General features: G+C 72.0%; 105 protein-coding genes, 3 tRNA genes and 1 pseudogene (1 of these 109 cut by a window edge). 54 read left to right on the top strand and 55 right to left on the bottom strand.

What is annotated here, in order from left to right; translation table 11 throughout:
* Nucleotides 1-233: 233 nt before the first annotated feature.
* Nucleotides 234-2,153, top strand: a complete 1,920-nt coding sequence (dnaK, locus tag MFF56_RS12065; protein WP_066924278.1) for a molecular chaperone DnaK — start codon at nucleotides 234-236, stop codon at nucleotides 2,151-2,153.
* Between the two features lie 351 nt (nucleotides 2,154-2,504).
* Nucleotides 2,505-2,795: a hypothetical protein gene (locus MFF56_RS12060; protein WP_066924276.1), complete on the top strand. Its 291-nt coding sequence runs from the start codon at nucleotides 2,505-2,507 to the stop codon at nucleotides 2,793-2,795.
* Nucleotides 2,796-2,881: 86 nt separating this feature from the next.
* Here the strand turns inward: MFF56_RS12060 and MFF56_RS12055 are convergent, their stop codons facing one another.
* The 4 genes from MFF56_RS12055 to MFF56_RS12040 all read right to left on the bottom strand — a co-directional run bounded on the left by MFF56_RS12055 (nucleotide 2,882) and on the right by MFF56_RS12040 (nucleotide 6,528).
* Entirely contained in the window at nucleotides 2,882-3,319 is a 438-nt protein-coding gene (locus MFF56_RS12055) for an NfeD family protein (RefSeq protein ID WP_373324053.1), read from the bottom strand.
* 2 nt (nucleotides 3,320-3,321) lie between these two features.
* Nucleotides 3,322-4,299 (bottom strand): SPFH domain-containing protein, encoded by a 978-nt coding sequence (locus MFF56_RS12050; RefSeq protein ID WP_238230055.1) that lies wholly within the window; start codon nucleotides 4,297-4,299, stop codon nucleotides 3,322-3,324.
* A gap of 93 nt (nucleotides 4,300-4,392) precedes the next feature.
* Nucleotides 4,393-5,583, bottom strand: a complete 1,191-nt coding sequence (locus MFF56_RS12045; RefSeq protein WP_238230054.1) for a nuclease — start codon at nucleotides 5,581-5,583, stop codon at nucleotides 4,393-4,395.
* Nucleotides 5,584-5,703: 120 nt separating this feature from the next.
* On the bottom strand, nucleotides 5,704-6,528 hold the full coding sequence (locus MFF56_RS12040) for a hypothetical protein (protein WP_238230053.1): 825 nt from the start codon (nucleotides 6,526-6,528) through the stop codon (nucleotides 5,704-5,706).
* 361 nt (nucleotides 6,529-6,889) lie between these two features.
* On the opposite strand from MFF56_RS12040, the gene MFF56_RS12035 reads away from it, so the two are divergent.
* Nucleotides 6,890-7,855: a lipid kinase gene (locus MFF56_RS12035; RefSeq protein WP_082772836.1), complete on the top strand. Its 966-nt coding sequence runs from the start codon at nucleotides 6,890-6,892 to the stop codon at nucleotides 7,853-7,855.
* Nucleotides 7,856-7,922: 67 nt separating this feature from the next.
* A complete protein-coding gene (locus MFF56_RS12030; protein WP_066923495.1) occupies nucleotides 7,923-8,699 on the top strand; it encodes a TerC family protein in 777 nt (258 codons plus the stop codon).
* An 18-nt stretch (nucleotides 8,700-8,717) separates the two neighbouring features.
* Here MFF56_RS12030 and MFF56_RS12025 read toward each other — a convergent pair whose 3' ends face one another.
* On the bottom strand, nucleotides 8,718-9,110 hold the full coding sequence (locus MFF56_RS12025) for a ComEA family DNA-binding protein (protein WP_066923492.1): 393 nt from the start codon (nucleotides 9,108-9,110) through the stop codon (nucleotides 8,718-8,720).
* Nucleotides 9,111-9,384: 274 nt separating this feature from the next.
* Here MFF56_RS12025 and rpmF point away from each other — a divergent pair, with 274 nt between their 5' ends.
* Complete coding sequence (gene rpmF / locus MFF56_RS12020) at nucleotides 9,385-9,573, top strand: 50S ribosomal protein L32 (protein WP_003601373.1); 189 nt, start codon at nucleotides 9,385-9,387, stop codon at nucleotides 9,571-9,573.
* Nucleotides 9,574-9,635: 62 nt separating this feature from the next.
* Here the strand turns inward: rpmF and MFF56_RS12015 are convergent, their stop codons facing one another.
* Together MFF56_RS12015 and phaR are read right to left on the bottom strand one after the other, a co-directional pair.
* Nucleotides 9,636-9,926: a hypothetical protein gene (locus tag MFF56_RS12015; RefSeq protein WP_238230052.1), complete on the bottom strand. Its 291-nt coding sequence runs from the start codon at nucleotides 9,924-9,926 to the stop codon at nucleotides 9,636-9,638.
* A 352-nt stretch (nucleotides 9,927-10,278) separates the two neighbouring features.
* On the bottom strand, nucleotides 10,279-10,902 hold the full coding sequence (gene phaR / locus MFF56_RS12010) for a polyhydroxyalkanoate synthesis repressor PhaR (RefSeq protein WP_066922347.1): 624 nt from the start codon (nucleotides 10,900-10,902) through the stop codon (nucleotides 10,279-10,281).
* A 279-nt stretch (nucleotides 10,903-11,181) separates the two neighbouring features.
* Here phaR and MFF56_RS12005 point away from each other — a divergent pair, with 279 nt between their 5' ends.
* Nucleotides 11,182-12,366 (top strand): acetyl-CoA C-acetyltransferase, encoded by a 1,185-nt coding sequence (locus tag MFF56_RS12005; RefSeq protein WP_066922349.1) that lies wholly within the window; start codon nucleotides 11,182-11,184, stop codon nucleotides 12,364-12,366.
* Nucleotides 12,367-12,544: 178 nt separating this feature from the next.
* On the top strand, nucleotides 12,545-13,273 hold the full coding sequence (gene phbB / locus MFF56_RS12000) for an acetoacetyl-CoA reductase (protein WP_066922351.1): 729 nt from the start codon (nucleotides 12,545-12,547) through the stop codon (nucleotides 13,271-13,273).
* Between the two features lie 38 nt (nucleotides 13,274-13,311).
* Here phbB and MFF56_RS11995 read toward each other — a convergent pair whose 3' ends face one another.
* The 3 genes from MFF56_RS11995 to MFF56_RS11985 all read right to left on the bottom strand — a co-directional run bounded on the left by MFF56_RS11995 (nucleotide 13,312) and on the right by MFF56_RS11985 (nucleotide 14,879).
* Nucleotides 13,312-13,749, bottom strand: a complete 438-nt coding sequence (locus MFF56_RS11995) for a cupin domain-containing protein (protein ID WP_066922353.1) — start codon at nucleotides 13,747-13,749, stop codon at nucleotides 13,312-13,314.
* An 82-nt stretch (nucleotides 13,750-13,831) separates the two neighbouring features.
* Nucleotides 13,832-14,623: a hypothetical protein gene (locus MFF56_RS11990; protein ID WP_066922355.1), complete on the bottom strand. Its 792-nt coding sequence runs from the start codon at nucleotides 14,621-14,623 to the stop codon at nucleotides 13,832-13,834.
* Between the two features lie 16 nt (nucleotides 14,624-14,639).
* Nucleotides 14,640-14,879, bottom strand: a complete 240-nt coding sequence (locus MFF56_RS11985) for a hypothetical protein (protein WP_066922357.1) — start codon at nucleotides 14,877-14,879, stop codon at nucleotides 14,640-14,642.
* 229 nt (nucleotides 14,880-15,108) lie between these two features.
* On the opposite strand from MFF56_RS11985, the gene MFF56_RS11980 reads away from it, so the two are divergent.
* The 3 genes from MFF56_RS11980 (at nucleotide 15,109) to MFF56_RS11970 (ending at nucleotide 20,310) form a co-directional block, all read left to right on the top strand.
* The gene (locus MFF56_RS11980; RefSeq protein WP_238230051.1) at nucleotides 15,109-18,000 is read left to right on the top strand and encodes a phosphoenolpyruvate carboxylase; all 2,892 of its coding nucleotides are present in this window, start codon (nucleotides 15,109-15,111) and stop codon (nucleotides 17,998-18,000) included.
* A 371-nt stretch (nucleotides 18,001-18,371) separates the two neighbouring features.
* Nucleotides 18,372-19,517, top strand: a complete 1,146-nt coding sequence (gene dnaJ, locus MFF56_RS11975; protein WP_238230050.1) for a molecular chaperone DnaJ — start codon at nucleotides 18,372-18,374, stop codon at nucleotides 19,515-19,517.
* A 163-nt stretch (nucleotides 19,518-19,680) separates the two neighbouring features.
* Nucleotides 19,681-20,310, top strand: a complete 630-nt coding sequence (locus MFF56_RS11970) for a class I SAM-dependent methyltransferase (RefSeq protein ID WP_066923244.1) — start codon at nucleotides 19,681-19,683, stop codon at nucleotides 20,308-20,310.
* A 47-nt stretch (nucleotides 20,311-20,357) separates the two neighbouring features.
* Here the strand turns inward: MFF56_RS11970 and MFF56_RS11965 are convergent, their stop codons facing one another.
* The 3 genes from MFF56_RS11965 to MFF56_RS11955 form a co-directional block, all read right to left on the bottom strand.
* Entirely contained in the window at nucleotides 20,358-20,930 is a 573-nt protein-coding gene (locus MFF56_RS11965) for a sigma-70 family RNA polymerase sigma factor (protein WP_066923246.1), read from the bottom strand.
* Nucleotides 20,927-21,181 (bottom strand): NepR family anti-sigma factor, encoded by a 255-nt coding sequence (locus MFF56_RS11960; protein WP_197430607.1) that lies wholly within the window; start codon nucleotides 21,179-21,181, stop codon nucleotides 20,927-20,929. The genes MFF56_RS11965 and MFF56_RS11960 overlap by 4 nt, the downstream gene beginning before the upstream one ends.
* 295 nt (nucleotides 21,182-21,476) lie before the next feature.
* Nucleotides 21,477-21,551 (bottom strand) — tRNA-Thr (locus MFF56_RS11955).
* A 151-nt stretch (nucleotides 21,552-21,702) separates the two neighbouring features.
* Here MFF56_RS11955 and MFF56_RS11950 point away from each other — a divergent pair.
* The 9 genes from MFF56_RS11950 to lexA all read left to right on the top strand — a co-directional run bounded on the left by MFF56_RS11950 (nucleotide 21,703) and on the right by lexA (nucleotide 30,328).
* Nucleotides 21,703-22,281, top strand: a complete 579-nt coding sequence (locus MFF56_RS11950) for an NADPH-dependent FMN reductase (RefSeq protein WP_066923252.1) — start codon at nucleotides 21,703-21,705, stop codon at nucleotides 22,279-22,281.
* A gap of 62 nt (nucleotides 22,282-22,343) precedes the next feature.
* Nucleotides 22,344-22,682 (top strand): hypothetical protein, encoded by a 339-nt coding sequence (locus MFF56_RS11945; RefSeq protein WP_066923277.1) that lies wholly within the window; start codon nucleotides 22,344-22,346, stop codon nucleotides 22,680-22,682.
* 133 nt (nucleotides 22,683-22,815) lie between these two features.
* Nucleotides 22,816-25,134 (top strand): ribonuclease R, encoded by a 2,319-nt coding sequence (rnr, locus tag MFF56_RS11940; protein ID WP_066923256.1) that lies wholly within the window; start codon nucleotides 22,816-22,818, stop codon nucleotides 25,132-25,134.
* Nucleotides 25,135-25,213: 79 nt separating this feature from the next.
* Complete coding sequence (locus MFF56_RS11935) at nucleotides 25,214-25,852, top strand: anthranilate synthase component II (protein ID WP_066923259.1); 639 nt, start codon at nucleotides 25,214-25,216, stop codon at nucleotides 25,850-25,852.
* A 35-nt stretch (nucleotides 25,853-25,887) separates the two neighbouring features.
* Nucleotides 25,888-26,901 (top strand): anthranilate phosphoribosyltransferase, encoded by a 1,014-nt coding sequence (gene trpD, locus MFF56_RS11930; protein WP_066923262.1) that lies wholly within the window; start codon nucleotides 25,888-25,890, stop codon nucleotides 26,899-26,901.
* Nucleotides 26,902-26,910: 9 nt separating this feature from the next.
* Complete coding sequence (gene trpC, locus MFF56_RS11925; RefSeq protein ID WP_066923265.1) at nucleotides 26,911-27,771, top strand: indole-3-glycerol phosphate synthase TrpC; 861 nt, start codon at nucleotides 26,911-26,913, stop codon at nucleotides 27,769-27,771.
* Nucleotides 27,772-27,777: 6 nt separating this feature from the next.
* Nucleotides 27,778-28,257, top strand: a complete 480-nt coding sequence (gene moaC / locus MFF56_RS11920; RefSeq protein WP_066923268.1) for a cyclic pyranopterin monophosphate synthase MoaC — start codon at nucleotides 27,778-27,780, stop codon at nucleotides 28,255-28,257.
* The gene (locus MFF56_RS11915; protein ID WP_066923271.1) at nucleotides 28,254-29,483 is read left to right on the top strand and encodes a molybdopterin molybdotransferase MoeA; all 1,230 of its coding nucleotides are present in this window, start codon (nucleotides 28,254-28,256) and stop codon (nucleotides 29,481-29,483) included. The genes moaC and MFF56_RS11915 overlap by 4 nt, the downstream gene beginning before the upstream one ends.
* Before the next feature lie 119 nt (nucleotides 29,484-29,602).
* The gene (gene lexA / locus MFF56_RS11910; RefSeq protein ID WP_066923274.1) at nucleotides 29,603-30,328 is read left to right on the top strand and encodes a transcriptional repressor LexA; all 726 of its coding nucleotides are present in this window, start codon (nucleotides 29,603-29,605) and stop codon (nucleotides 30,326-30,328) included.
* 7 nt (nucleotides 30,329-30,335) lie between these two features.
* On the opposite strand, the gene MFF56_RS11905 is transcribed toward lexA, so the two are convergent.
* On the bottom strand, nucleotides 30,336-32,579 hold the full coding sequence (locus MFF56_RS11905) for a ComEC/Rec2 family competence protein (RefSeq protein ID WP_238230049.1): 2,244 nt from the start codon (nucleotides 32,577-32,579) through the stop codon (nucleotides 30,336-30,338).
* A 185-nt stretch (nucleotides 32,580-32,764) separates the two neighbouring features.
* Between MFF56_RS11905 and gltX the strand changes: the two genes are divergently transcribed.
* Nucleotides 32,765-34,186: a glutamate--tRNA ligase gene (gene gltX, locus MFF56_RS11900; RefSeq protein ID WP_066919972.1), complete on the top strand. Its 1,422-nt coding sequence runs from the start codon at nucleotides 32,765-32,767 to the stop codon at nucleotides 34,184-34,186.
* A gap of 221 nt (nucleotides 34,187-34,407) precedes the next feature.
* Nucleotides 34,408-35,697: a citrate synthase gene (gene gltA, locus MFF56_RS11895; protein ID WP_066919971.1), complete on the top strand. Its 1,290-nt coding sequence runs from the start codon at nucleotides 34,408-34,410 to the stop codon at nucleotides 35,695-35,697.
* Between the two features lie 70 nt (nucleotides 35,698-35,767).
* On the opposite strand, the gene MFF56_RS11890 is transcribed toward gltA, so the two are convergent.
* The 6 genes from MFF56_RS11890 to MFF56_RS11865 all read right to left on the bottom strand — a co-directional run bounded on the left by MFF56_RS11890 (nucleotide 35,768) and on the right by MFF56_RS11865 (nucleotide 42,252).
* Nucleotides 35,768-35,941: a hypothetical protein gene (locus MFF56_RS11890; RefSeq protein WP_156453559.1), complete on the bottom strand. Its 174-nt coding sequence runs from the start codon at nucleotides 35,939-35,941 to the stop codon at nucleotides 35,768-35,770.
* 202 nt (nucleotides 35,942-36,143) lie between these two features.
* The gene (gene dctP, locus MFF56_RS11885; RefSeq protein ID WP_066919970.1) at nucleotides 36,144-37,166 is read right to left on the bottom strand and encodes a TRAP transporter substrate-binding protein DctP; all 1,023 of its coding nucleotides are present in this window, start codon (nucleotides 37,164-37,166) and stop codon (nucleotides 36,144-36,146) included.
* Nucleotides 37,167-37,285: 119 nt separating this feature from the next.
* Entirely contained in the window at nucleotides 37,286-38,212 is a 927-nt protein-coding gene (locus MFF56_RS11880) for a hydroxymethylglutaryl-CoA lyase (protein ID WP_066919969.1), read from the bottom strand.
* Nucleotides 38,209-39,402, bottom strand: a complete 1,194-nt coding sequence (locus MFF56_RS11875; protein WP_066919967.1) for a CaiB/BaiF CoA transferase family protein — start codon at nucleotides 39,400-39,402, stop codon at nucleotides 38,209-38,211. The genes MFF56_RS11880 and MFF56_RS11875 overlap by 4 nt, the downstream gene beginning before the upstream one ends.
* A gap of 178 nt (nucleotides 39,403-39,580) precedes the next feature.
* The gene (locus MFF56_RS11870; RefSeq protein WP_066919966.1) at nucleotides 39,581-40,453 is read right to left on the bottom strand and encodes a BLUF domain-containing protein; all 873 of its coding nucleotides are present in this window, start codon (nucleotides 40,451-40,453) and stop codon (nucleotides 39,581-39,583) included.
* Nucleotides 40,454-40,494: 41 nt separating this feature from the next.
* Nucleotides 40,495-42,252, bottom strand: a complete 1,758-nt coding sequence (locus MFF56_RS11865) for a putative bifunctional diguanylate cyclase/phosphodiesterase (protein WP_238230048.1) — start codon at nucleotides 42,250-42,252, stop codon at nucleotides 40,495-40,497.
* A gap of 459 nt (nucleotides 42,253-42,711) precedes the next feature.
* Between MFF56_RS11865 and MFF56_RS11860 the strand changes: the two genes are divergently transcribed.
* Nucleotides 42,712-42,927: a hypothetical protein gene (locus tag MFF56_RS11860; protein WP_197430440.1), complete on the top strand. Its 216-nt coding sequence runs from the start codon at nucleotides 42,712-42,714 to the stop codon at nucleotides 42,925-42,927.
* Between the two features lie 51 nt (nucleotides 42,928-42,978).
* Here the strand turns inward: MFF56_RS11860 and MFF56_RS11855 are convergent, their stop codons facing one another.
* From MFF56_RS11855 to MFF56_RS11840, 4 genes are all read right to left on the bottom strand, one after another.
* Complete coding sequence (locus MFF56_RS11855; protein ID WP_156453507.1) at nucleotides 42,979-44,019, bottom strand: helix-turn-helix domain-containing protein; 1,041 nt, start codon at nucleotides 44,017-44,019, stop codon at nucleotides 42,979-42,981.
* A 248-nt stretch (nucleotides 44,020-44,267) separates the two neighbouring features.
* Nucleotides 44,268-45,335, bottom strand: a complete 1,068-nt coding sequence (gene arsB, locus MFF56_RS11850; protein ID WP_238230047.1) for an ACR3 family arsenite efflux transporter — start codon at nucleotides 45,333-45,335, stop codon at nucleotides 44,268-44,270.
* 8 nt (nucleotides 45,336-45,343) lie between these two features.
* Nucleotides 45,344-45,781 carry an arsenate reductase (glutaredoxin) gene (arsC, locus tag MFF56_RS11845; protein WP_066918111.1) on the bottom strand — a complete coding sequence of 146 codons (438 nt, stop codon included), beginning with the start codon at nucleotides 45,779-45,781 and terminating at the stop codon, nucleotides 45,344-45,346.
* Nucleotides 45,774-46,133 carry an ArsR/SmtB family transcription factor gene (locus MFF56_RS11840; protein ID WP_066918112.1) on the bottom strand — a complete coding sequence of 120 codons (360 nt, stop codon included), beginning with the start codon at nucleotides 46,131-46,133 and terminating at the stop codon, nucleotides 45,774-45,776. Before MFF56_RS11840 ends, arsC begins: the two co-directional genes overlap by 8 nt.
* A gap of 61 nt (nucleotides 46,134-46,194) precedes the next feature.
* Between MFF56_RS11840 and arsH the strand changes: the two genes are divergently transcribed.
* Entirely contained in the window at nucleotides 46,195-46,941 is a 747-nt protein-coding gene (arsH, locus tag MFF56_RS11835) for an arsenical resistance protein ArsH (protein WP_283207419.1), read from the top strand.
* A 260-nt stretch (nucleotides 46,942-47,201) separates the two neighbouring features.
* Here the strand turns inward: arsH and MFF56_RS11830 are convergent.
* The 7 genes from MFF56_RS11830 to MFF56_RS11800 form a co-directional block, all read right to left on the bottom strand.
* Nucleotides 47,202-47,277 (bottom strand) — tRNA-Val (locus MFF56_RS11830).
* 57 nt (nucleotides 47,278-47,334) lie between these two features.
* A complete protein-coding gene (locus tag MFF56_RS11825) occupies nucleotides 47,335-48,054 on the bottom strand; it encodes an aspartate/glutamate racemase family protein (protein WP_066922242.1) in 720 nt (239 codons plus the stop codon).
* A gap of 77 nt (nucleotides 48,055-48,131) precedes the next feature.
* Nucleotides 48,132-50,555 carry an endopeptidase La gene (lon, locus tag MFF56_RS11820; RefSeq protein ID WP_066922244.1) on the bottom strand — a complete coding sequence of 808 codons (2,424 nt, stop codon included), beginning with the start codon at nucleotides 50,553-50,555 and terminating at the stop codon, nucleotides 48,132-48,134.
* A gap of 314 nt (nucleotides 50,556-50,869) precedes the next feature.
* Entirely contained in the window at nucleotides 50,870-52,141 is a 1,272-nt protein-coding gene (clpX, locus tag MFF56_RS11815) for an ATP-dependent Clp protease ATP-binding subunit ClpX (RefSeq protein ID WP_066922246.1), read from the bottom strand.
* Between the two features lie 260 nt (nucleotides 52,142-52,401).
* Complete coding sequence (locus tag MFF56_RS11810; RefSeq protein ID WP_066922248.1) at nucleotides 52,402-53,028, bottom strand: ATP-dependent Clp protease proteolytic subunit; 627 nt, start codon at nucleotides 53,026-53,028, stop codon at nucleotides 52,402-52,404.
* Between the two features lie 137 nt (nucleotides 53,029-53,165).
* Nucleotides 53,166-54,560 carry a trigger factor gene (gene tig / locus MFF56_RS11805; RefSeq protein ID WP_066922250.1) on the bottom strand — a complete coding sequence of 465 codons (1,395 nt, stop codon included), beginning with the start codon at nucleotides 54,558-54,560 and terminating at the stop codon, nucleotides 53,166-53,168.
* 165 nt (nucleotides 54,561-54,725) lie between these two features.
* Nucleotides 54,726-54,810, bottom strand: a tRNA-Leu gene (locus MFF56_RS11800).
* 706 nt (nucleotides 54,811-55,516) lie between these two features.
* Between MFF56_RS11800 and MFF56_RS11795 the strand changes: the two genes are divergently transcribed.
* A complete protein-coding gene (locus MFF56_RS11795) occupies nucleotides 55,517-57,043 on the top strand; it encodes a multicopper oxidase family protein (RefSeq protein WP_066920673.1) in 1,527 nt (508 codons plus the stop codon).
* On the opposite strand, the gene MFF56_RS11790 is transcribed toward MFF56_RS11795, so the two are convergent.
* Nucleotides 57,036-58,547 carry a bifunctional ADP-dependent NAD(P)H-hydrate dehydratase/NAD(P)H-hydrate epimerase gene (locus MFF56_RS11790; RefSeq protein WP_066920671.1) on the bottom strand — a complete coding sequence of 504 codons (1,512 nt, stop codon included), beginning with the start codon at nucleotides 58,545-58,547 and terminating at the stop codon, nucleotides 57,036-57,038. The two genes, MFF56_RS11795 and MFF56_RS11790, sit on opposite strands and share 8 nt — an antisense overlap.
* A gap of 213 nt (nucleotides 58,548-58,760) precedes the next feature.
* Between MFF56_RS11790 and MFF56_RS11785 the strand changes: the two genes are divergently transcribed.
* On the top strand, nucleotides 58,761-59,099 hold the full coding sequence (locus tag MFF56_RS11785) for a P-II family nitrogen regulator (protein WP_003600526.1): 339 nt from the start codon (nucleotides 58,761-58,763) through the stop codon (nucleotides 59,097-59,099).
* 19 nt (nucleotides 59,100-59,118) lie between these two features.
* On the opposite strand, the gene ruvA is transcribed toward MFF56_RS11785, so the two are convergent.
* The gene (gene ruvA / locus MFF56_RS11780; RefSeq protein WP_066920669.1) at nucleotides 59,119-59,736 is read right to left on the bottom strand and encodes a Holliday junction branch migration protein RuvA; all 618 of its coding nucleotides are present in this window, start codon (nucleotides 59,734-59,736) and stop codon (nucleotides 59,119-59,121) included.
* 152 nt (nucleotides 59,737-59,888) lie between these two features.
* On the opposite strand from ruvA, the gene MFF56_RS11775 reads away from it, so the two are divergent.
* Nucleotides 59,889-60,512, top strand: a complete 624-nt coding sequence (locus MFF56_RS11775) for a YceI family protein (RefSeq protein ID WP_066920667.1) — start codon at nucleotides 59,889-59,891, stop codon at nucleotides 60,510-60,512.
* A 15-nt stretch (nucleotides 60,513-60,527) separates the two neighbouring features.
* Here the strand turns inward: MFF56_RS11775 and ruvC are convergent, their stop codons facing one another.
* The gene (gene ruvC, locus MFF56_RS11770) at nucleotides 60,528-61,094 is read right to left on the bottom strand and encodes a crossover junction endodeoxyribonuclease RuvC (RefSeq protein WP_066920665.1); all 567 of its coding nucleotides are present in this window, start codon (nucleotides 61,092-61,094) and stop codon (nucleotides 60,528-60,530) included.
* A gap of 195 nt (nucleotides 61,095-61,289) precedes the next feature.
* On the opposite strand from ruvC, the gene MFF56_RS11765 reads away from it, so the two are divergent.
* The 3 genes from MFF56_RS11765 (at nucleotide 61,290) to MFF56_RS11755 (ending at nucleotide 64,271) form a co-directional block, all read left to right on the top strand.
* A complete protein-coding gene (locus MFF56_RS11765; protein ID WP_238230046.1) occupies nucleotides 61,290-62,750 on the top strand; it encodes a methyl-accepting chemotaxis protein in 1,461 nt (486 codons plus the stop codon).
* Between the two features lie 190 nt (nucleotides 62,751-62,940).
* Entirely contained in the window at nucleotides 62,941-63,366 is a 426-nt protein-coding gene (locus MFF56_RS11760) for a phasin family protein (RefSeq protein ID WP_066920661.1), read from the top strand.
* A complete protein-coding gene (locus tag MFF56_RS11755; RefSeq protein WP_082772956.1) occupies nucleotides 63,366-64,271 on the top strand; it encodes an alpha/beta fold hydrolase in 906 nt (301 codons plus the stop codon). The genes MFF56_RS11760 and MFF56_RS11755 overlap by 1 nt, the downstream gene beginning before the upstream one ends.
* Here the strand turns inward: MFF56_RS11755 and MFF56_RS11750 are convergent.
* Nucleotides 64,243-64,641, bottom strand: coding sequence for a phage holin family protein (locus MFF56_RS11750; RefSeq protein ID WP_066920660.1), 399 nt, complete (start codon nucleotides 64,639-64,641; stop codon nucleotides 64,243-64,245). The two genes, MFF56_RS11755 and MFF56_RS11750, sit on opposite strands and share 29 nt — an antisense overlap.
* Before the next feature lie 78 nt (nucleotides 64,642-64,719).
* Nucleotides 64,720-65,877, bottom strand: coding sequence for a dimethylmenaquinone methyltransferase (locus MFF56_RS11745; RefSeq protein WP_066920658.1), 1,158 nt, complete (start codon nucleotides 65,875-65,877; stop codon nucleotides 64,720-64,722).
* A gap of 251 nt (nucleotides 65,878-66,128) precedes the next feature.
* Between MFF56_RS11745 and MFF56_RS11740 the strand changes: the two genes are divergently transcribed.
* Entirely contained in the window at nucleotides 66,129-67,193 is a 1,065-nt protein-coding gene (locus tag MFF56_RS11740; protein WP_066920656.1) for a nitrilase-related carbon-nitrogen hydrolase, read from the top strand.
* Nucleotides 67,194-67,246: 53 nt separating this feature from the next.
* On the opposite strand, the gene MFF56_RS32205 is transcribed toward MFF56_RS11740, so the two are convergent.
* Both MFF56_RS32205 and glnA read right to left on the bottom strand, forming a co-directional pair.
* Entirely contained in the window at nucleotides 67,247-68,263 is a 1,017-nt protein-coding gene (locus MFF56_RS32205) for a VOC family protein (protein ID WP_308445270.1), read from the bottom strand.
* Nucleotides 68,264-68,408: 145 nt separating this feature from the next.
* Complete coding sequence (glnA, locus tag MFF56_RS11730) at nucleotides 68,409-69,821, bottom strand: type I glutamate--ammonia ligase (protein WP_066920654.1); 1,413 nt, start codon at nucleotides 69,819-69,821, stop codon at nucleotides 68,409-68,411.
* Nucleotides 69,822-70,386: 565 nt separating this feature from the next.
* Between glnA and MFF56_RS11725 the strand changes: the two genes are divergently transcribed.
* Nucleotides 70,387-70,656, top strand: coding sequence for a (2Fe-2S)-binding protein (locus tag MFF56_RS11725; protein ID WP_066920652.1), 270 nt, complete (start codon nucleotides 70,387-70,389; stop codon nucleotides 70,654-70,656).
* A 68-nt stretch (nucleotides 70,657-70,724) separates the two neighbouring features.
* On the top strand, nucleotides 70,725-71,222 hold the full coding sequence (bfr, locus tag MFF56_RS11720; RefSeq protein ID WP_066920650.1) for a bacterioferritin: 498 nt from the start codon (nucleotides 70,725-70,727) through the stop codon (nucleotides 71,220-71,222).
* Nucleotides 71,223-71,525: 303 nt separating this feature from the next.
* Here the strand turns inward: bfr and ada are convergent, their stop codons facing one another.
* The 3 genes from ada to MFF56_RS11705 form a co-directional block, all read right to left on the bottom strand.
* Nucleotides 71,526-72,620: a bifunctional DNA-binding transcriptional regulator/O6-methylguanine-DNA methyltransferase Ada gene (ada, locus tag MFF56_RS11715; RefSeq protein ID WP_238230045.1), complete on the bottom strand. Its 1,095-nt coding sequence runs from the start codon at nucleotides 72,618-72,620 to the stop codon at nucleotides 71,526-71,528.
* Nucleotides 72,621-72,712: 92 nt separating this feature from the next.
* The gene (locus MFF56_RS11710; protein ID WP_066928102.1) at nucleotides 72,713-73,618 is read right to left on the bottom strand and encodes a TIGR01459 family HAD-type hydrolase; all 906 of its coding nucleotides are present in this window, start codon (nucleotides 73,616-73,618) and stop codon (nucleotides 72,713-72,715) included.
* Between the two features lie 68 nt (nucleotides 73,619-73,686).
* Nucleotides 73,687-75,072 carry an EAL domain-containing protein gene (locus MFF56_RS11705; protein ID WP_238230044.1) on the bottom strand — a complete coding sequence of 462 codons (1,386 nt, stop codon included), beginning with the start codon at nucleotides 75,070-75,072 and terminating at the stop codon, nucleotides 73,687-73,689.
* Nucleotides 75,073-75,322: 250 nt separating this feature from the next.
* On the opposite strand from MFF56_RS11705, the gene MFF56_RS11700 reads away from it, so the two are divergent.
* The 5 genes from MFF56_RS11700 to MFF56_RS11680 all read left to right on the top strand — a co-directional run bounded on the left by MFF56_RS11700 (nucleotide 75,323) and on the right by MFF56_RS11680 (nucleotide 82,432).
* Nucleotides 75,323-76,624: a Gfo/Idh/MocA family protein gene (locus MFF56_RS11700; RefSeq protein WP_066924736.1), complete on the top strand. Its 1,302-nt coding sequence runs from the start codon at nucleotides 75,323-75,325 to the stop codon at nucleotides 76,622-76,624.
* Nucleotides 76,625-76,859: 235 nt separating this feature from the next.
* A complete protein-coding gene (gene oxlT, locus MFF56_RS11695) occupies nucleotides 76,860-78,152 on the top strand; it encodes an oxalate/formate MFS antiporter (RefSeq protein ID WP_066924738.1) in 1,293 nt (430 codons plus the stop codon).
* A gap of 187 nt (nucleotides 78,153-78,339) precedes the next feature.
* Entirely contained in the window at nucleotides 78,340-79,506 is a 1,167-nt protein-coding gene (locus MFF56_RS11690; protein WP_082773206.1) for a glycosyltransferase family 2 protein, read from the top strand.
* Entirely contained in the window at nucleotides 79,488-80,222 is a 735-nt protein-coding gene (locus MFF56_RS11685; protein ID WP_066924740.1) for a methyltransferase domain-containing protein, read from the top strand. Before MFF56_RS11690 ends, MFF56_RS11685 begins: the two co-directional genes overlap by 19 nt.
* Complete coding sequence (locus MFF56_RS11680) at nucleotides 80,219-82,432, top strand: hypothetical protein (RefSeq protein ID WP_238230062.1); 2,214 nt, start codon at nucleotides 80,219-80,221, stop codon at nucleotides 82,430-82,432. Before MFF56_RS11685 ends, MFF56_RS11680 begins: the two co-directional genes overlap by 4 nt.
* 115 nt (nucleotides 82,433-82,547) lie before the next feature.
* Here the strand turns inward: MFF56_RS11680 and MFF56_RS11675 are convergent, their stop codons facing one another.
* The 4 genes from MFF56_RS11675 to dapB all read right to left on the bottom strand — a co-directional run bounded on the left by MFF56_RS11675 (nucleotide 82,548) and on the right by dapB (nucleotide 85,921).
* Nucleotides 82,548-83,522, bottom strand: coding sequence for a hypothetical protein (locus tag MFF56_RS11675; protein WP_066927490.1), 975 nt, complete (start codon nucleotides 83,520-83,522; stop codon nucleotides 82,548-82,550).
* Between the two features lie 204 nt (nucleotides 83,523-83,726).
* Complete coding sequence (locus MFF56_RS11670) at nucleotides 83,727-84,365, bottom strand: alpha-ketoglutarate-dependent dioxygenase AlkB (RefSeq protein WP_238230059.1); 639 nt, start codon at nucleotides 84,363-84,365, stop codon at nucleotides 83,727-83,729.
* Nucleotides 84,366-84,385: 20 nt separating this feature from the next.
* On the bottom strand, nucleotides 84,386-85,018 hold the full coding sequence (locus tag MFF56_RS11665) for a 2,3-bisphosphoglycerate-dependent phosphoglycerate mutase (RefSeq protein ID WP_066924721.1): 633 nt from the start codon (nucleotides 85,016-85,018) through the stop codon (nucleotides 84,386-84,388).
* A gap of 105 nt (nucleotides 85,019-85,123) precedes the next feature.
* Entirely contained in the window at nucleotides 85,124-85,921 is a 798-nt protein-coding gene (dapB, locus tag MFF56_RS11660) for a 4-hydroxy-tetrahydrodipicolinate reductase (RefSeq protein ID WP_066924719.1), read from the bottom strand.
* Between the two features lie 113 nt (nucleotides 85,922-86,034).
* Between dapB and MFF56_RS11655 the strand changes: the two genes are divergently transcribed.
* A complete protein-coding gene (locus tag MFF56_RS11655; RefSeq protein WP_066924717.1) occupies nucleotides 86,035-87,717 on the top strand; it encodes an ABC transporter permease in 1,683 nt (560 codons plus the stop codon).
* Here the strand turns inward: MFF56_RS11655 and MFF56_RS11650 are convergent.
* Nucleotides 87,714-88,421 carry a response regulator gene (locus tag MFF56_RS11650; RefSeq protein WP_082773204.1) on the bottom strand — a complete coding sequence of 236 codons (708 nt, stop codon included), beginning with the start codon at nucleotides 88,419-88,421 and terminating at the stop codon, nucleotides 87,714-87,716. The genes MFF56_RS11655 and MFF56_RS11650 overlap by 4 nt on opposite strands.
* A complete protein-coding gene (locus MFF56_RS11645; RefSeq protein WP_373324050.1) occupies nucleotides 88,421-89,029 on the bottom strand; it encodes a MarR family winged helix-turn-helix transcriptional regulator in 609 nt (202 codons plus the stop codon). The genes MFF56_RS11650 and MFF56_RS11645 overlap by 1 nt, the downstream gene beginning before the upstream one ends.
* Before the next feature lie 206 nt (nucleotides 89,030-89,235).
* Here MFF56_RS11645 and MFF56_RS11640 point away from each other — a divergent pair, with 206 nt between their 5' ends.
* The 8 genes from MFF56_RS11640 (at nucleotide 89,236) to MFF56_RS11605 (ending at nucleotide 97,270) form a co-directional block, all read left to right on the top strand.
* A complete protein-coding gene (locus tag MFF56_RS11640; protein ID WP_066924714.1) occupies nucleotides 89,236-90,123 on the top strand; it encodes a branched-chain amino acid aminotransferase in 888 nt (295 codons plus the stop codon).
* A gap of 90 nt (nucleotides 90,124-90,213) precedes the next feature.
* Nucleotides 90,214-90,474, top strand: a complete 261-nt coding sequence (locus tag MFF56_RS11635; protein ID WP_066924712.1) for a DUF3072 domain-containing protein — start codon at nucleotides 90,214-90,216, stop codon at nucleotides 90,472-90,474.
* A 223-nt stretch (nucleotides 90,475-90,697) separates the two neighbouring features.
* Nucleotides 90,698-91,321 carry a SiaB family protein kinase gene (locus tag MFF56_RS11630; RefSeq protein WP_238230042.1) on the top strand — a complete coding sequence of 208 codons (624 nt, stop codon included), beginning with the start codon at nucleotides 90,698-90,700 and terminating at the stop codon, nucleotides 91,319-91,321.
* Between the two features lie 9 nt (nucleotides 91,322-91,330).
* Nucleotides 91,331-91,720 (top strand): DUF1987 domain-containing protein, encoded by a 390-nt coding sequence (locus MFF56_RS11625; RefSeq protein ID WP_066923888.1) that lies wholly within the window; start codon nucleotides 91,331-91,333, stop codon nucleotides 91,718-91,720.
* Nucleotides 91,720-92,604, top strand: a complete 885-nt coding sequence (locus MFF56_RS11620) for a GGDEF domain-containing protein (protein WP_082773126.1) — start codon at nucleotides 91,720-91,722, stop codon at nucleotides 92,602-92,604. Before MFF56_RS11625 ends, MFF56_RS11620 begins: the two co-directional genes overlap by 1 nt.
* Nucleotides 92,605-92,642: 38 nt before the next feature.
* Nucleotides 92,643-94,310: a PP2C family protein-serine/threonine phosphatase gene (locus MFF56_RS11615; RefSeq protein WP_238230041.1), complete on the top strand. Its 1,668-nt coding sequence runs from the start codon at nucleotides 92,643-92,645 to the stop codon at nucleotides 94,308-94,310.
* A gap of 106 nt (nucleotides 94,311-94,416) precedes the next feature.
* Complete coding sequence (locus tag MFF56_RS11610; RefSeq protein ID WP_238230040.1) at nucleotides 94,417-96,390, top strand: monovalent cation:proton antiporter-2 (CPA2) family protein; 1,974 nt, start codon at nucleotides 94,417-94,419, stop codon at nucleotides 96,388-96,390.
* Nucleotides 96,391-96,550: 160 nt separating this feature from the next.
* On the top strand, nucleotides 96,551-97,270 hold the full coding sequence (locus MFF56_RS11605) for a DUF937 domain-containing protein (protein ID WP_066919187.1): 720 nt from the start codon (nucleotides 96,551-96,553) through the stop codon (nucleotides 97,268-97,270).
* 38 nt (nucleotides 97,271-97,308) lie between these two features.
* Here the strand turns inward: MFF56_RS11605 and MFF56_RS11600 are convergent, their stop codons facing one another.
* Nucleotides 97,309-97,539, bottom strand: a complete 231-nt coding sequence (locus MFF56_RS11600; protein ID WP_066919189.1) for a Flp family type IVb pilin — start codon at nucleotides 97,537-97,539, stop codon at nucleotides 97,309-97,311.
* Between the two features lie 219 nt (nucleotides 97,540-97,758).
* On the opposite strand from MFF56_RS11600, the gene ispH reads away from it, so the two are divergent.
* Together ispH and MFF56_RS11590 are read left to right on the top strand one after the other, a co-directional pair.
* Complete coding sequence (gene ispH / locus MFF56_RS11595; RefSeq protein WP_066919191.1) at nucleotides 97,759-98,766, top strand: 4-hydroxy-3-methylbut-2-enyl diphosphate reductase; 1,008 nt, start codon at nucleotides 97,759-97,761, stop codon at nucleotides 98,764-98,766.
* Between the two features lie 96 nt (nucleotides 98,767-98,862).
* Nucleotides 98,863-99,828: a homoserine kinase gene (locus MFF56_RS11590; RefSeq protein ID WP_066919193.1), complete on the top strand. Its 966-nt coding sequence runs from the start codon at nucleotides 98,863-98,865 to the stop codon at nucleotides 99,826-99,828.
* Nucleotides 99,829-99,870: 42 nt separating this feature from the next.
* On the opposite strand, the gene MFF56_RS11585 is transcribed toward MFF56_RS11590, so the two are convergent.
* Both MFF56_RS11585 and MFF56_RS11580 read right to left on the bottom strand, forming a co-directional pair.
* Nucleotides 99,871-100,512, bottom strand: a complete 642-nt coding sequence (locus MFF56_RS11585; RefSeq protein WP_066919196.1) for a DedA family protein — start codon at nucleotides 100,510-100,512, stop codon at nucleotides 99,871-99,873.
* A gap of 101 nt (nucleotides 100,513-100,613) precedes the next feature.
* A complete protein-coding gene (locus MFF56_RS11580; RefSeq protein ID WP_066919198.1) occupies nucleotides 100,614-101,093 on the bottom strand; it encodes a peroxiredoxin in 480 nt (159 codons plus the stop codon).
* A 152-nt stretch (nucleotides 101,094-101,245) separates the two neighbouring features.
* Between MFF56_RS11580 and MFF56_RS11575 the strand changes: the two genes are divergently transcribed.
* From MFF56_RS11575 to MFF56_RS11565, 3 genes and pseudogenes are all read left to right on the top strand, one after another.
* On the top strand, nucleotides 101,246-101,848 hold the full coding sequence (locus MFF56_RS11575; RefSeq protein ID WP_066919200.1) for a YqgE/AlgH family protein: 603 nt from the start codon (nucleotides 101,246-101,248) through the stop codon (nucleotides 101,846-101,848).
* Nucleotides 101,849-101,947: 99 nt separating this feature from the next.
* Nucleotides 101,948-102,171: pseudogene (locus MFF56_RS11570) on the top strand (heavy-metal-associated domain-containing protein).
* Nucleotides 102,172-102,420: 249 nt separating this feature from the next.
* Nucleotides 102,421-104,094 carry a formate--tetrahydrofolate ligase gene (locus tag MFF56_RS11565; protein WP_066919202.1) on the top strand — a complete coding sequence of 558 codons (1,674 nt, stop codon included), beginning with the start codon at nucleotides 102,421-102,423 and terminating at the stop codon, nucleotides 104,092-104,094.
* A 25-nt stretch (nucleotides 104,095-104,119) separates the two neighbouring features.
* Here the strand turns inward: MFF56_RS11565 and MFF56_RS11560 are convergent, their stop codons facing one another.
* From MFF56_RS11560 to MFF56_RS11540, 5 genes are all read right to left on the bottom strand, one after another.
* Nucleotides 104,120-104,473, bottom strand: a complete 354-nt coding sequence (locus tag MFF56_RS11560) for a hypothetical protein (RefSeq protein WP_066919204.1) — start codon at nucleotides 104,471-104,473, stop codon at nucleotides 104,120-104,122.
* Nucleotides 104,474-104,502: 29 nt separating this feature from the next.
* Entirely contained in the window at nucleotides 104,503-104,817 is a 315-nt protein-coding gene (locus MFF56_RS11555) for a hypothetical protein (RefSeq protein ID WP_066919206.1), read from the bottom strand.
* 129 nt (nucleotides 104,818-104,946) lie between these two features.
* Nucleotides 104,947-105,312, bottom strand: a complete 366-nt coding sequence (locus MFF56_RS11550) for a response regulator (protein ID WP_066919208.1) — start codon at nucleotides 105,310-105,312, stop codon at nucleotides 104,947-104,949.
* Between the two features lie 165 nt (nucleotides 105,313-105,477).
* Nucleotides 105,478-106,047 carry a hypoxanthine phosphoribosyltransferase gene (hpt, locus tag MFF56_RS11545; RefSeq protein WP_066919210.1) on the bottom strand — a complete coding sequence of 190 codons (570 nt, stop codon included), beginning with the start codon at nucleotides 106,045-106,047 and terminating at the stop codon, nucleotides 105,478-105,480.
* A gap of 66 nt (nucleotides 106,048-106,113) precedes the next feature.
* Complete coding sequence (locus MFF56_RS11540; RefSeq protein WP_238230039.1) at nucleotides 106,114-106,905, bottom strand: MJ0042-type zinc finger domain-containing protein; 792 nt, start codon at nucleotides 106,903-106,905, stop codon at nucleotides 106,114-106,116.
* Nucleotides 106,906-107,098: 193 nt separating this feature from the next.
* Between MFF56_RS11540 and ftsE the strand changes: the two genes are divergently transcribed.
* The 3 genes from ftsE to MFF56_RS11525 all read left to right on the top strand — a co-directional run.
* Nucleotides 107,099-107,797, top strand: coding sequence for a cell division ATP-binding protein FtsE (gene ftsE / locus MFF56_RS11535; RefSeq protein ID WP_066918310.1), 699 nt, complete (start codon nucleotides 107,099-107,101; stop codon nucleotides 107,795-107,797).
* Entirely contained in the window at nucleotides 107,794-108,834 is a 1,041-nt protein-coding gene (locus MFF56_RS11530) for a cell division protein FtsX (RefSeq protein ID WP_238230038.1), read from the top strand. Before ftsE ends, MFF56_RS11530 begins: the two co-directional genes overlap by 4 nt.
* A gap of 172 nt (nucleotides 108,835-109,006) precedes the next feature.
* Nucleotides 109,007-109,291: the 5' portion of a YdcF family protein gene (locus tag MFF56_RS11525; RefSeq protein ID WP_238230037.1), read on the top strand. The gene runs 516 nt beyond the window's last position; the window shows 285 of its 801 coding nt (coding positions 1-285); its start codon is at nucleotides 109,007-109,009; its stop codon lies off the right edge, out of view.

Raw genomic sequence — 109,291 nt, 5'->3', positions numbered from 1 at the left:
CCTGGCGCGGGCGTTGCCCGAATCGCACGCCGGGTGCGGCTTTGCCTTGCGGCCCCCGGGAGCCCTTCTTATATCCGCTGCGACACGGGATTAGGCGCGGGTTTTTCGCCGGCTCCGGCCCTTGATCCGCCCCCCCTCCCGTACGCACATCACTTTACGTCGCACCGCCATGGGCCGAGCTGCTTCGGGGCTCGGCGGTCTGCTTGAATTCGAACCAACAGAGGGATCCCACCATGGGTAAAGTCATCGGCATCGACTTGGGCACCACCAATTCCTGTGTGGCCGTCATGGAAGGCACGCAGCCCAAGGTCATCGAGAACGCGGAAGGCGCCCGCACCACCCCGTCCATCGTCGCCTTCACGGACGACGGGGAGCGCCTCGTCGGCCAGCCCGCCAAGCGGCAGGCCGTCACCAACCCGGAACGCACCTTCTTCGCCATCAAGCGTCTGATCGGCCGTACCTACGACGATCCGATGACGCAGAAGGACAAGGGCCTCGTGCCCTACAAGATCGTCAAGGGCGACAACGGCGACGCCTGGGTCGAGGCCGACGGCAAGAAGTACTCGCCCTCCCAGATCTCGGCCTTCACCCTTCAGAAGATGAAGGAGACCGCCGAGTCGCATCTCGGCCAGCCGGTCACCCAGGCCGTCATCACGGTCCCGGCCTACTTCAACGACGCCCAGCGCCAGGCCACCAAGGATGCCGGCAAGATCGCGGGCCTCGAGGTGCTGCGCATCATCAACGAGCCGACGGCCGCCGCGCTCGCCTACGGCCTCGACAAGAAGAAGTCCGGCACGATCGCGGTCTACGACCTCGGCGGCGGCACCTTCGACGTCTCGATCCTTGAGATCGGCGACGGCGTGTTCGAGGTGAAGTCCACCAACGGCGACACGTTCCTGGGCGGCGAGGATTTCGACAACCGCGTGGTCGAGTACCTGACCGCCGAGTTCAAGCGCGAGCAGGGCATCGACCTGACGAAGGACAAGCTCGCGCTCCAGCGCCTCAAGGAGGCCGCCGAGAAGGCGAAGATCGAGCTGTCCTCGGCGACGCAGACCGAGATCAACCTGCCCTACATCACGGCGGACGCGACCGGCCCGAAGCATCTCGCGCTGAAGCTCAGCCGCGCCAAGTTCGAGTCGCTCGTCGACGACCTCGTGCAGCGCACGATCGAGCCCTGCCGCAAGGCGCTGAAGGACGCGGGCGTCTCGGCCTCCGAGATCGACGAGGTCGTGCTCGTCGGCGGTATGATCCGCATGCCGAAGATCCAGGAGGTGGTGAAGTCCTTCTTCGGCAAGGAGCCCCACAAGGGCGTCAACCCGGACGAGGTCGTGGCCATCGGCGCGGCGGTCCAGGCCGGCGTGCTCCAGGGCGACGTGAAGGACGTGCTGCTCCTCGACGTGACCCCGCTCTCGCTCGGCATCGAGACGCTGGGCGGCGTGTTCACCCGGCTCATCGACCGCAACACCACGATTCCGACCAAGAAGTCCCAGGTCTTCTCGACGGCCGAGGACAACCAGAACGCGGTCACCATCCGGGTCTTCCAGGGTGAGCGCGAGATGGCGGCCGACAACAAGCTGCTCGGCCAGTTCGACCTCGTCGGCATCCCGCCGGCGCCCCGCGGCATGCCGCAGATCGAGGTGACCTTCGACATCGACGCCAACGGCATCGTGAACGTCACGGCCAAGGACAAGGCGACGAACAAGGAGCACCAGATCCGCATCCAGGCATCCGGCGGTCTCTCCGACGCCGACATCGACCGGATGGTGAAGGACGCCGAGGCCAACGCCGAGGCCGACAAGCGCCGCCGCGAGCTGGTCGAGGTGAAGAACCAGGGCGAGAGCCTGATCCATGCCACCGAGAAGTCGGTGAAGGAGTACGGCGACAAGGTCCCGCAATCCGACCGCGACGGCATCGAGACCGCCAGCACGGCGCTCAAGACCGCGCTGGAGGGCGACGACGTCGAGACCATCAAGGCCCGCACCACGGACCTGATGCAGGCCTCGATGAAGCTCGGCGAGGCGATGTACGCGGCGAGCCAGGCGGCCGGCCCGGACGCCGCCGCGGCGGGTGCCGAGGGCGAGGCCAAGAAGGACGACGTCATCGACGCCGACTTCCAGGAGGTCGACGAGAAGGACCAGAAGAAGCGGGCCTGATCGGCTTCCTTCGAAGTCCAAGAGAGGGGGCCGGAGTGATCCGGCCCCTTTTTTCATGTCCGATCGGATGATCGCTCCTGTGTCGGCGCGTTCTCCCGCCCATGTCATCTCACACATCCGGCGGCTCACGCGCTCTCCCTCCCCCCTTTGCGGGGGAGGGGAAGACGCGGAAGCGGCTGCCCGAGATGTGCGAACATCGTAAAGCGCGCTGAGACAGCGGGGAGCTGCGATACCCGAGCCGACCCATCCGGAAGTCGTGCGAGCCCTGCGCCAGCGGACGGATTTTCTCTGAACGGCCGTGGAGCTGAGGCGTTGACGCCCCACACGATACCGAACGGAGGAAGACACGCCATGCAGATCAAGACGATCGCCGCCGCCGCCTCGCTGGTCATCGGGCTCTCGGGCGCCGCATTCGCGCAGGGCACGCAGCCGGGCGCGGCCGGCGCGAGCGACCCGGCCATGCGCGGCGGCCAGGGCATGGACCGCTCGATGACCCGGATGGACCCGAACACGATGCCGAGCTCGACCGGCACGACTGGCCGCGAGGGCGGCATGGGCAACATGGGCGGCGGAACGGGCAAGAGCAGCAACACCGGCGTCGGCATGGGCAACCAGGGCGCCAACCAGGGCGCGCGCCAGTAAGGTCTGCCGAGCGCGGACTTCAGGAGGGCCGGGGTCCCGATCCCGGCCCTTCTGGCTGCCCGGCCGCCGCTTCCGGCGACCGGCGTTCAGGCCGCGATCACCGTCAGCACCGTGCCGGCCATCCCCGTCACCCGGATGCGGGCCCCGGCCGGGAGGTCCGGCCCGGTGACGCGCCAGTAGGTGTCGTCGAAGCGCGCGGCGCCCGCGCCGCCGACGATCGCCTCCGCCAGCACGCCCTCGCGGCCGACGAGCCCGCGATCCGCCCGGTTGAGCACGCTCGCCGGACGGCGGCGATCGAGCCGCGTCGCGAGGCCGGCACAGAGGATCGAGAGCAGGGCCCAGACGAGGACCTGCACCTGCCAGGGCAGCGGGACCGCGGCCTCGGCGAGCCCGGTCAGCACGGCGGCGAGGCCGAGCCAGATCAGGAACATGCCGGGCAGCACCAGCTCGGCCGCCGCCAGCACGAGGCCGGCGACGATCCAGAGCCAGACGGGCCCGAGCGCTGCGGCGAGGTCGGCCGGCACGCTCAGCGCCTCGGCGTCCCGGCATCCGGCGGCGCGCCCGCGCGCCGGGCGGCCCCCGCCTCGCCGAACACGCTGCGGCTGATCTCGGCGATGCCCCCGAGCGTGCCGGCGAGCGCGGCGGCCTCGATCGGCACCACCACGACACGCTGGTTCGGCGCCGTGGCGAGCGCGCGCACCGCGTCCACGTACTTCTCGGCCACCAGGAAGTTCGCCGCCGCGAGGTCGCCCTTCGCGATCGCCTCGCTGACCATGGCGGTCGCCCGCGCCTCGGCCTCCGCCGAGCGCTCGCGCGCCTCCGCGTCGCGGAAGGCGGCCTCGCGCCGGCCTTCGGCCTCGAGGATCGCCGACTGCTTGCGCCCCTCCGCCCGCAGGATCTCGGCCTGCCGCTGCCCCTCCGCCTCCAGCACGGAGGCGCGCTTCTCGCGCTCGGCCTTCATCTGGCGGGCCATGGCGCCCGCGAGATCGGCGGGCGGCACGATGTCCTTGATCTCGATGCGGGTCATCTTCACGCCCCAGGGCGCGGCGGCGGCGTCCATCACCCGCAACAGGCGCTCGTTGATCTCGTCGCGGTGGGAGAGCAGCTGGTCGAGGTCCATCGAGCCGACGACGGTGCGGATGTTCGTCATCGTCAGCGTCAGCATGGCGGTGTCGAGGCTGGCGACCTCGTAGGAGGCGCGCGCAGCGTCGAGCACTTGGTAGAACACCACCGCGTCGATGGTGACGCCGGCATTGTCGCGGGTGAAGGCCTCCTGGCTCGGAACCTCGATCACCTGCTCCATGATGTTCACCCGCCGGCCGATCCGCTCGACGAAGGGGGTGATCAGCCCCAGGCCGGCCTCGAGGTTGCGCGCGTAGCGGCCGAACCGCTCGACCGTGTAGACGTGGCCCTGTGGCACGATGTTGATCCCGGCCGCCAGCGTCATCACGACGAGCACCGCCACGACGACGGCGAACACGCTCAAGCCCACCGAGAGATCCATGCCCGCCCCCTGCCCGTCCGGCCCGCATTGAGGCGGAGCGGCGCGGCCGGCGCAAGGTGTCCGGACCGGGCCCGCGCGGGAACCGCCGGCCCGTCAGCGCTTCCAGACGCCGAGCCGCTCGCTGCGGGCGTGGTCCTCGGCGGCGACGAGTTCGGGCGTGGCCTCCGGCGAGGCGCGGCCGCCGCCGTTGAACAGCACCACCTCCGAGAGGTCGCGGCCCTCGATCTGGCAGAGCTGGTTCTCGCTGCCCGGCACCGGCTGGCAGGTCACCGGGCGGTTGTTGATGTAGCGGGTGAGTTCGTCGGCCTGCCCGCCGCGCACCCACTCCACGCCGAACAGCCGCACGAGCTTGCCGTTGAGGCGCAAGGTCGCGGTGTCGATGACCTGGGCCTGGCCGGTCACCGCGTTGGGGGCCGGGCGCGGCGCCTCCTCGGGCGCGGATTCCGTCTCGGCGGGCGGCGCCTCGGCGGGCGCGGCGGCCTGCGTCTGCGGTTGGGCTGGCGAGGCGGCCTGCGGGGCGGGCGCGGACGTGTCCTCGCCCGCCCCGCGATAGGAGAGGACGAGCCCCGCCCCGACGACCAGCGCGAGGGTCGCGGCGGCGGCGCCCGCGAGCCGTCCGCGGGACCCGGACCCGCCGAGGCCCCCGTCGCGCCAGTCCTGCAGGCCGGCGCGGAACCGCCGGAGGCGATCCTGCGCCCCTTCGTGCCGTGCGGGCGCCTCCGCGACGGCGCCCGCGGCCCCGGGATCGGCAGGCTCCGCGCCGCGGCTCCTGTCGAGGCGCGCCCGCAGGTCGGCGAAGGCCGCGGCCGCGGACTGGGCGAGCGCGCGGCCCTGCTCCGAGGAGCGCTCGGCGAGCGCGCGGGCCCGCTCGGACTGGGTCTCGACGAAGCGCGCGGTCGCGGCCCGCATCTCGGCGGCGTTGGCCCCGAGGCCGGATTCGGGCGCGGGCTCCGCCGGGGCGGGGGCGGCCTCCGGCGGCAGGAACAGGGCCGGATGACGCTCGGCGATCTCGTCGATGAGGTCGGCGAGCGTCATCGGCGGCGCGGTTGCGCCCTCGGCGCCCTCGGCGGTCGCCGCGCGCGTGCGCGGCAGGCCGTGCCGGTCGATCACCCGGTAGCCGGGCTGTCCCTCCGCCGGCTCGACCGCGGCGGCGGCCAGGAGTTCGAGCGTGCGCAGCGCCACGGGGCGGGGGCGGCGGCGCTCGATCTCCGCACGGATCTGCGTCTGCAGCCCGGCCCGCTCCGCGCCGTCGAGCACGGGACGCTGCGCCTCCGTGCCCTCCACTTTCTCCGCCGCTGTCGCGCCTGAAACCGCCATGGGGTCCGATCTAAGCATCCTTGAGCGGAGTGTCCCGCGGGTCCGGCGAAAAAATGATGCGGACGTCCGATCCGGGACCGGCGCGCGTCAGGCGCTCCGGCCGGCGCCGGCCGTCCCGGCGCTCGCCGAGCCGCGGTGCAGGACCCGGCTCGTCTCGGAGACGATCACCGGACGCGGCCCCGCGAGGCTCACCTCCAGCACCACCTCGGCGATTCCCTCCGAGACGGCGCCGCGGCTCGGGCTCGCCGCCCGGAAGGCGACCTCGGCCCGCACCACGCAGGTCGCCAGCGCCCCGTTGCAGAAGGTGCGCATGCCGCGCGGCTCGTAGCGCCGCTCCGGCCAGCGCCGGGCGAAGTCCCGCTTCTCCGCCATCACGGCACGCAGGCTCACGGTGCGGCCGTGGAAGCGCACCTGATCCCCGTAGAAGCGCGGGGCGCTCGCCACGATCGCCGGGCCGGGCGCCGAGACCGCGTCGAAATAATCCGCCGCGAGGCCCTGCGCGGCGCCCGCCCAATCGCCGAGGCGCGGCTCGACCCGCGCGGCGGCGGGCGGGACGGGCGCGGCCTGGACGGGCGGCGTGTCGGCGAGCCGGCGCTGGCGGCGGTGGCGCTCCAGACGGCGCTCGGGCCGCTCCGGACGCTCGGCGTGCCGCCCGCCCCGTGTGGTCCGCGCGGCGCTCCGTTCCCGCGCCGGCCCGGTCTCCGTCTCCGCCGGAACGGCCCGCGCCTGCGGCACGGCGGAGGGGGCGGCCGCGGGCGCGGCCGGCTCCGGCCGACTCTCGGCGGGCCTAGACGGCGCGGCCGGGCGGGCTGGCGGATCGACCCAGCCGGACTGCGCACGCGCGCCGCCGACGACGAGCACCCCGGCCGCGAGGGCGAGGCTCAGGGTGGCGAGGGAAGAGGCAGGACGCATGATCTCACCAGGGCGCGGCCGAGCGGGGACGTGCCGGGGCGGCACAGCGTGAAACGCGACGGGGTGGGCGGGTAGTTCCGCCCCGTCGTCCGCGACGGCCCCGGCGACATCTCACGCCGAGCCTCTTACCAGTCCCCTCCGGGCCGCGCGGACACACCGGCCGAAAGACCGGCCCGTCATCCCCGCACCCACGGAAATCCACAGTCCGGCCCCGGACCGGGGTTGAGATCGGGCGCCGCACACCCAAGTCTCCGCTCAACCCGGGTCCGGGCTCCTCTGGCGGCCGAGGCGTCGGCCGTGATGTCGGACCGCTTCCTGCCTTTGCGCTGACGCGGCGCGAACGCACCGGAGTGCCCGCCCCTTGACCCTTACGCAGACCCAAGCTCCGCAGGCCGGCGCCACGCAGGGCCGAGCCCCCGGGCAGCCCCGCCGCGCCCTCCTGATCTGCAACGCGAAGGCCCGCAACGGCGGCGTCGATCTGGACGAGATCCGCGCCGTCCTGCGTGCGGGCGGGATCGAGCCGGTCGAGCCGCCGCCCGGCGACTGCAAGGCGCTGATCACCGCCCATGCCGGCTCGGTCGATCGCGTCATCCTGGGCGGCGGCGACGGCACCATGAACGCGGCGGCCGAGGCGCTGGTCGAGACCGGGCTGCCGCTCGGCATCCTGCCGCTCGGCACCGCCAACGATCTCGCCCGCTCGCTGGGGATCCCCCTCGACCCGGTGGCCGCCGCCCGCCTCATCACGACGGCCGAGGCACGGCCGGCCGACCTCGGCTGGGTCAACGGGCACTACTACTTCAACGTCGCGAGCATCGGATTCTCGGCGGAGCTCGCGGGCGAGCTGACCGCGGAATCGAAGAAGACCTGGGGCGTGCTCGGCTACGCGGTCGCGGCCGTGCGGGTGCTGCGTCGGGTGCGGCCCTTCACGGTGACGATCGAGCATGACGGGCAGACCGAGCGCGTCACCACCATCCAGGCCTCGGTCGGCAACGGGCGCCACTACGGCGGCGGCATGACCGTGGAGGAGGGCGCGGCGGTCGACGACGGCAAGCTCGACTTCTACAGCCTGGAGGTCGCCCACTGGTGGCGCCTCCTCGCGCTGCTGCCGGCCTTGCGCCGCGGCACGCAGGGGCGGGCGCGGGACGTGCGCGCCTTCAAGACCACGGAGATCCGCATCACCACCCGCAAGCGGCGGCCGGTGAACACCGACGGCGAGCTGACGACCTACACGCCGGCCCATTTCAAGGTGGTGCCGAAGGTCATCCGCATCTTCGCGCCCGGCCCGGACGCGCGCCCCGGCCCCCGCGACGGCCTTCTCCCCCTCTGACGCTCGCGCCCTGATCCCCGCCCTCTGACCGGACGCCGCGGAGACGCCACCCGTGCTCGACAACCTGATGCAGCTCGCCGCCGACCCGGCCGTCTGGGCCGCGCTCGCCACCCTCGTCGTGATGGAGGTGGTGCTCGGCATCGACAACCTGATCTTCATCTCGATCATCACCAACAAGCTGCCGCCCGAGCATCAGCAGCGGGCGCGGCGCATCGGCATCGGCCTCGCCCTCGTGCTGCGGCTGGGGCTGCTCGGCACCGTCGCCTTCATCGTGCAGCTGACCGAGCCGATCTTCGAGATCTTCGGCAAGGCCTTCTCCTGGCGCGACCTGATCCTGATCGCGGGCGGCCTGTTCCTGCTCTGGAAGGCCACGAAGGAGATTCACGAGAGCGTGGATCCGCACGCCGACGAGAAGGGCCCGGGCGCGGCCCTCGGCTTCTCGGCGGCGATCGGCCAGATCCTCCTGCTCGACCTCGTCTTCTCGATCGATTCGATCATCACGGCGGTCGGCATGACCGAGCACGTGCCCGTGATGATGATCGCGGTGATCGTCGCCGTGACGGTGATGCTGCTCGCCGCCGACCCGCTCTCGCGCTTCATCGCCGCCAACCCGACGGTGGTGATGCTGGCGCTGGGCTTCCTCATCATGATCGGCATGGTGCTGATCGCGGAGGGCTTCGGGGCGCACGTGCAGAAGGGCTACATCTACACCGCGATGGCCTTCTCGGCGGGTGTGGAGGGCCTGAACATGCTGGCCCGGCGGCGCAAGCGGGCCAAAGCGGGCCGGGGCGAGGCCCCGTCCCCCCGGATCGACACGGTCCAGAGGAAGGCGGGCCGCGCCTGAGGCGCGGCCGTCTCCGGCCTATTTCTGCTTGGCGATGACCTTGTCCTTGATCCCCTCGTAGACGCTCTCGGACAGGATCTTCTTCGAGACGAGCTCGTCCTTGCCGCGGTAGGGGCGGCCCTTGATGATCGCGGCCGAGCGCGCGCTGCCGATGCCGGGCAGGGCGTCGAGTTCGGCGGCGCTGGCGCTGTTGAGGTCGATCAGCGCCGTCTTGGCGGCGTTGGGCGACCCGGCGACGGGCGCGCTCGGGGCCTTCGGCGCGGCCGGCGTGGCGGGCGCCGCGGGCGCGGGCTTCGTCGGCGCGGCGGGGCTCGGCGCGGAGGGGGCCGGCGCCTGCGCGAGGGCCGGCGCGGCGGCCAGCGCGGTCAGCAGGGCGAGGGTGCGCAGGATGGGGCGGGTGGACGAGACCATGGCGGTTCTCCGGATCAGTCCCGGCCCCTTGGACGAGGCCGGCCCCACGAACGTGGGGTCTGCCGCTTGAACTGCCGCTTAACGCCGGGCGCGTTCTGCGTTAAGTGCGGGCCGCAAGGCAGGGCAGGCGGGCGGCCTCTAGTCAGGGACGTCGGCCGACGCTATAAGCGCGCCCTCGAATCTCCGTGTCCGGCGGTGCACGAGGCGCTCCTCGCTCCGAGGAGCCGCCCGCGCGCCGCTTTGCCGTCATCCGCCAGATCGAAGGATTGATCCCATGGCCGTTCCGAAGCGAAAGACCTCCCCCTCCCGCCGCGGCATGCGCCGCTCGGCGGACGCCCTCAAGGCGCCGACCTACGTCGAGGACAAGGATTCGGGCGAGCTGCGCCGTCCGCACCACATCGACCTGAAGACCGGCATGTACCGCGGCCGTCAGGTCCTGAAGGTCAAGTCGGCCGAGGCCTGAGCCCGGAAGACGTCCGGCGCGGCCGGGATCGCGGCCCCCGCGGGGGGCATCCCCGACGGGGATCAGGCGACCCGCCGCGCCGCCTCCGCGTAGAGCGAGGCGGCCCGCCGGGCCCGCTCCATCCGCGACGGCAGCAAGGTCGGGTCCGCGCCCGCCAGGAGCTGCGCCACGAAGCCGACCTGCGGCCGCGCGCTGCCCGGGCTTCTCGGATCCCAAGAGCCTGAACCGTTCTGTCCCGCGGACGAGCCGTCCGGCACGGGAACGACCGCGCGCGCCGTCTCGACCGGGGCACGCCGCTCCGCGCCGGTGGGTCGTACCGTTCCGGGACGCCGGCTTGGTTCGATCCGGGACATCGCCTCGCAACCCTCCGCGACCATGCCACGACAGGTGCAAGCGTTGAGCCAGCGTTAAGGTTTCGTCAACCTTTGCGTGGGCCGCGCCCAGGCAGGATGCAGGCGGATCCGGCGGATCCCCTTTCCCCGCCGTGCGGGAGAGGGCTTCGGCGACCTTGTCGTCGCCGGAGCGAGGCGGCAGCCGGACAAGGGGGCCTTGACGGAAGAGGCTCGTCCGGAGTCGCCCCCCTCACCGCCGCTGCGGCTTCGCCCGCACCACCCACAGACACGACAGAGTGGCCGCGGGCCCCTCCCCGTACGCGTGGAGAGGGAGGAGCCTCATCCAGCGGGCGCTGGCCTGCCACCCGCCTCCCTACTTCTTCGCGAGCGCCTCGAGCCGCTCCTGCATCGCGAGCATCTGGCGCTTCAGCTCGTCCAGCTCGCCGCTGCTCGTCGCCGCCGCGGGAGGGTTGGCGGGCTTCGGCGGGGCCGGCGGCGCAGCCCCCGGCGTCGCGCCCGCGCTGAGGCCCGTGAACATCTTCATGGCGTCCCCGAAGAACGACATGTTGGTGCGCACCTGCTGCTCCAGCGCGTTCTGGAAGGCGGCCGGGCCGAAGCCGGTCCCGAAGCCGCCCGTGCCGAACTTCTCGCGCAGGCCTTCCTGGTCGCGGGCGAAATTCGCCATCGAGAACTCGAGGAAGCTCGGTACCATCGTGCGCATGCTGTCGCCGTAGAAGCGGATCAGCTGTCGCAGGAAGGCCACCGGCAGCAGGTTGTCGGCCCCGGCCTTATTCTCCTGCTCGAAGATGATCTGCGTCAGAACCGAGCGCGTGATGTCCTCGCTGGTGCGCGCGTCGTAGACGACGAAGTCCTCGCCGTTCTGCACCATGGTCGCGAGATCTTCGAGCGTGACGTAGGTCGAGGTGCCGGTGTGATAAAGGCGCCTGTTCGCGTACTTCTTGATGACGGTCTGATGGACCTTGACGCTGTCCGCCATCTCTGCGGCCTCTCCCGAACATGACGGTGCGGCCGGCTTCACGATGCGACCGCTTGCAGAACGTAAGGCTTTCATGCGGCGTCGAAAACCGCAATTCGGCACCTTTCCCGGCACAATCATGCATAACGCGCCGGCAAAGCCAACTTTCCGGCCCGCGCCGGTCGTCAGCGATGGCCCTTTGGGCGGCTTGACTTCGCCGTGCCCAGGCCCTTCATCCCATCAACGGACCCGAGTGCGGACACGTCTGAAGCCGCGCCGGCCGCCAGAGGAGAACGCAAGATGGCAGGCAGCGAGGAGATCGTCATCGTCGGCGCGGCGCGCACCCCGGTGGGCTCGTTCGGCGGCGCGTTCGGCAGCGTGCCCGCGCACGAACTCGGCAAGGTGGCGATCCAGGCCGCGCTGGAGCGGGCCAAGGTCTCGCCCGACGACGTGGACGAGGTGATCTTCGGCCAGGTGCTCACCGCGGGCGCCGGCCAGAACCCGGCCCGTCAGGCCGCCATCGCGGCCGGCATCCCCGAGAAGGCCACCGCCTGGGGGCTCAACCAGGTCTGCGGCTCCGGCCTGCGCACCGTCGCGATCGGCATGCAGCAGATCGCCAACGGCGACGCCACGGTGATCGTGGCCGGCGGCCAGGAATCGATGTCGCTCTCGCCCCACGCGCAGTACCTCCGCGGCGGCCAGAAGATGGGCGACGTCAAGCTCGTCGACACCATGATCAAGGACGGGCTCTGGGACGCCTTCAACGGCTACCACATGGGCACGACCGCCGAGAACGTGGCCCAGGCCTTCCAGCTCACCCGCGAGCAGCAGGACCAGTTCGCGACCCGCTCGCAGAACAAGGCCGAGGCCGCCCGCAAGGAGGGCCGCTTCAAGGAGGAGATCGCCCCCGTCACGGTGCCGGGCCGGAAGGGCGACACGGTCGTGGACACCGACGAGTACATCCGCGACGGCGCGACCGTCGAGGCGATGGCCAAGCTCAAGCCCGCCTTCTCGAAGGACGGCACGGTCACGGCCGCCAACGCCTCGGGCCTCAACGACGGCGCGGCGGCGATCGTGCTGATGTCGGCCTCCGAGGCCGAGCGGCGCGGCCTCACACCGCTCGCCAAGATCAAGTCGTGGGCGACCGCGGGCGTGGATCCGAAGGTGATGGGCACCGGCCCGATCCCGGCCTCGCGCAAGGCCCTCGACAAGGCCGGCTGGAAGCCCTCCGACCTCGACCTGATCGAGGCCAACGAGGCCTTCGCCGCCCAGGCGCTCGCGGTGAACAAGGACATGGGCTGGGACGACGCCAAGGTGAACGTCAACGGCGGCGCCATCGCCATCGGCCACCCGATCGGCGCCTCGGGCGCGCGCGTCCTCGTGACCCTGCTGCACGAGATGAAGCGGCGCGACGCCAAGAAGGGGCTGGCCACCCTCTGCATCGGCGGCGGCATGGGCGTCGCCATGTGCCTCGAGCGGCCCTGATCGCCCACGGTTCCCGGCGGGGGCGGGACAAGCCGCCCCGCGCTGAAACGCTTTCAACCGGTTCTCAAGAATAAATTCGGTGCGCGGTCCGCGCGCGATGGGCAAGATGCGCCCATCGCGCGGGGGCACGCCGCCCCCGGTTGAGCGGCAATCCCAACAAGAACATCCGGAGGAAACCATGGCTCAAGGACGCGTCGCCCTCGTCACCGGCGGCACCCGCGGCATCGGCGCGGCGATCTCGAAGCGGCTGAAGGACAAGGGCTACCGGGTCGCCGCCAATTACGGCGGCAACGACGAGGCCGCCAACGCCTTCAAGGCCGAAACCGGCATCCCGGTCTTCAAGTTCGACGTGGGCGACCTCGCCAGCTGCGAGGCCGGCATCAAGGCGATCGAAGCCGAACTCGGACCCGTCGAGGTCCTGGTCAACAACGCCGGCATCACCCGCGACGGTGCCTTCCACAAGATGACCTTCGAGAAGTGGCAGGCGGTGATCCGCACCAACCTCGACTCGATGTTCACCTGCACCCGCCCGCTGATCGACGGCATGCGCTCGCGCAACTTCGGCCGCATCATCATCATCTCGTCGATCAACGGCCAGAAGGGCCAGGCCGGCCAGACCAACTACTCGGCCGCCAAGGCCGGCGTGATCGGCTTCGCCAAGGCGCTGGCACAGGAGAGCGCCTCGAAGGGCATCACCGTGAACGTGATTGCCCCGGGCTACATCGCCACCGAGATGGTGATGGCGGTGCCGGAAGATATCCGCAACAAGATCATCTCCACGATCCCAACCGGCCGCCTCGGCGAGGCCGACGAGATCGCCCACGCGGTCGAGTACCTCGCCAGCGACGAGGCCGGCTTCGTCAACGGCTCGACGCTGACCATCAACGGCGGCCAGCACTTCGTCTGATCCGGTAGATGCGGGTCCGGCGCCCCGGCGCCGGGCCGTCAGCGCGGCGTCGGCCGCCAGTCCGGCGGCGCCATCTCGAAGCCCGCGAAGTCGAAGCCCGGCGCGACGGTGCAGCCGACGAGCGTCCAGGCTCCGAGACTCGTCGCGGTCTGCCAGTGGCCGGCCGGGACCACGTGCTGCGGGCGCTGGTTGCGGGTGAGGTCGGGCCCGAGATGGTGGGCCGCCGCGTCGTGCCCGTTCGGGCTGACCGTGAGCACCAGCGGCGCGCCCGCGTACCAGTGCCAGATCTCGGCGGCATCGACCCGGTGCCAGGCCGAGACCTCACCCACGTCGAGCAGGTAGTAGATCGCCGTGCCGACCGAGCGGCCCGCGACCGCGCTGGGGTCGCGGAAGGTCTCGCGGTAATGGCCGCCCTCGGGATGGGGCGCGAGCCCCAGGGCAGCGATCACCTGCGCGGCCGTCATCGCCGGGTTCATGCGTTGCGATTTCCTTGCATCTCGCGGGGCGACCGCGCGCCGCCCGGGGGTTTTCCCGTGAAATCTCGGTGCGTCGCCGCACTCACTCGCCGATCGCGCCCTGCGGCAGGCTGAAACCGGGCGGCACCCTGGGCGCGGCCTTCGCCTGGCCTCGGGCGGGCACCGCTTCGCCCTCGAGCTTCGGAGCGGCCTCCCGGGTCTTGGCCGCGCGCGCCGGCTTCGCCTCCTTGCGGGCCGCGACCGGCGGAGGCGCCTTCACGGCGGGCGCCGCGGTGCATTCCCGGAAGCCGAGGCGCGCGAGGGGGCGGCCGTCCTCGGAGACGATGCTCAGCGGGTCGGGCAGCGGCGGCAGCGTCTCCCGCCAGCGGATGGCGGTCCCGAGCTGCGCCTCGATCGCGCCCGGTGGACCGCCGCGCCGGAGGGCGGAGAGGTCGGGCCCGTAGGCGGTCGCCAGCTTGCCGCCGATCGCCACCTGCAGCACCTCGGTCGTCTCCGGCGTGAGGGGGCGCAGCGGGTTCTCGACCTGCGCCCGCCCGACCCGGGTCACGAACACCTCGAAGCCCTTCTCGCCCTCGAAGCGCGCCGCCTGCGAGCCGCAGGCGATGGTCGGCGGCGCCGCGAAGGTCGCGTCGAGGGGCGCGCGGTCGATGGCCGGAGCCGGAGCGCGCAGGGGCTCGGCGGGCCGCGCCTCGGGCGCCGGTGCGGCGGGCGCCGTCTCGGCCTTGGCCTTTGGCTTCGGTGCCGGCTTCGGAGGCTTCGGACGGGCCGGCTTCGGGGCGGCCGCCGCGTCGGCGGCCGGCGCCTCCTGCGCGCGGGTTCCGGCCGGCAGACCGAGCACCAGCGCGGCGGCGAGAAGGAGGGGGAGCGTGCGCATCGGGCTCACCACGGGCTCAAGCCTTCTCGCCGGAGCGGCCGGAGGCGGGCGGGATCGGCTCGACGTCGAGCACCTCCGCGGAGCGGTCAATGGGACTGCGCGACGGCCCGACCCGCGTGACCAGATCCTCGTCGCGCTCGTCGAGTTCGTTGTCGAGCCGCAGGGGCGGGCGCCGGCTCTGGGCCGCCATGCGCACCGCGATCACGCCCACCACCGTGCAGGCGAGCACGGCGCCCAGGATCAGGAGGAGTTCCATGCGGACGAACCGTTACCCGAACCGCACGCCTCTTGCACCTGTCTCACCGCGCACTCTCTCGCCGCGCCCCTGTCCCGCCTCCTGCTGTCGCCTCTTGCGCATGCCTCCGCGCCGCGCGATCAGGCGGGACCGCCGACGAAGCGGAACGGAGCTTGCACCGGGGAGCCGAACGGGGTCCCGCGGATGCCGCGCCGGATAGAACCGAACGACAGGGAGCCAGGACCGATCGATGCGCGAGACCGAGCGGAGCCGAAGCCCCGAGGAGCTTGAGACCCATCTGCGCGGCCTGATCGAGGCCTCCCGCGAGCAGGCCGCGGAGGACCCGTTCCGCAATCCCGTGCTCGCCGTGACGCTGGCGATCACCCGCCGCTTCGACCGGGGCGAGATCGACGGCGACGACCTCGACGCCCTGTTCGTGCGCCTGCGCGCCCAGGCGCTGGCCGACCGGGCCGGACGCCTGCGGGCCTATGTCGGACTCAACGGGCCACAGGACGCGAGGGCGGACGCGGACGCCGCCGTGCCGAACCGTCTCGTCGCCGCCGTGCCGCAGCGCGCGGGCGATTTCGAGACGTTCCGCGAGCGTGTCGGCCGCACCGCCTTCGCGATCGTGTTCACCGCACACCCCACCTTCGGCATGCCCCGCGCGGTGGCGGCCCTCCTCGCCCGGAGCGCCAGCCTCGCCGACCCGGCCGCGCGCGAGCCGCTGATCGCGGAGGCCGCCGCGCTCTCGACCCGGCCCGACCCGAAGATCAGCCTCGACGACGAGTTCGATCAGGCCTGCGTGGCCGCCAACCACGCCCGCGCCGCGCTCGACGGCTTCAACGGCGCGCTCATCGACGCCGCCCGTCGCCGCTGGCCCGACCGCTGGACCGAGCTGGTGCCACGCCCGCTCGCGGTGGCGAGCTGGGTCGGCTGCGACACCGACGGGCGCACCGATATCGGCTGGTGGGACACGCTGCGCTACCGCCTCGAATCGAAGCGGATGCAGTTCGACCGCGTGCTGCGCCAGCTGCCGCGGATCCCCGCCACGCAGGTGGTGCGGAGCCTCGCCGAGAGCGCGCTCAGCGCCGTCAACCGTCAGCTCACGGTGGCACCCCGGCTCGGCGAGAAGCCCTCCCTCGAGGCGGTACACCGCTTCGCCCTCGCGGTGATCATCGAGCGCGACCGCGCCCAGACCGATGCGGGGGCGCTCCTCGCCGGCCTCGCGGCCGCGATGTCCGCCGCCGAGGACGAGGCGGACCGGCGGGCGATCGCGGTGCTGCGCGCGGGCGTGGCGACCCACGGCCTCTCGAACGCGCTGCCGCATTTCCGGCTCAACGCCAGCCAGATCCACAACGCGGTGCGCCGCGTCACCGACGTCGAGGGCGAGCCGGCAGACCCCGCCCAGCGCCGCTCGCACCTCGCCACGATCCACGCGCTCCTGAACGACGTGGCGCCGGTCGCGGTGGATTTCGGGGCGCTCGCGGCCGAGCGCGCTTCGGCGGCGCGGCTGATGATGACGATCGCCCAGATCCTCAAGCACGTGGACGGCACCCATCCGGTGCGCTTCCTCATCGCCGAGACCGAGACCGGCTACACCCTGCTCGCCGCCCTCTGGCTCGCCCGGCACTACGGCATCGCGGACAGGCTGGAGATCACGCCCCTCTTCGAGACCGCCGAGGCGCTGGAGCAGGGGATCCGCGTGCTCGACGACGCGCTGCGCAACCCGCACTGGCGCCAGTATCTCAAGCGCATCGGCCGCCTCACCGTGCAGTTCGGCTACTCGGATTCCGGCCGCTACGTCGGGCAACTCGCCGCCACCTTCTGGATCGAGCGCCTGCGCCTGCGCATCACCGAGCTGATGGTGCAGAACGGGCTCGCCGACATCGAGCTCGCGATCTTCGACACGCACGGCGAATCGATCGGGCGCGGCGCCCACCCGACCTCGCTGCGCGACCGCCTTGCCTACCTCGCCCCGGAGGACGCGCGGGCCAAGAACCGGGCCGCGGGCATCCGGGTGCGCCTCGAATCGAGCTTCCAGGGCACGGACGGCTACCTGCTGTTCGGTTCCCCCGCGCTCGCCGAGGCCAGCGTCGCGCGGGTCGCCGAGCACGTCTACGCCCTCGACCTCGCCGAGGACGACGCCTTCGCGGACTACGCGCTCGCCGAGCCCAAGGCCGGGCCGGACGCCGCCCGCGACCCCGTCTACGCCGAGACCGACTTCGCGCTCGAATTCTTCACGGCGGTGCGCCAGGAGATGGAAACGCTGGTCGAGGATCCGGGCTACGCCGCGCTGCTCGGCACCTTCGGCCCGAGCCTGATCGACCGCACCGGCTCCCGGCCCGTGGCGCGCCAGAGCGACGGCGGCGGCCCGGCGCTGATCACCCACCCGCGCCAGATGCGGGCGATCCCCAACAACGCGATCCTGCAGCAGCTGGGCTACCTTGCCAACGCGCTCCACGGCCTCGGCCGGGCGGCCGAGCGGGCGCCGGACATCTTCAGCGAGATGCGGCGCGACTCGGTGCGCTTCTCGCGCGCCTTCCGGCTGGCCCAGCACGCCGCGAGCGTCGGCGACCTCGACGTGCTGCGCGCCTACATCGACACGCTCGACCCGGCCGTCTGGCTGGAGCGGGCGCGCCGCACGCAGAAGGACGGGCGCCGCGAGGAATTGATCACGGTCGCGCGCAGCCTGGAGCGGCTCGACCTCGCGCCGTCGTTACGCCGTCTGTTCGGGCGGCTCACCTGCGACTGGCTCGGGTTGCAGGCGGCCGCACCCGACCTCAGGAAGATGTCGGTGCGCCTCACCCTGCTGCACGCCCTGCGCCTCGCGCTGATCCACCGGATCTGGTTCACGGCCGTGCACATCCCGAGCTTCCGCCCGCAGGCGGGGGTGAGCCGCGAGCAGTTGCTGGAGCGCTTCCTGCGCCTCGACATCGACGCCTGCATCGCGCTCCTCGACGAGATCTTCCCCGTCACGCCAGACCCGACGCTGGGGCTGAATTTCGGCGAGCCGGCCGGCCCGCGCGATGTCGGCACCTACGAGGCCGAGCATACCGGCCTGTTCGACCCGATCCGACGCATGTTCGCGCAGGTGCGCGAGATCTCCGGCATGATCCAGCACGAGGTCGGCGCCTTCGGGTAGGGGGATCCCCGAGGGACGAGTCCCTTGGGCGGGGTCCCGGGGCAGTGCCCCGGGCTTGGCTTCTCCGCCCCGGCTCTGCCGGGACGGGGAAGCCAAATGCAGGGCCAAGATCCAGAACCTTGCCTGCACCCGCCAAAGGTCTCGACCTTTGGAATCCAGTACCGATGCGGGCGCATCTGCCTTCTGGCCGGGAACCGGTCCGGCGTGATAACGCGGCCGCAAGGATGCGGCCGGGAACCGGCATCCCCATATGCCGCTCGGCCCGCGCGGCGTCGCGGAAGCGCGGGCAGAGTCGATCCGGCCTGATCGACCATGAACCGGCTGGCCGCCCGTCCCCGTGGCGTGGGGCGCGAGGGACCTTGAGGACAGGGATGTCGAAGCGGGACTATTACGAGATCTTGGGCGTCGAGCGGACGGCCACGGACGGCCAGATGAAGACGGCCTTCCGCAAGCTCGCGATGACCTACCACCCGGACCGCAACCCGGGGGACAAGGAAGCCGAGATCAAGTTCAAGGAGCTGAACGAGGCCTACCAGTGCCTCTCCGATGGCCAGAAGCGCGCGGCCTACGACCGCTTCGGCCACGCCGCGTTCAGTCAGGGCGGCGCGGGCGGCCCCGGATTCGGCAACGAGTTCGGCGACTTCATGTCGGACATCTTCGACAACTTCTTCGGCGACGGAAGGGGCGGCGGGCAGGCCCGCGGGCGCGGCGGCGCGCCGGGCCGCGAGCGCGGGGCGGACCTGCGCTACAACCTCGAGATCAGCCTGGAGGAGGCCTTCCTCGGCAAGACCGAGACCATCCGCATCCCGACCTCGATCACCTGCGAGACCTGCGCGGGCTCGGGCGCCAAGCCCGGCTCGAAGCCGCGCACCTGCTCGACCTGCGGCGGCTACGGCCGGGTGCGGGCAGCGCAAGGGTTCTTCGCCATCGAGCGGACCTGCCCGAACTGCCACGGCCGCGGCGAGATCGTGGACGACCCGTGCGCGTCGTGCGCGGGGGCCGGCCGGGTCAACCGCGAGCGCACCCTCTCGATCAACGTGCCGGCGGGCGTCGATGACGGGCTGCGCATTCGGCTGGCCGGCGAGGGTGAGAGCGGCCTGCGCGGGGGGCCGGCGGGCGACCTCTACGTCTTCCTCTCGATCAAGCCGCACGACTTCTTCCAGCGCGACGGGGCGGACCTGTTCTGCCGCGTGCCGATCTCGATGGTGACGGCGGCGCTCGCCGGCGAGATCACCGTGCCGGTGATCGACGGCTCGCAGACCCAGGTGCGCATCCCGGCCGGCACCCAGACCGCCAAGCAATTCCGCATCAAGGGCAAGGGCATGCCGGTGCTGCGCTCGCGGGAGGTCGGCGACCTCTACATCCAGGTCTTCGTCGAGACCCCGCAGAACCTGACCAAGCGGCAGCGCGAGCTGCTGCAGGAGTTCGACAAGACGGCTTCCGACGACAACCACCCGGAGAGCACGGGCTTCTTCTCGAAGGTGCGCGACTTCTTCGGCGGCGCAGCACAGGCCTGAGCCGCCTCCCCCGGAAAAACCGCGCTGACGGCCGGATCCAAACGGGCTCCGCGCGGTTGTCGCTTTTGGCCGGTCCCGTGCGGCGTTGCCCTAGCAGGGTCGCCGGCTTGGCGGTATGAGAGCGTCGTCCTCGATCCTCCAACGATAACAAGGAACTCCGGACTTGCCTCCGTTACGTCGTTCCAGCACGAAAGCGCGGGCCGCGGGGTTGGGTGAGCGGCGCGATCCGCTGGAGGACGAGGCGCGGTTCCTGCGCTCCTGGTTCGAGCGGCCGCTCGTGACGGGCGCGGTGACGCCCTCGGGCAAGATGCTCGCCCGCACCATGGCCGCCTACGTCGATCCGCGCCGGGACGGCCCGGTGATCGAGCTGGGGCCCGGCACCGGCCCTGTGACCGAGGCGCTGCTGCGCCGCGGTCTGGCCCCCGAGCGCCTCGTCCTGGTCGAGTTCAATCCGGACTTCTGCCGCCTGCTCGCGCGTCGCTTCCCCGGCGTCACGGTGATCCGGGGCGACGCCTACGATATCCGGCGCACCCTCGGCGACGTGCTCAACGAGCCCGCCGCCGCCACGATCTCCAGCCTGCCGCTCTTCACCAAGCCGCTGGAGCAGCGCCTCGAGTTGCTGAACGCCGCCCACGACCTGATGCAGCCGGGCGCGCCCTTCGTGCAGTTCACCTACGCGGTGGTGCCGCCGATCCCGGCCCGCTGCGAGGCCGGCAGCTACACCGCCGACCGCTCGAACCGGGTCTGGCTCAACCTGCCGCCCGCCCGCGTCTGGGTCTACCGCCGGCCCTGAGGCCCGGCGCGGGATCCGTGCGGGGCTGCGGATCCGGCGGCCGTCCGCTACTCGCCCAGCGCCGCCCGGGTCTGGGCATCGGTGCCGATGTCGCCCGTGCCGTCCATGCCGAGCAGCTCGATCAGGCGCAGCCGCGCCCGGCTGACCCGGCTCTTCATCGTCCCCGCCGGCACGCCGCAGATCTCCGCGGCCTCCTCGTAGGTGAAGTTCTGCGCGCCGACGAGGATGAGGGCCTCGCGCTGCGCCAGGGGCAGCCGTTCGAGGGCGCCCCGGAACGCCTCCATCTCGACCCGGATCTCCTGCTCGGGCAGGCTGGCGAGGCGCCCGGCGATGCTGCCGTCGACATCCTCGACCTCGCGCTTCCGCTTGCGTTGCTCGGAGTAGAACAGGTTGCGCAGGATGGTGAACAGCCACGCCGTCAGGCTCGTGCCGCGGCGGAAGCTGTCGGCCTTGATCCAGGCGCGCACCAGCGTGTCCTGCACGAGGTCGTCGCTGCGGTCGAGGTCGTAGGTCAGCGAGAACGCGAAGGCTCTGAGCGCGGGGATCGCGCCGAGCAGCATGTCGCGCATCTCCGCGTCGGGGGTGAGCGGCGCACCGGGGGCGAGATCGGGCCGGGTCATCGCGACGGCTCCTCGACCTGTTCCGCGGGGCAGGCGAGATCGGCCTCGCCGAGGCGGGCGACCAGCCGTTCGAGCCGCTCCGGAACCGGCTGGGTCAGCGCTTCGGCGTATAGTATCCGCAGGCCGCGGCCGATCCGAGCGCGGGCGGCGGGATCGAGCCGGCAGCGGCGCGGGCCGCGCACCGGGGCGGCTCGGGACTGCTGCACGTCCTCGGGCGCCGCGGGGGCGCCGCTGTTGGGGTCTTGCGTCATCGGTAGCCTTGCGGACGCGATGAGGCTGGGCCGGCGAGCGGCCGGATTCCGGAACACCGGGTGGCGCCTGTGGCCGTCCGCGGGTGCCGGGCTCATCGCCATGTGGCGCCGGAGCTACAGGATGGGGATTCAATCGGATCTGAAAGCCGCATTCAGGCGGCTTTAATCATGTTTCTCCCGTGTAACCGAAGTGTAGGCCCGAATTCCGCGAGTCGGCCTCAAGTCGGCCGGACCGGAGCGGAAGCTCTGTGGCAAGACCGTCCTCCCGCCTCGGAAAGGCGCCGCGACGGGAGCGTGGTGCCGGCGGAGGGGATCGAACCCCCGACCTTCGGTTTACAAAACCGCTGCACTACCGCTGTGCTACACCGGCCCGATTCGCTTGCTACCAGCCGTGCACCGGCCGTTCAAGCCGAGCCGGATTCCCGGGCCGGTCCCTTGGCATTCCCTGTCCGGTCCCTTGGCCCTGGCCCGGGCTCCGTGACATTCTCGGTCGAACGACGTCCCGAGCGGAGAGGCGCCCGATGTCCCTGGTCTGTCCCGTCATCCTCGGCAGCGTCCGCTCCGACCGGCAGGGCCTGCGGGCCGCCCGCTTCCTGGTCGGCGCGCTGGAGGCCCGCGGCCACGAGGCGCCGCTGGTCGATCCGGCCGCGCTGAAGCTCCCGCTGCTCGACCGCATGTACACGGAGTATCCGCGGGGCGAAGCCCCGGAGGCCCTGGAGACCCTCGCCGCCCTCTACGGCCGCGCGGACGCCTTCGTGGTCGTCTCGGCCGAGTACAACCACAGCATCCCGCCGGCCCTGTCGAACACGCTCGACCACTTCCTGGAGGAGTACTTCTGGCGCCCCTCGGCGATCTGCTGCTACTCCGCCGGTCAGTACGGCGGCGTGCGCGCCGCGATGCAGCTGCGGGCGATGATGGCCGAGCTCGGTGCCCCCAGCATCCCCTCGCTGCTGCCGATCCCGCGGATCGGGAAGGCGCTCAGCGAGGGCGGCGAGCCCACCGAGGACTGGCTCCCCAAGGCGACGAACCGCTTCCTCGACGAGTTGACCTGGTACGCCGAGGCCCTGCGGGCGCAGCGCCGGACGGGCACGCCCTACTGAGGGCCCCTCCCCCTCTGGCATCGCCCTTGCCATGGCCCGGCCGAGGACAGCACGGGATGGACATGAACGCGAGCGTGGAGCGGGTGCGGGACGCCCTGGCCGAGTTGATCAAGGCGGCCCTGGTCTCGGACGACGGGAAGAGCCTCCGGTACCGGGAGAACGCCAGGGCCGCGCTCGCCGCGCTGGCGGCCGATCCGCCGGCCGCCGAGAGCCTGCGCATGGACGGAGCCTGGACGCTCGCGGTGCAGGCGGCCGAGGCGCCGGAGCTTCGACCGGAGGAGGGCCGGGTCAACCTGACCCTGCCGCGGCACTGTCCGTTCGCCCTGGACGAGATCCTGGCCGCGAGCTTCGACATCGACGCGGCCGTCGAGCGCATCGCGAAATCCGCTTCCACCGGCTGAGCTGTTGAGGGCGCCCGGCCCGACATTGCCGGAAACCTTCCCCGACACCATCTTGGGGACAGCCGGACCCTGCATTCCGGCCCCGAACTCAAACAGGCGCCGCCCTCCGGAGCGGCGCAGCGAGCCCGATTCTTTGGCCAAGCGCGCGACCGCGACTCCCACGCCCCTGCCCACCCGCGAGCAGATCCTCGCCTTCATCGCCGAGTCCAAGGACAAGGTCGGCAAGCGCGAGATCGCCCAGGCTTTCGGCCTGAAGGGCGCCGACAAGATCGGCCTCAAGCGCATCCTCAAGGAGATCGAGGGGGACGGCGAGATCTCCCGCTCCCGCGGCGGCCTCGCCAAGGCCGGCCGCCTGCCGCCGGTGGTGCTCTGCGATATCCGCTCCCGCGACCGGCACGGCGACTTCGTGGCGAGCCCGGTCGAGTGGACCGGCGAGGGCAAGCCGCCCACCATCGTGCTGATGCCGGCCAAGGGCGGGCGCCGGGACAAGCGGCCGGCCCCGGGCATCGGCGACCGGGCGCTGCTGCGCGTCGAGCCGGACGGCGAGGCCGAGGGCCGCTACACCGGCCGCGTCATCAAGGTGATCGGCAAGAACAGGGCCGAGATCATCGGCGTGTACCGGGCCGGCGCGCAAGGGGGCCGCATCGAGCCGGTGGAGAAGCGCGGCCAGGGCCGCGAGATCCTGATCCCGCCCGGCGAGGAGGGGGAGGCGCGCGACGGCGACCTCGTCAGCGTCAGCCTAGAGCGCGAGACCCGTTTCGGCCTGCCCCGCGGCCGGGTGCGCGAGCGCCTGGGCTCGCTCGGCTCCGAGAAGGCGGTGAGCCTGATCGCGCTGCACCTGCACAACATCCCGCACGTCTTCCACGAGAACACGCTCGCCGAGGCGGACGCCGCGAAGGCCGCGACGATGCGGGGCCGCGAGGATTGGTGCGAGAGGCCGCTGCTCACCATCGACCCGCCGGACGCCAAGGACCACGACGACGCGGTGATGGCCGAGGCCGATCCCGACCCAGCCAATCCGGGCGGCTTCATCCTCACGGTCGCGATCGCGGATGTCGCCGCCTATGTCCGCCCGGGCTCCAGCCTCGACCGCGAGGCGCTGGAGCGCGGCAACTCGGTCTACTTCCCCGACCGGGTCGTGCCGATGCTGCCGGAGCGCATCTCGAACGACCTCTGCTCGCTGCGCGAGGGTGAGAAACGCCCGGCGATCGCCGTGCGGATGATCGTCTCGGCGGAGGGCGAGAAGCGTCGCCACAGCTTCCACCGGGTGATGATGCGCTCGCGCGCCAAGCTCGCCTACGCGCAGGCGCAAGCCGCGATCGACGGGCGCCCGGATGCCGCGACCGAACCGCTCCTCGACGCGGCTCTGCGCCCGCTCTGGGCCGCCTACGCCGCCCTGAAGACCGCCCGCGACCGGCGCGGCCCCCTCGCCCTCGACCTGCCCGAGCGCAAGGTCTTGATCGGCGCCGACGGCCGGGTCGACCGCGTCGTCGTGCCGGAGCGCCTCGACGCGCACCGGCTGATCGAGGAGTTCATGATCCAGGCGAACGTCGCCGCCGCCGAGACCCTGGAGCAGGCACGCCAGCCCCTGATCTACCGCGTGCACGACGAGCCGGCGCTGGAGAAGATGCGGGCGCTCGGCGAGGTGCTGGCCTCGGTCGGCATCAAGCTGCCGAAGGAGGGGGCGCTCCGCCCCGCCCTGTTCAACCGGATCCTCGCCACGGCGGCCGAGAGCGAGCACGGCGTCTTCCTCAACGAGGTGATCCTGCGCTCCCAGGCGCAGGCGGTCTACGCGGCGGAGAACCTCGGCCATTTCGGGCTGAACCTGCGCCGCTACGCCCACTTCACCTCGCCGATCCGCCGCTACGCCGACCTCGTGGTGCACCGGGCGCTGATCACCGCGTGCGGGCTCGGCAAGGACGGGCTCCCCTCCGACATCTCGGTGCCCGAACTCGACCGGATCGGCGAGCAGATCTCGGCGGCCGAGCGCCGCGCCATGGCGGCCGAGCGCGAGACCATCGACCGGCTCATCGCCAACCACCTCGTGGACCGGGTCGGTGCGACCTTCTCGGGCCAGATTTCCGGGGTGACGCGCTCGGGCCTGTTCATCAAGCTCGACGAGACGGGCGCGGACGGCTTCGTGCCGGTCTCGACCATCGGCGCCGACTACTACCGCCACGAGGAGGGCCGCCACGCGCTCGTCGGCGAGCGCACCGGCGAGACCTTCCGGCTCGGCGACCGGGTGGAGGTGCGCCTCGTCGAGGCCGCGCCGAGCGCCGGGGCGCTGCGCTTCGAGCTGCTCTCGGAGGGCCGCGCCCGCTCCGGCGCCAAGCGGCCGGGTGCGAAGGTGGGGGCGAAGGCTTCGGCCGGGCGCCCGTTCAAGCCGAACCCGCCCGGCCGCCCCGCGGGCATCCGCACCACCGGCAACCGCCACCGCGGCTCGCGCCGCTAGGGGCTGCCGCGCCCCGCACCCGTTGACCCGGCGACGCGCACCGGCCACATCGGCGGAACGTTCCGGAAAGCCGCCCGCCATGGCCAACGTCCTCGTCATCGACAACTACGATTCCTTCACGTGGAATCTCGTCCACCTGATCGGCCCGCTCTGCGGCGCGGTCGATGTGGTGCGCAACGACCAGATCACCGTCGCGGGCATCCGGGAGCGGGCGCCGGACGCGCTGGTGCTCTCGCCCGGCCCCTGCACCCCGAACGAGGCCGGCATCTGCCTCGACGCGGTGAAGCAGCTCAGCGGCGAGATCCCGATCTTCGGCGTCTGCCTCGGGCTGCAGGCGATCGGGCAGGCCTTCGGCGGCGAGGTCGTGCGGGCGCCGACACCGATGCACGGCAAGGTCTCGACCATCCGGCACGGCGCGACGGGCATCTTCCGCGGCCTCAACGACAGCTTCGATGCCACGCGCTACCACTCGCTGGTGGTAGAGCGCGCGAAGCTGCCCGACACGCTCGGCGTGACCGCGGAGGCGGACGGGCTGATCATGGGGCTGGAGCACCGGGACCTGCCGGTGCACGCGGTGCAGTTCCATCCCGAGAGCGTGCTCTCGCACCACGGCAGCCGGATGCTCGGCAACTTCCTCGACATCGCGGCCGCCTGGAACGCCGAGCGGCGCCGCCCCGGGCATGCCGAGCGTGACAAGCGCGGTCCCGGCGTGCATTGACGCGCGGACCTGAGGCCGCACAGCACCCCGCGCGCATGGATTCGTTCAAGCCCCATCTGGCGAAGGTCGCGGGCGGCCTCGCGCTCGACCGCGCGGAGGCCCGCGCCGCCTTCGACGACCTGCTGTCGGGCGAGGTCACGCCCGTCCAGGCCGGCGCCTTCCTGATCGCCCTGAAGGTCCGCGGCGAGAGCCGGGACGAGATCGTCGGCGCCGTCGAGGCGATGCGCGCCCGCATGGTGCGGGTGGCGGGCGTGCCGGGCGCCGTCGACGTGGTCGGCACCGGGGGCGACCATTCGGGCAGCTACAACGTCTCGACGCTCGCCGCCCTCGTCACCGCCGCCTGCGGCGTGCCGGTGGCCAAGCACGGCAACCGCGCCGCCACCTCGCGCTCGGGCGCGGCCGACGTGCTCGCCGCGCTCGGCGTCAGGCTCGGGCTCCCGCCCGAGGGGCTGAGCCGCTGCCTCGCGGAGGCCGGGCTCTGCTTCATGTTCGCCCAGGCCCATCACGGCGCCATGCGGCACGTCGCGCCCGTACGGGCGGAGCTGCCGGTGCGCACCATCTTCAACCTGCTGGGGCCGCTCTCGAACCCGGCCGGCGTCGAGCACCAGCTCTTCGGCGTCTCGCAAGCCGCCTGGGCCGAGCCGCTGACCCACGTGCTGGCCGAACTCGGCAGCCGCCGGGTCTGGACGGTTCACGGCTCGGACGGGCTCGACGAGATCACGGTGACGGGGCCGACCGCGGTCGTCGCGCTGGAGGACGGGCGGATCTCGCGCTTCACCATCGACCCGCGCACGGTCGGGCTGCCGCTGCACGCCCTCGACGACCTGCGTGGCGGCGACCCCGAGCACAACGCCCGGGCGCTCGCAGGGGTGCTCGACGGCGCGCGCAACGCCTACCGCGACATCGCGGTTCTCAACGCGGGCGCCGCCCTCGTGGTCGCAGCCGCCGCCGGCACCCTGGAAGAGGGCGTCGTGCGGGCGCAGGATGCGATCGATTCGGGCGCCGCGCGCGCGACGCTCGCCCGCCTCGTCGCGGTCTCGAACGCCTAAGGAGCAGCGATGTCCTCCGCATCCACGCAAGAGGCCGTCCGGGACGATGCCGCGACGGACGCGTCCGAGCGCCCGAGCGTGCTCGCCCGCATCGAGGCCTACAAGCGCCGCGAGATCGCCGAGGCGAAGCTGCGCGTGCCGCTCTCCAAGCTCGAGAACCGCGTCGCCAAGGCCGAGCCGCCCCGCGGCTTCGCGGCGGCGATCCGCACCCATGTCGGGCAGGGCCGCCCGGCGCTCATCGCCGAGGTGAAGAAGGCCTCGCCCTCGAAGGGCCTGATCCGGGCCGATTTCGAGCCCGCCGCGCTCGCGAAGGCCTACGAGGCCGGCGGCGCCACCTGCCTGTCGGTACTTACCGACGAGCCCTCCTTCCAGGGCCGGCCCGAATACCTCACCGCGGCGCGCAAGGCCTGCGCGCTGCCGGTCCTGCGCAAGGATTTCCTGTTCGAACCCTACCAGGTCTACGAGGCCCGCGCCTGGGGCGCCGACTGCATCCTCGTCATCATGGCCTGCCTGGAGGACGAGGAGGCCGAGGCCCTCGTGGAGAGCGCCCACGACCTCGGCATGGACGCGCTGGTCGAGGTGCACGACGCGGCCGAACTCGCCCGCGCCATCCCGCTGGGTGCGGCGATGATCGGCGTGAACAACCGCAACCTGAAGACCTTCGAGGTCTCCTTCGAGACCGCGATCCGCTTGGCGCCGGGCATCCCGCAGGACCGCATCGCGGTGGCGGAGAGCGGCATCTCCACCCACGCCGACGTGCGGCGCCTGCGCGAGCACGGGCTCGACACGGTGCTGGTCGGCGAGAGCCTGATGCGGCAGGCCGACGTCACGGCCGCGACCCGCGGCCTGCTCTTCGGCGACAAGGCCTGAGGGAGCATGAGCGGCCTCACCCATCTCGACGCCAGCGGCGCGGCCAACATGGTCGACGTCACCGACAAGGCGGCGACCGACCGTACCGCGACCGCCGAGGGCTGCGTGGTGATGCGCCCCGAGACCCTGGCGCTGATCCGCGAGGGCGACGCCAAGAAGGGCGACGTGATCGGCACGGCGCGGCTCGCCGGCATCATGGCCGCCAAGCGCACCCACGAACTGATCCCTCTCTGCCACCCGCTGCTCCTCTCGAAGGTCCGGGTCGATTGCGCGGTCGACGAGGCCCTGCCGGGCCTGCGCGTGACCGCCGAGGTGCGGGTGCAGGGCCCGACCGGCGTCGAGATGGAGGCACTGACCGCGGTCTCGGTCGCCTGCCTCACGGTCTACGACATGGTGAAGGCGGTCGATCGCGGGATGCGCATCGAGGGCGTCCGGCTCATGGCCAAGGACGGCGGCCGCTCGGGCGCCTACAGGGCCGAGGCGTGAGCGGGCCGATCCCGGTCGCGGAGGCGCTTGCCCGGATCCTGGCGAGCGTGCCCGGGCCGGTCGAGGCCGAGGACGTGCCCCTCGCCCAGGCCGCCGGCCGGTCCCTCGCCGTGGACGTCGCGGCCACCCGCACGCAGCCGCCCTTCCGGGCGTCGGCCATGGACGGCTACGCGGTGCGCGCCCAGGACGCCGGCCGCGCCGGCGCGATCCTGCGGCGCGTCGGCACCAGCGCGGCGGGCCACGGCTTCCGCGGCGCGCTCGAGGCGGGTGAGGCGGTGCGGATCTTCACCGGCGCCCCCGTGCCGGAGGGCGCCGACGCGATCCTGATCCAGGAGAACGCCGAGGCGGAGGACGACACGGTGCGCGTGCTGGAGCCGGTCGTGCCCGAGCGCTTCGTCCGCCGCGCGGGGCTCGATTTCTCGGCCGGCGACACGCTCCTTCGGGCGGGCGAGACCCTCGACGCGCGCCGCCTCGCGCTCGCGGCCGCGGCCGGGCATCCCGTGCTCGGCCTGCGCCGCCGCCCCCGCGTCGCGATCCTGGCGACCGGCGACGAGCTGGTCCTTCCGGGCGCCGCGCCCGCCTGGGACCAGATCGTCGCCTCGAACACCTTCGCGCTCTCGGCCCTCGTCGGGTCGGCCGGCGGCGAGCCGGTCGATCTCGGCGTGGTCCGCGACGAGCACGCCGCCCTGGAGGAGGCCTTCCGCCGCGCGCGCGGAGCCCGGGCCGACCTTCTGGTGACGCTAGGCGGCGCCTCGGTCGGCGACCACGACCTCGTCCAGGCGGCGCTGGCGAAGGAGGGGCTGGAACTCGGATTCTGGCGGGTGGCGCTGCGCCCCGGCAAGCCGCTGATGCACGGCCGGCTTGGGCCCATGCTGGTGATCGGGTTGCCCGGCAACCCGGTCTCCTCGATCGTCTGCGGCCTGCTCTTCGTCCTGCCGGCGATCCGCGCCCTGCTCGGCGATCCGAACGCGGGGGCCGACCGCAGCGAGCCGGCGCTCCTCGGCCGCGACCTCGAGGCCAATGACGGTCGCCAGGACTACATGCGGGCGACCCTGCGCACGGCGCCCGACCGCCTGCCCGAGGCGACACCGGAGCGGCGCCAGGATTCCTCGATGCTGGCGGTGCTCGGCCAGGCCGAGGCCCTGCTGATCCGCGAGCCGCACGCCCCGCCCGCGCGGGCGGGCGATCCCTGCCGCATCATCCGCCTGGATCGCCGGCTGGTCTGAAGCTCATCGAGGGGCGCCGCGGAACACCCCGCTTGCGGAACACTTGCGGAACGTTTAACGTGTTCGTGGTTTGTTTCCGAAGCCGCGATTCCGCCTGCCCCGAATGCGAGTGCTGCCCGATGCTGACGCGTAAACAGCTGGATCTCCTGCGCTTCATCCAGCAGCGGATGCGCGAGAGCGGCGTGCCGCCCTCCTTCGACGAGATGAAGGACGCGCTCGACCTCAAGTCGAAGTCGGGCATCCACCGGCTGATCACGGCGCTCGAGGAGCGCGGCTTCCTGCGCCGCCTACCGAACCGGGCCCGCGCCATCGAGGTGATCCGCCTGCCCGAGAGCCTCGGGCCCGCGACGGCCGCGGCAATGCCCGAGCCGCGCCGCTTCACCCCGAGCGTGGTCGAGGGCGGCCGGGCCAAGGCGGCGCCGCCCCGGCCCACCACCACCCAGTTCACCGACGAGCAGGGCCGCGCCGTCTCGATCCCGGTCATGGGCCGGATCGCCGCCGGCACGCCGATCTCGGCGATCCAGAACCAGAGCTCGGCCATCACACTGTCGCCGGACTTCCTGGCGGGCGGCGAGCACTACGCCCTGGAGGTGCGCGGCGACTCGATGGTCGAGGCCGGCATCCTCGACGGCGACCTCGTGGTGATCCGCAAGCAGGACACGGCCAACACCGGCGACATCATCGTGGCGCTGATCGACGACGAGGAGGCCACGCTGAAGCGCCTGCGCAAGCGCGGCTCCTCGATCGCGCTGGAGGCTGCCAACCCCGCCTACGAGACCCGCGTGCTCGGGCCCGACCGGGTGCAGATCCAGGGCCGGCTCGTCAGCCTCGTGCGCCGCTACTGAGCGGGCATCACGGATCGGGGTCGTCCGGCGGGCCGGGCGTCTCCTCCTGCGCGGGCTCCGCGGTCTCCGGCCGCGGGGCCTTTTCCGTCTGCGGGGGCGGCCGCGCGGCCGGCCACCAGGGCGCGGACCGGGCGGGATCGCGGGCGTGGTGCACGGCGAGCGAGCCGCCCGCGGCGACGCGCAAAGCCGTCGCACCGTGCCGGGCCAGATAGGCCCGGTCGATCACCAGGGCGGCGGCGCAACCGGGTGGCGCGGCGAGGCCCGTGACGATCACGGCGGCGCGGGCGCAATCCTCCGCGAAGGCGCGACGGTCGCGCACCAGGGCGACGGCGCGCCCGTCCGCGAGGTGTCCGACGCAGCCGAGCCGGTCGCAGGTGCCGCCGCCCAGATCCGCGGGCTTTCGCCCGTCGCCGTCCGCCTTCAGCCACTGCTCGAGCACGAAGCCCGAGGGGCGCCCGAGCGTGATCAGCCGCCCGTCCGCACCGCGCAGCGCCGCCCCGCCGCCCTGCCGGTCGACGTAGAGGTCGTGGCGCTCCGGAGCCGCCGCGAGGGCGAGCCCGCAGGCGCCGGGCAGGAGCGCGAGCCAGCGCAGGCCGGAGACCGGCAGCGTCGCGAGCAGGAGCGCGGCGGCCAGCAGCCCGAGGGCCGCGCTGCCGAAGGCCGGCACCACCAGGGTCGCGCCCCCGAAGCCCTCGATCCACCCCGAGATCGCCAGCATCCCCCGCACCGCCTGCCCCATCAGCCACCAGACCGGCAGGTCGAGGGCGAAGGGGTAGGCCAGGATCCCGAGGACCGCCGCCGGCATCACCGCGAGCGAGACCAGCGGCAGGGTCAGCGCGTTGCCGAGCAACCCGAAGGGCTGCACGGTCTGGAAATGGTAGGTGGCGAAGGGCGCGGTCGCGACCTGCGCCACCAGCGTCGTGGCGAGGGTGCCGATCACCGCGGCCAGCACCGCGCCGTAGAGCCGGCCGATCCGTCCCGCCCCCGGCTGCCGGAACAGGGCCCCGCCCACGAGCCGCGCGCAGGCGATGAGCCCGGCCACCGCCCCGAACGACATCTGGAAGCTCGGGCCGAGCAGGGCCTCGGGCTCGCGGGCGAGCGCGACGAGCGCCGCCAGCGCGAGGTTGCGCATCGAGAGGGCCGGACGATCGACCAGGATCGCGCCCAGCATGATCAGCGTCATCACGAGGGAGCGCTCGGCCGCGACGTCCCAGCCGGAGAAGATGCAGTAGGCGGTGACGCCGAGCATCGCGACGGCGGCCGCGATCTTCTTGATCGGCCAGAACAGGGCGAGATGCGGCACCAGCGCCAGCCCCGCCCGGATCAGCCAGAACACCACGCCCGCCGCCAGCACCATGTGAAGCCCCGAGATGGAGACGACGTGGTAGATCCCCGCCGCCCGCAGGGTCTCGCTGGTGGCGGGCGCGATCAGGCCCCGCTTGCCGGTGACCAGCGCCGCGGCCACCGCGCCGGCCTGGCCCCCCGTCGCCTCGGCGATGCGCCGGGTCAGAGCGTTGCGCGCCGCGTCCACGAGGGCGGCGAGGCGCGCGGGCAGGTCCGGTTCCTCGGCGGGCGGCCGCACCACGATCTTGCCGGTCAGCGAGCCGACGGCGCCGATGCCGCGGAACCACGCGTCCCGGGCGAAATCGTAGCCGCCGGGCCGGGCGGCTTCCGGCGGCGGCAGCAGGCGGGCGCTCGCCTCGATCGCGTCGCCCGGCTTCACGGGCGGCGCCTTCCTGAACGACACCCGCACCCGCCGCGGCGTCTCCTCCGGGCGGAGCGCACCGAAGCGGGCGACGCGGACCACGAGGCGTGCGCCCTCCTCGCGCTCCTCCAGGGATTCGACGCGGCCGGCGAGCGGCCCGATCGTGGTGCGGACGAGGACCGGGCCGGCGACGCGCGAGACCCGCCACGCGGCGGCGGCGAAGCCCAGGAAGGCCGCCGCCAGGAGGAGGGCGAGCGCCAGGGCCGCGGGCCGGGTGCCGAGCCAGGGCGTCAGCGCGAGGCAGAGGGCGGCCGCGGCGAGCGGCGCGGCGAGGACGGGCGCGCCGTCCGCGACGCCGAAGAACAGCAGGATGCCGGCCCCGAAGGCGACCGCGAGCCAGGGAAACAGCCGCCGCTGCGCGGCCTCCGTGGCAAGGCTGCGACCGATCCAGCCGCGCAGAGCCGGCAGGGCGAGGCCGGGCGCGCGGCGCAGGGGGATGCCCAGCGCGAGGCTCCCGCCGCTCCCCCGCGCGCCGATCCGCTCCATGGCCCGGGCCGTCCGTCACGGGCGGTGAACATTCACGCCGCGTCAACGCTTTCTTAACGCATCGGCGGGGCCATGCTACAGCCACCGCCGCCGCGCCCCACAGGGCCGGCCGCCCCGTTCCCGTTCGCCCGCGAGCCCGCCCGTCTTCCAAGGACCCGCGCGCTGCTACCCGCACCCCGAGATCGATGTCGTCACCCGTCGTCACGCGCTTCGCGCCCTCGCCCACGGGCTACCTCCATATCGGGGGCGCCCGCACCGCGCTGTTCAACTGGCTCTACGCCCGCCACCACGGCGGCCGGATGCTGCTGCGCATCGAGGACACCGATCGCGAGCGCTCGACCCAAGGGGCGATCGACGCGATCCTCGACGGGATGCGCTGGCTCGGCCTCGACTGGGACGGCGAGGTGGTGTTCCAGTTCGCCCGCGCCGCCCGGCACCGCGAGGTGGCCGAGAGCCTGCTGGCCTCGGGGAACGCCTATCGCTGCTACGCCACGGCCGAGGAGCTGACCCAGATGCGCGAGCGGGCCCGCGCGGAGGGCAAGCCGTCCCGCTACGACGGGCGCTGGCGCGACCGCGATGCCGCCGAGGCGCCGGCCGGCGCACCCTTCGTCATTCGCCTGCGCGCCCCCACCGAGGGCGAGACCGTGGTGGAGGACGCGGTGCAGGGCCGCGTGACCTGGGCCAACCGCGACCTCGACGACCTCGTCCTGCTGCGCTCGGACGGCACGCCGACCTACATGCTGGCCGTGGTGGTGGACGACCACGACATGGGCGTCACCCAGATCATCCGCGGCGACGACCACCTCACCAACGCCGCGCGCCAGAGCCAGATCTACCGGGCGATGGGCTGGGCGGTGCCGGCGATGGCCCACATCCCGCTGATCCACGGGGCGGACGGGGCCAAGCTCTCGAAGCGCCACGGGGCGCTCGGCGTCGATGCCTACCGCGACCTCGGCTACCTGCCGGCGGCGCTGCGCAACTACCTCGTGCGCCTCGGCTGGAGCCACGGCGACCAGGAGGTGTTCTCGACCGACGAGATGGTGGCGGCCTTCGACCTGAAGGCGGTCGGCCGCTCGGCCGCGCGCTTCGACTTCGCCAAGCTGGAGAACCTCAACGGCCTCTACATCCGGGGCGCGGCGGATGCCGACCTGCTCCGCGCGATCGAGGCGATGCTGCCCCATGTCGGCCCGGCCCGCGGCCTCTCGGCGCCGCTGCCGGACGACCTGCGCCGGAAGCTGCTCGCGGCGATGCCGGGGCTGAAGGAGCGCGCCAAGACCCTGATCGAGCTCCTCGACAGCGCCTACTACCTCTACGCCCCGCGCCCGCTCGCGCTCGACGAGAAGGCCAGGGCTCTGCTCGGCGCGGACGGCAAGGCGCGCCTCGCCGCGGTGCTGCCGGCGCTGGAGGCCCTGCCGGACTGGGACGCCGCAGCGACCGAGGCCGCGGTGCGCGCCTTCGCCGAGAGCGCGGGCGTGAAGCTCGGGCAGGTGGCGCAACCCTTGCGCGCAGCACTCACCGGCCGCACAACGTCCCCGCCGCTCTTCGACGTGATGGCGGTGCTGGGCCGGGACGAGAGCCTCGCACGGCTGCGCGATCAGGCCGCTTAAGGGGCCGCCGGGCCGCACGGAATCGGCCGCGCGGTCCGGATTTCGCTAGGCGTTCCGGGGCGGATGTCACCCGCCCCGTTGCTGGCGTCCGACCGATCCGCTAACCCGATGCACCTGTGAGCACCTGCAGCAAAATGCTGACGGTGCCCGAGTGCGGACCGCGGCTTCGGGCCGCGGCGCGCAGCCGGCAACGCACCCTCGCCAGGAGAGGTCCACGTCCCATGAGCGCAACCAGCAGCATTACCGTGGACGGGAAGCAGGTCGAGCTTCCGGTTAAGAAGGGGACCATCGGTCCGGACGTCGTCGATATCGGCAAGCTCTACGCGCAGACCGGTGCCTTCACGTTCGATCCGGGCTTCACCTCGACCGCCTCCTGCGAGTCGAAGATCACCTACATCGACGGCGACGAGGGCGTGCTGCTCTACCGCGGCTACCCGATCGAGCAGCTCGCCGAGAAGGGCGACTTCCTCGAGACCTGCTACCTGATGCTGTTCGGCGAATTGCCGACCGACGCCCAGAAGGCCGACTTCGACTACCGGGTCACGCGCCACACCATGGTGCACGACCAGATGAACCGCTTCTTCTCGGGCTTCCGGCGCGACGCGCACCCGATGGCCGTGATGGTGGCCTGCGTCGGCGCGCTCTCGGCCTTCTACCACGACTCGACCGACATCTCGGACGAGCAGCAGCGGATGATCGCCTCGATCCGCATGATCGCCAAGATGCCGACGCTGGCCGCGATGGCCTACAAGTACTCGATCGGCCAGCCCTTCGTTTACCCGAAGAACGAGCTCGACTACACCTCGAACTTCCTGCGGATGTGCTTCGCGGTGCCGTGCGAGGAGTTCCAGGTCAACCCGGTCTTCTCGAAGGCTCTGGACCGGATCTTCATCCTGCACGCCGACCACGAGCAGAACGCCTCGACCTCGACGGTGCGGCTGGCCGGCTCCTCGGGCGCCAACCCCTTCGCCTGCATCGCGGCCGGCATCGCCTGCCTGTGGGGCCCCGCGCATGGCGGCGCCAACGAGGCGGCGCTGAAGATGCTCACCGAGATCGGCACCCCCGACCGGGTCGATGCCTACGTCGCCAAGGCGAAGGACAAGAACGACCCGTTCCGCCTGATGGGCTTCGGCCACCGGGTCTACAAGAACTACGACCCGCGCGCCCGCCTGATGCAGGCCACCACCCACGCGGTGCTGAAGGAACTCGGCAAGCAGGACGACCCGCTGCTCGAGGTCGCGATGAAGCTCGAGGAGATCGCCCTCAAGGACTCGTACTTCATCGAGAAGAAGCTCTACCCGAACATCGATTTCTACTCGGGCATCACCCTCAAGGCGATGGGCTTCCCGACCGACATGTTCACGGTCCTGTTCGCGGTCGCCCGCACGGTCGGCTGGATCGCGCAGTGGGCCGAGATGATCGAGGACCCGTCCCAGAAGATCGGCCGGCCGCGCCAGCTCTATATCGGCCCGGACCGGCGCGAGTACGTTCCCCTGGATCAGCGGGGCTGAGCGGGCAGCGCACCCCGCGGACGCGTGAAGACGGGCTGCCGACCTCGGTCGGCAGCCCGTCGCGCGTGTCCTATCGGCGCTGGAACGGGATGATGTTGCCCGCAGGGCGCGTCGCCACGGTGCCCGGCACCGGGCCCGCCAGGATTCTGCGGCGGCGGAGGGCGACGGCGATCAGCCGCTTGGCCTTCAGCGAGAAGCGTCGCCGACGCAGCCAGTTCGGTATAAGCTCGCCACGCTGATCCATTGTCCGCCCCGTCGTCGCACCGCGATACAGCCTGCGAACAAGGCACGGGACGCGGCGGCGTAAAATGCCTGAGCGTCCCAATTTTCGGGCTCTGCATCCCACTGCACGGAGTTGAACTGCGGAGCCGGGCCCGGGGCGCGCCCCGGCAGGCGGGCCTACGGACGGTGCCCCGCCCGCCTCCCGGCCGCGTCGAGGCCGTGGCTCACGCGACCTGCTCCGCGAGCTTCAGAAGCTCCGCGCAGCGAGCGTTCTTGGCCGAGAAATCCTTCCAGGCGGTGTCGCGGGCGAGTTCCTTCCACTTGGCGATGTGCGCGTCGGTGAGGTCGTGGACCTTGGCACCGCGGGCCGCGTAGATCTTCACGATCTCCTCGTCGTCGGCCTTCGCGGCCTCGAAGGAGAACGCCTCCATCTCCTGGCCGACGTCGCGGACAGCCTGTCGCTGCTCGGGGGTCAGCGCGTCGAACGTCGCCTTCGACATGATCAGCGGCTCCAGGATGAACCAGAACGAGCGCCCGCGCCCCGCGGTCAGGTTCTTGGTCATCTCGTCGAGCCGGAAGGAGATCAGGCTGGTCGAGGCGCTCACCGCCGCCTCCAGGGCGCCGGTCTGCATGCCGATATACATCTCGCTCGAGGGCATGGTGGAGACGATGCCGCCGGCCGCCTGGAACATCATGTCCATCTCGCGCCCGCCGCCGCGGATCTTCACGCCCTTCACGTCGCCGGGCTCGAGGATCGGCTTCACCCGCGAGGCGACCGCGCCCGACTGCCAGACCCAGGTCAGGATGATCACGCCCTTGTCGCTGAGCGTCTTGGCGAGTTCCTCGCCGATCCGGGCGGTGCGCCACCGGGCGGCCTGCTCGTAGCTGGAGACGAGGGCCGGCATCAGCGCGAGGTTGGTCTCGACCACCTCGCCGCCCGCGTAGGAGAGCGGCACGAGGCTCATGTCGAGTGCGCCCTTCCGCACGGCGCTGAACTGGGCGAGCGTCTTCATCAGCGAGGAGGTCGGGTAGACCTGCACCTGCAGGCTGCCGCCGGTGCGCTGCTCGACCGCCTGGCCGAAGCGGCGGGCGATGCGGTCGCGGGCATCGCCCTGGTCGATCGTGCCGCCCGGGAACTGGTGCGACAGCTTGAGGACCTTCGGGCTCTGCGCCCGCAGGACGGCCGGGCAGGCGAGGAGGCCGGCCCCGGTCGCGGCGGTGGCGAGCAGGCTGCGTCGTGTGATCATGGGGTTTCCTCTCCGAGACGGGGACGCGGCTCCCTGCCGGCGGCCTTCGGGGCCGGCCGGGTCGCGTCGCATGTGCGGGGCCGCCCCCGGAAGGGACAGCTTCTCCGCGAGAATGGGGCTCAGGCGGCCTTGAGTGGGGGCGCCGGGTGCAGGTCGCAGGGCCGGCCGGCCTTGGCGACCTGACCCGGCACGTCGTGGCCGACGAGGCGCGGCAGGTCGCGCGCGAGGTCGATGAGGGCCGCGAGGTCGAGGCCCGTGGCCAGCCCCATCTCGTGGGCCATGCTGACGAGGTCCTCGGTGCAGATGTTGCCGGTGGCCCCCGGCGCGAACGGGCAGCCGCCGAGGCCGCCGAGCGCCGCATCGAAGCGGCGGGCGCCCGCTTGGTAGGCGGCCAGCACGTTGGCGAGGCCGAGGCCGCGGGTGTTGTGGAAGTGCAGGGTCAGGCCCGCCGCGCCGACCGAGGGCAGCACCCGCTCGACGAGGTGGGCGACCTGGCGCGGGTTGGCCATGCCGGTGGTGTCGGCGAGCGTCACGCCATCGACGCCGAGCGCGCGATACCGCTCCACCTGGGCCAGCACCTTGTCCACCGGCTGGTCGCCCTCGAACGGGCAGCCGAAGGCGGTCGCGACGGTCGCGTTCACGCCGACGCCCGATCCCCGGACCGTCTCCACGATGCGCGCGAAGCCCTCGAGCGAGGCGGCGGGCGTCATGCCCATGTTGGCGCGGTTATGCGTCTCGCTCACCGAGGCCACGAGGTTGATCTCGTCGACCTTGGCCTGGAGCGCCCGCTCGGCGCCCCGCGGGTTCGGGACGAGCGCCACGTAGACCGTGCCGGGGCGGCGCGTCAGCCCGGCGAAGACCTCGGCCGCGTCGGAGAGCGCCGGCACCGCTTTGGGCGAGACGAAGGAGGAGACCTCGATCCGGCTGAAGCCGGCGGCGGCCAGCGCGTCGATCAGCCGGATCTTCTCGGCCGTCTCCACGAAGACGGGCTCGATCTGGAAGCCGTCGCGGGTGGCGACCTCCTGGACGATCAGCGTCTCGCTCATGCCACCGCTCCCGTCGCGCGCAGGCGGGCGATGCCCTCGGCGTCGAGGCCGAGATCGCCGAGGACCGCATCGGTGTGCTCGCCCAGCGCCGGCCCCTGCCAGCGCACCTCGCCGGGGGTCTCGGAGAGCTTGGGCACGATGCCGGGCATCTTCACCTGCTGGCCGCCCGGCAGGTCGGCGGAGAGGATCATCGCGCGGGCCTGGTAGTGCGGGTCGGCCACGATGTCGGCCACCGAGTAGATCCGGCCGGCCGGCACGTCGGCGGCGTCGAGGGCTGCGAGCGCCTCCTCGACGGTGCGCGCGGCCGACCAGTCGCTGATCACGCCGTCCAGCATCGCGGCCTGTCTCGAGCGGCCGTCGTTGCTGCGAAGCGCCGGGTCCTCGGCGAGGTCGGCCCGGCCGATCATCGTCATCAGCCGGCGGAAGATCGGATCGCTGTTGCCCGCGATGACGACGTAGCCGCCGTCCTTCGTCGGATAGGTGTTGGAGGGGGTGATGCCGGGCAGCGCGCCGCCGCTGCGGGTGCGGACCTCGCCCAGCAGGTCGTACTCGGGAACGAGGCTCTCCATCACGTTGAACACGCTCTCGACGAGCGAGACGTCGATGACCTGGCCCGCACCCTGGCCCATCTTCACCCGGAGCAGCGCCATCAGGGCGCCCATGACGCCGTGGAGCGAGGCCAGCGTGTCGCCGATGCTGACGCCGACCCGGGCCGGGGGCGCCTCGGGGCTGCCGGTGGTGTAGCGGATGCCGCCCATCGCCTCGCCGATGGCGCCGAAGCCCGGGCGGTCACGGTAGGGCCCGGTCTGGCCGTAGCCCGAGATGCGGACCATCACGAGGTTGGGGTTGAGGGCGGAGAGCACGTCCCAGCCGAGCCCGAGCTTCTCCAGGCCGCCGGGGCGGAAATTCTCGATCACGACGTCGGCGCTCTGGGCGAGTCGCCTCACGACGTCGAGGCCCTCCGGCGACTTCAGGTTGACGGCGATCGACTTCTTGTTGCGCGACTGCAGGTACCACCAGAGCGAGGTGCCCTCGTGCATCTTGCGCCATTTGCGCAAGGGGTCGCCCTCGCCCGGCGGCTCGACCTTGATCACCTCGGCGCCGAACTCGGCCATCAGGCGCGCGGCGAAGGGCGCGGCGATGAGCTGGCCGAGTTCCAGCACGCGGATACCGCTCAGCGGCCCAGGCATGGCATCTCCTCCGTATGGCTTCGAGCATTCCATACCGGAGGTGACAGCGGTCGATCCAACCGTATTTCGGCATGTTGCGTTCGCACAAATCGAACGCTCGCCGTCGAAAGCCCGGCCGATCCGGCCCCGCGGGGCTCGTACCCGCCCCGTCCGAAGCCCGCCGGCCCGGTATCGCCCGTCAGGCGATGGCGCGGACGGCGACCTCGGCGCGGCCTGCGGCGGCGGGGGCGTCCTCGGCGACGGCGCTCGCCTCCCGGCTCATCGCGCTCGCCAGCACCTGCGCCCGCCCGGCCCAGAGGTCGCGCTCCCCGCGGAGCGTCGCGGCAAGCTCCTGCTCGATCGCGAGCGCGATCCGCACCGTGTCGAGTTCGTTGCGCAGGTCTGTCGTGATCTGGCGTTCCTGCGCGAGGGCCGCGCGCAGGACGGCGAGGGCCGCCTCGGGCCTTGCCGTCACGGACCCGGCCGCCTGTCCGGAGGCCGGCATCGCGCCGGCGTCCCGGACGGCCTGCGGCGCCCGGAAGGCCTGCGGCAGCTCCGCCCGGACCCGCTCCACGTCCAGGCCCGGGCCGGGCCCGCCCTCCTGCCGGGACGGCTCGGCCGGGGGGCTCGCGGCGGCCGGCAGGCCCTCCTCCTCCAGCACCAGCCCGTGCAGCATGGCGAAGACGGCGTCGCCGTCGAGCCGCGTCAGGTCGAACCCGCTCGCGGCCGCGATGCCGTCCCAGCGCGTGCGGCCCGCCTCGGACTGCCCGACGAACGCCATCGACCAGTTCGTGAAGGTGCGGCTCTCGACCAGACCGCATTGCAGCACCGTGACGTCGCCGTGGCGCGGATCGCACTGGATGCGCTCGAAGGTGTTCTCGACCCCCTCCCTGGGACCCTCGAGCACCTGCGCGAAGGCGCCCGCGTTGAACATCAGGGCGCCGGTGACCGCGACCCCGGCGTTGTTGCGCCGGGAGGCGTCGAGGATCTGCGAGACGGCCGCCGCGATCTCGGCATCCGATCCCTGCAGGAGGTTCTTGCTGGCGTAGACGAGACGGTACAGGTCACTCACGGCGAAGGGCTCCAGCGCGGCGGAAGGGCGGGTCGGTCGGCTCAGCGGGCGGCGATGAAGGCCAGGACCTCGGCGGCCGGGATGGGCCGGCTGATGAGGTAGCCCTGCACGTCGGTGCAGCCCTCCGCCCGGATCCGCTCCAGCTGGTCGGCCGTCTCGACGCCCTCGGCGACCGTCGTCATGCCGAGGCTCCTGCCGAGGCCGGCGATCGCCCGGATGATCGCCTCGCCATCCCCCTTGCCCGCGCCCTTGCCGGCGCCCTTGCCCGCGCCCGTGAGGTCGCTGACGAAGGAGCGGTCGATCTTGATCTTGTCGAAGGGGAAGCTGCGCAGGTAGCTCAGGGACGAGTAGCCGGTGCCGAAATCGTCCATCGACACGCGCACGCCGAGTTCCCGCAGGCGGTGCAGGGTCTGCAGGGTCCGCTCGCTCTCGTGCAGGAGGACGCCTTCGGTGATCTCCACCTCGAGGCGCGTGGCGGGCAGCCCGGAGGCGGCGAGGGCCGACATGACCATCTCGACCAGGCGCTCGCTCTTGAACTGGGCCGGCGAGACGTTGACGGCGACGGAGAGGGGCGCGGGCCAGCCGGCCGCATCGCGGCAGGCCTGCCGCATGACCCACTCGCCGATCGGCACGATGAGGCCGATCTCCTCGGCCAGCGGGATGAAGTCGAGGGGCGAGACCATGCCGCGCACCGGGTGCTGCCAGCGGATCAGCGCCTCGCAGCCCACGAGGCGGTCGCCCTCCAGCTGGAGCTGCGGCTGGTAGTGCAGCTGGAACTCGCGCCGGGCGAGCGCCTGGCGCATGTCGAGCTCGAGCCGGCGGCGCGCCTGCATGCGCGCGTCCATCTCCGGCTCGAAGAACCGGTAGGTGGCGCGCCCGTCGAGCTTGGCCCGGTAGAGCGCGAGGTCGGCGTTCTTCAGGAGCGTGTCGGCCTCGGTGCCGTCGCCCGGGGCCAGCGCGACGCCGACGCTGGCGCCGATCGTGAGCAGGTGCCCGTCGACCATGTAGGTCCGGCCGATCAGGTCGACGAGGCGGCGGGCGAGCGCCTGCGTGTCGGAGGCCTCGCCGACGCCGGTCTGCAGGATGACGAACTCGTCGCCGCCGATCCGCGCCACGGTGTCGGTGGGCCGCACGGTCGAGCGCAGGCGGTCGGCGACCTTGCGCAGGAGGGCATCGCCCATCGGGTGGCCCAGCGTGTCGTTGACCGGCTTGAACCGGTCGAGGTCGATCAGCAGGACGGCGCAGGCCTCGCCCATCCGGCTCAGGCGCGCCAGGGCCTCCGTGAGCCGCTCGCGCAGGAGGAGGCGGTTCGGCAGGCCCGTGAGCGGATCGTGGCGGGCCATCTCCTCGGCCTGGGCCTCGGCGGCCCGGCGCGCCGTGACGTCCTCGAAGGCGACCGCCCACCGCCCGCCCGCCACGGGCTGCAGGTGGATCTCCAGGCGCTGGCCCTGCAGCGTCACCTCGAAGGTGCCGGCCGTCGGCGGGGCGAGGAAGCGCGACAGCTGCGCCCGCACCACGCTCCAGCCCGCGCCCGCACGGTTCCGCGCGACGCGCAGGATCTGCCGGAGGGAGGATCCTTCCGCGAGGGAGGCCTCGCGGCCGCCGAGGAGCCCCAGGCTCCGGCCGGAGGCGAGGACGACGCGCCCGCGCTCGTCCACGAGCAGCAGGCCGTGGCGCATCGCATCCAGGTAGGGCAGCAGAGCCGCGACGACGGCCGGCTCCGGCGCGGCGCGCCCGGCTCCGGCCTCGGCAGAATCCTGGGCAGCGGGACCGAGCTGAGTGCGTAGCGTCGCGGCCATGTCGAAGCAGCCCAATCTCTCGTTCGAGATCGTCCCGACCGAGCCGATAAGCTTACTGCATGTAAAAATCTAAATTTTGACTTAGGGTGGACGGGTGGGCGAGGCTCTAGGTTCGCGAAAAATGGCTGCTCCGGCCGAAAGCACGATCCTGAGGCAGCACGCTAACCTATCTTAGTCTAGCTCTCGACCATCACGCAGCCGAGATATGAGTGCCGTATGCCGCCCCGGCGCAGTCGCAGACCCGCCAGGTGCGTCGCGTGTGCCGGAACCTCGGCGGCCTGCTTCCGGGGAGCCGCCATGCCGCGGCGTTCGGTCGCCGCCCCCCAGGGGCCTGACGCGAACGAAATCGACGCCGTCGATACGGACTATCGACGGCATCTGTTTGAATGATGCTGCAGCGCAGCGCAAATACGCTCTCGGAACGGGCATCGGCCCGAAAACACGAGAGAGACCCGCATTATGACCCTTCGCACCTTCGTCCTCGGCGCCCTCGCTTCCGCGACCGTCATCGGTTCCGTCAGCGCGGAGGAGCGCCTCACCGTCACGCCGACGCTCTACCGTGAGCTGGCCCGGGCCACGGCCTCCGTCCGGCCCGCCGCCGAGCTCACCACCACGCCGCGCCTGGTTCCGGCCGCTCCCGCGAAGCAGCGCGTCGCCGAGGCCGCCGCCCGCTGACGCGGCCCTTCATGCTCCCGAAAGGCCTGCCCCGGGGCGCCGGGGCGGGCCTCATGGACGGGAGCGCGGCACCGTATCCTCCAGCTCGTCGTACCATCGGTGCGCCAAGCCTCTGTCGGGCCGGGGCGCGGATGGTGCGCGGCGCGCACGCTCGCGCCTCCAGGCGGCCGGCGTGTCGCCGAACAGGTCCCGGAAGCTGCGGCTCATGTGGGAGACGGACCTGAAACCGCAGTCGAGCGCCAGCCGCTCCAGCGAGCGGAGTTCGAACGGGTCGGCGAGCGCGGCCCGCATGGCGGCCAGGCGCATCTCCCAGACCCGCCGCATGATGCCGCCGGATCGATCGAAGGCCCGGTACAGCGTCGCGCGCGAGACGCCCAGGCGCCCCGCGATGAAGGCCGGCGTGAGATCCGGCGCGGACAGGTTGCGGGCGATCACCCGCTCGGCGAGCTCGACCAGGCCGGCATCGAGTTCCGCCCCCTCGAGCACGTCGCGGCATCCCGACGGATCGTAGAGGCGCCGGACGAAGCCGAGCACGTCCGAGGCGAGCGCTGCCGCGTCGTCGGTCCCGGGCTCCCGGATCTGGCGGCAGAGCGCGACCAGCCGCGCGACGAGCAGGCGATTGCGCTCCGGATCGAGGCGGACGGGGGCCGTGGCGGGATCGACCCCGGTGAGCAGGGCTCTCGGAATGGTCAGGCCGAAGGCGCTCGAGGGTGCGCCGCGCATGTGCATCTGCTTGGCCATGTCGACGGCCATAACCCGGTTCGGCTGCCGGACCACGGCCTGGCCCGCGAGCACACCTTCGAGGCCGCCCACGGGATAGAGCATCATGGTGAAGTGATCGGGCGTGCTCGCCGCCGAGACGCGATCCCGGATCATGACCTGTGCGTTGAACGTCATGCGGCTGAACAGGACGCCGTCCAGCAACGTGCACGCGAGGGTGCCGCGCGGCGTCGGGCCGCCCCTGGCGCGCTCGACCCGGACCATCGGCGCGAGGAGACCGCGCCATTCGGAGAAGGCCTGCTCGTCCGGCAGGCCGTCCGTGCTGAAGGCGAGCGTCGGCGGAGGGCCGCCCCGCCCATCACCGCGCGTCATCTGGTCGGCCATCGTCGCCACGTATCGCCCGGCCCGCGAGCGCCCCGCCCCGAATGCCGGCCTGACCCGGACGGGGCGTGTCCCGGCACCGGGCATGTCCCGCACTATGCCAGATTTCTGCTGGACCGACAGGCGCATCGTCGGCGGGCGGGTTCCGCGCCGGCATCGAGGAGCCGGCGCCCGGCACGACGATCCCGGTGGGGGGAGAGGGGATCCGCGATCGCCGGGGTGATCAGCCGGAAACAGGATCAGATCTCGCGGGAGACGGGCTTCAGCGCTGCTCCCTTGCCAGTGGCGCCGCGCTCGTACCATCCCCGGCTCCGGTTCACGATCCACACGACCGAGAGCATGACCGGGACCTCGATGAGGACGCCGACCACGGTGGCGAGCGCCGCGCCGGAGTTGAAGCCGAACAGGCTGATGGCGGCGGCCACCGCGAGTTCGAAGAAGTTCGAGGCGCCGATCAGCGCCGAGGGGCCGGCGACGCAGTGCTGCTCGCCGGCGGCCCGGTTGAGGACGTAGGCCAGTCCCGCGTTCAGGTAGACCTGGATGAGGATGGGCACCGCCAGCAGTGCGATGACCGCGGGCTGCGCCAGGATCTGCCCGCCCTGGAAGCCGAACAGCAGCACCAGCGTGGCCAGGAGGGCGACGAGCGACACGGGTCCGAGACGGGCGAGCAGCCGGTCGAGGGCGGCCTGTCCGCCCGAAGCGAGGAAGCTGCGGCGCACGACCTGGGCGACGATCACCGGGACGACGATGTAGAGCGCCACCGACAGCACCAGCGTGCCCCAAGGCACCGTGATCGCCGAGAGCCCGAGCAGCAGGCCGACGATGGGGGCGAAGGCCACCACCATGATGGTGTCGTTGAGCGCCACCTGGCTCAGGGTGAAGTGCGGCTCGCCCCGGGTGAGGTTCGACCAGACGAACACCATCGCGGTGCAAGGCGCCGCCGCCAGGATGATGAGGCCGGCGATGTAGCTGTCGATCTGGTCGGCGGGCAGGTAGGGCCGGAACAGGTGGCCGACGAAGAGCCAGCCGAGCGCCGCCATCGAGAAGGGCTTCACGGCCCAGTTGATGAACAGCGTCACCCCGATCCCGCGCCAGTGCCGGCCGACGTGGCGCAGCGAGGCGAAGTCGATCTTGAGCAGCATGGGGATGACCATGAGCCAGATCAGGACGGCGACCGGCAGGTTCACCTCTGCGATCTCGGCCGCGCCGACGGCGTGGAAGACGCCCGGCATGACGTGCCCGAGGGCGATGCCGGCCACGATGCAGAGGGCGACCCAGACGGTCAGGTAGCGCTCGAAGGTGCTCATGGGCTTCCTCAGGCGGTGGCGACGCGACGGCCGTGCGCGTCGATGACGCGCTCGCCGTCCTCCTTCATGAACGCACCCTGCTGGGCCGGCAGGAGGTCGAGCACCGCCTCGGAGGGCCGGCACAGGCGCACGCCCTTCGGGCTCACCACCAGCGGCCGGTTGAGCAGGATCGGGTGCGCCTCGATCGCGTCGAGCAACTGCGTGTCGCTCAGCGCCGGGTCCCCGAGGCTCAACTCGGCGTAGGGGGTGCCCTTCTCGCGCAGCACGTCCCGCACACCGAGTCCCGCGCGGGCCAGCAGCTGCTCGATGAGCGCCCGGCTCGGCGGCGCCTTCAGGTACTCGACGACGTGCGGCTCGATGCCGGCGTTCCGGATCATCGCCAGCGTGTTCCGCGAGGTGCCGCAGGCGGGGTTGTGGTAGATGACGACGTCGAACGCCTCAGGCATTGAGAGCTTCTCCGACAGGGCAATCGCAGGCGGACAGGGCGGCGACGGCCGGAGCGCAGACCTCGGGCCGGCCCTGGCAGCAGTCGCGCATCAGGAAGGCGATCAGGTTGGACAGGCCGGCGTAGGCGGCGCTGTAGATGATCGACTTGCCCTCGCGCCGGGAGGTGATCAGGCCGGCGTGCGAGAGTTCCTTCAGGTGGAAGGACAGGTTGGTGCTCGTGGCCCCGACCTCGATCGCCAGCGCCCCAGCCGCGAGGCCGTCCGGACCGGCGGTGACGAGGGCGCGCACGACCCGGAGCCGGTGCTCCTGGCCGAGGGCCGCGAAGGCCGCGAGGGCTTGCCGTTCGTCCATCGCTTGTTCACTAATGATCCAACAAATCAACCTTCGTTGAAGCGTAGAGAACGAGGACGTCTTGGACAAGCCCCAGCAGCCCTTTGTCGATGGGATCCCGAACCTCTCCGAGGCGCATTTCGCGGTGCCGACCGCCGAGCGGCTGCAGGTGCCGGCCGCGTTCACCCACGCGCCGCGCTTTCTGATCCTCTACGGCTCGCTCCGGGCGCGCTCGTTCAGCCGGTTCCTGGCCTACGAGGCGGCCCGGCTCTTGGAGGCGATGGGCGGCGAGGTCAGGCTCTTCCACGCCCACGGCCTGCCGCTGCCCGACGACGCGACGGCCGACCACCCGAAGGTGCAGGAGCTCCGACGGCTCTCGATCTGGTCCGAGGGGCAGGTCTGGGTCTCGCCGGAGCGGCACGGCAACCTGACCGGCGTGATGAAGAGCCAGATCGACTGGCTGCCGCTGAGCGAGGGCTCGGTGCGGCCGACGCAGGGGCGCACGCTCGCGGTGATGCAGGTCTCGGGCGGCTCCCAGTCGTTCAACGCGGTGAACAGCCTGCGGGTGCTGGGCCGCTGGATGCGGATGATCACCATCCCGAACCAGTCCTCGGTGCCGATGGCCTACGAGGCGTTCGACGACGCCGGCCGCATGAAGCCGGGGCCGCTCTACGACCGCGTGGTCGACGTCTGCGAGGAGCTGATGAAATTCACCCTCCTGACGCGCGAGCGGGCCGACTACCTCGTCGACCGCTACAGCGAGCGCAAGGAGCGGGAGCCGGAGCGCCTGAAGGCCGTGGCCGCCGACATCGGGTTCGGGAAGCGGTAGAGACCTTCAAGCCATCGCATGCGTGATTTGGTGTGCTTGGAGTGGGCGGTGATGCACCCCAAAAACGGGCGGAAGAGGAGTCATGAAGGGGGTGGATACGGGGAGCCGTCCGCCTCTACGGCCCCGGGCGCTAAGGAGGGAAGCCCACACCTCGGTTGATATGCCCATTGGGGTGCGTGCACCCCAGCTGCTCTGCACCCTCGATGCATCCCAAGGCGCAACTCCGGGGTGCAGAGCCCAACGGACGGGATCGATTTGATTGGTGGGCGGTGACGGGCTCGAACCGCCGACCCTCTCCGTGTAAAGGAGACGCTCTACCAACTGAGCTAACCGCCCCGCGGCGGCTCGCTTGGTACGGCAACGTGTGGGCCGGTGGCAAGCGCCACCGCCGCCTCACGACGCCTGGAGGAGGTTTTCGAGCGAGGCCGAGAGGCCGATGCTCGGGACGGGATCGGCGGCGCGGTGGGGCGCCCCGAGGGCGGTGGCCAGGACGGCCCGGGTGCCGGCCTCGACCGAGCAGATCACCGGGCAGGGCACCTCCGGCTGAATGCGCGTGGACAAGCCCGCCAAGCCGGCGCCGCCCAGGATTACCGCCTCGGCGCCGTCCTCCTCGGCACAGGCCCGGCAAGCGGCGGCAAGCTGGGCGAGCGCGCCGTCGGGGTCGCGGGCGATCTCACCGCCGGTCGGCGCCACGGCGCGGATCCCGGCGAGCTGCGCGCCGAGGCCCTGAAGCGTGACGAATTCGGTCAGCATCGCCGGCCAGTTCACACCGCCCGTCACGATGCCGAAGCGGCGTCCCCCCACGGCGGCGGCCCGGCAGGCCGCCTCGGCCATCCCCACCACGGGGACCGGCGAGACCTCCTGCAGCGCCGGCAGACCCGGATCGCCGAAGCAGGCGAGATAGACCGCGTCGCAGCCCGCGACGTGCTCGGCCAGCGCGTCGAGGGCGGCGTGGCCCGCCACCGCCACCGCGGCGCGGGTCGCGATGTAGCGGGCCCCGAAGCGGCCCGTGACCGGCACGACGGTCGCCTCCGGGGCGATCCGGCGCACGTGGCCGGCGACCAGATCCGTCACGGAGGCGGTGGTGTTCGGGTTGATCAGCAGGATGCGCATGGATCGCAGGGGAGATCGCGTCGGGCATGAAAAAGGCCCCCGGAGCCTCGGCTCCGGGGGCCTTTCTGTCCAGGGGATCAGTGGGCCACGAAGGCCGCGCCGTCCTCGTCGCGGGCGGGCTTGGCCGCGGGCAGCGGCTCGTCCCACTCGATCGGCTCGGGCTGGCGGACCAGCGCCCGCTCCAGCACCTGGTCCATCCGAGAGACCGGCACGATCTCGAGGCCGTTCTTCACGCTGTCGGGCACCTCGGCGATGTCCTTGGCGTTCTCCTCGGGGATCAGCACCGTCTTGATGCCGCCGCGGAGTGCCGCGAGCAGCTTCTCCTTCAGGCCGCCGATCGGCAGGACCCGGCCGCGCAGCGTCACCTCGCCCGTCATCGCCACGTCGCGTCGCACCGGGATGCCGGTGAGCGTCGAGATGATGGCGGTCGCCATCGCGATGCCGGCGGACGGGCCGTCCTTCGGGGTCGCCCCCTCGGGGACGTGGACGTGGATGTCCCGGCGCTCGAAGAGCGGGGGCTCGATGCCGAAGTCGAGAGCGCGGGAGCGGACGTAGCTCGCCGCCGCCGAGATCGACTCCTTCATCACGTCCTTCAGGTTGCCCGTGACCGTCATCTTGCCCTTGCCGGGCATCATGACGCCCTCGATCGTCAGCAATTCGCCGCCGACCTCGGTCCAGGCCAGACCCGTGACCACGCCGACCTGATCCTCCGCGTCGATCTCGCCGTAGCGGAACTTCGGCGGGCCGAGGAAGACCTGCAACGTGTCGGTGTTCACCGCCACGACCTTGGTCTTCGTGATCAGGATCTCCTTCACGGCCTTGCGGATCAGGTTCGAGAGCTCGCGCTCGAGGTTGCGGACGCCCGCCTCCCGCGTGTAGCGGCGGACCAGCATCAGCAGGGCCTCGTCGTCGATCGACCACTCCTTCCGGTCCAGACCGTGCTTCTTGAGCGCGTTCGGGATCAGGTGCTTGCGGGCGATCTCGACCTTCTCCTCCTCGGTGTAGCCGGCGATGCGGATCACCTCCATCCGGTCCATGAGCGGGCCCGGGATGTTGAGGGTGTTAGCGGTGGTGACGAACATCACGTTCGAGAGATCGTAGTCCACCTCCAGGTAGTGGTCGTTGAACGTGGCGTTCTGCTCCGGATCCAGAACCTCGAGGAGCGCCGCCGACGGATCGCCGCGGAAGTCCATGCCCATCTTGTCGATCTCGTCGAGCAGGATGAGCGGGTTCGAGGTCTTGGCCTTGCGCATCGACTGGACGACCTTGCCGGGCATCGAGCCGATATAGGTCCGGCGGTGGCCGCGGATCTCGGCCTCGTCACGCACGCCGCCGAGCGACATGCGCACGAACTCGCGGCCCGTGGCCTTGGCGATCGACTTGCCGAGCGAGGTCTTGCCGACGCCGGGGGGGCCGACGAGGCAGAGGATCGGGCCGGTGAGCTTGTTCGCCCGCTGCTGCACGGCGAGGTACTCGACGATGCGCTCCTTCACCTTGTCGAGGCCGAAATGGTCCTCGTCGAGGAGGAGCTGGGCTCCGGGCAGGTCCTTCTTGACCTTCGAGCGCTTGCCCCACGGGATGCCGAGCATCCAGTCGAGGTAGTTGCGCACGACCGTGGCCTCGGCCGACATCGGCGACATCTGGCGCAGCTTCTTCAGCTCGGCGGTGGCCTTGTCGCGGGCCTCCTTCGAGAGCTTGGTCTTCTCGATCTTCTCTTCCAGCTCGGCCAGCTCATCCCGACCATCTTCGCTGTCGCCCAGCTCCTTCTGGATGGCCTTCATCTGCTCGTTCAGGTAGTACTCGCGCTGGGTCTTCTCCATCTGCCGCTTGACGCGGGTCCGGATGCGCTTCTCGACTTGGAGCACCGAGATCTCGCTCTCCATCAGCGAGAGCACGCGCTCCAGCCGCTGGGCGACGGTCGGGGTCTCGAGAATGCCCTGCTTGTCGGAGATCTTGACGAGCAGGTGCGAGCCGATCGTGTCGGCGAGCTTCGAGGGCTCGTCGATCTGGGTCACGGCGGAGACGACCTCGGGCGAGATCTTCTTGTTGAGCTTGACGTAGTTCTCGAACTCCGAGAGCACGGAGCGCGCGAGCGCCTCGGCCTCGACCTTGTCGCCGAGCTCGTCGTGCAGCGCCTCGGCCTCGGCCTCGTAGAACTCGTCCGAGCGGGTGAAGCCGGTGATCTTGGCGCGGCCCGCGCCCTCGACCAGCACCTTGACGGTGCCGTCGGGCAGCTTCAGGAGCTGCAGCACGGAGGCCAGCGTGCCGATCGTGTAGATGGCGTCGGTCGCCGGGTCGTCGTCGCCCGCGTTGATCTGGGTGGCGAGCAGGATGTGGCGGTCCGTGCGCACCGCCTCTTCCAGGGCGCGGATGGACTTCTCGCGCCCCACGAAGAGCGGCACGATCATGTGCGGGAACACCACGATGTCGCGCAGCGGCAGGACCGCGTAGGAGCCCGTCGAGCCCGGGACGACAGGCTGGCGCGATTTCGATTGAGTCATGGCTGACTTCCTCATGATGGACGCCGGGCCAGCGCTCCTCGAGTCAGGGAGCAAGCACTGCGCCAGACGCCGACCGGGCCGCGAGGGTCGGGTAGAGCTGTTGAAGCTTTGCGGCTGGTGACGCGGCACCGTCCCTCGGGGGGAGCGGGCGGCCACCGCGCTGAGCATCAGGTGATGTCCGGGGGCACCGTTTTCAAGATGCCGCCGGCTCCGGGCAGGCCGGCGGCAGAAGCGAATCGCCCTGCCGCCTCAACGCGTTACGCGGATGTGCTCCGGCGCACAGGCGGCCGGGGCGAGCCGGCCCCGGCCTGCCCTCAGGCGCTGACGCTCGCCGGCGCTTCCTTGTTGCGGTCGCCGTGGATGTAGAGCGGGCGCGACTTGCCCTCGACCACCTCCGGACCGATCACGACCTGCTCCACCGAGTCGAGGCCCGGCAGGTCGTACATCGTGTCGAGCAGGATCGTCTCCAGGATGGAGCGCAGGCCGCGGGCGCCGGTCTTGCGCTCGATCGCCTTGCGGGCGACGAGGCTCAGCGCCTCCTCCTGGAAGGTCAGGTCGACGTTCTCCATCTCGAACAGGCGCTGGTACTGCTTGACGAGCGCGTTCTTGGGCTCCTGCAGGATCTTCTTCAGGGCCTCCTCGTCGAGGTCCTCGAGCGTCGCCAGGACCGGGAGACGGCCGACGAACTCGGGGATGAGGCCGAACTTCAAGAGATCCTCGGGCTCCACCGAGCGGAAGATCTCGCCGGTGCGGCGGTCGTCGGGGGCCTGCACGCTCGCGCCGAAGCCGATCGAGGTGCCCTTGCCGCGCTGGGAGATGATCCGCTCCAGCCCCGCGAAGGCGCCGCCGCAGATGAACAGGATGTTGGTGGTGTCGACCTGCAGGAACTCCTGCTGCGGGTGCTTGCGGCCGCCCTGCGGAGGCACGGAGGCGACGGTGCCCTCCATGATCTTCAGGAGCGCCTGCTGCACACCCTCGCCCGAGACGTCGCGGGTGATCGAGGGGTTGTCCGACTTGCGGGAGATCTTGTCGATCTCGTCGATGTAGACGATGCCGCGCTGCGCCCGCTCGACGTTGTAGTCCGAGGCCTGGAGCAGCTTGAGGATGATGTTCTCGACGTCCTCGCCGACGTAGCCCGCCTCCGTGAGCGTGGTGGCGTCCGCCATCGTGAAGGGCACGTCGAGGATGCGGGCGAGCGTCTGGGCGAGCAGCGTCTTGCCGGAGCCGGTCGGCCCGATCAGCATGATGTTGGACTTGGCCAGCTCGACGTCGTTGTGCTTCGTCGCGTGGGCGAGCCGCTTGTAGTGGTTGTGCACAGCGACCGAGAGAACCTTCTTGGCGAAGTCCTGCCCGATGACGTAGTCATCGAGCACCCGCCGGATCTCCTTCGGGGTAGGCACGCCGTCGCGGCTCTTGACCAGCGAGGACTTCGATTCCTCGCGGATGATGTCCATGCACAGCTCGACGCACTCGTCGCAGATGAACACCGTCGGGCCCGCGATCAGCTTGCGAACCTCGTGCTGGCTCTTGCCGCAAAACGAGCAGTACAGCGTGCTCTTCGAGTCGTTGCCGCCAGTCTTGCTCATATCGGTCTCCGATCGTCTCGTGCGCTGCCAGCCCGGGGCGCACGCGCATCGTTCACAGGTAAGGGAATCCGCTTAAAGAAAAAGTCACCTGCGCGCTTGTGACGGGGCCTCCCGGAGACCCGATGCAAACACGCTGCCGCGGCGGGATCAAGGCCGCGGCGGGCGTGCTCCTTATTCGGCAAACGCCGTCGGGGGCACGCCGGGTTCCTGCGGCCTCCGGCGCGGGCCTAAGGGCCGCGCGCCTTCGGGCCGCCCGGCCTTCAGGCCGCGGCCGGCTCGGGGCGCTTCTGGATGACCTCGTCGATGAGGCCGAACTCCTTGGCCGCGTCGGCGGTCATGAAGTTGTCGCGCTCCAGCGCCTGATGGATGGCCTCGTACTCCCGGCCCGTGTGCTTCACGTAGATCTCGTTGAGGCGGCGCTTGAGCGCCTCGATCTCGCGGGCGTGGATCAGGATGTCGGTGGCCTGGCCCTGGAAGCCGCCGGAGGGCTGGTGCACCATGATCCGGGCGTTCGGCAGGGCGAAGCGGTGGCCGGGCTCGCCAGCGGTGAGGAGGAGCGAGCCCATCGAGGCGGCCTGGCCGACGCAGAGGGTCGTGACCGGGCAGCGGATGAACTGCATCGTGTCGTAGATCGACAGGCCGGAGGTGACCACGCCGCCCGGCGAGTTGATGTAGAAGGAGATCTCCTTCTTGGGGTTCTCGGCCTCCAAGAAGAGGAGCTGCGCGACGATGAGCGAGGCGCCGTAATCCTCGACCGGGCCGGTCAGGAAGATGATCCGCTCGCGCAGCAGCCGCGAGTAGATGTCGAAGGCGCGCTCGCCGCGGCTCGACTGCTCGACCACCATGGGGACGAGCGCGCTGTTGTAGTAGTCGACCGGATCTCTCATCACGTCCTGCCCCAGGGCTCCAAGGGGCCCGACCGCGCGAATCATCGCGGCGGCCGGGCATGTCAGCGAACACCGGCGGTGCTTAACGCCGCCTAACCATACAGCCCGCTGCCAGTCAGGACAGGTACCGGGCTACTTCAAGCCTTCGACTCGGTCGAGGCCGCCGTCTCGTCGGCGCTGTCGGCTTCCGCGTCCTCGTCGGCGAACAGCGTCTCCTTCGAGACGGGCTCCTCGACCAGTTTGACCTGCGAGAGAACGTGGTCAACCACCTTCTCCTCGAACAGGGGCGCACGCAGCTCGGCCAGCGCCTGGGCGTTCTTCCGATAGAAGTCCCAGACCTGCTGCTCCTGACCCGGGAACTGCCGGATCCGGGCGATCAGGGCCTGGTTCACCTCCTCGTCGGAGACCTTGATATCGGCGCTCTCGCCGACCTGCGCAAGCACCAGACCGAGGCGCACGCGGCGCTCGGCGATCTTGCGGTACTCGGCCTGCGAGGCCTCCTCGGTGGTGCCCTCGTCCTCGAAGGTCTTGCCGCGGGTCTTCAGGTCCTGCTCGACCTGGGCCCAGACGTTGGCGAATTCCTGGGCGACGAGCGAGGGCGGCAGGTCGAAGGCGTACTTGCCGTCGAGCGCGTCGAGGAGGTCCTTCTTCAGCTTGCGCCGGGTGGCGGCCTCGTAGTCCGAGCCGATGGCGCCGGAGATGGCCTCCTTCAGCTTGTCGAGGTTCTCCAGGCCGAGGTTCTTGGCGAGCGCGTCGTCGATCTGGGCCTCGCCCGCCGCCTGGATCTTGGTGACGGTGACGTCGAACTCGGCGTCCTTGCCGGCGAGCTGCTCGGCTCCGTAGGCCTCCGGGAAGGTCACCTTGACGAGGCGGCTCTCGCCGACCTTGGCGCCGACGAGCTGGTCCTCGAAGCCCGGGATGAAGGTGTTCGAGCCGAGCTCGAGGTCCACGCCCTCGCCCTTGCCGCCCTCGAACTCGGTGCCGTCGATGCGGCCGACGAAGTCGATGGTGACGCGGTCGCCGGCCTCGGCGGCCTCACCCTCGGCACGGTCCGAGAACGGACGGCTCTGCTTGGCCATGCGGTCGAGGGCCTCCTGGACCTCCTCGTCCGAGGGCTTGGCCACGTACTTGGTCAGGCTGACGTCCGAGAGGTCGGCGAGCTCGAAGCTCGGCAGCACCTCGAGGTTCACCGTGAAAGCGAAGTCGCCCTTGGCCTCGAGGGCCTTCTCGACTTCCGCCTTGTCCTCGGGAAACGCGACCTGCGGCTCCAGGGCGAGCTTGAGGTTGTTGTCGGTGATGATCTTCTGGTTGGCCTCGTTGACCGCGTTCTGCACCACCTCGGCCATCACCGAGCGGCCGTAGACCTTGCGCAGGTGCGCCACCGGCACCTTGCCGGGGCGGAAGCCCTTGAGCTGGACCTTGTCCTTCATGCCCGAGAGCTCGGTGTTCAGGCGATCCTCGAGGTCCTTGGCCGGGAGCAGCACCTGGTAGGCGCGCTTCAGCCCCTCGGAATGTGTCTCGGTCACCTGCATCGTCGTCGCTCTCGTACCGTCTCGTGTGGTCGTGTTCTGGTGCGCGCCGTCCCGCCGGGAGGCGCGGCTTGGGGCCGGACGCGTCGGGCGGCGGGTCCGCGGGAACGGATGAGGCGGGCCGGCTTCCGTGATCGCGGAAAAACGGACCGGTCATCCCGGCGGGGCTGGTGCGGGCGGAGGGGCTCGAACCCCCACGTCTTGCGACACTGGAACCTAAATCCAGCGCGTCTACCAGTTCCGCCACGCCCGCGCGCGCCGACGCCCGGCGCGAATCCGGCCGCCGGAGGGCGGCTCTATAACACGCGTGCACGGGGAAGCAGCAAAAAACTTAGAGGCAGGGGCGAGGCGAGCGGACGGAACCCGCGTCCTCCCTCCCCCCTCTGCGGGCAGGGCGATCGCATATGGCGGGGGTCGTCTCCTCGATCGCCACTGGAACCGCACCGCGCCCCCTCTCCCATAGGGAGAGGGTTGGGGTGAGGGGTATGACCTTTCAGAGCTGAGCACGCCATCGACGCGCGTTCAGCACCGCGTTTATCCGGAAGCCTCATACCCCTCACCCGGCTTTCTGCGAAAGCAGACCTCTCCCTATGGGAGAGGGGACCCACGCCTGACCGGGGCTAGGCTCGCTCGGCATATGCGATCGCCCTGCCTCTGCGGGGGAGAGTGGCCCCTGCGTCAGCAGGGGTCGGTCGGGACGGAGTCCCGCAGAGAGGGGAGCGACGGTGCCGGACCGTGCTCGGCATCGACGCTGGGCCTCTTCCGGAAGCTGGGGTCCCCTCTCTGCGGGACTTCGTCCCGACCGACCCCCTTCGGGGGGCACCCTCCCCCGCAGCGGGGGGAGGGAGGACGCGGAGGGCCGGCCGCGCGCATAACCCCTCGGTGGCGCCGGCTTGGCGCGGCGGCTACAAGCGGCAGCCCGAAGCGCCCTTGCGCGCCGTTCCGATCGAAGAGACCGCATGCCGCCAGCCGATCCGATCTCCGGCCCGCCCTCGCGCCGCGCGCTGCTCGGAGGGGCCGCCGCACTGGGGCTGCTCCCGGTCTCGGCCCTCGCGCAGGGGGGCGCCAAGGACGCGCCCAAGGATGCTCCAAAGGACGCGCCGAGGGATCAGGCCCTGACGCCCGAGCCCCGCGCCCTCACGGCGGCACCGGGCAAGGCCCGCCTCCGGCCCGAGCCGGCCCCGGAGACGGCCGTGTGGAGCTTCGACGGCCGGGCCCAGCCGCCGGTGCTGCGGGTGAAGCTCGGCGAGACCGTGCGGGTGCGCGTCGAGAACCGCACCGACAAGCCGCTCGCCCTGCACTGGCACGGGGTGCGCAACCAGAACGCCATGGACGGCGTCGGCGGCGTCACCCAGGCGCCGATCCGGCCGGGCGCCGACTTCACCTACGTGTTCACGCCGCCCGATGCCGGCACCTACCTCGCCCGCCCCCTCGTGGTCGGCGGATCGAGCGAGCCCTCGGGCCGAGGGCTCGCCGGGTTCCTGATCGTGGAGGAGAAGGCGCCGCCCGCGGTCGATGCCGACGTCGCCCTGCTGGTGCAGGACTGGCGCCTGGAGGCCGACGGGAGCCTGATAGGCTTCGGCCAGACCGCCTTCGCCGCGGCGAACGGGCGGCTCGGCAACCTCGTCACCGTCAACGGGCGCCCGGTGCCCGAGACGTTCGAGGCGCGCCCCGGCTCGCGGGTGCGGGTGCGCATCGGCAACGCCTGCAACGCGCGCGGCACGCGCATCCGCTTCGAGGGCCTGAAGGTCTACGTGGCGGCCGTGGACGGGCAGCCGACCGACACGTTCGAGCCGCTGCGCGCCACCCTGCCCTTCCCGCCCGGCACGCGCTACGACCTGCTCGTCGACCTGCCGTCCGAGCCCGGGCAGACGGGCTCGATCTCGGCGCTGGTCGGCCAGGGCCTCGTGCTGGCGAGCGTCACCACGAAGGGCGCGCCCGTCACCGAGAAGCGCCCGCCGATCGGGCCGGTCGGCGAGAACAGGCTCCTGCCCGCCGAGGTGAAGCTGCAGAACGCGGTGCGCCGCGACGTGGTGATCACCGGGGGCGCGACGGTGCCCAAGGATGCGAAGGACGCCGGGGCCAAGGACGCCGGGGCCAAGGACGCTGGGGCCAAGGACGCTGGGGCCAAGCCCGCGGAGCCCACCTATGCGGGCGACCCGGCCCGGATCTGGATGGTGAACGGCCAGAGCGGCGCGGCCGGTCTCGCGCCGATCTTCTCGGTGAAGCGCGGGCAGGTGGTGGTGCTGGCGCTGCGCAACGAGACCGCCTTCCCGCAGGCGCTGCACCTGCACGGCCACGTCTTCCGCCTGCTCCACCCGCTCGACGACGGCTGGGAGCCCTACTGGCTCGACACCTTCCAGCTGCTCGAGGGCCGCACCGCCCGCATCGCCTTCCAGGCCGACAATCCGGGCCGCTGGCTCCTCAGCGCCACGGTCCTGGAGCGGTTCGACACGGGGCTGTGGACCTCGTTCGAGGTCACCTGAGCCGGCTCGGCAGGCCGGCCAGCACCCGCGGCATCAGTTCCGGGATGTCCTCGGCGATCAGGCCCGGCCCGTGGCGCAGGCCCGCGTCGCCGTGGAGCCAGACCGCGGCGGCGGCGGCCTCGAAGGGCGCCATGCCCTGCGCCAGCAGGCCCGCGATCAGCCCGGCCAGCACGTCGCCCGCCCCCGCCGTGCCGAGGTAGGGCGTGGCGTGGTCGTTGATCGCGATCCGCCCATCGGGATCGGCGATCACCGTGTCGGCGCCCTTCAGCACCACGACCGCGCCCGTGAGCGCGGCGGCGCGGCGGGCCTGCTCGAGCTTCGTCAGCCCGTCCTCCGCGGCGGGCGTGCCGCCGAAGAGCCGGGCGAACTCGCCCGCGTGCGGGGTGAGCACGGCGCGGGCCTCGCCGTCGCGGATATGGCCCGCCAGCACCTCCGGCTGGCCGCGGAAGCTCGTCAGCGCGTCGGCGTCGAGCACCAGGGCGCGCCCCGCGGAGGCCGCCACCATCACCCGCTCGCGCGTCGGCTCGCCCGTTCCGAGGCCGGGGCCGAGCAGCACCGCGTTGAGGCGCTCGTCGGTGAGGATATCGTCGAGGTCGTCGGCGCTGTCGCACGCGTGCAGCATGATCGCCGTGAGGTGGGCGGCGTTCTCGGCGAGCGCGTCCTTCGGGGACGCCACGGTGACGAGCCCGGCCCCGACCCTGAGCGCGCCCCGCGCCGCCATCCGGGCCGCGCCCGTCCGGTAAGCCGGCCCCGAGAGCACGAGGGCGTGGCCGCGGGTGTATTTGTGGCTCTCGCCCGCGAGGCGCGGGAACGCCGCCCCCCAGAACGCCGGACCGTTGCGGTAGAGCGCCGGCCCGCAGGCCGCGAGCCCCGCCGACAGGGCCTGCGCGCCGGTGCCGATATCGACCACGTGCAGGTCGCCGCAGAGCGCGCGGCCGGGCTGGAGTAGGTGGCCGGGCTTGAGCGCCACGAAGGTCACGGTCTCGCGCGCCCGCACGGCGACGCCCCGTACCGTGCCGGTATCGCCGTCGAGTCCGCTCGGCACATCGACCGCGAGCACGGGCAGGCCCGAGGCGTTCACCCGCTCGACCAGGGCGCGCGCCTCGCCGTCGAGGTCGCGCGCGAGGCCGGCGCCGAAGAGCGCGTCGATGACGAGGTCGCAGGGCGGCAGCGATTCCGGGGGCCCTTCCGTCACGGGTCCGGTCCAGGCGGCGGCTGCCCCCGCCGCGTCGCCCTTGAGGGCGGGGCGCTCGCCCAGCAGGACGAGGTCCACCGCGTACCCGGTCTCCGCCAGGAGACGGGCCGCCACGAAGCCGTCGCCGCCGTTGTTGCCCGGCCCGCACAGGACGAGGACGCGCCCGCCCGCGGGCGCGAGCGCACGGGCCCGCTCCGCCACGGCCCCGCCGGCGCGCTCCATCAGGCGCAGGCCCGGCGTGCCGCCCGCGATCGCGGTCGCATCGACGGTCCGCATCGCCTCGACCGTGAGCAGCCGTGCCTCCGACATCCCGTGCCTCTCCTCTCGCGATTCCGGACCTGCCCGGGAGCAGCCCAAGACCTGCCCGGAAAATGTGCGCCCGCCCCGATCTGCCTCAACGATGTGCCGGAGCTGCCGAGGCGATAGGCCGTTTTCCCGGACTTCCGGGTAAAACGGCGTGGCGGAGGTGCGGGCGGGGTGTTAGAAATCTGACACAGCGCAGTGCTTGTCAGGCCCTCCGGCATGAAGAAGATCGAAGCGATCATCAAGCCCTTCAAACTCGACGAGGTGAAGGAGGCCCTCCAGGAGGTCGGCCTTCAGGGCATCACCGTGATCGAGGCGAAGGGGTTCGGCCGCCAGAAGGGCCACACGGAGCTCTATCGGGGCGCCGAGTACGTGGTGGACTTTCTGCCGAAGGTGAAGCTGGAGATCGTGCTCTCGGACGCGCTGGTCGAGGGCGCCGTCGAGGCGATCCGCAAGTCGGCCCAGACCGGCCGCATCGGCGACGGCAAGATCTTCGTCTCCACCATTGAGGAGGCGATCCGCATCCGCACCGGCGAGACCGGCACCGACGCGATCTGAGCGCTCCGGGCGGGCCTTCTCAGCGGGCGAGTTCCTTCAGCCCGAGCCGGATCAGCGCGCGCGCCTCCGCGCCTTCCCCGGCGCTCTTCAGCGCCGCCGCCACCGCAGCCCCGGCCTGGGCCTGCGGGTAGCCGAGATTGGTCAGCGCCGAGACGGCGTCCGCGACCGGCCCTGACGGGCCGCCCGCCTCCGCCGCCTCGACGAGGCTCGCCAGCGCCGGGTCGAGTGGCGCGAAGGCCGGCGCCTTGTCCTTCAGCTCCGCCACGAGGCGCGCCGCGAGGCGCGGGCCGACGCCGGGCGCACGCGCGACCGAGCCCTTGTCGCCGGTGGCGATAGCGGCCCCGAGTTGCTCCGGCTCCAGCACCGAGAGGACGCCGAGCGCCACCCGCGCACCCACGCCCTGCACGGTCTGGAGCAGGCGGAACCACTCGCGCTCGGCGTCCGAGCGGAAGCCGTAGAGGCGGATCATGTCCTCACGCACGATCGTCTCGATCGAGAGCTGCGCCGCCTCGCCCAGGGCCGGCAGCCGCTGCAGCGTGCGGGCCGAGCAGTGAACCACGTAGCCGACGCCGTTCACGTCAAGGATCACGAAATCCTCGCCGAAGGAATCCACCAGGCCCTTGAGCTTGCCGATCATCGTCCAGCCTTCATCCGTGCGCGGATGACTACAGAAGCGGGCCCGCGCGCACCATGCGCGGCTTGAGCGCGGGCGGCAGGCGTGGAACAGGGGAGCACGCGCCCGCCGGAACGAGCCCCGGCCCAACGCCCCACAGGAGCCCCGCCGACACCATGCGCCGGACCCCGATCCTGACCTCGACCCTGCTGGCCCTCGGCCTGCTCGCCACCCCGGCCCGCGCCCAGACCGCCGAGGGGCCGACGACCGACCCGAACCAGGTGCGCCCCGGCGCCTACCAGCTCGACCCGGCCCACGGGAAGATCACGTGGTCGCTGAGCCATCTCGGCTACTCGACCTATTTCGGGCAGATCACCGATGTCTCGGGCGAGGCGACCCTCGACCCGAAGGAGCCGGCCAAGAGCCGCCTCAGCGTCATGATCCGCACCGACAGCGTCAGCGGCCTCAACCCGAAGCTCGACCAGCACCTGAAGACGCCGGACTTCTTCGACACCCAGAAATTCCCGACCGCGACCTTCCGGGCGACGGCGGTCGAGCCGACCGGCCCGACCACCGCCCGCGTGGTCGGCGACCTGACGCTCAAGGGCGTGACCAAGTCCGTCGCCTTCGACGCCACATTCAACCAGGCGGGGGTCAGCCCCGTGGACAAGCAGTACACGGTGGGCTTCGACGGGCGCGCGGTGATCAAGCGCTCGGATTTCGGCATCAACGCCTTCCTGCCGATCCTCGGCGACGAGGTGACGTTGCGGCTCGAAGGCGAGTTCAAGGCAGCCAAGTAGCATTCGGGCCGCGTCTCAGCCCTGCCGGGCGAGCGCCGCCGCGATCCGCTCGGCGGCGCGGCCCGAGTAGCCTGCCGGCAGGTGTTTCTGTCGCAGCGCGTGCGCGTCGCGGTGGTTGACGTGCGTGATCGCGATGGCGAGCGCGTCGGCCGCGTCCGCGAGGCGGAACTCGGCCCTCGGCAGCAGGAAGCGCACCATCGCCTGGATCTGCGCCTTGTCGGCGTGTCCGTTGCCGGCCACCGTCTTCTTGATCAGGCTCGCGGCGTACTCGTGCACCGGCACGTCGTGGAGCGCCGGCACCAGCAGCGCGATGCCGCGAGCCTGGCCGAGCTTGAGCGTCCCCTGCGCGTCGCGGTTGACGAAGGTCTCCTCCACGGCGGCCTCGTCGGGCCGGAAGGCGCGCACGACCCCGGCGAGGCCGTCGTGCAGCGCGCGCAGGCGCCGGGCCAGCGGCAGGTCCTCGTCCGAGGTGACGACGCCGCAATCGACGTAGGCAAGCTTGGAGCCCGTGACCGTGACCGCCCCCCAGCCGGTGCGGCGCAGGCCCGGATCGATGCCGAGGATGCGGACGGGTTCGCTCATGGGTCGCCTCGGGATCGCCTGACGGGCCGGCGGGGCCGGCACCGCCCGAGCGTTAGGCACATATCGTGAACGGGACGTTTCGCCAACAGGCGTCGCCCGCGGCCGCGGCGTAGGCCGGCGCTACCCATTTAATCCTATTTTTATCTATCGTTAACCAATCGAGCGCAGAGGATATTCTGAATAGGAATGAAGACAATGTTCAAAAGATCACAATCCAACACCGATCGCCTCAAGTTCGCCGCCCTCGATCGCGCCATCGCAACAATCGAGTATACACCAGACGGCAAGATACTAGATGCAAACAGGAATTTTCTCGATCTCGTCGGCTACGACATCGGGGAGATCCGTGGGCGGCACCACCGAATCTTCGTGGATGCGGACGAGGCCAAGCGTGCCGATTACGGCGCGTTCTGGGATACGTTGCGGGGCGGCAAGGCCGTCTCGGGCGAGTTCGCCCGCTACGGGAAGGCCGGTGACCGGGTCTGGCTGGAGGCGAGCTACTGCCCGGTGCTCGACGCCGACGGCCGGGTGGCCTCGGTGATGAAGTTCGCCACCGACATCACCGCCAAGAAGAACGAGACCGGCCGCCTGATGACGATGATCGACGGCATGCCCGTCGCCGTCATGACAGCCGACCCGAGGAACGATTTCCGGATCGACTATCTCAACGAGACCTCGAAGAGCACGCTCGGCGCGATCGAGCAGCATCTGCCGATCAAGGTCTCGGAGTTGCTGGGCTCCTCGATCGACGTGTTCCACAAGAACCCCCAGCACCAGCGCCGGATGCTCGCCGACGCGAGCCACCTGCCGCACCGGGCCAAGATCAAGCTCGGGCCGGAGGTGCTCGACCTGCGCGTCTCGGCCATCACGGGCCCGGACGGCGCCTATATCGGCCCGATGCTGACTTGGTCCGTGGCGACGGCCCAGGTGAACGTGGCCTCCGAGGTCTCGCGCGTGGTCGAGGCGGTGTCGGCGGCGGTCCGCGAGATGCAGGCTTCCGCCGACGGCCTCGGCTCCTCCGCCGATGATGCCCGGCGGCGGGCAGCCTCCGTGGCCGCGAACTCGGAGCAGATGGCCGGCTCGATCCACGAGATCTCCGGCCAGGTCGGCCGCGTCACGGAGCGTACCCAGCAGATCGCGGCGCAGGCCCGGACCACGGACGGCACCGTGCGTCACCTCGCCGAGAACGCCCGCAAGGTCGATGCCGTGGTGACAATGATCCGCACGATCGCGGCTCAGACGAACCTGCTGGCGCTGAACGCGACGATCGAGGCCGCGCGCGCCGGGGAGGCGGGCCGCGGCTTCGCGGTGGTGGCCAGCGAGGTGAAGATGCTGGCCGCGCAGACCGCCCGGGCCACCGACGAGATCACGCAGCAGGTCGCGGCGATCCAGACCGCTACCGACGAGGCCGTCGGCGCAATCGAGATGATCGGCTCCGCGGTCGCCGAACTGTCGAAGCTGACGCTCGCCATGGCGAGCGCCGTCGAGGAGCAGTCCGTCGCGACCCAGGAGATGTCCGGGCATATCGGCGGCGTCTCCGTGGCGGCGAACGTCACCGGCCAGCTCGCCGACGCGGTGCGGGCCATCGCGGACCGGCTGGGCACCCATTCCGAGAGCCTGGGCGGGAGCATCGAGCGTTTCCTGAAGACCAGTTGAGGCGCACTCCCCACCCGCGGCCGCACACGCACGCCGCTTTGTGTCGGGCGCGGCCCCGGCGTGCCCTTTGCGCCGGGGTGCGGGCGTGACAAGAGATGGGCGGCCGTCAAGGAGAGGCGGAACGCGGCGGCGCCGATTCGATTGCTCAGCTGCGGCGGCCGGACGGCCAGGGACCGGGGGACACAAGGACATGACCGAGCAGGGTCGGCAACTGGCCGAGGAGAACATCGCCCGGGCCCGGGCGGCCTACCTGCGCTGCGTGGAGGCCGGCGAGGTGGCCCTCAACGCCTTCGAGAGTTCCACCGCGCGGGCGGCCGGCCTGATGGGGCTCTCGGCGGACGGGCGGAACGCCGACGGTCCCACCGCCCGCGGCTGGGCGGCGATGCGCGCGGTGGCCCAGACCCTCTTCGTCGCCACCGACACGAACATGCGGGCTGGCTTCAGCTTCGCCTCCAGCCTGGTGCGAGCGGAGGATGCCCGCGCGGCCGCCGATCTCCAGAGCCGCTACCTGCGGGAGCAGGGCGAGCGCTTCGCTCACCAGATGCTCGACCTGCAGCGCACGGCGCTGCGCGCGGCCGGCGACGTCGCGCGCGGAACCGGCGCCGGCCCGCTGTGATGCTCGCGGACCCCGCCCTGGCGGAGGCCGAGGGGTGCGACGCGGCCGAGCCCCGGCCCGGCCGCACGATCGGCTACGCGCAGGGGCGCTTCCACGATCTCGCCTACGTGGAGTGGGGCGATTCCGCGAGCCCGCACACGGTGCTGTGCCTGCACGGGTTGAGCCGCCAGGGCCGCGACTTCGATCCGCTGGCGCGCGCGCTGGTCGGCCTCGGCTACCGGGTGATCTGCCCGGACATCGTCGGGCGTGGGAAGAGCGGCTGGCTCGCCGACCCCGAGCTCTACGGGCTGCCGCAATACGTCTCCGACATGGCCGCGCTGATCGCGCATCTCGGCGTCGAGCGGCTCGACTGGGTCGGCACCTCGCTCGGCGGCCTCGTCGGCATGGTGCTGGCAGGCGCGCAGAACACGCCGATCCGCCGGCTGGTGATGAACGACATCGGCCCGTTCCTGCCCTGGGCGGCGCTCAGGGGCATCGGCAACCGCCTGCGCGAGGCGCCGCGCCTGCACCACTCGCTCGCGACCGCCGAGGCGCGCTTGCGCTCGGCGCTCCGGGATTTCGGCACCCTCACCGACGCGCAGTGGCGCGCGATGACCCGCCACAGCTTCGTCCCCGAACCCGGCGGCACCTGGCGCCCGCACTACGATCCGGCCATCGCCGTCGCGTTCCGGCCGGGCCGGGTCTACAACGTGACGCTGTGGCGCGACTGGGATGCGGTGCGCTGCCCCGTGCTGCTGCTGCGGGGCGAGACCTCGGACCTGCTGCTGCCGCAGACCGCCGCCGAGATGACCCGGCGTGGCCCGCGCGCGACGCTCGTCGAGATCCCGGGCTGCGGTCACGCCCCGGCGCTCTTCGACGACGGGCAGATCCGGATCATCACCGACTGGATGGGGCGGGCGGGCTGAGGCGCACGATCCGCTCGGCCTCGCGCATGGTCCGCCAGGGTTCGAGGTTGTGCAGGGCGATCCGGCGCGCGCCCATCAGTCCGAGGATCGCCGCGACGCCCAGGAAGGGCGCGGCGACGATCACCGCGCCGAGCGCCTCCGATCCGATCAGCGCGGCCAGCAACTTCACCGCTGCGTCGAGGAAGACGAAGAAAGCCGAGACCACCAGCACGGCGATCGCCAGCACCTTGGCGGCGAGCCCGGCGAGCGCCCGGATGTTGCCGTCGGTCTCGACGCGGGCGAGTTCGAGCGTCCGCGCCGTGAGGCGGGCAGCCTCGCGGACCGCGTCGACGAGCAGGACGACGATGTGCTCCGAGGACCGCTCACCCATCCCGTGACCCTGCTCCCGCGCGCCGAACCGGCCGGGTAACCGGGCGGGAGGCGGGTCCGTTCCGGCGCGCGGCCGCCTTCAGCCCTTCAGGGCGCGGAGCGCCGCGAAGGGGCTGGCGTCGGGATCGGGCGCGGGCGGGTTCAGCACCGGCTCGACCTGGGCGATGGCGTCGGCGAGCGAGAAGGCCGCCCCGCTCTGGAGCCGGCCACCGGCCGCGTCCCGGTGGCCGCCGCCGCGGAACTTGCGCGCGCCCTCCAGCGCCGTCTCGTTGTTCGAGCGGAAAGAGAGCGTCCCGACCCGCTGCACGTTCACGACGCGCTTGGCCCGGCCCGCTTCCATGATCAGGTCGGAGATCCGCTGGAAGGCGCCGGAATCGAGCCCGAAGGAGAGAAGCGTCCCGTCCGAGAGCGGCCGGAACAGCTCCTCCGAGCGGGCGAGGGCGCGGGCGACGCGCATGCGGGTGGTGAGCCGGGCGTCGTCGTCGGGATCGCCCGCCATCAGGTCATCGACGAGCGCCAGGCGCACGGCGCCGAGCCGGGCCTCGATCCGGGCCGGGTCCAGCCCCTCGCGCAGCAGGGCGGCGAGGGCCAGGAGCAGGCCGCTGACGAAGCGATCATGCCAGGGGTGGCCCACCGGGATCAGGGTCGAGACGTTGTCCCAGAAGGCCTCGTCGAGGGCGAGGCCCCCGAGGAATTCCGGCCGGTCCTTGCGCCAGAGGTCGAGGGCGTCGACCGCCGCGACGAGCGCGGCGAGGTCGGCATCGCCCGCCCCGGCCTCGGGCGCGTAGAGGGCGCGCTGCTCGTAGGCCATCCGGGTGGCGCAGCGCTCCGCGTCGATCAGCACGACGGTGTTCGGGTCGCCCGCGTCGAATCGGTTCAGCGCGGGCCGCTCCGGGTCGGGCCGCGGCTCCAGCTTCTGGGCGCGCAGCTGGTCGATCGAGGAGGCGTGGTGGTCGAGCACCACGAGGCGGTGGCGCCGCTCGGCCTCGCGCTTCAGGTTCATCTGCGCGAAGCGGCGGATGAAGGTGACGGCGACCTCCTCGAGACCCAGATCGGTGAGGATCAGCAGTTCGGGCGCCTTGGTCCGCTCAAGCCGCTTCAGCTCGGTCTCGACCACGGGCCCGACATCGGCGTAGCGCGGGATGTGCACCACCCGCCGCACGTCGCGGAAGAGGCCGACGACCGTCGAGGCGCCGTAGCCGTCGAGGTCGTGGTGCGTGAGCTGGGTGACGTTCAAATCAGCATCCTTCCGGCCGTCCGGCCCCGCATCGGAGCCGCGTCCTCTCGTCCGGCGGACCTATCCGGGCTCTCGTCCGTCTGGCAAGGCGAGGGCCGCGGCCCCGGTCGGCCCGATCCATGGGGCGCGGGGCGGCCGCGACGCTTCGCGGCATGGTCCGGAAGGAACGCGCCCGACCCTCAGATTGTACGGTAAAATAACCTAGAGTAACCTTCCTGCCCGATACCGATTCGGTATCGGGGGGATCGACCATGCCTCTAGCATCGCTTCTGCGACGTGTTCTCGTCGGCGCCGTCCTGATCTCGGGTCCGATCGCGGCCCTGCCGACGAAAGCCCAGACCGTCGTCGGCCTCGCGCAACTGCCCAGCTCGGACGTCGGCAAGTTCGACGTCATGCGCGGTCTGGCGCAGCAGGCCAAGGATCAGGGCGCGACACTGATCATCTTCCCCGAGGGCTCCGTCTTCGGGTGGCTCAACCCGGCCGTGTTCACCCAGGCCGCACCGATTCCCGGCCGGTACAGCGACCAGTTCGCCGAGATCGCGCGCAGCGTCGGCATCTGGGTCGCGGCGGGCTTGGCCGAACAGGGCCCCAAAGCCGGCCCCGGCTCGCTACCGAACGCCTATCAGGCCTACGATTCCGGCATCCTGATCGATCCCCAGGGGCAGATCGTCCTGCACCACCGCAAGTACAACGTGCTGCAGAACGCCTTCGACCCGGCGGCCTGCCAGGCGATCCTGAACCAGCCCGGCTGTGCCTACACGCCCGGCGCGCTCTCCGACATCAAGACGGTCTCGACCCCGTTCGGCAAGACGTCCCTGCTCATCTGCGCGGACGCCTACACCTACGGCCAGGCGGAAGCCCTGGCGGCCCTCAAGGCGCTCAAGCCGGATTTCGTGATCGTGCCCTGGGGCATCACGGCGAGCCAGCAATCCGAGTGCGGGACGCCCAACTTCAACGCGACGGGCTACGCGGCGCAGGCGGCGGCCTACCTCAAATCCGCCTTCGTGGTCGGCGCCAACGCCACCGGGCCGCGCACCTACGGCCGCTTCCTGCCGTCCGTCTATTGCGGCGACAGCGGCTACGCCAACCCGGCCGGCGACAAGGTCGAGACCTCCACGCCGACGCAGGCGCTGGTGCTCCTCACCGTCCCGAAGAGCTTCGACGCCAAGGCCGGGCCGATCTGGAACAACGGCGACGCCCAGAACAAGTGCCCCACCACCTGCAGCAGCTACGCCTCGGCCTGGAACGGCCAGTGGACCACCACGGTACCGGGGCAGATGTCCGTCTGCGGCTGCGTGCCGAGCGGGGCGGATTGAGGCTTCGATCCCAGCCCGGGAGGCCGTCGCGCCCGGGCTCGAGCGGTCCCGGCTCAGCCCAGGATGCGCGGGCCCGCGGGCGTCTCGATCTCCGCCGTGTAGCGGAACACGGCACCTGCGTGGATCTCGGGCGGGTTGAGGAGGCCGATCTCCCGGTAGAGGGCGGCAGCCGCCTCCGGGTCGGGATGGTCGAGCCGGAAGACGAGGAGCCGCGCGCCGAGATCCGGCATGGCGCGGGCCGGGTGGCCGGCGGCGTCCCAGTCCATGAGGCAGGGCAGGAGGCCGTCCATCGGGAGCGCGCCGTCACCGCGCAGGGCGAAGCGCCAGGAGAGAGCGCCGCGGCTCATGCGCATGGCCGAGCCGAACAGGCCGGGACGCCGGGCGAGCGCGCCGTCGAGATCGTTCGTGCGGGCCACGAAGGCGCGCAGGCGTCGCCCGGACTCCCAATCGGCCCGGACCGCAGCGGCATCGCCGAGGCCGAACCAGCGCGGGCGGTCAGGCGGCGGCGCCTCGGGATCGACCGCGATCACTTCGAGGAAGAGCGCCTCGCCGAGGCGCAGCAGGTGGTTGCGCGTGCCCATCTCGCGGTGGCGCCCGCCCTCGGGGATGTCGAGGTCCAGGCTCTCGCGGACATGCACCACGCCCTCCGCGAGGGTCGGCGCGACGACGGCGAGGTGGTCGAGGAAGAGCATGCGGGCTTCTCGGCGCGACAGCCCTTTGCGCAACCCATCATGCGCGAGGGCGAGGATGGTCCGAAGGGCGGCGCCATCGAGATACCAATCGGATCCCGTCAGATCCCAGAGCTTTTTCAGTTCGTCGGGCGAGAGGTCGCTTTCCAGGACCGTCCCGATGAAGTCGCGCAGCCGCTTCCGATCCTCGCCGTTGAACGACGCGACGACATCGAGCGTCGCGGCTTCCCAGGTGCCTTGGAGGACCAGAACGTCCTGATGGAAGTAGCTGCCGAACTTCAAGAACTCCGGTGTCGGCGGCAGGCGGCCGAGCCGCTTCCTCGTCCGGTTCGGCCGGATCCGCTTCTTCGTCCTCTGTCCCATCACGGAGGCCCGGATCATCGATCGTCCGGATCCTTGGATAGGAATTTGGGCCGACCTGCAAGCGCGCCGACGCGGCGCGAAACGCGAGACGCCGGAGCCCTGTGCAGGGCCCCGGCGCCGCGATCATCAGGGCAGGCCGGGCGTCGCCGCCCGGCCCGTCCGCTCAGAGCGAGTAGTACTGCACGAACTCGATCGGGTGCGGGGTCATCTCGTAGCGCAGCACCTCGGTCATCTTCAGCTCGATGAACGAGTCGATCTGGTCGTCCGAGAACACGCCGCCGGCCTTGAGGAAGTCCCGGTCCTTGTCGAGGCTCTGGAGGGCCTCACGGAGCGAGCCGCACACGGTCGGGATCTGCTTCAGCTCGCGCGGGGGCAGGTCGTACAGGTCCTTGTCCATGGCCGGACCCGGATCGATCTTGTTGAGGATGCCGTCGAGGCCGGCCATCAGCAGCGCCGAGAAGGCTAGGTAGGGGTTCGCCATCGGGTCGGGAAAGCGGACCTCGACGCGCTTGGCCTTCGGGTTCGTCGTCCACGGGATGCGGCAGGAGGCCGAGCGGTTGCGGGCCGAGTAGGCCAGCAGCACCGGGGCCTCGTAGCCTGGGACAAGGCGCTTGTAGGAGTTGGTCGAGGGGTTGGTGAAAGCGTTCAGCGCCTTGGCGTGCTTGATGATGCCGCCGATGTACCAGAGGCATTCCTGGGAGAGGTCGGCGTACTTGTCGCCGGCAAACAGCGGCTTGCCGTTCTTCCAGATCGACTGGTGCACGTGCATACCGGAGCCGTTGTCGCCGTATACGGGCTTGGGCATGAAGGTCGCCGACTTGCCGTAGCTCTGCGCCACGTTGTGGATGCAGTACTTGTAGATCTGCATGTGGTCGGCGAGCAGCGTCAGCGTGTCAAACTTCATGCCGAGCTCGTGCTGAGCCGACGCCACCTCGTGGTGGTGCTTCTCGACCTTCACGCCCATCGACTGCATGGCGGCCAGCATCTCGCCGCGCATGTCCTGGGCCGAGTCCTGCGGCGGGACGGGGAAGTAGCCGCCCTTGGTCTGCACCCGGTGGCCGAGGTTGCCGCCCTCGTAGTCGGTGAAGCCGTTGGTGGGGAGTTCCGTCGAATCGAGCTGGAAGCCGGTGTGGTAGGGGTCGGCGCCGAACTTCACGTCGTCGAAGACGAAGAACTCGGCCTCGGGGCCGACATAGATCGTGTCGCCGATGCCGGTGGAGCGCAAGTAGGCTTCAGCCAGCTTGGCGGTCGAGCGCGGGTCGCGGGAATAGGGCTGGCCGCTCGACGGCTCCAGCACGTCGCAGACGATCGACATGGTGGAGGCGGAGAAGAACGGGTCCATGCAGGCGGTCGCCGGGTCCGGCATCAGCAGCATGTCGGACTCGTTGATCGCCTTCCAGCCGGCGATCGACGAGCCGTCGAACATGGTGCCGTCCTGGAAGATCTCATCATCCACGAGGGAGACGTCGAAGGTGACGTGCTGCCACTTGCCCCGCGGGTCCGTGAACCGGAAGTCCACGTACTTGACGTCGTTGTCCTTGATCTCCCTCAGGACATCCGCTGCGGTCTTTGCCATCCCTGGGAATCTCCTTCAGTCCGGGCTTGCGCCGAATTTGCCCCGCCGGGCCGCGGGGAGGCGGCGCGTGAGCGCGCCGGGCGGCCTTACAGGGGGGAATCGCGCAAGGCTAGAGGGATTTGGGGAGATGCGAAACCGGTGGCGGGCTTTAAGTCCTTGTCCGGCCAGGATTCCCCGGCGGCGGCCTCGCTGCGTTGCGGGATGACGAAGGCCGCGGCCTGTCCGCGATTCGGCTCCGGCCGCGCCCGCCGGACCGGGCGGCCGAGGACGATTGGAGCCGGCTGCGTCACCGTGTCCGGCGCGTCTCCGGCGGGGTCCGGCACGGAGCGCAAGGCTGCGGGAAGGGCCTGATCGATTGCGCACACGTGAACCCGGCACCCTTGACCCACTCACGCCCCGGTGCCATGTGTCGCCCGCACTAACGCTTTGAAAACGCTCTAGTTTTCAAGAGTTCTAATCTGGTGTGCATCAGCGAGGGCCTGCCCGTCCGGGGTCGGCTCCGTATCGAGGGACGGCCGAACGGCTCTCCGGCCGGCCGAGAACCAAGCCAGGGTTCACGGGTCGCATGATCGTCTGTTCCTGCAACGTCCTGTCCGATGGCGCCGTGCGCGGCTGCCTCGATCCGGGCCCGGCCTGCCCGCGCACGCCCGCCCAGGTCTATGCCTGCCTCGGCTGCAGCCCGAAATGCGGGCGCTGCGCCCGCACCATCCGGTCGATCCTGCGCACGGCACTCAGCGAAGCGGCGGAAGCGGACGCCCATGCCTGCTCGGCGTCTTGCGCCAGCGCCTGCAGTCTGAAACAGTTCCAAACAGCGGACGAGGAGCTGGCCGCCTGAGAGGTGCCCGACGGTTCTCGAACCTGGCGCCCGCTTCCTCGCGTTCCGACAACGGAGAGTGTGGGGCAATGAAGGGCGACACCAAGGTCATCGAGTACCTCAACCGAGGCCTGCGCAGCGAGCTGACGGCGGTCAGCCAGTACTGGCTCCACTTCCGCCTGCTGAACGACTGGGGCTACGTCGACCTCGCCAAGTTCTGGCGCAAGGAATCGATCGAGGAGATGAACCACGCCGACCGGTTCATCGACCGGATCCTGTTCCTCGACGGCTTCCCGAACCTGCAGGAGCTCGACCCGCTGCGGATCGGCCAGACCGTGCAGGAGATCATCGAGTGCGACCTCGCGGCCGAGAACGAGGCCCGCTCGCTCTACCTCGAGGCGGCCAAGTACTGCGACTCGATCAACGACCGCGTCTCGAAGCGCCTGTTCGAGGATCTGGCCGAGGACGAGGAGGGCCATATCGACTTCCTCGAGACGCAGCTGGAGCTGATCAACCAGATCGGCCTGCCGCTCTACGCCCAGCGCCACATCGGCGGCCTGCAGCAGATCGCGCCCGAGACGGAGTGAGGGTTCGAACCGTCCCGGGGCTTCGGGCTCGGGACGGCTTTCATCCGAGGGACTCTGCAAGCGCGCGTGTCGCGCATCCGGGCTACGGCCCCCGCGCTGTCCCTCCCCCCTCTGCAGGGGAGGGTGGGCCGGCCGTAAGGCCGGGTCGGGAGAGGGGTGAACGCCTCCGGCAGAGGCACCGCCCCGCATGACGGGTGCGCCCCTTCCTGAAGCCGGGCTCCCCTCTTTGCGGGACTTCGTCCCGACCGTCACCCTTCGGGCGCCACCCTCCCCCGCAGAGGGGGGAGGGAGACCGGGGCGCCATCACCCCTCGCCCTCCTCCGCCTCCCGTGCCAGCAGCGCGCGCTTGCGCTCCACACCCCAGCGGTACCCTGAGAGCGCGCCGTCCGAGCGCACCACCCGGTGGCAGGGGATCGCGACAGCCAGCGCGTTCGCGCCGCAGGCCATCGCCACCGCACGGACCGCCGCCGGCAGGCCGATGGCGCGGGCGATCTCGGCGTAGCTCGCGGTCTCGCCCACCGGGATCCGGCGCAGCGCCTCCCAGACCCGTTGCTGGAAGACGGTGCCGCCGATGTCGAGGGGCAGGTCGAGGCCTCGTCCCGGCGCCTCGACGAGGCCGATCACCCGCGCCATCCAGGCCTCGAACACCGCGTCGCCCCCCACGAGTTCCGCGGCGGCGAAGCGGTCCTGCAGGTCGCGCACGAGCGCGTCGGGATCGTCGCCGAGCAGGATGGCGCAGACGCCCCGCTCACTCGCCGCCACCAGGATCGCGCCGAGCGCGCAGGCCCCGACCCCGAAGCGGATGCGCGCACCCGCCCCGCCCCGGCGATAGGCGGTCGGGCTCATGCCGAGCCGCTCCGGCGCCTCGGCGTAGAAGCGGCTTGGGGCGTTGTAGCCCGCCGCGTAGAGCGCCTCCGTCACCGTGCCGGCCGTCGGCAGGGCAGCGGCGAGGCGCTCGGCCCGGCGCGCCCGCGCGTAGGCCCGCGGCGTCACGCCGGTGATCGCGCGGAAGACCCGGTGGAAGTGGTGCGCGCTCAGGCCCGCCTCGGCCGCCAGTGCATCGAGCGCCGGCTCGGTCTCGGCCCGCTCGATCAGCCGGCAGGCGCGGGCGACCGCCTCGCGGCGCCGCTCGGCCGGTCCCGCCGCGTCCGGGCGGCAGCGCCGGCAGGGACGGTAGCCGGCGGCCTCCGCCTCGGACGGTCCGGGGTAGAAGCGCACGTTCTCGCGCCGGGCCGCCCGGGACGGGCAGCTCGGGCGGCAGTACACGCCGGTGGTGCGCACCGCGAAGACGAAGCGTCCGTCTGCGGCGGCGTCGCGGGCGGCGAGCGCCGCCCACATCGTGGCCTCGTCGAGGGGACGGACGGCCTTGGGGGGTGCGGTGGCGGTCGGATCGGGCATCGCGATGTCTCCGGTCTGGAGGCCTTTCGGGGATCGAAGCCCCATCCTGCCGTTCGCGCGCGTCGGCGCATCCCGCGCCTTGCCGCCGAATCCTACCAGACCAGGCGCTCGATCACCGCGTCGGGCCGCACCGCCTGCGTGGCGAGCCAGCCGGCGATCTCGCCGAGGCGGTGGTGCTCGGCCGTGACGCCCAGCTCCTCCGCGTGGATACCCCGGGCGACGAGGAGGCTGGCGATGCCGAAGCCACGGGCGCCCGCGATGTCGGTGCGGATCGCGTCGCCGACCGCGACGACCCGGCCCGCGTCAGGCGGCTCGCGCCCGTCGAGCTCGCCCGCGCGGGCGAGCGCAGCCTCGTAGACCGGCCGGTGCGGCTTGCCCGCGTAGACCACCGCGCCGCCGAGATCGGCGTAGGCCGCGGCCAGCAACCCCGCGCAGGGGATCAGCCGGCCGTCCGCCTCGACCACGAGGTCGGGGTTGGCGCAGATCATCGGGACGCCGCGCGCGTGGAGCGCCCCGAGCGTGTCGCGGTAATCGTCGGCCGTCTCGGTGCGGTCGTCGAACAGGCCGGTGCAGAGCACGAGATCGGCGGCCTCGGCCGCGACCAGCTCCACGTCGAGGCCCCGGAAGATGCCCGCGTCGCGCTCGGGCCCGAGATGGTAGAGGCGGGTGCCGGGCCGGTCGGCGATCAGCGCCCGGGTGAGGTCGCCCGAGGTGACGATGGCGTCGTAGGCCTCGCGCGGAACGCCGAACCCGTCGAGGATGCGCCCGACGCCCTCGCCCGGGCGCGGCGCGTTCGAGACCAGCACCACCCGGCGCGGGCGCTCCGCCCCGGCATGGTGCCGGAAGCGGATCAGCGCCTCGCCCGCGCCCGTGTGCGCCCGGCGGCCGTCGTGCAGCACCCCCCAGACGTCGCAGAGGATCAGGTCGTAGGCGTCCGCGATCTCCCGGAAACCGGAGAGCGTCGGGATGCGAACGTGACGGGTATCGTGCTCGGTCATGCGTGGTCCTGCGGCGGTCGCGGCGTCCGGTTAGGCGGACGGGGCGGCGATGGCAACGGCCGAGGACTTCAGCTTGCCCGGCGCAGGAAGGAGCGGAAGGGCCGGCGCTGCGGCGGCTCGGGCTCGGGCGGCTCGGCGGTGGGCGGGGCGGCGAGCACGTCGGCGCGCACGGGGCGCGGCGCGGCGAAGACCGAGCCCTGAGCCAGCGCGACGTCGAGGTCGATCAGGTCCGGCACCTCGCCCTCGGCCTCGACCGCCTGCGCAACGAGGCGGATGCCGGCCCGGGCGAGGGCGGTGACCAGATCCTCGACGGCGATGTCGGCGAGGTCCGGCCGGTCGGGACGCAGCAGGAGGCCCGCCGGCACCTTGACCTGACCGACGCCGACGCGCGCCAGGGCGATGCCGTCGAAGCGCAGGTCCTGCGGCCGGTCGAGGGCGAAGCCCACCTTGCCGCGAAGGGCCGCGAGCGCGTTCGCCTGCTCGGGGTCGAGGCTGCGCCAGCTGGCCTGCGGCAGGGCGAGCACGAGACGGCCGGCAAGGCCGGACTCGTCGCCCACCAGCCGGGCGAGCCACCGCAGGAAGCCGGGCTCGTAGAGCGAGAGCGGCGAGAGACCGTAGGTGACGCTCGCCTCACTGCCGCGGCTGCCGAGATGGCGCGCGACGGTCGCGGCGCGCTGGAGCATGCGACGGTCGAGCTCGGTGGTGCGGCCGTGCCGCTCCAGCACCGGCAGGAAGTCCTCGGGCACGATCAGGTCCGTGCCCGCGCGCAGCCGCGCCAGCGCCTCGTAGGCCACGACCTTGCGCTGCGGCAGGGTGACGACGGGCTGGAGATGCACCTCCAGCCCCTCGCCCTCGAAGGCCGCGACCAGCGCGGCCTCGGGCAGGGGCTCGGGGCGGGGCAGGATCGCGCGGGGCGGAAGCGACCGGACCGCAGCCGCCGGGACCGGGGGCGGGGTGGCCGGAGGGGCCGCCACCGGCCGCGCGGGCTCGGCGGGAACGACCCGGGGGGCGGCGGGCGGCGCCGCGGGCGTCGGCATCGGCGCAGCCGACGCGGCCGCGCGCGCGGCGACCGCCTTGAGGCGGGCGACCTCGGCGTCCTGCGCGCCGACGACCGCGGTGAGGTCGCGCACGATGCCGCTGAGCAGGCCGATCTCGACGCCGAGGTCCGAGACCTCGGCGGTCAGCCCGGACTGGTCCGGCTCCGGTCGCGCGGCCGCGAGCGCCTCCGCCCGCAGCAGCCGCTTGGAGAGACCGTCGATCTCCCGGGATAGCACATCGCAGCGCACCCGCAGCGCGGTGGCGCGGGCATGGGCGGCGAGCGCTCCGAGCGCGCCGAGGAGGGCGAGGGCCAGTGCCCCGGCGCCCGGCCAGAACACCGCGAGGGGCCCGAGGACGACGGCGGCCACCACCCCGAAGGCCGACAGGCCCGCATGCCGGCCGAGGAACCGGAGCATCGCTTGGGTGACACCTGAACGAGATACGCGGGTGCGAGGACCGGTCGAGCTCGGCCGATCCGGGACGCCCTCACGTTGTCGCCGAGGGCCGCCGGGCCGGCAAGGTGGCGGGCGCGGGCCCCACCGGATTTTGCCCCGGTGTGACATCGCGGGCGGGGCGCCCCCGCCCGGCGCGTCGCCGCGGGCCAGGAACCCCCGCGCGAGCGCCTTCATTGGCCGGACGAGATCCCTCGCATAGCGGACATCCCCGATGACGGACGACAGCGCGCTCTCCCGGCGCAACCTCTTGGCGGCGGGCGCCGCGATCACCGGCGCGCTCGGCCTCGGCGGCCGGGCGAACGCCGCCCCGCCCAGCCCCACGGTCCCGGCCGACACGGGCGCGGTGCAGGGCAACCGGGTGATGTTCCCGAACTGGCGCGGCGAGGGCGACAAGCCGCCGGCGCCCACCCCCGCGCCGCAGCCGGTGGCCAAGCGCACCGGCTACTGCGTGGTCGGCCTCGGGCGGCTCAGCCTCGACGAGATCCTGCCGGCGCTGGGCCAGACCAAACATGCCCGGCTCGCCGCGGTGATGTCGGGCTCGCCCGAGAAGGCCCGGCTCGTGGCGCAGCAGTACGGCGTGCCGGAGGACGCGGTCTACGGCTACGGCGACTGGGACAGGCTCAAGGCCAACGCGGACGTCCAGGCGGTCTACATCGTCACCCCGAACGCGGTGCACCGGGACAATGTTCTGGCGGCGGCGGGTGCCGGCAAACACGTGCTCTGCGAGAAGCCGATGGCGGCGAGTTCCGCGGAGGCGCGCGAGATGATCGCGGCCTGCGAGCGCGCGAACGTCCGGCTGATGATCGCCTATCGCTGCCAGTACGAGCCCTTCAACCGCGAGGTCGTGCGGATCAGCCGGGCGGGCGAGTTCGGTCGCCCGCGCCTGATCCAGGCCTTCAACGGCCAGACCTCGGGCCTGCCCGAGCAGTGGCGCCTGCGCCGGGCGCTCTCGGGCGGCGGCGCGCTGCCCGATATCGGTATCTACTGCCTCAACGGCGTGCGCGCGCTCCTCGGCGAGGAGCCGGATCAGGTCACTGCCCGGATCCACTCGCCCCCGGACGACCGCAAGTTCGCCGAAGTCGAGGAGAGCGTGAGCTTCACCCTCACCTTCCCCTCCGGCGTGATCGCGCAGTGCATGACGAGCTACGGCGTGCACGAGGCGCGCCGCCTCACCGTGCACAGCGCCGGCGCCGAGATCGATCTGGAGAACGCCTTTGCCTACACGGGCCAGCGCCTCTTCGTGACACACCGCAGCGGCAAGGCCGTGACGCGGGACGAGCGGCGGCTCTCCCACAAGAACCAGTTCGCTTTGGAGATGGACCACTTCGCCCGCTGCGTCCAGGAGGGCCGCCGCCCGCGCACGCCGGGCGAGGAGGGTCTGCAGGACCACGTTCTGATGGAGGCGATCTACGAGGCGGCCCGCACGGGGGCTGCGGTGAAGGTCGGACCGCCTGCCGGCCGCGGTCCCGGCCTCGACGTCACCCGCGGTCCGGAGCCGGACGAGGCCGGCTGACACGTTCTAGAAAGACCTCTAATCCTGAAAAATGCGCCTCCCATGCAAAAATTTCGTTGGCACCCGGCAAGAAAATTCCGGTTGCCAACGCTGTCATCATTACAAATACTGCATACCAGCGATGCCGCCGTATCTTACCAAATGATGGTGGTCGCTGGGAAAGCATCGACCGGAGGCGCGGGAGGACATTTGTCCGATCGCGAACCTATTGCCGGCGAGGGAGAAGGAGACGCCCATGACATCCTCCGCCGCAATACGCGCAGAGGCGAGACCCATGGCGGGACGCTGGCTCCAGCTCGGGCTCGGTGTACTCTGCATGGTGGCAGCCGCCAACATCCAGTACGCCTGGACCCTATTCGTCCCCGAGATTCAGAAGACCTTCGGCTGGGATCGCGCCGCGATCCAGGTCGCCTTCACCATCTTCGTGGTGGTCCAGACCTGGCTCACCCCGATCGAGGGCTACTTCATCGACAAGTACGGCCCCAGCAAGGTGCTGATGTTCGGCGGCCTGATGACGGGTCTCGCCTGGGTGGTGAACTCCTACGCGACCTCGCTCACCGGCTTCTACATGGGCTCCATCGTCGGCGGCATCGGCGTCGGCTGCGTCTACGCCACCTGCATCAACAACGCCCTGAAGTGGTTCCCGGACCGGCGCGGCCTCGCGGTCGGCCTGACGGCGGGCGGCTACGGCGCGGGCTCGGCGCTGACCATCCTGCCCATCGCCAAGATGATCGATGCGGGCAGCTACGCCCAGGCCTTCTTCACCTTCGGCCTGATCCAGGGCGCGGTGATCATCCTGGCGGCGATCTTCGTGCGCGGCCCGTCCGGCGGCGAAGTCAAGTTCTCCTCGACCGTGCTCCAGTCCCGGCGCGACTACACCCTCAAGGAGGCCCTCAACACGAAGGTCTTCTGGGTGATGCTGCTGATGTTCACCTGCACGGTGACCGGCGGCCTGATGGCGGTGGCCCAGCTCGGCGTGATCGCGCAGGACCTCGGGGTGAAGAACTTCCAGGTGAACCTGTACTTCTTCGCCATGGCGGCGCTGCCCTTCGCGCTGATGCTCGACCGCATCATGAACGGCGTCTCGCGTCCCCTCTTCGGCTGGGTCTCGGACAAGATCGGCCGCGAGAAGACGATGTTCATCGCCTTCGCGATGGAGGGCATCGGCATCGTGGCGCTGGGCTACTTCGGCTCGAACCCCTGGGCCTTCGTGATCCTCTCGGGCATCGTGTTCCTGGCCTGGGGCGAGGTGTACTCCCTGTTCTCGGCCACCGCCGCCGACACCTTCGGCTCGAAGCACATCGGCAAGATCTACGGCGTACTCTACTGCGCCAAGGGCCTCGCCGCTCTGTTCGTCCCGGTCGGCAACCTCCTGATGCAGGCCACCGGCACGTGGTCGACCGTGCTCTACACGGTCGCCATCATGGACCTGACCGCGGCGGCGCTCGCCATCACGGCACTCCGTCCGATGCTGAAGGCCCACCATGCCCGCAACGGTGTGATGAACCCGGTCTCCACCGGGCACTGATCCCGGCCTCACGGACCTGCGACGAGATCGGGGCGCGGCGCGAGCCGCGCCCCGATCCGTTTCGGCGCGGCCTGCCCGTCTCCTACATCCGTCCTTAACCGTGTTTCGCCATCCTGCCCGTCGAGCCGGCTCAGGGCGTCCGCTACCCGGACCAGCGCGACCGGAACCGTCGGCGCCCGGGGGGATGATGAGGGACGTGGTCGACGCTCCGCCGGAGCGGCCCGGGGACCGTTTCGCCCGCGCCGCACAGGAATTGGCAGGCCTGCGCGCGACCGCCGGGGAGGACGCGTTGCCGATCGGCATCGTCGTACCGGTCTACAACGACTGGGCGGCCTTCCGGCATCTCGCCCAGTCGATCGGGACCGTCTGCGAGACGCGGAATCTGACGGCCGACCTCATCGTGGTCGACGACGGCTCGTGGCAGTGCGGGGACGAGACGCTGCGCGCCATCGCCGACGCGGCGCCGCGCCTGCGCCTCCGGCGGGCGACCCTGGTCGCCAATCTGGGGCACCAACGCGCCATCGCGGTCGGCCTCACCGTCGCGAGCGCCCGCGCGGCCTCCTACCGCGCCGTGATCGTGATGGACGGGGACGGCGAGGATCGTCCGGAACACATCCCGTACCTCTTGGACACGAGTGCGGCCCATCCGGACGCGATCATCTGCGTGCGGCGCGGCCGCCGCTTCGAGGGCGCGCGCTTCGCCCTGGGCTACGCCGTGTTCAAGGCCTTCTTCGTGATCGGGACCGGCAAGACGATCGATTTCGGCCATTACTGCGTGATCCCGCCGCGGGCGCTGGCCCGCCTCGTCCACAGCCCGGCGCTGTGGAGCCATTTCGCCGCGACGCTGCTGCGGTCCGGCCTGCCCCTGCACCGCGTGCGCCTGGACCGGGGCACGCGCTACGCGGGCCGCTCCAGCATGAACCTGACCAGCCTGATCCGGCACGGGCTCAACGCGATCGCGGTCTTCGAGGACGTCTGCCTCGTCCGGCTCCTGATCGCCCTCGGGCTCTTCTCCGGCGGCCTCGTCGCCGCGCTGGTCGCGGTGGTCGCGATCCGCTTCGGCACGGACATGGCCGTGCCGGGCTGGGCCACGAGCGCGGCCGGCCTGCTCCTCGTCGCGCTGCTTCAGGCGATCCTCCTCGCGCTCGCCTCCGCGGCCTCGCACCTCAACCGCCGGTCCCTGTCCGAGGTGGTGCCGGCCCGCGAGGCCGAGCGCTTCCTGGTCCCGAGCGCGGATCCGGCGCAGCGGGCGTCCCCGCCCTCCTCCGGGGTGCCGCCGGACGAGGCAGCTGGGCAAGGGATGGCGTGGCAAGACGCGGCATGGGAACGGACGACATGGAAAGCGGCCTCCTGACCGCGGACGGCTACGTCGGCACCGAACTCGACCTTTTCGCCGCGGCACGTTCCTGGAAGGCCTACTGGTCGCGCGAGATAGCACCGTTCCTGCGCGGCCGGGTGCTCGATGTCGGGGCCGGTCTCGGTGCGACCGCGGAGATCCTGGCCCGCCGGCCCGGCGTGACGCACTGGACCTGCCTCGAGCCGGACCGCCGCTTCGCCGCCGCGCTCGCCGCGAAGGCGGCGGCGGGGACGCTGCCGGCGCACGTCCGCGCCTGCCACGGCACGCTCGCGTCCTACACCGGCTCCTGTGGCGACCCGGAGCCCTACGACGCGATCCTCTACATCGACGTTCTCGAACACGTCCGGGAGGACCGGGCGGAACTCGCGCGGGCGGCGGCGGCTCTCGCCCCGGGCGGCGCCCTCGTGGTGCTGGCACCCGCCCATCCCCGCCTCTACTCGCCCTTCGACGCGGCGATCGGGCACGAGCGGCGCTACACCAGCGCCAGCCTTCGGGCGGTCGCGCCGGACGGCCTGAGGCTCGTGCGGCTGCGCTACCTCGACAGCGTGGGCCTGGCCGCATCGTTCGCCAACGCCGCGCTCCTGCGTCAGACGATGCCCACGGCCCGGCAGATCGCCGTCTGGGACCGGCTGATGGTGCCCCTCTCGCGCCGCGTCGATCCTCTCATCGGCTACCGGGCGGGCAAGTCGGTCCTGGCGGTGTGGACGCGATGACGACCGGCACCGGCCCGCTCGCCGGGCGGGCGGCGATCTCCGGCGGAGCCCCGTCCGGGAGCCCCCGCTCCCGGGCCGGCGCGGAGATCGGCCACGCCCTCCTGGCCGCCTGCCTCGCCGCCGCGACCGCGGCGATTCCCCTCCTGCACGAGCCGAGCTTCTATTTCCGGGACGATGCCCAGTCCTACTTCCTGCCCGGCTTCCTCGAGATCGCCCGGCTGATCCGGTCGGGAGAGTGGCCGTTCCTCACGCCGCGCCTGTTCCAGGGCGGGGCGTTCCTCGCCGAGTACCAGTACGGCCTTTTGAACCCCGTCTGCCTCGCGCTCTACCGCGTGCTCGACGGCTTCGAACGCCTCGACAGGGCGGCCGCCTTCTACGCCGTCTTCCATGTCGGCCTTCTCGGCGCGGGCACTTACGCGCTCGGGCGCAGCATCGGCACCGGGCGGCCCTTCGCCGTGCTCGGCGGCCTCGCCGGCGCCACCTGCCTCGGCGTCGTCGACTGGGGTGCGGTGAGCTGGGTGCCGGGCCTCGTCAGCGCGGCTTGGCTCTCGTGGGCGGCCGCCTTCCTGATCTGGGCCGGGCAGGACAGCCGCTTCATCGCGCCCGCGGCGCTGGCGGTCTTCCTCGTGGTGGCGAGCGGCTGGCCCTTCGCGGACGCGGCCCTGCTGGCGGGTCTGGCGGCGGGCGTGGCGGCGGGGGCTTTCGCCGGCGCGGATCGGCGGGCGGGCCTTCGGGCCGTGCTGGCGGCGGGCCTCGGCTTCGCGCTCGCGGCGCCCGCCTGGATGCCGCTCGCGGCCGCGATCGGCAGCACCGCGCGGCTGGCGGAATCGTTCGACCTGCACCAGTGGCAGACACCGCTCCCGACGCTCGTCGCGATCGGCGCGCCGGTCTTCCCGCAGGCCTGGATCAGCTTCGGCGGCCTCTCGCTCGTCGTCTCGCCGCCGATGCAGTACGTGGGCTGGTGGATCCCGGTCGCCATGCTGCACGGCGCGTGGCCGCGGATGCGCGGGCCGGCCGGCACCGGTGCCGCGCTCCTCCTCGCCGCGACCCTCGTGCTCGGTCTCCTGGCCGCGGCACCGGGCGTGTCGCAGCTGCGCTGGCCCTTCCGCTTCCTTCCCTACTTCCAGATCGGCTGCGCGGTCCTGGGGGCGTGGTTCCTCGGCCAGCCGGGGCACGTCTGGTCCGCCCGCCGGGCGTCGGCGCTGATCCTCGGCACCGGCCTCCTCGCCGGCCTCCCGCTCGTCGATGCGATCGGCGTGAATCTCCTGCTTCTCCTGCCGGTGGTCCTGGTCGTGCTGATCGTCCTGCGCCGCGGGGGGCCCCGAATCCGGACGGGGCTGATCGCCATCGGTATGAGCCACATCGCCATCTTCGCGGCGCTGACCAAGATCTTTCCGGGCAACAGTCAGTTCCCGGACTGGCGGCCGCCGATGGAGCGGGCGGCCTACCGCGGCGAGCCCGGTCTGCGGCAGGGCGACACGGCGCTGCTCCTGTTCGAGCGGGCCCTGTTCAGGAGGCCGGACATCCGCGATGCCCCGGCCGGCCTGTATCTCGCCTTCCCGCAGGGCAACACCGCCCTCTACACCGGCAACGCCGCGATCGCCGGCTACTCGCCGATGCGCGGGCGGGGCTTCGGAGACCTCTGCCTGGATTACATCGGCGGGTCCTGCCCCGACGCGGCCGAGCGCTGGACGCGCCCGGATCCCGTGACCGGCGCGAGCACCCTCGACCTCGCCCGCGTGACGCGGGTCACGGCGCAGGCGGGTGCGCGGGCCGTGGCCTTCGCGGCCGTGGCCGGCCCGGGCTGGGTGCACCGATCCGTCGAGAGCGGGGTCCTGTTCGAGCGGACGCTGCCGAGCCTGCCCGGTACGCTGTCGCGCCTGCCCGAAGGCGCAGAGATCAGGAGGGCCGAGGAGGATGTCCGGGAGGCGCGCTACGGGCTGGCCGGCCCAGGCGGTCGCATCGTATGGGCGCGGGCCTGGTACCCGGGCTACGAGGCCGCGTGGAACGGGCAGCCGCTCACCGTTGAGATCGTCAACGCGATCCTGCCGTCCGTGGTGATTCCGGCCGGGGCCGGCGACCTGGTGCTCCGCTATCGGCCGAGGGGCCTCGGCCTCGGCCTCGCGCTGGCCGCACTCGCCCTCGCGGCGATCGCAGGGTTCGCGGTCTGGACGCGGTGGCCGCGCCGGACGTCCCGCCGGACACCGTGACGGCCGCGGAGCCCCCGGCGCACAGGAGAGAGCCGTTGCCCCGGATGCCCGGAGCGGGTGATGGCGAGCCGTTGGTCGCCGGCACGCGCCGCGGATGCCCCGTGACCCGACCCGCTTACTTGATCTGCACGCTGTCGATGATCTGGCGGAACTTCGACAGCGTGCCGTCGCGCTGGTCCTCGCGCACGATGCCGACCGCGCGCAGGTAGCCGTCCGGGGCGAAGCGGATGGTCTGGGACACCACGATGGGCTTGTTCGACGGGACATCGACGGCGCGGGCCACGATCTCGTGCCAGTCGACGCCGTTGCGGCGGTAGCTCTGCGCGCGCTCGATCACGAAATCCTTCATGGTCTGGTTCGCGTAGAGCGCGCTGCGCGCGAAGCCGTCGCGCTGCTCGGCGGCCGGCGGCTGCTGCACCGCCTGGGCCACGACCAGGATCGGCTGCTCCACGTTGAGCATCTGGTCTTTCGATCCCTCGGTCATCAGCACCGAGTTCCCGGCCAGAACCCGCACCGGGCGGAACCCCGCCGGGTCGGCGATGCGGAAGGGCAGCGCGTCCACCTGCTGGGCGAGGGTCAGGGGCGGCCGGATCGTCACGTTCGTGATGAGCGCCCGCAGACTCGCCTCGGTCTCGGCATCGGGTAGCGCCTGGGCGACGATCATCCCGGTGACGGTCGGGTCGCCCACGAGGAGCAGGAGCTTGCGGACCGTGGGCCCTTCCGTGCCGGGGGCGCTCGGCTGCTCACCCGTGAACAGCATCGCCTCGGCCTCGCCGATCTTCATCGGCTCGCGCTTCTCCACGGCGAAGCCCTGGGTGAGGAGGTTCGCGTCCGTGAAGTTGGTGACGAGTTCCGCGAAGGCGTTCGGCGGCAACTCCACCACCGAGAGCGTGGCGCCGCCCTCGCGCCGCTCGAAGCCGGCGAAGCGGCGTGAGGGCACCATGTCGGCGGGCGGCTGGAAGCCGAAGCGGGAGCCGGCCGGGTAGACGATCTCGGCCGCGCGGGCCGATGGCGGTGTCCCCAGCGGCGCCGCCAGCGCCAGAACGAGCCCGGCGACTCTCAGACCCTGCGTGATGTACCGCAACCGCATCGGAACCTGACCATTCGGATCGCGCCTCGCCGAGCGAGCGCCCACGGCCTTAGTGGGTCCTCCCCCGTCCGGCCGGTGTCAAGCCGCGCTCCGATAGGTATGGCGGCGGAGAGGCCCGCGGCCCGGCGCGCCGCCGCGGCACGGCTGTCTCCCGGGTGGTCCGTGGGGTGCGGCCGTGATCAGCGGATCAGACGATGGCTTTCCTCAGGCCGGCGGACTCACCCGCCGGGCGGTGAGGTTGAGGCGCCAGCCGAGCGGGAGACCCGGCAGAGCCGGCTCGCCGGGATCGACGAGGTCGCCGGCCGGGAGGATGCGGTCGATCCCGTGGAAGATCAGCCGCGAGGTCCCTCCGATCACCAGGGCGTCGCCCGGTCGCAGGCGCAGGGAGCGGGTCGGGTCGGTCCGCTTCAGGCCGCCGTAGCGGAACAGGGCGGGCGCGCCGAGCGACAAGGAGAGAACGGGGGCGGCGAGGTCCCGCTCGTCCCGGTCCTGGTGCAGGCCCATACGGGCCTCGGGGCCGTAGAGGTTGATCAGGCAGGCTTCCGGCAGGTGCGGATAGCCGGCGAGCTCCGCCCAGGCCCTGAGCACCGTCGGGGGCAGCGGCGGCCAGGGCGCGCCGGTCTCGGGGTGGTGCGGCTGGTAGCGGTAGCCGGCGCGGTCCGAGACCCAGCCGAGGGGCCCGGCATTCGTCATCCGCACCGAGAAGGGTTTGTCCGTACGCGGCATCCGCGGCGTGTAGGCGGGCGCGGCGGCCAGCACCGCCGCGACCTCCGCCCCGAGCGCGGCGCGGGACGCGGCGTCGAGCCAGCCGGGGTGGTGGACCAGCCCCGGCGCCAGCGCAATTCCGCCCTCCGGGTGCGCGCTCAGACGTCGATGTCCCGTTCCAGCACCGACTTCGCCGCGACCGTGGTGTCGGAGGCGAGGCGATAGACCAGCGGCACGCCGGTCGCGATCTCCAGGCCCGCGATGGTCTGGGTGGTCATGTGGTCGAGCACCATCACGAGGGCGCGCAGCGAGTTGCCGTGGGCGGCCACCAGCACCCGGTCGCCCGCCATCACGCGGGGCAGGATGCGCTCGATGTAGAAGGGCAGCACGCGGGCGGCCGTGTCCTTCAGGCTCTCGCCGCCGGGGGGCGGCACGTCGTAGGAGCGGCGCCAGAGATGGACCTGCTCGGCGCCCCAGCGCTCGCGGGCGTCGTCCTTGTTGAGGCCGGACAACTCGCCGTAATCGCGCTCGTTGAGGGCCTGCGAGCGGATCACCTCGATGTCGGTGATGCCCATCTCCTCCAGCATCAGCGCGCAGGTGCGCTGCGCCCGGCCGAGATCGGAGGTGAAGGCGACGTCGAAGCCGTAGCCCTCGCTCTTCAGCCAGCGGCCGGCCTTGCGGGCCTCCTCGACGCCCAGCGCGGTGAGGTCCGGGTTGCGCCAGCCCGTGAACAGGTTCTTGAGGTTCCACTCGCTCTGGCCGTGCCGAGCGAGGACGAGCAGGCGCTCCATCGATCCGTATCCCTTGCCGCCGGGACTGCCCGGCCGTCTGGTCGGGCTACTAGCAGAGCCGGGCCGGCTTACCCAAGCCGGGGGCGGGACCGGATACGGCCCGGCTTACAGCCCGAGCACGTCTGTCATCGTGTAGAGGCCCGGCGGCTTCGGATGGGCCCAGAGCGCGGCTTTCACGGCGCCGCTGGCGAAGAGGGCCCGGTCCTCGGCGTGGTGGCTGATGGTGATGCGCTCGGAGGGGCCGGCGAAGACCACGCTGTGGTCGCCGACCACGCTGCCGCCGCGCAGGGTCGCGAAGCCGATGTCGCCGGGGCGGCGCGGGCCGGTATGGCCGTCGCGGGTCGAGACGCGCACCTCCGCGAGGTCCACGCCGCGCCCCGAGGCCGCCGCCTCGCCGAGGAGCAGCGCCGTGCCCGAGGGGGCGTCGACCTTGTGGCGGTGGTGCATCTCGGCGATCTCGATGTCGAACTCCGCGCCGAGCGAGGCCGCCACCCGGCGCACCAACTCGGCCACGAGGTTGACGCCGAGCGACATGTTGCCCGAGCGCACGATGCGGGCGTGGAAGGCCGCCGCGCGCAGCGCCGCGAGGTCGTCCGCGCCGAGGCCCGTGGTGCCGACCACATGGACGATGCGGGCCTGCGCGGCGAGTTCGGCGTAGAACACGGTGGCGGCGGGCGCCGTGAAGTCGAGCACGCCGTCGGTGGAAGCGAAGGCGGCGAGCGCGTCGTCGGTGACCGGCACGCCCAGCGGGGGCAAGCCGGCCAGGGTGCCGGCGTCCTGCCCGAGGACGTCCGCGCCCGCGCGCTCGATCGCGCCCGACAGGGTGCAGCCCTCGGCCTGCGCGACCGCCCGCACCAGCATCCGTCCCATGCGCCCGCCGGCGCCGACAACCACGAGCCGCATCGCGTTTCCCTCTGAACCGCTGTCGGGTTACAGGCTCGCTCCCGGGCTGCCAAGGCGGGCGATCGGGCCGAGCCGTCGCCCGGGGGGAGAGAGCGGTGCCGCCGAGCGCACAGATGATCGTCGCCGGGACCCCGCCCCTCCGGTCGCGCGCGGCCGCCCTGCTCCTCGGGCTCGCCGCCCTCGCGGTCGCCGCCCTGGTGCTGAGCCCGGTCGCCTCGCTCGCCTACGCGGCGCTCCAGGGCACGGGCGAGCTCTGGCCGCATCTCTGGGCCTACGTGCTGCCCCAGGCCCTGTGGCAGACGGGCGCCCTCCTCCTCGGCGTCGGGTTCGTGGTGACGGTGGTCGGCACGGGCGCGGCGTGGCTGGTGGCGGCCTACGAGTTCCCGGGCCGGCGCCTCCTCGAGATCGGCCTGCTGCTGCCGCTCGCGGTGCCGACCTACATCGTGGCCTACGCCTATCTCGACCTGCTGCACCCGCTGGGGCCGGTGCAGTCGACCCTGCGTGATCTCCTCGGCCTGACGCGCCCGCGCGACCTCGCCTTCCCGGAGATCCGCTCGCTGCCGGGCTGCATCCTGCTGCTGGGCTTCGTGCTCTACCCCTACGTCTACCTGCCGACCCGGGCGCTGTTCCGGATGCAGGCGGCCAACCTGATGGAGGCGGCGCGGACCCTCGGCGGGCGCCCCGCCACGACCTTCCGCCGGGTCGCCCTGCCGCTCGCCCGGCCGGCGATCGCGCTGGGCACGAGCCTCGCGCTGATGGAGGCGCTCAACGACATCGGCGCGGCCGAGTTCCTGGGCGTGCGCACGCTGACGGTGCAGGTCTACGCCACCTGGATCAACCGCTCCGACCTCGCGGGCGCGGCCCAGATCGCCCTGGTGATGCTGGCGCTGGTGATGGTGCTGGTCGCGGCCGAGCGGCGCGCCCGCCGGGGCCGCGGCTTCGCGACCGCGGCGCAGCGCCCGCGCCGGATGGCCCGCCTGCCGCTCTCGCGAGGCGCCGGCCTCGCGGCGCTCGCCCTCGGGTTCCTGCCGGTGGCCTGCGGCTTCCTGATCCCGGCGGGCTTCCTCGGCCACAGTGCCGCCGCCCGCATCCTGCGGAGCGGGATCCCGGAACGTCTGCCGGCCGAGATCGCCAGCACGGTGCTGTATGCGGGCATCGCGACGCTGATCGCCGCCGCCCTCGGCTTCCTGGTGGCGGCGAGCCCGCGGCTGCTCGCCCGCAAGGCCTGGGGACCGGGGCTGATCCGGGTCGCCGGGCTCGGCTACGCGCTGCCCGGCACCATCCTGGCGATCGGGCTGCTCGGCCCGCTCGCGCTCGCGGACGATGCGCTCGCCGATGCGGGCCGGGCGCTGTTCGGCGTGGCGCCGGCGCTGGTCGGGCTCGGCACGGGCGGCGCCCTGGTGACCGCCTACTTGGTGCGCTTCCTCGGCATCGCGGTCGGCACCAGCGAGGCGGGGCTAGCGCGGCTGCCCGGCACCCTGCCGGACGCGAGCCGGCTCCTCGGGCGGGGGCCGCTGGCGACGCTCGGGCGGATCCAGCTGCCGCTCGCCTGGCCGGCGCTGCTCAGCGGGGCGCTCCTCGTCTTCGTCGATTGCGCCAAGGAGCTGCCCGCGACCCTGCTGCTGCGCCCGCTCAACGTCGAGACGCTGGCGACCCACCTCTACGGCGAGGCCGCCCGCGGCACCTACGAGGACGGCACGGTCGCCGCCCTGCTGATCGTGCTGGTGGGGCTGATCCCGGTGGCGCTGCTGCTGCGTGTCGATACGCCGGAGCCGGCAGCCAACGGAGCCGCCTAATCGACCGCCAGCCTGTAGCCGACGCCCCGCACCGTCTGGAGCAGCAGGGGGTTGGCCGGATCGACCTCGATCTTGCGGCGCAGGCGGTTGATCTGCACGTCCACCGCCCGCTCGGCCGCGACGCCCCCGCTGCCGGAGAGCTGCTCGCGCTCGACGTTGCCCCCGCCCGCCGCGGCCAGGATCGTCAGGAGCTCCCGCTCGCGCTCGGTGATGCGGATCACCTCCTCGCCCCGCCGCAGCTCGCCCCGGTCGGCGCGGAACACGAAGGGGCCGAAGCCGACGGGCTCCGCTCCGCCCGCCGGCCGGGCCGCCTGCGACCGGTTGATGATGTTGCTGAGCCGCAGGGTCAGCTCGCGCGGCTCGAAGGGCTTGGGCAGGTAGTCGTCGGCGCCGATCTCCAGCCCCATCACCCGGTCGTTGGTGTTGGAGCGGGCGGTCAGCATCAGGATCGGCACCCGCGAGGTCTCGCGCACGCTGCGGGCGTAGTCGAAGCCGTTCTCGCCCGGCATCATCACGTCGAGCACCAGCGCGTCGAACAGGAGGCTCTGGGCCTTCGCCCGCGCCTCGGCCGCGCTCGCCGCGCTGGTGACGCGGAACCCCTGCTCGGCGAGGTAGCGCGAGAGGAGTTCGCGCAGGCGCCGGTCGTCGTCGACGACGAGCACGTGCGGCGCGGATTCCGGCAGCTCGGGCCGCGCGAGCGCCATCAGGCGGCGTCCTGCCCGAGGACCTTGGCGTCCAGCGGACCGCCCGTCTCGCCGGTCCCCTGGCCGCGCCGCGCCATTAGGCGGCGCACCGCGGCGCGCTCGTCGGGCTCGATCATCGCGAGCAGGAAGGCTTCCGGCGAGGCGCCGGCCGCGCCCGGCATCGCGAGCGCACGGGCGAGACGCCGGGCCTGGACCCGGGTCAGCTCGGCGGCGAGCGTCGCCCCGGTGCCGGAGCAGAACAGCAGGCGCTGGCGCCGGTCGCTCGTGCCGGTGCGCTGCAGGATGTAGCCCTGCTCGATCAGGTCCTTGAGGACGCGGTTGAGGCTCTGCTTGGTGATGCGCAGGATGTCGAGGAGTTCGGCGATCGTCAGACCCGGGTAGCGATCAACGAAGTGCAGCACCCGGTGGTGCGCCCGGCCGAAGCCGTACTGCGCCAGGATCCGGTCGGGGTCGCCGACGAAGTCGCGGTAGGCGAAGAAGAGGAGCTCGATCAGGTCGTCGCTGCTGCAGGCCGTCTCGCGCGGGCTCCCCGCGCCGTGCAGGCCTCCGGCCGGCTCGCCGGCGGCGGCCTCGGCGGTCAGGTTGGCGCGCGGCGGCTCGCGTGTCACGTCTCTGGGGGTCCCGATATAAGTCAGCCTCGTTGACATATTTCAGCCCGGTTGGTACCCGTCAACCCTGCCCGGGCCGACGCGTCGGCCGGCGCGATCGAGTCCCGCGGATTTGTCCCTTGACGGATCCGCCCCACCCGGCGCACCCCGCGTTCCGCCAGACATGCCCGGCCCCCGCGGGGGCCGCCATCAGGAAGACCCTGCCGATGTCCGTCATCCCGTTCGACCAGCGCGAAGGCACCATCTGGTTCGACGGCGCCATGGTGCCGTGGCGGGAGGCGAAGATCCACGTGCTGAGCCACGGTCTCCATTACGGATCGTCGGTGTTCGAGGGCGAGCGCGCCTATGGCGGGCAGATCTTCAAGAGCCTGGAGCACACGCGGCGCCTGCACCGCTCGGCGGAACTCCTCGATTTCAGGATCCCGTTCTCGGTGGACGAGATCGAGGCGGCCAAGCAGCTCGTCCTCAAGACCAGCGGCCTCAAGGACGCGTATCTGCGCCCCGTCGCGTGGCGCGGCTCGGAGATGATGGGCGTCTCGGCCCAGGGCAACACGATCCACCTCGCCATCGCCGCCTGGGAATGGCCGAGCTACTTCGACGCCGCCACCAAGATGAAGGGCATCCGCCTCGACATGGCGGAGTACCGCCGGCCCGATCCCCGCACGGCGCCGTGCGCCTCGAAGGCGGCGGGCCTCTACATGATCTGCACGATCTCGAAGCACCGGGCCGAGAACCGGGGCTACGCCGACGCCCTGATGCTCGACTTCGAGGGCAACGTCGCCGAGTGCACCGGCGCCAACATCTTCTTCGTGCAGGACGGCGTGATCCACACGCCCACCGCCGACCGCTTTCTCAACGGTATCACCCGCCAGACCGTGATCGAGCTGGCCCGCCGCCGGGGCGTCGAGGTGGTCGAGCGCCGCATCCTGCCCGAGGAGATGGCGGGGTTCTCCGAGTGCTTCATCACGGGCTCGGCCGCCGAAGTGACACCGGTCTCCGAGATCGGTCCCTACCGCTTCACCCCGGCCGCGCTCACCAAGACGCTGATGGACGACTACCTCGCCGAGGTGCAGCCGAAGGCCGCGGCCGCCTGAGCGGTTGTCCCCCGCCGGCCCCGGGCCGGCGGGGAACCCGCCCGCGGGGCCCGCGTTGATGGGAACGTTTCAAGAACGAAAGGTTCCCTCATGGCCAAGGCCGCCGCGAAGAACGCCGACACGCACGCCACCGACAGCAACCCGAAGACCGACCCGAAGGACACCTCGAACCAGATCAAGGACCCGGACCAGTGGACCACCGGGGGCGAGCCGATGACGGGCGCGCAGGCCTCCTATCTCAAGACCCTGTCGGAGGAGGCCAAGGAGCCGGAGGCCTTCGACCCGGATCTCGGCAAGGCCGAGGCCTCGAAGCGCATCGACGCCCTGCGCAAGGAAGCCGGCCGCGACTGAGCCCGGGGACGCGCGCCGGCCGGATCCGCGCCGACCGGCGCGCGTCCTCCCGGCGCGCCGACCTACTCTTCGCCCGCGAAGCACAATCTTTGTGCATGATGCCCCGATCATGGGCTTGCAGATCGCCCCCGAAGTCTTGCCCTAGACTTGGACGATACGGCATCACGGCCCCGGAGTACGACTTCACGAGCCCGTCGTAAGACTTCGTTGAGACGTCCGGGCTATGTCTCGGATCCTGTCCGGTCGAGGGCCGAGCCGCATCGGCGCGCTGGCCCCGCTCTCGGAGGGTTCCGTGCTCGCCAACGATTTCCTGTCCTTCCACGAGGCGGCCCGGCGCAACGGGGTGATCCTCTCCTTCGGCGGCGATCTCTCCGAGAGCGTGCTGTTCTCGCTGGGCGAGGTGCTGAAGCTGCGCATGCGCCAGGACGAGACTGACGCGGGCGTGGCCAAGCGCGTGTTCTCGATCTTCGTCGAGCAGGCGCAGAACGTGATCCGCTACTCCGCCGACCGCATCCAGCCCGCGGCCGAGCCGCGGCCCGGCCGGGTCAGCGGCGGGATGATCGTGGTCGGCACCGAGGGGGACCGGTTCTTCGTGGTCTGCGGCAACGAGGTCGGCAGCGCCGAGGTGCCGCGCCTGCGCGAGCGCCTCGACCACCTCTCGGGCCTCACGGGCGAGGAGCTGAAGCGCTTCTACCGCGAGAAGCTGCGTCAGCCCCCGGACGAGGGCAGCCTCGGCGGCAGCATCGGCCTGATCGAGATCGCCCGGCGCTCCAGCGCCCCGGTCGAGTACGACTTCCAGGCGATCGGCGCGGAGCGCAGCCTGTTTTGCCTCAAGGCCTACATCTGAGGCCCGCCGATGACCCGCATCCAGATCGCCGCGACCGAGCGCTCCCCGGAGGTCGATTTCGACTTCGAGACCGGCCGCCTGTCGCTGCGCGGCGAGTCCTATCCGGAGGACGCCGCCGCCTTCTACGGGCCGCTGCTGCAGGCCCTGCGCGGCCACCTCGCGGAGGGAGGGCAGGCCCCGCTCGCCTTCGAGGTCGCGCTCGCCTACTTCAACTCGTCGAGCGCCAAGGCGTTGATGAACCTGTTCATGCCGCTCGAGGACGCCGCCGCCGCGGGCCGTCCCGTCACGATCCGCTGGCTCTATGCCGAGGGCGACGACACGATCGCGGAGGCCGGCGCGGATTTCGCCGCCGACTTCGAGCACGCGGCCTTCGAACTCGCGATGGAGGCGCAGGTCTGATGCCGGGCAGCCGGGCAGCCGCGCTCAGGCGCGCGCAGGAAGCCGTCCAGGGCTCCGTGGGGGGGCCGGCGCGGGATCCGGCGAGGGATCCGGCACAGGACGACGGGTTCAGCCTGTTCGATGCCGAGGAGGCCGTCATCGGCCGCGCCGACGTGATGCTGTCCCGCCTCTCCGAGGTGGCCGACGGCGTGCAGGAACTCGCCGGCGCCTATCGCCGGGGCACCCGCGAGCAGCGCCGCCTCGTGCGGATGAGCGACCGCATGCAGCTCGAGCTGCAGCGGGTGAACCAGCGCATGGCCGAGCAGCAGCGCGAGTTGCAGGCCCTCAACGCGGCGCTCTCGGGCGAGATCGAGCACCGGACCCGCCTGGAGGCGGAGCTGCGCCGCCTCATCGACACCGACCACCTCACGGGCGCGCTGACGCGGCGCCGCTTCCTCGAGGTCGCCGAGCTGGCCTGGCCGCGCGCCGCGGGCGGCGCGTGCCTGCTGATGCTCGACCTCGACCGGTTCAAGCGCATCAACGACGGCCACGGCCACGCGGCGGGCGATGCCGCGCTCGTCGCCTTCGCGGCGACCTGCCGGGGCATCCTGCGCCCGGGCGACGCCTTCGGCCGCACGGGGGGCGAGGAATTCGCCATCCTGCTGCCGGAGACCGGCCCGGATGAGGGACTGGCCCGCGCCGAGGGCCTGCGCCGGGCGGTGGCGGACACGCCTGTGCAGACCGAGCGGGGCGCGCTGTCGATCTCGGTCAGCGTCGGGCTCGCCGCCTGCGCGCCCGGCGAGCCTCTGGCCGGGGCGCTGAAGCGGGCGGACGCCGCTCTCTACGCGGCCAAGAACGGCGGCCGCGACCGGGTCCGGGCCGCCGCCGCGCCCGGGACGGCCTGAGCGCCGCCCCGAACCCCTCCGAGCCGGTCCGAGGATCCATGAGCACCGCCGAGACCTCACCCCCGGCGGCCCGGCGCGGCGGCCTGCGCGGCTCCGGGCCGATGCGCCGCGAGGACCTGCTGGACACGCTGGGCTTCGCCGACGTCGCGGCCGACGTTGCCGGTGCGGACGCGATCATGGCGCCGGGCGCCCTGCGCGGGGCCGCGCGGGGCCGCGACCTCGACAGCCTCACCCGCACGCTGTTCCTGCGGATCTATCCCGTCATCGCCGCCGTGGTGCTGCTGACTCAGGCCGGGATCGCCTGGATCAACCACGCCGACCAGCTCCGCCTCCACGCCGACCGGGCGAACCTGCTGGCCTCGCTGACCGCGAGCGCCCTCGCCCGGCCCGGCTGGGAACGGGCGCCCGAGATCTTCGGGCCCCAGCTCCAGGCGCTCGCCCGGGACCCGGCCTTCCGCTACGCGGTCCTGCGCGACGCGGCGGGCGCCCTCGTCGGCAGCGCGGGCGAGCGGCCGCAGGGGCGGGACTGGAACCGCGTCCAGGTCAGCGCGGAGCTTGCCGGCCCGGGCCTGGCCGCCGGCAGCCTCACAGTGGTGCTCTCCGCCGAGGAGCTGCGCGACAACGCGGAGCGGCAGGCGCTCCTGGCGCTCGGCACCAGCCTCGTGCTGATGCTGGCCTTCGTGGCGACCCTGCAGCGCACCGTGCGCCGCCACGTCGTGGCCCCGCTGCAGCGCCTGCTCGTCGCGATGCGGGCGGTCGAGCACAAGCGCTGGACCGCGGTCGATCTCGGCGGCGCCTACCGCCCGAGCAACGAGATCGACGCGATCTCCCAGGCCTTCAACAGCATGGTCGAGGGCCTGCGCAGCGGCGACGAGGCCAAGCGGCTGCTCCAGGCGCTGGAGACGGCCCACGCGGAGCTCGCCGCGGCCAACCGCCAGGTCGTCGAGAGCATCGGCTACGCCCGCCGCATCCAGGCCTCGGTCCTGCCGGAGCGGGGCGCGCTCGCCGCCTCTGGCGTCGACCTCGCCGTCCTGTACGAGCCGCTGCACCTCGTGGGCGGCGACTATTACTGGCTGGAGGAGATCGACGGCCTCTGCGTGATCGTGGTGGCCGATTGCACCGGCCACGGCGTGCCCGGCGCCTTCCTGACCCTGATCGTCGCCACCGCCCTCGACCGGCTGCTGCACGAGCGCTCCCTGCGCTCGCCCGCCGCGATCCTGGCGGGCCTCGACGCGATGGTGCGCGCCCAGCTCCGCCAGGACGGGCGCGGCGCCGAATCCGACGACGGGCTCGATTGCGGCGTCTGCGTCTTCGATCCCGCCCGGCGCAGCCTGCTCTTCGCGGGTGCGGGCCTCTCGCTCACCACGATCCGGGCGGGCGCGGTCGAGCAGGTTCGCGGCGGGCGGCGCGGCCTCGGCTATCCGCGCACCGGGCGGGAGGCGCCGCCCGAGAGCGACACCCCCGTGCCGGTCGAGCCCGGCACCACCTTCTACCTGATGACCGACGGCGTCACCGATCAGATGGGCGGCGCGCCCGGCGTGCGGCCGAAGCTTCTCGGCCGGCAGGGCGTGGCCGAGCGCCTCCTCGCCCGCGCCGCGGAGGGACTCGACGCGCAGCTCGCCGGGCTGGAGCGGGATCTCGCCGCCTACCGCGGCGGCGAGCTCCGGCGGGACGACATGACCCTGGTGGCCTTCCGGCTGCCCTGAGGCCCCCGCGTGACATACGGCACCCGCTCGGCGCTCGCGCCGGCCGGGCGGGCGGGCTAAGGATCGGGCCGCCATCCGCACCCGAGCCCGAGGTCACCCGCCGGCCATGGCAAGTCCTGCCGAACACGCGAGCTTCCTGCCGCCCGTCCTCACCTTCCTGTCGGCGGCGGTGATCGGCGTCCCGCTGTTCCGGCTGGCCGGGCAGAGCGCGGTGCTGGGCTATCTCGTGGCCGGCGTGCTGATCGGCCCTTCCGGCCTCTCGCTGATCGCCGAGCCCGAGACCGCCGCGAGCGTCGCCGAGATCGGCGTGGTGCTGCTGCTCTTCATCGTCGGGCTGGAGCTGCACCTCTCGCAGCTCGTCTCGATGCGGCGCGACATCTTCGGCCTCGGCACGCTCCAGCTCGCCCTGTGCGCGCTGGTGCTGGGCAGCGCGGGCCTGCTCGCGGGGATCGGCCTCGGCGCGAGCGCGGTGATCGGCATCGCGCTCGCCCTCTCGGCCACCGCGGTGGCGCTGCAGCTCCTGGAGGAGCGCGGCGACCTCGGCACCGCCTACGGCAGCCGCGCCTTCGCGGTGCTGCTCTTCCAGGATCTCGCCGTCGTCGGCATCCTGGCGCTGATGCCGCTGATGGCCTCGGCGGGCGGGGGCGGGAACGCGCCCTGGCTGGGGGACGCCGCGCTCTCCACCGCCAAGGCGCTCGGCGCCATCGTCGCCGTGGTGCTGGTCGGCCGCTACGGCCTCAACCCCTTCTTCCGCCTGCTCGCGGCCTCCGGCGCCCGGGAGGTGATGACGGCCGCCGCCCTCCTCGTGGTGCTCGGCACCGCGCTGATGATGCAGGAGGTAGGCCTCTCGATGGCGATGGGGGCGTTCCTGGCGGGCATCCTCCTCGCCGAGTCGAACTTCCGCCACCAGCTCGAGGCCGATATCGAGCCCTTCCGCGGCATGCTGCTCGGCCTGTTCTTCATGAGCGTGGGCATGTCGATCGACGGCGCCCTGGTGAAGGCGGTCTGGCCGCAGCTCTTCGGCGCGACCGCGGCGGCGATCCTCGTGAAGGTCGCGCTGGTGGCGGCCCTCTTCCGCCTGTTCGGCTCCGGCCCCCTCGATGCGCTGCGGGGCGCCGCCGTGCTGGCGCCGGCCGGCGAGTTCGCCTTCGTGCTGCTGCCGCAGGCGGAGGGGCTGGGGCTGACCGACGCCACCAGCACGCGCTTCGCCGTGGCGCTGGCCGCGCTGACCATGCTGGTCGGGCCCGTGGCCGCCAAGGGCCTCGACAAGGCGCTCGACGCCGTCCGGGCCCGCTCGGGCGATCCCGACCTGCCCGCCACCGACGTGGTCGAGAGCGCCGAGACGCGGGTGCTGGTGATCGGCTTCGGCCGCTTCGGGCAGATCCTGACCCAGGTGCTGCTGGCGGAAGGCATCGCCGTCACGGTGATCGACAAGGATGTCGAGCAGATCCGCTCGGCCTCGCGCTTCGGCTTCCGGATCTACTACGGCGACGGCACCCGCCTCGACGTGCTGCGCGCCGCCGGCATCGGCCGGGCCGAGCTCGTCTGCATCTGCGTGGACGACGCGCAGGCCGCGCTGAAGATCGTCGAGATGGTGCACGAGGAGTTCGAGAGCGTGCGCACCTACGTGCGGGCCTACGACCGCATGCACGCCGTCGAGCTGATGAACCGCGACGTCGACTTCCAGCTCCGCGAGACCTCCGAGTCGGCGCTGCAGTTCGGGCGTGCCACCCTGGAGGGGCTGGGCCTGCCGGCCGAGGCCGCCGCCGCCCGCGTCGAGGACGTGCGCAAGCGCGACGTCGCCCGCCTCGTCCTGCAGCAGGCCGGCGCGCTGCCGGAGGGCAGCGGCTGGCTGCGCGGCAACGCACCCGCCGAGCTGAAGCCCGAGCCCCTGACCGCTCCGCAGCGCCCGGCCCGCGCGCTGAACGCCGAGACGCGGGACATCATCGGCCACGACCGCCGCGAGGCGGCCGAACGCCTGCTGGATCGGCCGGTCCCGGAGGCGGGGACGGACACGGACATCGAGGCCGAGGCCGCGGGCGGGACGGTGCTGGAGCGGGCGGACGGCCGGCGCGAATAGGTGAGGATGACCGCGCTCCCGGCGCGGCGCGATCCGGTTCGGGATCCGCGCGTTCTGGCTATCGGGCGCCCGACAGGGCAGACTTGCCCCTTGGACGGGCGAAGGGCCTCGGGGCGGGGTTCGGCCCGGTTCCGCGTCGGTATCAGTGAGGCCGCAGGCCATGTTCAACCCGATCGACATGCTGCAGGGCCCCGGTGCCGCCGGGATGCAGGGGGTGGCCCAGCAGTTCGGCCTCAGCCCCGAGCAGACCCGCCGCGCCCTCGAAGCCCTGCTGCCGGCCTTCGCGATCGGGCTGCAGCGCACGACGCCGAACGATCCCACGGGCTTCGCCAACATCTTCGGCTCGCCGATGCTGACCCAGGCGGTGCTGCAGCAGGCCTCGCTGACGAGCGGCGTCGGCGCGCAGGTCCTGCGCCAGATGCTGCCGATGATGGCGGGCGCCGTGGTGGCGAGCATCGTCCACATGCTGCTGAACCCGCCGGCCGTGAGCGAGCCGGCCCAGCCGCAACAGGCCGCCGCGGCCTTTCCGGTCAACCAGGCCTGGATCGAGATGATGAAGGCCTTCATGCCGGCCGCCGAGGCACCCCGGCCGCAGGCCCCGCCTTCGGCACGCCCCGGATCCCGCGGAACCCGGACCGAGGCGCGGCCCGCGGGCGCACGGAGCGCGGGTGCCAGACCCGCCGGCGGGCCCGACACGCAGACGGCCGGACAGGATCTCCTGCAGCAGATGCTCCAGACGGGCGCCGAGGTGCAGCAGCAGAACGTGCGGGCGATGCAGGGCCTGTTCGACGCCTTCTGGAGCGAGGCCGGGCGCGCCGCCGGGCAGCCCCCCGCCGCGAAGCCGGCCGGCCGTACCCCACCCAAGCCCGGCGAGGCCTGAGAGCGTTCCGGGAGGGAGCCGGGCCGGCGTGCGGCCGTCTACTGGACCTGCGCGGCGGTCGTACCAATTCGGACGTAGACGTCGTTCATCTTCGAGCCGTAGAGCTTGATCGTCCCGGCCGCGACCGCGAAGATCAGCGCGCCGATCATCGCGTATTCCATCGCCGTGCTGCCGCGCTGGTCGCGCGCGAAGGCCGAGACGGCACGGGTCGTCCGGCCCGGCACGTTGCCGTCCTCCGCTCCGGTCCGCTCTGCTCGGGTCGGCACCATGGAAGTCCGTCTGCGGGCCTGGATGGCCACGTGTGCACGCTAGACGCCACAACCTTGCGGATGCATTAAGGAACCCCCGGGCGATCCGCCGGCCAGCGCTCGATCTGTCGCCCGAGGACCACGCGGCCCGCGCAATCGTGCCCCGCGCCGCGCGCACGGAGGCGGTTTCGAGGGCTCGGCCTGTTGACAGAACGGGCCTGCCCTCGCCACATCCGGGCCATGAGCGCCGACATCCCGAATCCCGACGCCGCGCCCGCGACGGGCCTCAAGCCTCCGCTGGAGATCCTGCTCGCGGCACCGCGCGGCTTCTGCGCCGGCGTGGTGCGCGCCATCGACGTGGTGGAGCGCGCGCTCGCGATCTACGGGCCGCCCGTCTACGTCCGCCACGAGATCGTCCACAACAAGTACGTGGTCGAGAGCCTGAAGCGGAAGGGCGCCGTCTTCGTGCGCGAGCTCGACGAGGTGCCCGACAGCGGCGCGCCCGTGATCTTCTCCGCCCACGGCGTGGCCAAGACCGTGCCGGCCAACGCCGTCGAGCGCGGGCTCACCACCATCGACGCGACCTGCCCGCTGGTGACCAAGGTCCACCGCGAGGCCGAGATCCACCACAAGCGCGGGCGCCACGTCCTGCTCGTCGGCCATTCGGGCCACCCCGAGGTCGTCGGCACGATGGGCCAGTTGCCGAAGGGCTCGATTACGCTGGTCGAGGATCTCGAGCAGATCGCGGCGCTCGAGCCGGAGAACCCGAACAACCTCGCCTGGGTGACGCAGACCACGCTCTCGGTGGACGACACCCGCCACATCGTGGACGCCCTGAAGCAGAAGTTCCCGAACATCACCGGGCCGCACAAGGACGACATCTGCTACGCCACCACTAACCGCCAGGAGGCGGTGAAGCAGATCGCGCCGCTGGTCGACGCGCTGATCGTGGTGGGCTCGTCCAACTCCTCGAACTCGCAGCGCCTGCGCGAGGTCGCCGAGCGCGTCGGCTGCCCGATCACCCGACTGGTGCTGCGCGCCGAGGAGATCGACTGGCCGGCCTTCGAGGGCGTGAAGAAGCTCGGCCTCACCGCCGGCGCCTCGGCGCCCGAGGTGCTGGTCGAGGAGATCATCGACGCCTTCGCGGCCCGCTACGACGTGACCGTCGACACTGTCTCGACGGTGGTCGAGGACATGGTGTTCCCGCTGCCGCGGGAGTTGCGCAGCGAGGCGGCCGCCGCCGAGTAGGCCGGCCCCGAGACCCCCACGGCACGGTGTTTCGAGGGGCGCCCGACTGGCGCCCCTCTTCCGTCCAGGATTCTCCCAACCGAACGAGCGCAGCGCGTGGCCGTCTACACCGAGGTACCCGACGCGGAGCTGAGCGCCTTCCTGGCCGCCTACGAGATCGGCACCCTGCTCTCCTACAAGGGCATCGCCGAGGGGGTCGAGAACACCAACTTCTTCCTGCACACCACGAGCGGCAACTTCATCCTCACCCTCTACGAGAAGCGGGTGAACGAGGGGGACCTGCCCTTCTTCCTTAACCTGATGGACCACCTCGCCCGCCGCGGGCTCGCCTGCCCGCAGCCGGTGCGCAACCGCGACGGGCAGGCGCTCGGCCGCCTCTGCGGCCGGCCGGCAGTGATCGTGACCTTCCTGGAAGGCGTCTCCGTCAAGGCGCCCGGCGTCGATCATTGCGCGGCGCTCGGCCGGGCGCTCGCCGAGCTGCACGCGGCGGGCAGCGACTTCGGCATGAGCCGCGCCAACAGCCTCTCGGTCGGGGCCTGGGGACCGCTCTTCGCGCAGGCCGAGGGCCAGGCCGACGGGGTCTCGTCGGGCCTCTCCGAACGCACCCGCGCCGACCTCGCGCTCCTCGAGGCGTCCTGGCCGGCCGGGCTGCCCGGCGGGGTGATCCACGCCGACCTCTTCACCGACAACGTGTTCTTCATCGGCGACGCGCTGTCGGGCCTGATCGACTTCTACTTCGCCTGCACGGACGCCTTCGCGTACGACCTCGCGATCTGCCTCAACGCGTGGTGCTTCGAGGATGCGGGCCGGATCTTCCGGCGGGACATGGCCGCGGCGCTGATCGCCGGCTACGAGGCGGTGCGCCCGCTGGAACCCGCCGAGGTCGCGGCCCTGCCGGTCCTCGCCCGCGGGGCGGCGCTCCGCTTTATGCTGACCCGCCTGGTCGACTGGCTCAACGTGCCGCCCGGCGCCCTGGTCCAGCCAAAAGACCCGCGCGAGTACGACCGGCGCCTCGCCTTCCACCGGCAGGCCCGCGACGCGCGCGACTACGGCCGCGCCTGAGATCGGGGGGACGCGGCCCCTTCCGCGTCTTCCCTCCCACCGTCAGGCGAGCGGCCCTGGGATCGCGGCCTCGGCCTCAGCCCGCAGCCGCGTCTCGTGCCGGCGCACGAACAGCCAGAGCGCGAGGCCGCCGAAGATCACCCCGGCGAGCAGCGCGAGGCCGACCGGGCCGGCGACCTTCTCGATCGAGCGCCCGCACAGGTACGAGCCCAGCCCCATCGCGGCCGCCCAGATCACGCCGCCGAGCCCGTTGAACAGCATGAAGCGGCGCGCATCGAGCCGGTTCACGCCGGCGAGCACCGCCGCGTAGGCGCGCAGCATGGCGGTGAAGCGGCCGAAGAACACGATCTTGCCGCCGTGCTCCCGGAACAGGTACTGGCCGAGCTTGAGCCGGCCGTGGTCGAGGGCGATCAGGTGGCCGTAGCGCAGCAGCAGCGGCATGCCCCAGCGGCGGCCCGCCCAGTAGCCGAGGTTGTCGCCGAGGATCGCCGCCGAGGCGGCCGCCAGGACGATCAGGCCGATGTTGAGCTGGCCCGTGCTGCCCGCGTAGACCGCCGAGGAGATCAGCGCGGTCTCTCCAGGCATCGGCACGCCCGCGCTCTCCAGGGTGATGATCGCGAAGATCGCGAGGTAGCCGTAGCTCGCGATCAGATCCGCGATCGGCAGATCGTGAAGGAAGGACACGCGTTCGGATCCCGTTCGGTTGCGATTCAACCGGACGTCGCGATCCGAACGTGGCCTTTCGAGGGCGGACCGGGGCGACGGCGCGTCCCGGGCATCCGGCCTCAGATCACCTTGAGGAGAGCCTCGGCGCCGGACGCTTCCGCCTTGGAGGGCGATTCCTCGACGTTGAGCACCCGGACCACGCCGTCCTCGACGAGCGCCGCGTAGCGCTTCGAGCGGATGCCGAGGCCGAAGCCGGTGCCGTCCATCTCCAGGCCGATCGCCTTGGCGAAGTCCCCGTTGCCGTCGGCCAGGAACTCAATGCCCTCGGCGCCGCTGGCCTTGGCCCAGGCGTCGAGCACGAAGACGTCGTTGACCGAGGTCACGGCGATCGCGTCCACGCCGCGCGCCAGGATCGCGTCGCGGTGGGTGACGAAGCCCGGCAGGTGGTTGCGGTGGCAGCTCGGCGTGAAGGCGCCCGGCACGCCGACCAGCACGACGCGGCGGCCCTTGAACACGTCGTCCGTGGTCTTGGCCGCGGGGCCGTCCGGGCCGCTCACGCGGAAAGTCGCCTGGGGCAGGTGATCGCCGACCTGAATCATCGCCGTCTCCGTCGTCTCGAAACTGCCACGCTTGCGCGGTTCGCGCTTGAACTAGGGCCGGGGGCCGGCCCTGTCGAGCCACGGCCCCCTTCCCCGGCGCGTCGCGCGTTTTGTCCGCTGGACAAAGGTCGGGCGGGGCGTAGCATGGCGCCATGCAGATGCCTCCGTCCGGCGCCCCCTCCTATCTCGACGGCCAGTTCCTGGTGGCGATGCCCGGGATGAGCGACGAGCGCTTCGCCCGCTCGGTGATCTACGTCTGCGCCCACTCGGCCGACGGGGCGATGGGCATCATCGTCAACAAGCCGGTCACCGACCTCTCGATGCCCGACCTCCTGCTGCAGCTCGACGTGGCGCAGGAAGCCGACGCGATCCGCCTGCGCGAGCGCGTCGGCCACATGCCGGTGCTGATGGGCGGGCCGGTCGAGGGGCGGCGCGGCTTCGTGCTGCACACCGACGACTTCCACATCGACCAGTCCACGCTGATCATCGACGAAGGCATCTGCCTCACCGCCACCGTCGAGATCCTGCGCGCCATCGCGAGCGGGGCGGGCCCGGCGAGCGCGGTGCTGGCGCTGGGCTACGCGGGCTGGCAGGCGGGCCAACTCGAGAGCGAGATCATGGCCAACGGCTGGCTCAACTGCCCGGCCGACCCGACCCTGATCTTCAACACCGATCTCGACGCCAAGTACGAGCGGGCGCTGCGCGGCATCGGCATCGACCCGGCCATGCTCTCTGGCAGCGTCGGCCGCGCCTGAGGCTCCGCCTCCGCGCACCTGGCCGCCGCGGGCCCGCGGTCCGACATACCGTCTCGACAGAGAGGGATGCGCCCTGCATCCCGCCGACCGGAGTACCGCATGAACGAGCGTACCGACCTGCTGATGCGCGTCGAGGGCATGACCTGCGAGGGTTGTGCCGAGGCGGTGCGGCGCACGGTCTGCCGGCTCGACCCGGAGGCCGCCGTCGAAGTCGATCGCCCGGGCGAGCGCGTCGCGATCCGGACGAGCGCCCAGAGCCTCGCCTCGCGATCGCGGAGGCGCTCGGCAAGGCCGGCTACACCGCGACCGCGATGACGGGCTGAGCCCGCAAAGGCTTCTTCGCCACCCGCCCGATCACGAAAGATATTTTGTGGGCTCGTCGAAAAATTTCGACGGGCTTTTCACCTTGGCTTGCCGCTAAACTACCGGGATAGCGCGTTGATCGGGCCCGGCTCGGGCCAGGTCGCGCCGCGCCCGCACGGCAAAAGCCGGCGGGGATCCCGTGCGGAACGCGACGGACGCCGTGACGGGCGCCCTGCGGCGCGGCCCGCACCACTCAGGGTGAGGAAACCATGCCGTCAGACATCGAGATCGCTCGCGCCGCCACCCTGAAGCCGATCGCCGCGGTGGCGGAGACGCTCGGCATCCCGGACGAGGCCCTGCACAATTACGGCAAGCACATCGCCAAGCTCGACCACGGCTTCATCGCCGGCCTTGAGGGGCGGCCCGAGGGCAAGCTCGTGCTCGTCACCGCGATCTCGCCGACGCCCGCGGGCGAGGGCAAGACCACCACGACGGTGGGCCTCGGCGACGCGCTGAACCGGATCGGCCAGAAGACCATGATCTGCCTTCGCGAGCCCTCGCTCGGCCCCTGCTTCGGCATGAAGGGAGGCGCGGCCGGCGGCGGCAAGGCGCAGGTCGTGCCGATGGAGCAGATCAACCTGCACTTCACCGGCGACTTCCACGCCATCACCTCGGCCCACAGCCTCGCGGCGGCGCTGATCGACAACCACGTCTACTGGGCCAACGAGCTCAACATCGACGTGCGCCGCATCTTCTGGCGCCGCGTTGTGGACATGAACGACCGCGCGCTGCGCCAGATCACGCAGTCGCTTGGCGGCGTCGCCAACGGCTTCCCCCGCGAGGATGGCTTCGACATCACGGTGGCGTCCGAGGTGATGGCGGTGTTCTGCCTCGCCAAGAATCTGGAGGACCTGGAAGAGCGCCTCGGCCGCATCGTCATCGCCGAGACCCGCGACCGCAAGCTCGTCACGCTGAAGGACGTGAAGGCCACGGGCGCCATGACCGTGCTCCTGAAGGATGCGCTGCAGCCGAACCTCGTGCAGACCCTGGAGGGCAACCCGGCCCTCATCCACGGCGGCCCCTTCGCCAACATCGCGCACGGCTGCAACTCGGTGATCGCGACGCGCGCCGGCCTGCGGCTCGCCGACTACACGGTGACGGAAGCGGGCTTCGGCGCCGATCTCGGGGCCGAGAAATTCCTCGACATCAAGTGCCGGCAGGCCGGCATCAGCCCCTCGGCGGTGGTGATCGTCGCCACCGTGCGCGCCCTCAAGATGCACGGCGGCGTCAACAAGAAGGACCTCGGGGGCGAGAACATCGAGGCCCTGGAGCGGGGCTTCGCCAACCTCGCCCGGCACGTCACCAACGTGCGCAATTTCGGTCTGCCGGTGGTGGTGGCAGTCAACCACTTCTACGCCGACACCGACGCGGAGCACGCCCGGCTGCGGGAGCTGTGCGGCGAGCGCCTCGGCGTCGAGGCCATCACCTGCAAGCACTGGGCGGAGGGCGGCGCGGGCGCCGAGGCCCTGGCCCAGGCGGTGGTGCGGCTCGCCGAGGGCGGTGCCCAGCCGATCACCTACACGTACGAGACCGAATCGAAGCTCACCGACAAGATCAAGGCGATCGCGACCAAGCTCTACGGCGCGGCCGACATCCAGATCGAGTCGAAGGCCGCCCAGAAGCTCGCCGCCTTCGAGGCCGAGGGCTACGGCCACCTGCCGGTCTGCATGGCCAAGACGCAGTACTCGTTCTCGACCGATCCCACCCTGATCGGCGCGCCGGACGGGCACATCGTCGGGGTGCGCGACGTGCGGCTCTCGGCCGGCGCCGGCTTCGTGGTGGTGATCTGCGGGGAGATCATGACGATGCCGGGCCTGCCCAAGGTTCCGGCCGCCGACACGATCCGCCTCGACGCGAACGGGCAGATCGACGGGCTGTTCTGAGGCGCGGGAGCCCGCGGCCCGGGCCCTACCGGCCCGAGCCGCGGATCAGCATCTTGACCCGCTGGTCCGCCCGCTCGAGGCGCTCGGCGATGCCGCGGCGGGTGCATTTCTCGATCGTGTCGCCCGCGTAGAGCCCGTAGTCCCGCGCCTTCTCGCGGCAGGCGCTGAGCGGCGGCCAGACCACGATCACGGTCAGGAACAGGGCCAGCCCGAGCACGTCGATGGCGAGCCACGCCTTCCAGCCGAGCTTGCCGCGGCCGCCCTCCCCCGGTCTCAGGGCGCCGCGACGCCGCCGGGCATTCGGGCCGCCGCTTCGCGCGAGCCGCGCATCCAAGCGGTCGGCCTCCCCGGCCTGGACGTGGGACGGCGATGTCTGCATGTCGGATCCCCCCGATGCGATGCTGGCGTTCAGTCGATGACGCGGCGGATCAGCCTGAGGCCGTCACCGAGCGAGACGGCGCTCTCGACGATCTGGCCACGCGCGCAGACGCCGGCGTGGACGATCTGGCCGAGCCCGGTCCCGCCTCCCGAGCGGCAATCGGCGAGGGCGTAGCCGTAGAGAAAGATCCCGAGCGGCGTCAGGAAGACGGCGAGCTTCAGCAGCCCGAACAGGCGCGAGAGGACGCCGCGGCGCGGGGGCTCGTCGTACCCGTCGTCGTACCAATCCGCGTCGTCCTGCCGATGAGGACGACGGCCGAACTCGGGGTGCGCGTGGGGCGTCATGGTCGTGCGAGCCGTCGCAGATCGGCGGATCCCGTCCGCCGAAAACTACCCTAGGTCGCCCAATATGAAAATCGGCCTAACCGCGGTGCTTAAGCGGCCGTTAAGGCGCAGCCCGCGACGCGCGCCGCCTCAGGCGGAGAGCGCCCGGTTCACGGTGGTGCGCAGATCGGCCAGCGAGAAGGGCTTCGTCAGCACGTCCGTGACGATGGCGTCGAGGCCGCGGGCGCGCTCGCGCTGGTCGGCGAAGCCCGTCATCAGCAGGATGGTCAGGTCGGGAAAGTCGCGCTTGGCCGCGAGCGCCAGGGCGATGCCGTCCATCAGCGGCATGCGGATGTCGGTGAGCAGGAGGTCGAAGGCGCCGTCGGCCTCGTTCAGCCGGTCGAGCCCGTCGCTGCCGTCGATCGCCGTGACGACGGTGTGGCCGTCGATCTCCAGGCCCCGCTTCAGGAAGCCCCGGACCGTCTCTTCGTCATCCACGAGCAGGATGCGCGCCATGTCAGTTCGCTGCCGTCCTGTCGCGAGGGCCGCCCGTCCGGCGACGGCACGGAGTCACCGAGGGATACGCCGCGCGCGAGCGCGGTGGGCGGGTGGCCTGCAAGATCCGGTCCGTAGCTGAGAATGCCGCGCTTGTGCCGCGGTTCCATCCGGGTGCGCCCACGCTCAGCCGCCGTCGAACAGGTCGGGATCGGTGCTGTCGAAATCCACCAGCCCGACGAAGGGCAGCTGCCGGAAGGCGTGGGCGGCGTCCATGCCGTAGCCCACCACGAACACGTCCGGGCAGGTGAAGCCGACGAAGTCCGCGTCCATCGTCACCGCCCGCTTGCCGGGCTTCTCCAGGAGCACCGCGGTCAGCACGCGGCGCGCGCCGCGCGCCATGAGCAGGTCCTTGGCGAAGACCAGGGTGCGGCCCGATTCCAGGATGTCGTCGACGAGGAGCACGTCGCGGCCCCGCACCTCGCTCTGCACGTCGCGCAGGATCTCGACCTGGCCCGACGAGACCGTGCCGGTGCGGTAGCTCGACAGGTGGACGAACTCGACATGGGGGGCGAGCCCGACATGGTGCAGCGCCCGCAGGAGGTCGGCCGCGAACATGAAGCTGCCCTTGAGCACCGCGACCACCAGCAGGTTCTCGGGCTTGGCGGCCACGATCGCCTCGGCGATCTCCGCGTTGCGCCGGGCGATGGCGGCTTCGTCGAACAGGACGCGCACGCGTCGTGAGGCTTCGGTCATGCGCCCGTTAGACCATCTTTTCGCGGACGCTTCCACGGGTGCGCCCGCGAAAAGCGGTGCTCCGCCTCACGGTTGGGCGGATTTCCCCATCGCGGATGCCGACGCCCGTGCGGCCGGCCCGGCCGCGAACCGGATCTGCAGCCCGCGTCCCTGCGCGGGCGGATCGGTGAGGTTCGCGTGGAAGCGGGCGCGCTCGCCCTGCCCGAGCGCGGCGCGGGGCGGGGCGACGGCGAAGCTGCGCAGGGTCAGGCCGCCCGCGTCCAGCACCTCGACCGTGAGCGGCGGCACCGGCACCGTCCCGCGGGCGAGCCCGACGAGGTCGCCCTCCAGCACCAGCTCGGCCGGCCGGCCCGCCTCCGCGGGGTTGCGGAAGGCCACCACGTCGCGGATCTCCAGCCCGCGCAGGTTCACCGGCAGGCCGATCCCCGCATAGAGCGCGGCGCTCTGCGGCACCGCCTGCACCACCGCCGTGCGGGCGAGGCAGGCGAGCGGCAGCACGGCGGCGAGCACCAGCCCGGCGGCGAGCGCGGGGGAGAGGCGCGGCAGCCCGCGCCGCGCCGTCCGGCGCGGCTTCGCCCCTCCGCGCCGGGCCTTCGCGGCGGGTGCGGGCGGCACGTTCTCGACGACGTCCGCGCCGACCGCCTCGCGCACCGCCGCGGAGGCCTCCTGCCAGTCCGCCGCCGTGGGCGCGTCGGCCTCCGCCTCCGCCAGTTCCTCGGCGTGCGCGGCCAGCACCTCGGCGGGCGTGATGAACCAGGTCTCGCGGCAGGCGGCGCAGCGGACCGAGCGCCCCTCCATGCCGACCCGGCCGGTCTCGACCCGGTAGCTGCTGGCGCAGGTGGGACAGGTGATCAGCATCGGAGGGTGATCAGCATGGCGGTCCTCACGCGGGCACTCGGGCGCCGTGCCGGAACGCGGCACGAAACGCTTAACCCAGTGTCAGCGAACGCGGTTAAGCTCCGGTGAAGCGCCGCGGGCTTGAAAACGCCGCTCCGGGATTCCATCCCGGTCCGGAACTCCCGAAACCGGCGTCCCGCGAGGTTGCGCAGCTTTGAAGACCGCAAGCCTGCTCTCCGGCGCCGAGGCGCCGGTGGTCCAGTTCGAGAATGTCGGCATGCGCTACGGCCTGGGGCCGGAGGTGCTCTCCGACGTGAGCTTCAAGATCGCCCCGCACTCGTTCCAGTTCCTCACCGGGCCCTCGGGGGCGGGCAAGACCACGCTGCTGCGGCTGATCCTCCTCTCGGTGCGGCCGACGCGCGGGCTGGTCTCGGTCTTCGGCGAGGAGGTCAGCGGCATCTCCAGCGGCGCGCTCACGGCCTTGCGCCGCCGCATGGGCGTGGTGTTCCAGGATTTCCGGCTGCTCGACCACCTCACCACCTACGAGAACGTGGCGCTGCCGCTCCGCGTGCAGGGCCGGGCGGAGACGAGCTACCGGGCCGAGGTGGTCGAGCTCCTGCGCTGGGTCGGCCTGGGCGAGCGCATGCACGCCCTGCCCCCGCTCCTGTCGGGCGGCGAGAAGCAGCGCGCGGCCATCGCCCGCGCCCTGATCGGCCGGCCCGACCTGCTGCTCGCCGACGAGCCGACCGGCAACGTCGATCCGGGCCTCGGGCGGCGGCTGCTGCGCCTGTTCCTCGAATTGAACAAGCTCGGCACCTCGGTGATCATCGCGACCCACGATTACGGCATCATGGACACCGTGTCGGCGCGCCGCATGGTGCTGGGCGAGGGCCGCCTGCGGATCGAGGAATGAGCGTGGACCGCACCCCTCCCGGCAACAATTCCGGCCACACCCCCGGCAAACCGGCCGGCCGGCCCTCGGCCCCCGCCCCGGAGCGCAAGCCCCCGCGGGCGCCCGCCCAGGCTGCACCGGAGGCCGCCGAGGCGCTGCCGGCGACCCTCCGGCGCAACGCGCCCCTGGTGCCGACCGACACGGCGGCGAGCCGCTCGCTCGCGGCCGTCATCGCCATCCTGACCTTCCTGGCCGCGCTCTGCGCGGGCGCCGCCGAGATGGTCTCGGCGAGCGCGGCCCAGTGGCAGGGCAGCGTCGCCCAGGAGGTGACGATCCAGGTCCGCCCGGCGCCCGGCCGCGACGTCGAGGCCGACCTCGCGCGGGCCGAGAACCTCGCCAAGGCCGAGCCCGGCATCGCGGCGACGCGCGTCTTCTCGAAGCAGGAGGCCGAGCGCCTGCTCGAGCCCTGGCTCGGCAGCGGGCTCGACCTCGGCGACCTGCCGGTGCCGCGCCTCATCACCCTGACGCTCGGCACCCCCGCGCCCGACCTGAAGCACCTGCGGGCGGGCCTCGGCGAGGCGCTTCCCGGCGTCGCCAGCCTCGACGACCACGTGCTCTGGCTGCAGCGGCTCTCCACCATGGCCAACACCTTCGTGGGCGCGGGCGTCGGCATCGTCGCCCTGGTGCTGGTCGCCACGGGCCTCGCGGTCGCCTTCGCGACCCGGGGCGCCATGGCGGGCAACCGCGAGGTGGTGGAGGTGCTCCACTTCGTGGGCGCCGACGACGACTTCATCGCCCGGGCCTTCCAGCGGCGCTTCTTCGGGCTGGGCCTGCGCGGCGGCGCGATCGGGGCGGGCCTCGCGCTGCTGGCCTTCTGGCTCGCCGGGCTGCTGGCCCGCGCCTGGCGCTCGGGACCGGCCGGCGAGGAGATCGAGGCCCTGTTCGGCGCCTTCCACATCGGCTGGCGCGGCTATGCCAGCGTGCTCGCCATCGGCATCATCGCCTCGCTGGTGACGGGCGTGGTCTCGCGGCTGACGGTGCGGCGCTTCCTCGCCTGAGGCGCCTTGCAGGTGGCCCACCCGCCCCGTCCCGCGGGATGAGGCCCGGAACCCGCGCGTTAACCATTCGTCAACCACTGGGGCGCGCAATGCCCCCAGGGCATCCCGCCCGCGTCCCCGCGCCTCCGCCTCGCCGCAATCGGGGTTATCCTGCCGGAGAATGTCCACGCGTATGCCGTGCGCTTCCGAACCGAACGCGGGCGAGCCCTTCGGCTGGCGCTGGGACGCGGCGCGCACGGGCGAGCCGGTCGTCGCCCCGCGCCGGACGACCCGCCTGCATCGCCTCGGTCTCGGCCTGCTGGGCGGGTCAGCCCTCGGCGGCGTCGCGCTCGGCCTCGGCTTCCTCGGCTTCGTGGACGGGCTCGCCCGGATGGAGCGCGTGCCGCCCGACCGGGCCGACGGGATCGTGGTGCTGACCGGCGGCGCCCAGCGCATCGGCGACGCGATCGACCTCCTG

The sequence above is a fragment of the Methylobacterium hispanicum genome (genome assembly GCF_022179285.1).
Taxonomy (GTDB): Bacteria; Pseudomonadota; Alphaproteobacteria; order Rhizobiales; family Beijerinckiaceae; genus Methylobacterium; species Methylobacterium hispanicum.
This window is presented reverse-complemented; position numbering and strand designations above follow the sequence as displayed.

Excerpts from the sequence above, each read along its gene's own strand:
- dnaK (WP_066924278.1), top strand. The coding sequence starts at position 234 with ATGGGTAAAGTCATCGGCATCGACTTGGGCACCACCAATTCCTGTGTG.
- MFF56_RS12060 (WP_066924276.1), top strand. The coding sequence starts at position 2,505 with ATGCAGATCAAGACGATCGCCGCCGCCGCCTCGCTGGTCATCGGGCTC.
- MFF56_RS12050 (WP_238230055.1), bottom strand. The coding sequence starts at position 4,299 with ATGGATCTCTCGGTGGGCTTGAGCGTGTTCGCCGTCGTCGTGGCGGTG.
- MFF56_RS12040 (WP_238230053.1), bottom strand. The coding sequence starts at position 6,528 with ATGCGTCCTGCCTCTTCCCTCGCCACCCTGAGCCTCGCCCTCGCGGCC.
- MFF56_RS12030 (WP_066923495.1), top strand. The coding sequence starts at position 7,923 with ATGCAGCTCGCCGCCGACCCGGCCGTCTGGGCCGCGCTCGCCACCCTC.
- MFF56_RS12025 (WP_066923492.1), bottom strand. The coding sequence starts at position 9,110 with ATGGTCTCGTCCACCCGCCCCATCCTGCGCACCCTCGCCCTGCTGACC.
- rpmF (WP_003601373.1), top strand. The coding sequence starts at position 9,385 with ATGGCCGTTCCGAAGCGAAAGACCTCCCCCTCCCGCCGCGGCATGCGC.
- MFF56_RS12015 (WP_238230052.1), bottom strand. The coding sequence starts at position 9,926 with ATGTCCCGGATCGAACCAAGCCGGCGTCCCGGAACGGTACGACCCACC.
- phaR (WP_066922347.1), bottom strand. The coding sequence starts at position 10,902 with ATGGCGGACAGCGTCAAGGTCCATCAGACCGTCATCAAGAAGTACGCG.
- MFF56_RS12005 (WP_066922349.1), top strand. The coding sequence starts at position 11,182 with ATGGCAGGCAGCGAGGAGATCGTCATCGTCGGCGCGGCGCGCACCCCG.
- phbB (WP_066922351.1), top strand. The coding sequence starts at position 12,545 with ATGGCTCAAGGACGCGTCGCCCTCGTCACCGGCGGCACCCGCGGCATC.
- MFF56_RS11995 (WP_066922353.1), bottom strand. The coding sequence starts at position 13,749 with ATGAACCCGGCGATGACGGCCGCGCAGGTGATCGCTGCCCTGGGGCTC.
- MFF56_RS11990 (WP_066922355.1), bottom strand. The coding sequence starts at position 14,623 with ATGCGCACGCTCCCCCTCCTTCTCGCCGCCGCGCTGGTGCTCGGTCTG.
- MFF56_RS11985 (WP_066922357.1), bottom strand. The coding sequence starts at position 14,879 with ATGGAACTCCTCCTGATCCTGGGCGCCGTGCTCGCCTGCACGGTGGTG.
- MFF56_RS11980 (WP_238230051.1), top strand. The coding sequence starts at position 15,109 with ATGCGCGAGACCGAGCGGAGCCGAAGCCCCGAGGAGCTTGAGACCCAT.
- dnaJ (WP_238230050.1), top strand. The coding sequence starts at position 18,372 with ATGTCGAAGCGGGACTATTACGAGATCTTGGGCGTCGAGCGGACGGCC.
- MFF56_RS11965 (WP_066923246.1), bottom strand. The coding sequence starts at position 20,930 with ATGACCCGGCCCGATCTCGCCCCCGGTGCGCCGCTCACCCCCGACGCG.
- MFF56_RS11960 (WP_197430607.1), bottom strand. The coding sequence starts at position 21,181 with ATGACGCAAGACCCCAACAGCGGCGCCCCCGCGGCGCCCGAGGACGTG.
- MFF56_RS11950 (WP_066923252.1), top strand. The coding sequence starts at position 21,703 with ATGTCCCTGGTCTGTCCCGTCATCCTCGGCAGCGTCCGCTCCGACCGG.
- MFF56_RS11945 (WP_066923277.1), top strand. The coding sequence starts at position 22,344 with ATGAACGCGAGCGTGGAGCGGGTGCGGGACGCCCTGGCCGAGTTGATC.
- MFF56_RS11935 (WP_066923259.1), top strand. The coding sequence starts at position 25,214 with ATGGCCAACGTCCTCGTCATCGACAACTACGATTCCTTCACGTGGAAT.
- trpD (WP_066923262.1), top strand. The coding sequence starts at position 25,888 with ATGGATTCGTTCAAGCCCCATCTGGCGAAGGTCGCGGGCGGCCTCGCG.
- trpC (WP_066923265.1), top strand. The coding sequence starts at position 26,911 with ATGTCCTCCGCATCCACGCAAGAGGCCGTCCGGGACGATGCCGCGACG.
- moaC (WP_066923268.1), top strand. The coding sequence starts at position 27,778 with ATGAGCGGCCTCACCCATCTCGACGCCAGCGGCGCGGCCAACATGGTC.
- lexA (WP_066923274.1), top strand. The coding sequence starts at position 29,603 with ATGCTGACGCGTAAACAGCTGGATCTCCTGCGCTTCATCCAGCAGCGG.
- MFF56_RS11905 (WP_238230049.1), bottom strand. The coding sequence starts at position 32,579 with ATGGAGCGGATCGGCGCGCGGGGGAGCGGCGGGAGCCTCGCGCTGGGC.
- gltX (WP_066919972.1), top strand. The coding sequence starts at position 32,765 with ATGTCGTCACCCGTCGTCACGCGCTTCGCGCCCTCGCCCACGGGCTAC.
- gltA (WP_066919971.1), top strand. The coding sequence starts at position 34,408 with ATGAGCGCAACCAGCAGCATTACCGTGGACGGGAAGCAGGTCGAGCTT.
- MFF56_RS11890 (WP_156453559.1), bottom strand. The coding sequence starts at position 35,941 with ATGGATCAGCGTGGCGAGCTTATACCGAACTGGCTGCGTCGGCGACGC.
- dctP (WP_066919970.1), bottom strand. The coding sequence starts at position 37,166 with ATGATCACACGACGCAGCCTGCTCGCCACCGCCGCGACCGGGGCCGGC.
- MFF56_RS11880 (WP_066919969.1), bottom strand. The coding sequence starts at position 38,212 with ATGAGCGAGACGCTGATCGTCCAGGAGGTCGCCACCCGCGACGGCTTC.
- MFF56_RS11875 (WP_066919967.1), bottom strand. The coding sequence starts at position 39,402 with ATGCCTGGGCCGCTGAGCGGTATCCGCGTGCTGGAACTCGGCCAGCTC.
- MFF56_RS11865 (WP_238230048.1), bottom strand. The coding sequence starts at position 42,252 with ATGGCCGCGACGCTACGCACTCAGCTCGGTCCCGCTGCCCAGGATTCT.
- MFF56_RS11860 (WP_197430440.1), top strand. The coding sequence starts at position 42,712 with ATGACCCTTCGCACCTTCGTCCTCGGCGCCCTCGCTTCCGCGACCGTC.
- MFF56_RS11855 (WP_156453507.1), bottom strand. The coding sequence starts at position 44,019 with ATGACGCGCGGTGATGGGCGGGGCGGCCCTCCGCCGACGCTCGCCTTC.
- arsB (WP_238230047.1), bottom strand. The coding sequence starts at position 45,335 with ATGAGCACCTTCGAGCGCTACCTGACCGTCTGGGTCGCCCTCTGCATC.
- arsC (WP_066918111.1), bottom strand. The coding sequence starts at position 45,781 with ATGCCTGAGGCGTTCGACGTCGTCATCTACCACAACCCCGCCTGCGGC.
- MFF56_RS11840 (WP_066918112.1), bottom strand. The coding sequence starts at position 46,133 with ATGGACGAACGGCAAGCCCTCGCGGCCTTCGCGGCCCTCGGCCAGGAG.
- MFF56_RS11825 (WP_066922242.1), bottom strand. The coding sequence starts at position 48,054 with ATGCGCATCCTGCTGATCAACCCGAACACCACCGCCTCCGTGACGGAT.
- lon (WP_066922244.1), bottom strand. The coding sequence starts at position 50,555 with ATGACTCAATCGAAATCGCGCCAGCCTGTCGTCCCGGGCTCGACGGGC.
- clpX (WP_066922246.1), bottom strand. The coding sequence starts at position 52,141 with ATGAGCAAGACTGGCGGCAACGACTCGAAGAGCACGCTGTACTGCTCG.
- MFF56_RS11810 (WP_066922248.1), bottom strand. The coding sequence starts at position 53,028 with ATGAGAGATCCGGTCGACTACTACAACAGCGCGCTCGTCCCCATGGTG.
- tig (WP_066922250.1), bottom strand. The coding sequence starts at position 54,560 with ATGCAGGTGACCGAGACACATTCCGAGGGGCTGAAGCGCGCCTACCAG.
- MFF56_RS11795 (WP_066920673.1), top strand. The coding sequence starts at position 55,517 with ATGCCGCCAGCCGATCCGATCTCCGGCCCGCCCTCGCGCCGCGCGCTG.
- MFF56_RS11790 (WP_066920671.1), bottom strand. The coding sequence starts at position 58,547 with ATGTCGGAGGCACGGCTGCTCACGGTCGAGGCGATGCGGACCGTCGAT.
- MFF56_RS11785 (WP_003600526.1), top strand. The coding sequence starts at position 58,761 with ATGAAGAAGATCGAAGCGATCATCAAGCCCTTCAAACTCGACGAGGTG.
- ruvA (WP_066920669.1), bottom strand. The coding sequence starts at position 59,736 with ATGATCGGCAAGCTCAAGGGCCTGGTGGATTCCTTCGGCGAGGATTTC.
- MFF56_RS11775 (WP_066920667.1), top strand. The coding sequence starts at position 59,889 with ATGCGCCGGACCCCGATCCTGACCTCGACCCTGCTGGCCCTCGGCCTG.
- ruvC (WP_066920665.1), bottom strand. The coding sequence starts at position 61,094 with ATGAGCGAACCCGTCCGCATCCTCGGCATCGATCCGGGCCTGCGCCGC.
- MFF56_RS11765 (WP_238230046.1), top strand. The coding sequence starts at position 61,290 with ATGTTCAAAAGATCACAATCCAACACCGATCGCCTCAAGTTCGCCGCC.
- MFF56_RS11760 (WP_066920661.1), top strand. The coding sequence starts at position 62,941 with ATGACCGAGCAGGGTCGGCAACTGGCCGAGGAGAACATCGCCCGGGCC.
- MFF56_RS11755 (WP_082772956.1), top strand. The coding sequence starts at position 63,366 with ATGCTCGCGGACCCCGCCCTGGCGGAGGCCGAGGGGTGCGACGCGGCC.
- MFF56_RS11750 (WP_066920660.1), bottom strand. The coding sequence starts at position 64,641 with ATGGGTGAGCGGTCCTCGGAGCACATCGTCGTCCTGCTCGTCGACGCG.
- MFF56_RS11740 (WP_066920656.1), top strand. The coding sequence starts at position 66,129 with ATGCCTCTAGCATCGCTTCTGCGACGTGTTCTCGTCGGCGCCGTCCTG.
- MFF56_RS32205 (WP_308445270.1), bottom strand. The coding sequence starts at position 68,263 with ATGATCCGGGCCTCCGTGATGGGACAGAGGACGAAGAAGCGGATCCGG.
- glnA (WP_066920654.1), bottom strand. The coding sequence starts at position 69,821 with ATGGCAAAGACCGCAGCGGATGTCCTGAGGGAGATCAAGGACAACGAC.
- MFF56_RS11725 (WP_066920652.1), top strand. The coding sequence starts at position 70,387 with ATGATCGTCTGTTCCTGCAACGTCCTGTCCGATGGCGCCGTGCGCGGC.
- bfr (WP_066920650.1), top strand. The coding sequence starts at position 70,725 with ATGAAGGGCGACACCAAGGTCATCGAGTACCTCAACCGAGGCCTGCGC.
- ada (WP_238230045.1), bottom strand. The coding sequence starts at position 72,620 with ATGCCCGATCCGACCGCCACCGCACCCCCCAAGGCCGTCCGTCCCCTC.
- MFF56_RS11710 (WP_066928102.1), bottom strand. The coding sequence starts at position 73,618 with ATGACCGAGCACGATACCCGTCACGTTCGCATCCCGACGCTCTCCGGT.
- MFF56_RS11705 (WP_238230044.1), bottom strand. The coding sequence starts at position 75,072 with ATGCTCCGGTTCCTCGGCCGGCATGCGGGCCTGTCGGCCTTCGGGGTG.
- MFF56_RS11700 (WP_066924736.1), top strand. The coding sequence starts at position 75,323 with ATGACGGACGACAGCGCGCTCTCCCGGCGCAACCTCTTGGCGGCGGGC.
- oxlT (WP_066924738.1), top strand. The coding sequence starts at position 76,860 with ATGACATCCTCCGCCGCAATACGCGCAGAGGCGAGACCCATGGCGGGA.
- MFF56_RS11690 (WP_082773206.1), top strand. The coding sequence starts at position 78,340 with ATGAGGGACGTGGTCGACGCTCCGCCGGAGCGGCCCGGGGACCGTTTC.
- MFF56_RS11685 (WP_066924740.1), top strand. The coding sequence starts at position 79,488 with ATGGAAAGCGGCCTCCTGACCGCGGACGGCTACGTCGGCACCGAACTC.
- MFF56_RS11680 (WP_238230062.1), top strand. The coding sequence starts at position 80,219 with ATGACGACCGGCACCGGCCCGCTCGCCGGGCGGGCGGCGATCTCCGGC.
- MFF56_RS11675 (WP_066927490.1), bottom strand. The coding sequence starts at position 83,522 with ATGCGGTTGCGGTACATCACGCAGGGTCTGAGAGTCGCCGGGCTCGTT.
- MFF56_RS11665 (WP_066924721.1), bottom strand. The coding sequence starts at position 85,018 with ATGGAGCGCCTGCTCGTCCTCGCTCGGCACGGCCAGAGCGAGTGGAAC.
- dapB (WP_066924719.1), bottom strand. The coding sequence starts at position 85,921 with ATGCGGCTCGTGGTTGTCGGCGCCGGCGGGCGCATGGGACGGATGCTG.
- MFF56_RS11655 (WP_066924717.1), top strand. The coding sequence starts at position 86,035 with ATGATCGTCGCCGGGACCCCGCCCCTCCGGTCGCGCGCGGCCGCCCTG.
- MFF56_RS11650 (WP_082773204.1), bottom strand. The coding sequence starts at position 88,421 with ATGGCGCTCGCGCGGCCCGAGCTGCCGGAATCCGCGCCGCACGTGCTC.
- MFF56_RS11640 (WP_066924714.1), top strand. The coding sequence starts at position 89,236 with ATGTCCGTCATCCCGTTCGACCAGCGCGAAGGCACCATCTGGTTCGAC.
- MFF56_RS11635 (WP_066924712.1), top strand. The coding sequence starts at position 90,214 with ATGGCCAAGGCCGCCGCGAAGAACGCCGACACGCACGCCACCGACAGC.
- MFF56_RS11630 (WP_238230042.1), top strand. The coding sequence starts at position 90,698 with ATGTCTCGGATCCTGTCCGGTCGAGGGCCGAGCCGCATCGGCGCGCTG.
- MFF56_RS11625 (WP_066923888.1), top strand. The coding sequence starts at position 91,331 with ATGACCCGCATCCAGATCGCCGCGACCGAGCGCTCCCCGGAGGTCGAT.
- MFF56_RS11620 (WP_082773126.1), top strand. The coding sequence starts at position 91,720 with ATGCCGGGCAGCCGGGCAGCCGCGCTCAGGCGCGCGCAGGAAGCCGTC.
- MFF56_RS11615 (WP_238230041.1), top strand. The coding sequence starts at position 92,643 with ATGAGCACCGCCGAGACCTCACCCCCGGCGGCCCGGCGCGGCGGCCTG.
- MFF56_RS11610 (WP_238230040.1), top strand. The coding sequence starts at position 94,417 with ATGGCAAGTCCTGCCGAACACGCGAGCTTCCTGCCGCCCGTCCTCACC.
- MFF56_RS11605 (WP_066919187.1), top strand. The coding sequence starts at position 96,551 with ATGTTCAACCCGATCGACATGCTGCAGGGCCCCGGTGCCGCCGGGATG.
- MFF56_RS11600 (WP_066919189.1), bottom strand. The coding sequence starts at position 97,539 with ATGGTGCCGACCCGAGCAGAGCGGACCGGAGCGGAGGACGGCAACGTG.
- ispH (WP_066919191.1), top strand. The coding sequence starts at position 97,759 with ATGAGCGCCGACATCCCGAATCCCGACGCCGCGCCCGCGACGGGCCTC.
- MFF56_RS11580 (WP_066919198.1), bottom strand. The coding sequence starts at position 101,093 with ATGATTCAGGTCGGCGATCACCTGCCCCAGGCGACTTTCCGCGTGAGC.
- MFF56_RS11575 (WP_066919200.1), top strand. The coding sequence starts at position 101,246 with ATGCAGATGCCTCCGTCCGGCGCCCCCTCCTATCTCGACGGCCAGTTC.
- MFF56_RS11565 (WP_066919202.1), top strand. The coding sequence starts at position 102,421 with ATGCCGTCAGACATCGAGATCGCTCGCGCCGCCACCCTGAAGCCGATC.
- MFF56_RS11560 (WP_066919204.1), bottom strand. The coding sequence starts at position 104,473 with ATGCAGACATCGCCGTCCCACGTCCAGGCCGGGGAGGCCGACCGCTTG.
- MFF56_RS11555 (WP_066919206.1), bottom strand. The coding sequence starts at position 104,817 with ATGACGCCCCACGCGCACCCCGAGTTCGGCCGTCGTCCTCATCGGCAG.
- MFF56_RS11550 (WP_066919208.1), bottom strand. The coding sequence starts at position 105,312 with ATGGCGCGCATCCTGCTCGTGGATGACGAAGAGACGGTCCGGGGCTTC.
- hpt (WP_066919210.1), bottom strand. The coding sequence starts at position 106,047 with ATGACCGAAGCCTCACGACGCGTGCGCGTCCTGTTCGACGAAGCCGCC.
- MFF56_RS11540 (WP_238230039.1), bottom strand. The coding sequence starts at position 106,905 with ATGCTGATCACCTGTCCCACCTGCGCCAGCAGCTACCGGGTCGAGACC.
- MFF56_RS11530 (WP_238230038.1), top strand. The coding sequence starts at position 107,794 with ATGAGCGTGGACCGCACCCCTCCCGGCAACAATTCCGGCCACACCCCC.